Origin of the sequence: Devosia sp. Leaf420, assembly GCF_001425445.1 — a bacterium.
Taxonomy (GTDB): domain Bacteria; phylum Pseudomonadota; class Alphaproteobacteria; order Rhizobiales; family Devosiaceae; genus Devosia.
In genome coordinates, this window is the sequence record NZ_LMQU01000014.1 from 56,602 (window position 1) to 171,944 (window position 115,343).

Genomic DNA, 115,343 nt, shown 5'->3' on the forward strand with positions numbered 1-115,343 from the left:
GCGGCCTCGTCGATGCCAATGTCAATCTCGGCGGCAGCAACGGCCTTCTCGACGTCAACGCCAATGTCGGCGGTCTTGTCGATGCCAATGTGAATGTTGGCGGCTCTGGTGGCCTCATCGGCGTCGGCGTCAATATCGGCGGCGGGGGCCATGGCAACAATGGGGGCAATGGCGGAAACGGCGGCAATGGTGGAAACGGGGGCAATGGCGGCAACGGCACGAACGGCACCAATGGCCGCGGCAATAACGGCGCCATGGGGAATAATGGCTCCAACGGCAATGGCACCGTAATCAACCGCTCCGGCAACTCGGGCTCGAATGGCGGCTTCATTGCTACGGCGGCCTGCGCCGGCACCAATCCAAACCAGTTGGTGAACCTCTTTGAATCCACCCGCATCCGCAATTGGGACCGCGCGACGAGCATCCAGCTCGTTCCCGTGCCGGTCTGCGCCGAAGTGCGCAAGCAATTGGCAGGCTGGCTGGCCGGTAACCAGGATTTCCACCGCATGGTGGGCGCCGTGTCGTCCGATGCACTGATCAACGCTGCGCTCAGCCGCACCAAATATCAGCCGGGCAATGTCATCGGGGTGCAGTCCACCGGCTCCACCCTCACCGTCTACGTCTTCTGACCCCTGCGCCCCAGCTCCAGAAGACGACGAACCGGCTGCCGTAAGGCAGCCGGTTTGGTCATTTCAGCAAAGGGTTAAGCCGCAGAGGCGGAATAATGGCTTAGAGCGCGACGCCCTGAACGGCATCACGCACCACCTGATGGGCGATCTCGATCGAGGCGAAGTGCTGGCCATCGACCACGAAGGCCGGCAGCTTGACGGCGAGGAAGCGATAGCCGCCCTCGGCCGGCACGACGACGCCCTGCGGCTCGCCTGCCACTTCGATCACGGTTGGCCGAAGCGTTTCGGCCTTCTTGAAACTGTTTTCCTGCATGGGTGGAATCTCCACTTGCGCGACGATAGGGAAAACACGGGCAGTGGACCTATCCACGCCGGTGAAGCCTGCTCGCTGCGGGTCTTATCGATACTCTGAGACGGTGGTGTGACTGCTGCCAGATTTCTCTTTGGCTGTTTCACACCGAGAACATGACCTCAGTCACATGGTAATGTGACGTGTCACATTCGTTTCGAGCGACAGAACCCTTGCCAGCGTTTGGCATGATATCGGCGGGATACTACGGTCGAACACACGGCATGGATGGTAATGGTTTGCGATGTCGTCATCGTCATTCCTCTCCTTGCGAGTGTTGACTGTATGGAAGCGCGCATTTTGCGGCGCAGCGATGGCAAGATAGGGGAGCTTTCACGGATTTAAAAGTCCACCAGCGTGCGCAAAGCGACAAAAAAACGAAAAAGCGTGCTCGACTTTCGTCGAGCACTGAAAATTTGAGCGTTTGGGTCAGGTTATAGGCGAGGCAAGCTGTAGATCAGCGCGTGAACGGCACCCTGGCTGTCAGCACATCACCCGAATCGTTGAACTCCACCTGGAATTCGACGCGGATGGCATCGCCGACAAGAAAGAGCCGCGAGCCGATCTGGAGGTCGTTGCCGCCCCGATCCTTCTGCCGCTCGACGAGATCGAAACCGATCTCCTTGCTCGACTGACGGCCGACTGCAGTACCCGAGAAGCCGGCATTGGAGGTCATTACGGCCTCATATTGCGACTTGTCCGCGATATAGCCGATCGTGCCCGAAACCGAGAGGTTCATGTTCACAAGCGTGCAGCGGCCGGTATAATTGATCTTGCCCGAATTGCCCGGGCTCACCGACAGGCGGCAGCGGAAGGGTTCGGGCTTGTCGCCGCCCTGCAGCATGCTTTCGCCGCGCCAGTTGCCGACATAGCCGGCAAGCAAGGCTTCTTCATTTGGCCCGGCCAGGCTTGGCCCGGTTGCAAGGCCCAGAAGGACCAGCGCTGCCAGAATGGACTTTTTCTTGTCCTTAACCACGTCTTTCCCTCTTCTCCCAAGTGTCCGCCAGGGACCTCATGACTTTAGCATTTCATCCAACAATGCCAGTTTAATGTGATCCAGCAAATATGCAGCATCATAGTAAGCTAGAGCAAACGCCGGAGGCAGCGTGCAGTCGTCTGAACCGACCCAGACCATTCCGGGCAAGTCCGATATCCGCGAACGGGCGACGCCTTCTGCCGATGCGCTCGTTACGGCTCATAACGTCGACTATAGCGTTGAGGTCGCAGGCAAGCCGCTCAACATTTTGCGGGGTGTCGATCTGACCGTCCGCCAGGCTGAGGTTGTGGCCATTGTCGGACCCTCAGGCAGCGGGAAAACCTCGCTTTTGATGCTACTTGCCGGGCTCGAACGCGCCAGCGCCGGCTCGATCACGATTGCGGGTACCGACATCACCAAGCGCGATGAAGACGCCATGGCCGTCTTCCGCCGCCAGACGCTCGGCATCGTCTTCCAGAGTTTTCATCTCATCCCGTCCCTGACCGCGCTCGACAATGTGGGGCTCGCGCTCGAAATCGCCCGGCCCGACCTGCCGCTAGCCGAAGTGCGCAAGGAAGCTGCGGCTGCGCTCGATGCCGTTGGCCTCGGCAAGCGTTTGGATCATCGGCCCGCCGCGCTCTCTGGCGGTGAACAGCAGCGCGTCGGTCTGGCCCGCGCGCTCGTCACCAAGCCCAAATTGCTGCTCGCCGATGAACCGACGGGCAATCTCGACCAGAAGACCGGCGCCGTCGTCGTCGAACTTATGTTCAATCTGGCGCGTCAGAACGGCACTGCCATCGTCATGATCACCCATGACCCGCACCTCGCGGAGCGCACCGACCGCAAGTTCACCATGGAACAGGGGCAACTGACCGAAACCACGGGCCAGGTTTGATGCGCGCCTTCTTTGCGGCGGCCCGCGTGGGCCTCAAGGAAATGGCGGGCGATTGGGCGCGCTTTTCCCTCCTTATCATCTGCCTTGCCGTCGGCACGGCGCTGATCGCGGGCGTGTCCTCGGTCTCATCGGCCATCACCCGCGCCGTCGACCAGAACGCGGCGCTGCTGATGGGCGGCGATCTCGAATTCACCCGCTCCGATCGCCCGGCCAATGCCAGCGAAATCGCCATTCTCGAACAGGCGGGCACCCTCGCGAGCACGGTCGAAACCAATCTCAGCGCGGAATCCGCGACGGGCGAGGCCTTTGTCGATCTCGTTGCGGCCGGCCCAAATTATCCTCTGCTCGGCGGCGTCTATACCGACAATGCGGATGCGCAGACCGCGCCTTTCACGGCGCTCGAAGAACAGAATGGCATGTTTGGGGCGCTGGTCGATCCGGTCATGCTCGACCAGCTTGGCCTTAAAACCGGCGACACCATCATGATCGGTGGGACGGACTTCGAGGTTCGCGGCGTTCTCACCGGCTTCCCCGATGGTCCTGTGCGCGGCTTCCGCCTGGGTCTTGCGACGCTTTTGAGCACCGATGGCTTTGCCCATGTGTCCGATCGCACCTCGCCGCTACCGGGCCTTGGCACCAATTTCCGCTACAAGCTGCTGCTCGCGAGCAGCGACACCGAAGGCGAACGCGCGCGGCTCGTCGGCGAGCTCGGTGATTCCGGTTGGGAAGTCCGTTCGGCGCTCGATGGGCTCGGGCCCATGCTGCGCTATTATGAGCTGTTCACCGGCTTCCTGCTCGTCGTCGGCCTCGGCTCGCTGCTGATCGGCGGCGTCAGCGTCTGGAGCGTGATGTCGGCCTATATCGCCGAGCGCGCCGGCGTTATTGCGGTGCTGCGCAGCCTCGGGGCAGCGCGCTGGCGCGTGCTCGTGCATTTCCTCGTTCAGGTGCTGGCGCTTGGTCTTATCGGTGTGGGCCTTGGGGTCGTGATTGGCGTCACCATCGGCCTCTTCGTGCTGCCGGCCGTCGGCACCGCCATCGGCATTCCGCTGGCGCGCGATATCGATGTGTTGGCTATTCTTGTTGCCGGCGCTGTGGGTCTCCTCACCGCCTTTGCCTTTTCCTATCTGCCGCTGGTTCAGGCGCAGATGGTGTCGCCTGCGAGCCTCTTCCGCTCGAAGGGGCTGGGTGCGCCGCGCATCCAATGGGGCCGTTTCCTGCGTTCGGCCGAACTGTTGCCGCTCGCCGTCGCGATCCTTTTATTCTTCTGGCTCGCTGTTGTACTGACCGGTGATTGGCTGCTCGTTCTTGCCTTTGTCGGCTCCGCCATTGCCGCGGCACTGCTGCTGCAGCTTGGCAGCCGCCTTGCGCTATCGGGTCTGTCGCGCCTGCCATCGCCGCGTTGGCGGCCGCTGCGGCAAAGCCTCCGCGCCATCATTGGCTCGGCGGGCAATTCCTCGGCTGTTGTCACCGCCGTGGGCCTAGCCATGGTGATCCTCGTCGTCGTCCAGGTTCTGGCGATCAACCTGCGCAACGAGTTTTTGGGCGCCTCGGTGTTCGATGCGCCGACGCTTGTCGCCTCCGATCTCTTCCCCGATGAAATGGAAGCCTTGCAAGCCGATGTCGGGCCGGAGCACGGCATTGCGCTCGTCACCTCGACCCCGATGTTGCGCGGCGCCGTGACCGCTATTGCTGGTACGCCGGTCGACACTCTCTCGGCCAATGGGCCGGAGGCCTCGTTCCTGCTTTCGGGCGAAATCCCGATGACCTCTCGTGCCGTCCTGCCGTCCGCTTCGCGCCTTGTCGAAGGCACTTGGTGGCCAGGGGATTATTCGGGCGAACCGTTGGTGTCACTGCATCAGAACCTGCGCCAGGGGCTCGGCGTCAAACTCGGCGACGAGATCAGTTTTGAAATCTTTGGCGAGACTATCACCGCCAAGGTCGGCAATTTCCGCGATTATGCCTGGCAGGGTGGGATCGACTTTCTGGTGACCTTCTCGCCCGGCGCGCTCGATGCCTATCCGACGACGCTGCTGGCCGCCGTCACGGCCGAACCCGGCCGCGAAGAAGATGTCGAGCGCTTCCTTGCCGGGGAATTCCTCGATATCAAGTTCATCGAAATCGGCGCAACGCTGACCCGCATTACGGAGGCCCTCAGCCAGCTTTCTTTCGCGGTCGCGAGCGTCGGCGGCATTGCGGTGCTCAATGGCCTTCTCATCCTCATCGGCAGCCTTGCCGCGGGGCGGCGTCAGCGCGAATCCGATGCGGTGCTCTATAAGGTCCTGGGGTCGCGGCGCGGCGAAATCCTCGTTGCTGCGCTGTTGCAGTTCCTGCTGCTCTCGCTGTTTGCCGCGCTGATTGCGATACCAGCTGGCATCTTTACGGCCTGGCTGCTGACCCAGGTTCTGCTCAATGTCGCCTTCACGGTGGATGCATCGACGATCGGCATCGTCGTTGTCGGCCTCATCGGCGTCACCGCAATTCTGGGCGCAACGACATTGCTCCGTGTGTTGTCCATCCGCCCAGCGCTGCTCTTGCGCGAAATGTCGAGCGTTTAGCGATGCGCCGGCTGGCCCTCGTCCTACTCGCTTGCTTGTCCTCGGCGAGCGTTCTGGCCAAGGATTTTCCGGCGGCCGGCGCGCAATATGATTCACAGCTCGGCGGCGCCTATACGCCGCCAGCGGGCACCAGGATCGTCAGCCGCGACCGGAGCGAAGCGTCTGCGCCGGGGCTCTATAATGTGTGCTACGTCAACGCCTTCCAGACGCAGCCCGGCGAAAACGCGTGGTGGGAGGGCGATCATCCGGATTTGATCCTCACTGCCGACGGACGGCCGGTCGAGGACGAGAACTGGCCGGGCGAATATCTGCTCGATACCAGCACCGCGGCCAAGCGCGGCGCCCTTGCCGACATTGTCGGCGACTGGATCGAGGGCTGCGCCAGGGATGGCTACGACGCCATCGAGGCGGACAATCTCGACACCTATTCCCGCTCGGACGGTCGCCTCAAAATCGAGGACAATCTCGCCTTTGTCGGGCTGCTTATCGATAAAGCACATGGTCTCGGGCTGGCCTTCGGCCAGAAGAATGGCGTGGAACTCCTCGATCGCGCGGACCTTCCGGCCTTCGATTTCGCCATCACCGAATCCTGCCAAGTATATGACGAATGCGGGCCCTATGCCGAGCGCTACGGCGCCCGAGTGCTCGAGATCGAATATACCGACACCGAAAGCCGCTTCTTCGAACAAGCTTGCGCTGCGCGTGGCGGCCAATTTTCCATCATTCTACGAGACCGCAACCTGCAGCCGCCGGGCATGCCGGGCTATATGTACCGGTCCTGCTAAAAAAGGCGGATCTCATCGCGTTTTAGATGGGATCGTGCCAAGATCGGTGGGCATCAGCGGAGACTGGAAATGGCAAAGGCACTTGGCATTGGCGGCGTGTTCTTTCGGGCGCGGGATACGAAGGCGCTCGCGGATTGGTACGAAACTCATCTCGGCGTGCCGGGCTTCTGGAACCAGGAGGCGGGCATGACGGTGTTTGCGCCGTTCAAGGACAGCACCGATTATTTCCCGGCCGACAAGCAATGGATGATCAATTTCCGCGTCGACGATCTCGATGTGCTGATTGCTCAACTCAAAGCTACCGACATCGCCGTCGAGACGCGGCCGGATGAGTGGGACACACCCGAGACCGGGCGCTTTGCGCGCATCCATGATCCCGAAGGCAATCAGATCGAGCTTTGGGAGCCGCCGGCGTCCTAATAAGCATTAAAATCATACTTTTGCGCGGCAGGGTCTTGGCGGCGTTTGCAGGCTCTGCTCTATAGCCTGCCGAAGGCTTTTGGAGACTGTTTATGGCCAAGCGCAAAATCGCGGTGATTGGTGTCGGCAAGATCGCGCAGGACCAGCACCTGCCGGTAATCGATGCTTCGGATGATTTCGAACTGGCCGCGACGGTTTCGACCCGCGGCGTCGGCCATGGCAGCGTGCCGGTGTTCAAGACGCCGGCCGAGCTTTATGCCGCCATGCCGGACGTGTCGCTCGTTTCCATCTGCACCCCGCCGGGCATTCGCCACACCTACGTTCGCGAGGCGCTCGACGCTGGCAAGGACGTGATGATGGAAAAGCCGCCGACGACGACGATTTCCGAACTCGACGACCTGATCGCGCACGCCAAGCGCCTCGATCGCGTGCTCTACCAGACCTGGCACAGCCAGTTTAACGCGGCGGTCGATCGGACCAAGGTGATCCTTGCCGAAGAAGGCGTGACGTCGGCGCGCATCGACTGGCGCGAAAGCGTGCGCAAGTGGCATCCGGGGCAGGACTGGGTCTGGGAGCCCGGCGGGTTCGGTGTCTGCGATCCTGGCATCAATGCATTTTCGATTTTCACGAAAGTCATGCCGTTCCCGGTCTTTGTCGATAAGGCAACACTGACTTTCCCCGAAAACCGGCAGACCCCGGTCGATGTCGAAATCGCCTTCAAATCGAGCCAGGCGCATCAGCCTGATCTCTCCTGCGGGTTCAACTGGCTCGAGGAAAATGGCGAGGTCTGGACCATCCGGTTTACGACGGGCCAGGGCAACGAGATCAAGCTTGAACGCGGCGGCCGTACGCTGCGGGTCAATGGCGAGGTCGTGCTCGAGCATGGCGATCTCGAATATTCGGCCATGTATGACCGGTTCGCGGATCTGCTTGAAGCACACGAAAGCGATGTCGATGCGGCGCCGCTGCGGCTGATGTCGGATGTGTTTTTCTTGGGCGCGCGGGTCGATGGGCCGGCGTTTGAGTGGTAGGCTGAGGACCACATTCACAGGATGTCACCCCGGCGCAGGCCGGGGCCCATCCTGAGATAGTTAGGTGTACCCACCCGACTGCGGCTCCCCGAGAGCGGGAGTTGGGCCCCGGCCTTCGCCGGGGTGACAGCCGGTGTATGGGACTGGTGCACAGCTAGGTGCGGTCCAAAATCCGTTGGTGATCCAACGCGATGCCCGCTGCGAGATGGTCCCGCGCGGCATCCACCTTCCCCGCCTCGATCGCCTGAATAACCGCTTCGAGGTTTTCGATGCTTTCTGCGCAATAGGCCTGCAGCGTTTCGGGTTGCCGGGTCAGCGCCAAAGCCAGAAGCAGTTCGACGACACCCACCACCCCGCGCAAAAGGGTGTTCTGCGAGGCTTCGGCGATTTGGCTGTGGATTTCGAGGCTCGCGAGGCCGAATTGTTCCACGCTGTCGCCCGCGGTAGCGGCCTGGTGCAGCCAGTATTTCATGATGCGGACGTCTTCGGCGGTGCGGTGGCGGGCGGCGCCTTCGACGGCGGGGAGTTCGAGGGCGGCGCGGACGGCGAAGAGATTGCTGTAAAAGACCGGGTCGGCCGGGGCGTGAAAATGCCAGGCGAGGACCTGGCTATCGAAAAAATTCCAGCGGCTTTTCGGCGAAACGCGGGTGCCGACCTTGGGTCGGGCTTCGACCAATCCCTTGGCCTCGAGCGTCTTGAGCGCCTCGCGGAGGACCGTGCGGGAGACGCCATAGGTTTCCATCATGACGGCATCGCTGGCCAAAACGGAGCCGACCGGGAACTCACCACTGATGATGGCCCGGCCGATTTCGTTGATCACGAACGTATGGAAATTGCGCGCAGCGTGCCGGCCGGAAAGGGACCGGATGAGGCTGCCAGCTTCTATCATGATGGCGTCTTTACACTAGGCCTTCGAGGTTTTCTCTCCGGGGGCAGAGGCGACGAAGATCAGGCGCTGTAGCACGATGAAGAGGAACAAGAGAATGCCGATGACGATCTTGGTCCACCAGCTCGACAGCGTGCCATCGAAAATGATGTAGGTCTGCACAAGGCCAAGCAGCATGACGCCGATAAAGGTGCCAAGGACAAAACCATAGCCGCCGGTAAGCAGCGTGCCGCCGATGACGACGGCGCTGATGGCGTCGAGCTCGACCCCGACTGCGGCGAGCGGATAGCCGGCCGAGGTATAGAGCGAGAAGACGATGCCGGAAATGGCCGCGAGAATGGAGGACAGCGCGTAGATCGCCACGGTCGTGCGCGCGACCGGCACGCCCATCAGGGAAGCGGAAACCGGATTGCCGCCAAGTGCATAGACATAGGAGCCGAACTTGGTTCGATGGGCGAGGAGGGCGCCGATGATGAAGATCGCGACCATGGTGAGGCCGATGACGCTAAGGCGCCCGCCGCCGGAGAGGCGAATGGTGAGGTCGGAAATCCAGGCATAGAATTCGTGGTTGATCGGCACGGAATCGCGCGTGATCACCGAGGCGCCGCCACGGGCGAGGAACATGCCCGCGAGGGTGACAATGAAGGCGGGCACCTGCAAATAATGGATCGCGAGGCCCATGATCGCGCCGAACGCGCCGGCCACTATGATTGCTATGGCAAAGGCGAGGAGCGGGTGGAGCCCAAGCCAGGAGATCAGCACGGCGACGAGGACGCCCGTGAACCCGATGACGGCCCCAACCGAGAGATCGATGCCCCCGGACAAAATGACAAAGGTCATGCCGACGGCCGCGATGCCGAGGAAGGCATTGTCGGTGAGGAAGTTTCCGAGCACGCGGGTCGAAAACATGGAAGGGAACTGCATGACGGCCAGCGCATAGGCGATGGCAAAGATCAGCGCCGTGGCGACGAGGGGTCGAAGCGAGCGGTTCATTTCGCGGCTGCCTTGGCGACGGGTTTGATACGGGGCGGCGCGAGGCGGCTCGCGAGCGGCGACTGAATGACGAGCACGATGAAGATCAGTCCCGCCTTGACGATGAGATTGAATTCGGGCGGGAAGCCCGAGACCAGAATACCCGTGTTCATCGCCTGGATGATGAGGGCGCCGACGACCGCGAGCGGCACCGAGAACCGGCCGCCGAGGAGCGAAGTGCCGCCGATAACGACGGCGAGAATGGCGTCGAGCTCGAGCCAGAGGCCGGCATTGTTGGCATCGGCCCCGCGGATGTCACCCGCAACGATAATGCCGGCAATGGCGGCGCAAAGGCCGGAGAGGGAATAGACGAGGAGCAGCAGCATGCGGCTGCGGATGCCGGCAAGGCTGGCGGCGGCGCGATTGACCCCGACTGCCTCGATGAAGAGACCGATGGCGGTGCGCCGGACGACGAGCGTCACGATGATCATGAGAACCAGCGCGATCACCGCGGCCATGGGGAAACCGAGGAAGGAGCCGGTACCGATATAGATGAGCACCGGATCGGTGAAGGTGACGATAAAACCTTCGGTGATGAGCTGGGCAATGCCGCGGCCGGCGACCATCAGGACGAGCGTCGCGATGATCGGCTGGATATCGAGAATGGCGACCAGGATGCCGTTCCAGAGGCCGCAAAGGAGGCCGACGACGAGGGCGGCGACAACCGCGATAGGCGCGGGATAGCCGGCGACCACCATGGTGGCGGCAACAGCGCCGGCCACGGCCATGACGGCGCCGACCGAGAGATCAACGCCCTTGGTGGCGATGACCCCGACCATGCCGACGGCGAGAATGGCGACCGGGGCGCCGCGATTGAGAACGTCGATCAAGGAGCCGAAAAAGCGGCCATCCTGCCAGGTGACGCGGAAGAAATTGGGGAACAGGAGCCAATTGATTAGCAAGACGCCGATCAGCGCGAGGAGCTGGGGATTGGCGAGTTTGAGGAGCGAGCGACGGATCATGCCTGCACCCCGTCTTTATGATTGGCGATGGCCTGCACGATGACCCCGGGATTGATGTTTTCGCCATTGAGCTCGGCGACCAGTTCGCGATCGCGCATGACGACGATGCGCGAGGAATAGGCGACGACCTCGTCGAGCTCGGAGGAGATGACGACGAGCGCCAGGCCCTCATCGCGCAGGCGATTGATGGTGCGGACGATTTCGGCGTGGGCGCCGACATCGATGCCGCGCGTCGGTTCATCCAGAATGAGGAATGTCGGGTCCGTGGCAAGCCAGCGCGAGAGGATCGCTTTCTGCTGATTGCCGCCTGAAAGCAGCTTGATCGGCATGTCGAGCGAGGCGGCGCGGATATCCATGGATTCGCCATAGCGGCCGGCGATTTCCATCTGCTCGTCGCGCGTCAGGGCGCTGAACCAGCCGAGCTTGCCCTGGAGGGCAATCACGATGTTTTCGCGCACCGAAAGATCGCCAAAGATACCTTCGGCTTTTCTATCTTCCGGGCAAAAGCCGAAACCGTGGGCGATGGCATCGGTGGGCTTGGAAATGGAGGTGGGCTTTCCGGCAACGGAAACGGTGCCTTCGTCAGCGGAATCGGCGCCGAACATGATGCGCGCCATTTCCGTGCGACCCGAGCCGAGGAGGCCGGCGACGCCGACGACCTCACCCTTGTGGATGGTGAGATTGAAGGGCATGACGCTGCGCTTTTTGCCATAGCCCTTGAAGTCGAGCAGCACTTCGCCGAGCGGACGATTTTCTTCGAGCTGAGTGGCACCGGAAAAGGCGATGTCCTTGCCCAGCATCAGGCGTACGACATCGGTGCGTGTGAGATTGTCGAGGGATTTGGTGTCGATCAGCTTGCCATTGCGGAGGATCGTTACGCGATCGGCGATGGCAAAGACCTGGTCGAGGAAATGGGTGATGAAGACGACGGCAAGGCCCTGAGCCTTGAGATCGCGAATGATGTCGAAGAGGCGCTCGACCTCGTTGCGATCAAGGGAGGCGGTAGGCTCGTCGAGGATGAGGACCTTGCCCGAGAGTTCGACGGCGCGGGCGATGGCGACGATCTGCTGGACGGCGACGGAATGGGCGCCGAGTTCGCTCGAGGGGTCGATGTCTAGGCCATAGCGCGCAAGAACAGTGCGCGCATCGCGCTCCATCTTGCGGCGGTCGACGAAACCGAACCAGGTCGGCTGGTGGCCGAGATAGAGGTTTTCGGCGACGGAGCGGTTGGGGAGGAGATTGACCTCCTGATAGACCGTGCCGATGCCATAGGTCTGGGCGTGTTGCGGATTATTGAGGGTGACGGGGGCACCGTCGACGATCACGTCGCCCAGCGTCGGCTGATAGGCGCCGGTCAGGATCTTGATCAGCGTCGATTTGCCGGCGCCGTTTTCGCCGAGAAGGGCGTGGACTTCGCCGGGGCGGAGGCCGAAATCGACCTTATCGAGCGCCACGTGATTGCCGAAAATCTTGACGATCCCGCGCGCTTCGAGCGCGTAGCCAGTCTCCGCCATTGCCTCTCCCCTGCCGCCTCTCGGACGGCGAATTCATTATTCATCACCGCGTCATTCCCGCGAAAGCGGGAATCTCCACCTCGGGAAAGGGATTCCCGCTTTCGCGGGAATGACGTCGTGGGTTTGGGCAGCGGCGGTGCGCCGCTGCCCATCCTGCGGTTAAGCCTTAGTAGCCGAGACCCTTGCGGCGGTCGTATTCGCCCTGTGGGTCATCGGCCGAGGTGTAGAGCTTGGATTCGGTGATGATGAACTTTTCCGGTTCCGTGCCGTCAGCCCAGAACTTGGCGAGGGCGTCGAAGGCGGGGCCGGCCATGTTCGGGGTCAGTTCGACCGTGGCATTGGCTTCGCCGGCTGCGATGGCGGTGAAGATATCCGGCACGCCGTCGATCGAGACGACCTTGATATCGGTGCCGGGCTTGAGACCTGCATCCTTGATCGCCTGGATGGCGCCGACGGCCATGTCGTCATTGTGGGCATAGACAGCGCAGATATCGGCGCCATTGTTGGTCGCCTTGATGAAGGCTTCCATGACTTCCTTGCCCTTGGAGCGGGTGAAGTCTCCGGTCTGGCTCTGCGTGATCTTGAGGTTGTCGTGGCCGGCGATGGCTTCCTCAAAACCCTTCTTGCGATTGATCGCCGGGGTGGAGCCGACGGTGCCCTGGAGTTCGACGATATTGCACGGCTCGGTGCCAACATCGCCAACGAGCCAGTTACCGGCAACGCGGCCTTCTTCGACCTGATCGGAGGCAACCGAGGTCAGGTAGAGATCTTCGGGCGCATCGACGCCACGGTCGAGCAGCACGACGGGGATTTCGGCGTCCTTGGCTTCGGCGAGCACATCGTCCCAACCGGTGGCGACGACCGGAGCGACGAGGATGGCGTCAACGCCCTGGGCGATGAAGCCGCGGATGGCCTTGATCTGGTTTTCCTGCTTCTGCTGGGCGTCGGCGAACTTCAGATCGACGCCGCGTTCTTCGGCCTGCTGCTTGGTGACCGAGGTTTCGGCAGCGCGCCAGCCCGATTCTGAGCCGATCTGCGAAAAGCCGACGACCTTGCCCGAAATATCCTGCGCGAAGGCAGCGGTAGACAAGGCGGTAGCGAGGCTTGCCGCGATGGCAAGCTTGGTGATGATGCTCACGATGGATCCTCCCAAAAGACCGCCCGGCGTTTTCGCTTCGGGCGATGGAGGGACGCTATTATAAAGTACTATTATATGTAAAGAGGATTTCAGCGGGAATGAAAACGGCGGCCCGAAGGCCGCCGCGAGGATCGTAAGTCTCTGAATTTTAAAGGATTACCAGTCGAACTGCTTGGCGAGCGTCACCTTGAAGGTGCGGCCGGTCGAGCGATCGATCGAGAGGTTGGGGCGGTAATCGGCGTTGAAGAGGTTGTCGATGCCGAGCTGCAACTCGGTGCCGGCGAGGGGGCCGGTCTCGGGTTTCCACGACGCGAAGAGGTCGACGGTCGCATAGGCATCGGCCGGGCCATCGGCACCGAACGGACCGGAGGCGACGATGTAGCGGCCCTGATCGGCGATGGTGAGGCGCGCGCCCATGTCGAGATTATATTCGACATTGCGGATGCCCATGGTCAGCGCCAGCTTGTTCTGCGGTACGGTCGTCAGCGGCGTGTTGTTGACGAGATTATCGCCCACCGTGATGCCATAGGCGAGGCTCGCATAGAGCAGTTCGGCATCATAGGAGGCTTCGACCTCGACGCCATAAATGCGCGCCTTGCCGATATTGCCATAGTAGGGAACCGTGGCGCCGCCGAAGGGACGGGCGGTGTTGGACGCGATGAGGTTGGTCAGGTCGCTATAAAAGGCCGTGGTCTTGAGCGCGGCAGTGTCGCCGGAGGTGAGCAGATCATTGCCCGAAAGCGAGAAGCCGGCTTCGATCGTATTGGCTTCTTCCTTGAGAAGGCCAAGGCTGGTCGACTTTGGTGCAGACCGGCCGGGCGAAGCGGCCGCGACGGAATAGAGCTCATCGATGGTCGGCAGACGTTCGGTATGGGCGATGGAGCCGAAGACGCCGATATTGTCCGTCAGTTCATAATGGGCGGCGAGCTTCGGCGAGAAGGCGCTGTCTTCGATATTGGCGGCGCCGGTGGTTGAATTGACCCAGTGGAAGTCGCCACGCGCGCCGGCGATCAAGGTCAGCTTCTCGGCCCAGATGAATTCGTTCTGGGCAAAGATGCCGAGCTTGTTCTCGGTGCCCTGCGGGTGTGCCGGCAAGGCAATGGCCGTACCGGGGCGCACCACCGTGCGGTCCTGCGTCGAGGCGGCAAAGCCGGTGGTCAGATAGTTCTCGAACCCGTCGCCGATCCATTCGATCGTGTTGTCGGCGGTAAGCTGCCAGGTCTTGTAGCCATAGCGGGTATCGAGAAGGATGCTGTCGGCCGTCACGTTCTGGGGGAAGGCCGGATTGACCGGCCCGATGACGGTGCGCGGCGCGCCGAGGGCGTAGCGGTGATTGGTCTGGTCGTTCTGGGTGTCCGAATAGCTGAGATTGACCTTGAGATCGACCCAGGGATTGTCGGTCGCCGGGTTTTCCCAATGCAGCACGGCAGTCTGGTCGAGCACGGCGCGATCGGTGACGCCGAAGAGCGAGGACGTGCCGGTCTGGGCATAGGCCTGATCCTTGGCATCGCTGGTCCAGCGCTGGTAGGAGAGGCTGAGTTCCTGCTCGTTATTGTCGCCGAAATGGGCGGTGCCCTTGATGAGCCCGGACAATGTGTCGAAGCCTGAGCCGGCGAGTTCGCCACCCTTGGCGAGTTCGACATTTTCGCGACGGCGCCAATTGCCGGCGGCGAGAATTTCGAATGTGTCGGTGACCTGCTGGGCGAGAACCGCCGAGGTCAGCGTGCCCAGGCCATTGGTGTCGAGCGAGGTTTTGACCCGCAGCGCGCCGGTATTGCCGTCCCGCAGATAATCGGATGCGTCTTTGGTGGTGAAGTTGATCACGCCACCAATGGCGCCTGCGCCGTAAAGCGTCGATGAGGCCGGGCCGCGCAGCACTTCGACCTGCTTGTAAAGCTCGGGATCGGAGAAGAACGAGCCCATGCGGTACTGCTCGTTGAATTTTGGCGCACCATCGATGTTGATGATGACGCGCGAGCCGTCCGAGGAGTTTTCGGTGGTGCCGATGCCGCGGATATTGAAGGCCTCGCCGAACTGACGCTGGCTGCCGACGACGGTGACGCCGGGAACGGTGGCAAAGAGTGCACCGGTCGTGTCGGCCTGTTCCTTATCGATATCGGCCTGGTTGAGCACCGTCACCGCCTGAGGCGTATTGATGGCAACTTTCGGCGCCCCCGCACCGATAACCAGACGTTCAAGAAGAGTAATATTCGTCGCGTTGACGTTCTGCGCCTGCGCTGCCTGCTGCGCGACGAGCGCCAGCGCGACGCCGCCCAAAAGCGCGGCCGCGCGTGACCTGACCAGCCCCATGTCTGTCTCCAGTTTTTTAAAAGTCTTTTTGTGATCGGCTGGCTGGCGGGAGGCGGGCTGACCGGTTGAAAGAATGCTGACTCTTTCATTCACCTATTGCGCTGATAATTTAATATGGCTATGTGAGTCAAGTTTAATTCTCTTGCCGAGGTATTCGTTTTCGATGCCTTAAGGCGATGAAGTCGTTGGATAAATCATGCCGCCGAGTGGCTCTGACTCCGCCGTTTCCCCCATCAAAATTGTCTCGAGTTCCGAGATTCTGAATGGGGGTTCCGAGCTGCAGATCGAGCACAAGGGCATGATCTACCGGCTGCGCGTCACCCGGCAGGACAAGCTCATTCTCACCAAATAGGCCCGCGCTGTGACCGAACCGACATCCAAAACCGCCGAAGACATCCGCCGCCTGCGGGCTCTCAATCCGCAGATGCGCGAACGCGATTTTGCGCGCATCCATTCCATCAGCGAGGGCCAGTTGGTGGCCGCCGAAGTCGGCCATACGGCGACGCGGCTCAAGGTCGATATGTCGGCGCTGCTCCATGGCCTGACGGGCGTCGGCGAAGTCATGGCGCTGACGCGCAATGAAAGCGCGGTGCATGAAAAGATCGGCATCTATGAGGGCGTCTCGGTCAATGCCCATGCCTCGATCGTCTTGGGCGAACAGATCGACCTGCGCATTTTCCCAAGCCGCTGGGTGCATGGCTATGCCTTGGAAAAGGCCATGGAAGATGGCACGACCAAGCGCTCGCTGCAGTTTTTCGACCGTGCGGGCAATGCGGTCCATAAGGTCCATGCGCGCCCGGCGACCGATGTTGCAGCCTGGACCAAGCTCGTCAGCGAACTGCGTCACGACGAGCAGGTCGATACGCTCGAGGTCTCGCCCTATGTGAAGGCCGCGCCGGAAGCCGCGCCCGCGCCGCTCTCCGAGCTTCGCGAGGGCTGGGAAGCGATGACGGACACGCACCAGTTCTTTGGGTTGATCAAGAAGCTCAACTATCCCCGGCTCGATGCGATTGAAACCGTGGGTGAGGATCTCGCCTGGCAGCTCGATCATGCCGCCGTCGAAGGTATGTTCCGCAAGGTGGCGGGGACCGACCTGCCGATCATGGTTTTTGCCGGCAATGAAGGCTGCATCCAGATCCATTCCGGGCCGATCCACAAGGTCTCGCCCATGGGGCCATGGCTCAATGTCATGGATGAAACCTTCCACCTCCACTTGCGGATCGACCACGCCGTCGCGGCCTGGGCGGTGCGCAAGCCCACCAAGGACGGCCATGTCACCTCGGTCGAACTCTATGACGAGAACCGCGAACTGATCATCCAGTTCTTCGGCAAGCGCCATGAAGGCCATGGCGAACGCGACGAATGGCGCGCTGTCGTCGAGCAATTGCCGCTGTTCTCCACTCCCAACGCTGCCTGAGATTTGTCAAACATGCGCATTTTTTCCTCTTTTGCTGCTGTGCTGATGGCAGCTTCGCTCTCCGTGGCGCCGCTTTCGGCTGCGGAACTGCACAAATTTGCCGATGCGAGCCGCCTGGTGTCGATCGGCGGTTCGCTGACCGAAATCATCTATGAACTGGGTGCCGAAGGTTCGCTCGTCGCCCGCGACCAGACGGCGCTGTTCCCCGAGGCGGCGTTGAGCCTGCCCGATGTCGGCTATATGCGCGCTTTGGCGCCGGAAGGCGTGCTTTCGGTTAATCCGACCGGCCTCCTCGTCATCGAAGGCAGCGGCCCGCCGGAAGCGCTTGAAGTGCTCTCGCATGCCGGCGTCGAATATCAGACCGTGCCGGAAGGCTATTCGGCTGAGGGCGTTCTTACAAAGGTGCGGGCCGTTGGCGAAGCGCTGGGTCTTGAAGATAAGGCCGAGGCGCTGGCGAAAAAGCTCGAAGGCGAATTCGCCGCGCTCAAGACCCGCACCGATGCGGTGGAAGCGCCGAAGAAGGTGCTGTTCATCCTCTCCAACCAGGGCGGCCAGATTCAGGCTTCGGGAACCGGCACGGCGGCCAATGGCATCATCGCGCTGGCTGGCGCCGAAAATGCCATCACCGAGTATGAAGGCTATCGTCCGCTCTCCGAGGAAGCCATCACTGCTGCGGCGCCTGATGTGATCCTCCTCATGGATCGCGGTGGCGACCATGGCGCGACGGAAACGGAGCTCCTCGAACACCCGGCCATCGCCCTGACCCCGGCGGGGCAGAACAAGGCGATCTACCGCATGGACGGCGCCTATCTCCTCGGCTTTGGCCCGCGCACGGCGGCTGCCGCCACTGAGCTTGCCGATCATCTTTACGGACAAGCCTCGCATTAAGGCGGTTTGAAATGGACAGCACCATGTCACTTGCCGCAAGCGGCGCACGGACCCGGCCCGACGGCGATCGCAGCCATATCGGCCGCATTACCGTCATTGCGCTGGTCTTCGCGCTGCTGGCAGCCATGGTTCTGTCCATGACCACCGGCGCCTCGGGCGCCTCGCTTGGAAATCTCATCGGCTCCTTGATCTCGGGATCGGAAGGGGCCGATGCACTGCGCGACTATGCCGTCATCGTCAATATCCGCCTGCCACGCATGGTGCTTGGCGTGCTGATCGGCGCTGGCCTGGCGGTGTCGGGCCTCCTGATGCAGGGCCTTTTTCGCAATCCGCTGGCTGATCCGGGGCTTGTCGGTGTGTCGAGCGGCGCCGCACTTGGCGCGGTCGTCATCATCGTGCTTGGCGGCACGGCGCTGGCGCCCTTTACGACCGCGCTCGGCATCTGGTCATTGCCGGCTGCGGCCTTTGGCGGCGGCCTCGTCACCACTTTCGTCCTCTATCGCGTCGCGACGCGCGGCGGACAGACGGCCATCGCCACCATGCTTCTCGCCGGCATCGCCATCGGCGCGCTAGCCGGTGCTTTTTCCGGTGTGCTCACCTATATCGCGAGCGAAAACCAGCTCCGCGATCTGACTTTTTGGGGCATGGGGTCGCTCGCCGGGGCGACCTGGATCAAGGTTCTGGCGGCGGGGCCGATCATTTTTGCAGCGCTGGTTGTCGCCGGTTTCCTCGCCAAGGGGCTCAATGCCATGACGCTCGGCGAAGCCACGGCGTCGCATCTCGGCGTGCCCGTGCAGCGGTTCAAGCGCATCACCATCGTCGCCGTGGCGGCAGCGACCGGTGCCTCTGTCGCTGTCAGCGGCGGCATTGGTTTTGTCGGCATCGTCGTGCCGCATCTTCTGCGGCTCGCGATCGGGCCGGATCATCGCTATCTGCTGCCCGCCAGCGCGCTGCTTGGCGCCACCTTCCTCCTCATTTGCGACGCCCTGAGCCGCACCATCGTCGCGCCGGCCGAAGTGCCCATCGGCATCGTCACGGCAGCTTTTGGTGGGCCGTTCTTCCTCTGGATCCTGCTGCATCGCCGCAGCGCCTTTGCTTGGTAAAATCATGATCGACATCGACAGCGTCTCGGTAACGCTCGGCGCGCGGCAAATCCTCGACGACGTGTCGCTCAGCGCGCCCTCCGGAAAACTGACGGCGATCATCGGCCCCAACGGCTCGGGCAAGTCGACGCTGCTCAAAGCGCTTTGTCGCGACCATGCCTATTCCGGCGTGATTTCGATCGATGGGCGCGACATCGCGCAGATGAGCCCGCTTGAAATTGCCAGCCTCCGTGCCGTACTGCCGCAATCGTCCAATCTGCCCTTTCCATTCACGGTGCGCGAAGTCGTCGCCATGGGGCTGACGGTGGGGCGGCCGGGTGTCGATCGCCGCGCGTTACATCACCTGCCGGACGAGGCTCTTTCGCGCGTCGATCTCGGCGGCTTTGGCGGTCGCTTCTATGGTGAGCTTTCGGGCGGCGAGCAGCAGCGGGTGCAATTGGCGCGCGTTCTCTGCCAGGTCTGGGAGCCGGTCATCGACGGCGTGCCGCGCTATCTTTTCCTCGATGAGCCGGTGTCGAGCCTCGATATCAAACATCAGTTGATGATCATGGACGTCGCCAAACGCTTTGCCCGCCAGGGCGGCGGCGTCATCGCCGTGCTGCACGATCTCAACCTGACCGCGCTCTATGCCGATACGATCCTCGCGCTGCGCGATGGCCGGGTCGTCGAGAGCGGTCCGCCCGAGGCGGTGCTGACGGACACGGTGCTTGAGCGTGTGTTCGATGTGCCGCTGCGCGTTGGCCTGGCGCCAAGAGCGGGGACATTCGTTCTGCCGCAATCGGTGCGTGCCGATGCGATGAGTGCCGCTTAGGGCGATTGGCCTAGAGTTTTATCACTAAAAGGATCGGCGCAGTCATTGGGACTGTGCGCTCAAACTCTGTCATCCTGTGACTGAGCGAGCTGGCAGCGCATTTGCGCTGCGGCCATATCCGCTCGGCGGAACAACTACTCCCGGACCGGCGGCAGGCAAACCATAGGGGGCGCCATTCAGCGCCCCTCCATGTCGATCGCGAGATTAGAGCAGCTTGAGATTGACAGCCGACTCTTTGCCATCGCGGCCGGACTCAAGGTCATATTCAACCTTGTCGTTCTCGTAGAGACCGTCCAGGCCGGAGCGCTGCACGGCAGAAATGTGGACGAATGCGTCCTTGCCGCCGGTTTCTGGCGTAATGAAGCCGAAACCCTTGGTCGTGTTGAAGAACTTGACGGTGCCTTTGATAGCCATGATTTATTTCCCGATTAGAGGATCGGCAAGCTAACGAGTTTTCCGAATGTAACAAGTCCAATGTATCCTCAAAGCCCGAAAAAAGCGGCTTTGGGGCCGAAAAAACACGCAGCGGCTGTCAGATTTTCGCCCCGGATTGGGCTGGACCGCGTGGATCGGGCTGCTGGGCGGTTATGGACCCGGAATTCATATCATTTTCGTTGGGACTTTGGTCGTCCGCAAAGGCCCTCATGGTGCGTGACCTGGCAAGGCAAGCACGTCACCACGAGGGCTGAAGGAAGGATAAGGCGGAGCGCTGGTTTTATCGCCCCAGTTTCCCATCGACGAGCGAGGTCGCAAGTGGCGCCGGGCGGGTGACGGGCGTCGTGATCTCGACGACCTGACCCGTGCGCGAGGAGGTCTCGAAGGCTTCCATCACTTCGAGCACGTGCAAGGCGAGGTCGCCATTGGCGCGGTGCGGGCGGTTTTCGACGATGGCATGGGCCATGTCGGCGAGGCCGATCGAGCGGTAATTGCCGTCAGCATAGGGTTGGTCGGTGTCGACATTGGTCCACTGGCCGCCCTTTTCCATGAGCTCGACCTGACCGCCGAAATTGTTGGGATCGGGGACGATGAGGGTCGCGTCGGTGCCGTAGATCTCGAGCGGCACGTGCTTGTGGCCGGCAACGTCAAAGCTCATCGAGATCTGCACGACGGCGCCATTGGCAAAGACCAGCGTGCCCGAGACATGGGTCAGGACATGGACGGGGATGACTTCGCCATTGCGCGCTTCCGAGGTGATGGTGCGCGTGTCGCGCAGCATGGTGCCGAAGCCGGAGACCCTGGCGACGGGTCCGAGGAGATTGACGAGATCGGTGATGTAGTATGGGCCCATGTCGAGCATGGGGCCGCCGCCTTCTTCATAATAGAAGGCGGGATTGGGGTGCCACCGCTCGTGGCCGGGGCACATGAAATAGGCGGTGCCGCCAACGGCCTGGCCGAGCTTGCCCTCATCGACGACGCGACGCGCCGTCTGGTGGGCGCCGCCAAGGAAGGTGTCGGGGGCGGAGCCGACGCGGAGATTTTTGGCGCGGGCGGCTTCGACGAGCTTCTTGCCTTCGGCAAAGACGACGCCGAGCGGCTTTTCCGAGTAGACGTGCTTGCCGGCCTCGATGGCACGAAGGCCAACCTCGACATGGGCCTTGGGGATGGTGAGATTGAGGATGATCTCGATGTCGGGATCGGCAAAGATCTCGTCGATGGTCACTGCCCTGAGGCCGAACTCATCGGCGCGGGCCCTGGCCGCCGCGGGGTTGAGATCCGCCACGGCCCTGATGTCGAGAACCGGAAAATCCTTGGCGGCCTTCAGATAGGCCGCCGAAATATTGCCCAAGCCGATAATGCCGATGCCAACTTTGCGCATCTTGTCTCCTCACGCCGTGCCAAAGCACGAACCTTAACTCCCACTGCCTTTGGCAGCATCCCGAACCCCTTCTGCGGTGGCCGCAAAAGGCGGCGCACAGCAGGGTCAGATTCTTGTATGGTATGGTGACATACGTACGTCAGAATAGTCCAGACCGTGTTGGACCCGGTATTTGACGGTTTTCCGGCCGAATGCCATTGGGATGAGCCCGCGGATACGCTCTTTTTCTTGATCTATCCTGCCCAATCTGGTGTTGTTTCGGCCTTGGTGTCGTCCCCATGTGGACGGGTGAGGGGATAAACGTGTCGCAAGACGAAGTGCCGGCCAACGGTCGCGCCAAGCGCGGTGTAAAACCATCCGGCAAGCCCACGCTGAAGACGATTGCCCAGATGACGGGCCTTGCAGTGACCACCATCTCGCGCGCGCTCAATAATGCGCCGGAACTGGCCCAGGAAACGCGCGACCGCGTGCAGCGCATCGCGGCCGAAATCGGCTATCTGCCTGATCGCGCGGCCCTCCGCCTCAAGACCGGCCGAACCAATGTGATTTCGCTGGTTCTCGAGCCGGACGAACAGATCTATGGCTTTGGCACGTCGCTCGTCACCGGCATAACCGAGACCCTGCGCGACACCGCCTATCACCTCGTCATCACGCCGCTGTTCCGCAACATGCAGCCAATCGAGCCGATCCGGCATATTGTGCGCAATCGCATGGCCGATGGTGTCATCTTCTCGAAAGCCGAAGCCTTTGACGAGCGCATCCGCTTCTTGCTCGACAATGACTTTCCATTCGTCAGCCATGGTCGCAGCCAATGGCCCGACGCCCATCCCTTCGTCGATTTCGACAATGAAGACTATGCCTATCACGCGACGCTGCGCCTTGCGGCGCTCGGCTGCAAGAAGGTGTCGATCGTTCTGCCCGATAGTGCGCTGACCTATACCGGGCATTTGAAAGCCGGGGTGGAGCGCGGCGCGCGCGAAGCGGGGATTGCCTTCGAGTTTGCCGCGGATGTCAATCTCAGCAGCCCCACCGATGCGATCCGCAACTACGTCATCAAGCGCTCGAAGCGCCCTGATGGCCCGGATGGTTATATCTGCGCCTCGGAAGTCTCGGCCCTTGCCATTATTGGTGGGCTCAATGAAGCAGGTCTTGTTGTGGGCAAGACGGCGCATGTCGTGACCAAGCAGTCGTCCTCGATGTTCATGCAGTTCCAGCCTGCAGCGGAAACAGTGGCCGAGGATTTCGTAGCCGCTGGCCGGCATCTCGGTGAGTTACTTCTCCGCCGTATTGCCGGGGACGCAGACGATCTCACCTACCTCGCAAAACCGCATTACGACTGGCCCCAAGGCTGATCCGAATCTGCCTTGCTAAAAGGGTTCAGCTTTTTGCGCGAATGAGCGCAAACCTTTGAAAGCGGTCATTTTTGCCGTTTTCGATGCGTTTTGCTCTGACACGTCCCAAATGCGGTTTTACATTTGGGCAGAATAAAGGCAGTCACTTTGCCTTATTTGGCGGCGGCCAAGAGCCGCTCGGAGAGCGGTTTTAGGCCCCCATTTGCGTCAAGACTGCATTAGCTGCGTTGAATCAAATAATATTGGCAAAGCTTGGACTCTGAATCAGCACAGAGTCTATTTGCCCGGATTCACGCTCCTCCCCTTTGGACTCTGAATCGATTCATGGGTTACTCTAGCGAGACTCATGTATTAACTCGGAAGTTATACTAAGGATGCGTGATCTAGACTGGTAAAAAACTTGGTCATGTAACCAATGATTAAGTCATCCATGAAATTATCAGTGTCAGGCCGGATGGGAATACGGCTTCGAGCATAGTCAGACATCTAGCCGGACGACCGCTCGTCGCCTGATTACTTCATACCGTTCATCGGTTGTTAACGACCCAAAGCCTGAGAGCATTATGACATCGCGGATCAACTACCCAGCCCGGTTTTTGGCATGACCGGGAATAGCACCTTCACGCTCGCATTGACCGGCGATCTCTCGGTCAAATCGGCCCAGGATTTTCTCGGCCAGCTCAAATCGGCCATTGCCGAGCACGCTGCAATCGCAGTGGACACGAGCGCCATCGGCCAGGCCGATGTCACGACCGTGCAGTCGCTTCTCGCGGCGCGCAACAAGGCCCAGGCGCTGGGCAAATCCTTCACTCTCAAGGGCACTCCAGGCCCAAAGCTGCAGGCCGTTCTCGACGGCGCGGGGTTCATGAACCCGGCCCAGCCGGCAGCGTCCTTCTGGACCGAACACTCTTAATCCCACGGGACTTGACGGCATGACCAAGACAATTCTGACAATCGACGATTCCGCTTCCATCCGTCAGATGGTCGCCATGACGCTGACCTCGGCGGGTCTCGACGTCATCGAGGCTGTCAATGGCCAGGATGGCTATGACAAGGCGACGACCAATACGATTCATGCCGTTATCACCGACCTCAATATGCCGGTTCTCAACGGCATCGAATTCATCCGCAAATATCGCCAGCACCCCTCGAGCAAGGGCATCCCGATTATCCTGCTGACGACCGAGTCCGACGAGGAACTCAAGCGCCAGGCCAAGGAAGCCGGCGCCACCGGCTGGATCGTAAAGCCCTTCAAGCAGGACCAGTTGCTGGCCGTCATCAAGAAGATGACAGGGGCATGAACATTTCCGATCCCTCCGAGACCTTCCGCCAGGAGGCGCGCGAGCTGCTCGATCAGCTCGAGGCCGGCCTTCTGGACCTGGAACAGGATCCGTCCAATTCCGACCTGATCAATTCGACCTTCCGCGCTCTTCATACGATCAAGGGCTCGGGCGCGATGTTTGGGTTCACGGCCGTTGCCGAATTTGTCCATGATTTCGAGACGGCCTTCGACCGTGTCCGCAAGGGCGAAAGCGAAGCCAATACTGCGCTCATCGGCGTGGCGCTCGACGCCAAGGACCATATCCACCTTCTCATCGAAGATCCGGATGCGCCCAACGAGGGTGGCGAACAGATCCTCGTTGCGCTCCGGGCGATCGTCAACGGTGGTCCGGTCGAAGCGCCGGCGCCTATCGAAACTGTTGCCGCGCCAAGTGCTGCGCCAGTGGTTGCCGTGCCGAACCTGGCTGATAGCGCCAAGCGCTGGCGGCTGGTTTTCTCGCTGCCTTCCGACGCGCTGATCTATGGCACTAACCCTGAACTGCTCTTGCAGGAACTCGCCGGGATCGGGCCGATCCAAATCCTGGCGCTCACCGATCGCATTCCCGATCTCGACGTCATCGACCCCGAAGTCAGCCATATCAGCTGGCAGGTGGATATCGAAACATCTGAAGATCCGACCGCCGCGATTGACGACGTTTTCCTCTTCCTCCGCGACAATATGGAATTGACGCTGACCCCGCTCAGCGCACCGGCGGCAGCACCGGTTACCGTGGCAGCACCGGCACCGAGCGAAGATGCGATGCCCGAGGCGCCCTATGTGCCCGAGCCCGTCGTCGAAGCGGCGCCTGTGGCCAAGGCCGCGGCGCCGGTGAAGAAGGCAAAACCTGCGGAAAAGGCCGAAGCCGAAAAGCCGGCAGCCACCTCGCTGCGCGTGCCAGCCGAACGGCTCGATGAATTGATGGACCGCGTCGGCGAATTGGTTATCGCCCAGGCGCGCCTCAGCCAGATCGCGGCGAGCTCTGCCGATCTATCGCTCAAAACCATTGCTGAAGAATTGGAGCGCCTGTCGTCGGGTCTGCGCGATACGACCATGGGCATCCGCATGGTGCCGATCGGGACGATCTTCTCGCGCTTCCGCCGCCTTGTGCATGATCTCTCGGGCGAACTCGGAAAGCAGATCGAGTTCATCACGACGGGCGAAGAAACCGAACTCGACAAGACGGTCATCGAGCGCCTCGCCGATCCGCTGGTTCACCTGATCCGCAATTCGGTCGACCATGGTCTCGAAAGCGCCGAAAAGCGCGTCGCGGCGGGCAAGGATCCCAAGGGCACAGTGCGTCTCTCGGCCGTCTATTCGGGTGCCGAAGTCGCCATTTCGGTGGTCGACGATGGCGCCGGCCTCAACCATGAGCGCATTCGCGCCAAGGCCGAAGAAAACGGACTTATCGGTCCCGATGCCAAGCTGACCGAGCAGGAGCTTAACCACCTGATCTTTGCGCCTGGCTTCTCGACGGCCAAGGAAGTCACCGCCCTTTCGGGCCGCGGTGTCGGTATGGACGTGGTCAAGCGAACCATCGACGGGCTGCGCGGAACGATCGATGTGACGACGACCCAGGGCAAGGGCTCGACCTTTACCCTCCGCCTGCCGCTGACCCTCGCAATCATCGACGGCATGTTGGTTCGCGTCGGCGACGGCCGTTACACCATCCCGCTCGCCGCCGTCGAAGAATGTGTGGAACTGCCCGAAGGCATCGAAGCCAATGCCAAGGGCCGCAACTTCCTCGATATCCGCGGGTCGCTCGTTCCCTATCTGCGCCTTCGCGAAGTGTTCGGGATCAAGGGCGAGGCCGAAGCACATCAGAAGGTCGTCATCGTCTCCTCGGGCGAAGGCCGGGTCGGGCTCGTGGTCGACCAGATCATCGGCAACAACCAGACGGTCATCAAGCAGCTCTCAAAGCTTCATTCGGGCATCAAGTCCTTCTCGGGCGCCACCATTCTCGGTGACGGCTCGGTGGCCCTGATCCTCGACACCGCCCATCTCGTGGCCTCCGGCCAATCCTATGTCGACCGCAACCTGGGGAGAGCCGCATGAGCGACGACCAGTCCTATATGACGGCGCTGACCATTCGCCTCGAAGACGAGCTCTTTGCCGTCGAGGCGAGCCGGGTGCGCGAAATCCTCGATCTTGTGCCGATCACCAAAGTGCCAAGCGCCCCGGCTTTTGTTGGCGGTCTGATCAATGTCCGCGGCTCGATCGTGCCGCTGGCCGATCTCCGCGTCATGTTCGGCATGGACCGGCCCGAGCCCGATGCCGATACGCGCATCGTCGTCATGGAAGTCGATATCGACGGCGAGCCTACCATTGCCGGCATTTTGGCCGACAAGGTGCATGACGTCACCGATATCGAAACCGCCTCGATCGAAGAGGCTCCCAAAGTCGGCATGCGCTGGCGCCCTGAATTCGTGAAGGGCATCGGCAAGCGCAATGGCGGCTTCATCATCATCCCAGACATGGAAAAGATTTTTGAATCACCGGGCGGCAGAAGTCCGTCCGCGGCAGCATCAGAAGAAAGGTCTGCAGCATGAGATTGACCATCAAGACAAAACTTGCGGCGACATTCGTCACCGTTGTGGCCACCTCTGCGGTGGGCATGTTCATGGGGATCCAGAACCTCGGCGCGCTCAGCAGCTCGATGGAAGCCATGGTCGACGGCAATGTCGAGCGCATCCAGATCGCGGCCGACCTCAATGCACGGACGCTTCGCGTCGCTCGGGATGAAAAGAATCTCATCCTTGCCTCAGACGATGAGACATTCCAGCAGTTTGCCGGCCAGATCGAGACGGAAAAGGCCGCCATCACCGAGCAGACCGCAAAACTGCGCGATCTTTCGAGCGAAGCGGGCAAGCCGCGGGTTGATGCCTTCAGCGATGCCTGGATGGACTATCTCGCCCAGCATGCAGAAGTGAACCGCCTGGCCGGGCTCAACTCGGACATCGTTGCGAGCGAGCAAATCGAAACTGCAGGCGCAACGCAGCGCGCCGCGTTCGAAACCCTGCGCGGCATCGAGTCTCGGCTCGAATCCAATATTCTGAACTCTGGCGACATGGCCGACTTCCGCACCTTCAGCGCGCTCAAGTCGCTTGATACCGCGATGCTGGAAATCTCGCGCGAAGTTCGCACCGTGGTTCTCAACATGAACCAGCCCCAGCGCCAGCAGACCTACATCGACGCTTTGACGGAAAAGAAGCAGACGCTGCTGAACGAGATCGAAGCGCTCGGCCGCTCCCTGCCTGTTGCCGAGCGCACGGCTTTTGCAACCTATCAGCAGCAGATCACGTCCTGGCTCGATGGCGTTGCCCAGGCGCAGTCGACCGCCCAGACCAATGGCGAATATTTCGCTGCCGAGCTTGCCAATGGTGATGCGCGTGAAGCCCGCTTGGTCTCGGTCGATGCGCTCAACGCCATAATCGATCTCAACAGCGAGCAGATGGCGCAGGCCAATACCGACGCGATCTCGCTCTACGAACAGAGCCGTATGCTGCTGATCGCGCTGATGATCGGCGCGGCCGTTATCGCCGGTATCGCGGCAACCTGGATCGTCGTGTCGATTTCGCGTGCTCTTTCGAGCGCCGTGCGGCTCGCCAATGACGTTGCCGGCGGCGATCTCAACGCCACGGCATCGATCAAGGGTGACGACGAAGTGGGCGACCTGATCAAGGCGCTCAATGCCATGGCCGCCAAGCTGCGCGAAGTCGTGGCGGAAGTGACGTCTGCAACCCGCAATGTCGCTTCGGGCAGCCAGGAAATGTCGGCAACGGCCGAACAGCTCTCCCAGGGCGCGACCGAACAGGCTTCGTCCACCGAGGAAGCTTCGGCGTCGATGGAAGAAATGGCGGCCACGATCAAGCAGTCCGCCGACAATGCTTCACAGACCGAGAAGATCGCCCGCCAGTCCGCTGCCGATGCGATTGCTTCGGGTGAAGCCGTGAACAATGCGGTTTCGGCCATGCAGACGATCGCCGAAAAGATCATGGTGGTGCAGGAAATCGCTCGCCAGACCGATCTTCTGGCGCTCAACGCTGCCGTCGAAGCCGCTCGTGCCGGCGAACATGGCCGTGGCTTTGCGGTGGTCGCTTCCGAAGTGCGCAAGCTCGCCGAACGCAGCCAGGCTGCCGCAGCAGAGATCTCGACGCTGTCCGGCACCACTGTGAAGGCCGCCCAGTCTGCCGGCGAAATGCTTGGCAAGCTCGTGCCCGATATTCAGCGCACGGCAGAACTTGTGGAAGAAATCTCCGCCGGTAGCCGCGAGCAGAATGCGGGTGCTTCGCAGATCAATACCGCGATCCAGCAGCTCGACAAGGTGACCCAGCAGAACACGTCGGCGGCCGAGGAAATGTCATCGACGGCCGAAGAACTGGCGAGCCAGGCCGAGCAGCTCCAATCCGCGATCAGCTACTTCCGGCTCGATACCGCCAACGCACCAGCCTTCTCGGCGCCGTCGAGAAAGCCGGCCAAGCGCGATATTCGCTCGGCCGTTATGGCTTCCGCTCCACACATGAGCGCCACCAACCGCGCTAAGCCCAATGCCGGTGGGTTCGACCTCGATCTCGAAGGTGGCATGGACGACCTCGACGGCGAATTCTCCCGCCGCAGCGCTGCGTGAAGCCTAGCCTGCCCTAAACCTTGGGATGCCGCGATGGACAGCGCGGCATCCTTCCCCCCGACCGCCGCGAAGCGACGCTCAACCCCTGCCTAGAAGAGGCTCTAGAATGCGACTTACTATCAAGGCCAAGCTCGCGGCCACTTTTGCGACGATCGTCGCTTTGTCTGCCGGCAGCATGTTCATCGCCGTACAAAACCTCGGTCAGTTGAATAACTCGCTGAGCCTGATCGTCGATGTTCGATCCCCCAACACCGTCGCCATGGCTGAGATGCAGACCAGCCTCGAAAATGTCGGGGCGCGTTTGCGCGCAACCATCATGGCGAACGACGTCGAAACGATGCAGGGCAATATCGACCAGATCGACAAGAGCTTGGCAGCGATCGCGGCAAAGCGAGACTTCCTCGAAGCCAATGTCAAAGACACGCAGGTGCGTGCACTGCTCGAGCAGTTCGATACCCAGCTCGAAGAATATGTGCCGCTTCTCGAGGCGACCAAAACGTTTGCGCTCGCCAATAGCGACACCGAGGCATTCAAGATTACGACCACTGTGGGTAGCCCCGCATTGTCGAAAACCGAAGACGCCATGACCGCCCTTGTCCGGGCCACGGGTACACGCCTGTCTTCCGGCGACCTCAGCGCCTTCTCTGCATATTCCGCCGCCAATTCGGCCTTCCTCGCCGTCTCCGATATTTTCAGACAGCAGCGCAACGTGCTTCTCGCAGCGACCAATCCTGCCAAGCAGGACGAATGGTACAACGACTACAAGACCGGCATCGCTGAAGTGGGCACGCTGTTCCCCAATTTGCAGCGCACCGTGTCGCCCGCTGAGCAGCCCCTGGTTGCCAATGCAGAGGCGGCTTTCGCAGAGCTTGTCACCGCAATGGATAGTGCGGTCGAAATGGCCATCACCAAAAGCGACTATTTCGCACAACAGAAGTCGGAAGAAGCGGCCACTGTTCGCCGCGCTGCCAGTGAGACACTGGGCAATATGCTGGCGCGCAACAAGGAATTGATGGAAGAGGCGAGCGTTCAGGCCGACCAGCTTTATAACTCGAGCCTGACCCTGCTCATTGGCCTTCTCATTGGCTCGGCGCTCATCGCAGGCATTGCGGCAACCGTCATCGTTCTTGGCATTTCCCGCGGCCTCAACAAGGTCAAGCAGGTGGTCTCGGCCGTGTCGATCGGCGATCTCGACCAGCGCGTCGAGATCAAGAGCAATGACGAGATCAAGGACCTCGTCGATACCGTCAATGTCATGACCGACAATCTCAGGGCTTCAGCCGCGGTGGTCGATCAGGTGGCCTATGGCGATCTCAGCGCCAAGCCCAAGGTGCTTTCGGACAAGGACGTTTTAGGCCAGTCCATGCAGCGCATGGTGGATGGTCTTGCCGCCTCCGCGGCTGTTGCCGAAAAGATTGCCGGTGGTGACCTCACGGTCGAGCCACGGCGTCTCTCGGACAAGGACACGCTTGGCATCGCGCTCGAGCAGATGGTCGAAAAACTGCGGGACGTGATCTCGGACGCTATCAGCTCGGCCAATAATGTGTCGGCTGGTGCGCAGGAAATGTCGGCGACTGCAGAGCAGCTCTCGCAGGGCGCGACCGAGCAGGCCTCGTCCACGGAAGAGGCTTCGGCCTCGATGGAAGAAATGGCAGCAACGATCAAGCAATCGGCCGACAACGCCTCCCAGACCGAGAAGATCGCCCGTCAGTCCGCTGCCGACGCAATTGCCTCGGGCCAAGCAGTGGCCAATGCTGTGGGCGCCATGGAAACCATCGCTCAGAAGATCATGGTCGTGCAGGAAATTGCGCGCCAGACCGATCTGCTGGCACTCAACGCTGCTGTCGAAGCAGCCCGTGCCGGCGAACATGGCCGTGGCTTTGCGGTGGTCGCCTCCGAAGTGCGCAAGCTCGCTGAACGCAGCCAAGCTGCCGCAGCCGAAATCTCGACCCTGTCGGGGACGACGGTGAAGGCAGCGCAATCGGCCGGCGAAATGCTCAACAAGCTCGTGCCCGATATTCAGCGCACGGCGGAACTCGTGGAAGAAATCTCCGCTGGTAGCCGTGAGCAGAATGCTGGTGCCTCGCAGATCAACACCGCGATCCAGCAGCTCGACAAGGTCACCCAGCAGAATACCTCCGCCTCCGAGGAGCTTTCCTCGACGGCAGAAGAACTGGCGAGCCAGTCCGAGCAGCTACAGACGGCGATCAGCTACTTCAAGCTGAACCATTCCGGCATGGCCGCGCAGGCCAGCGCCGTCACCAAGAAGACCAGCCCGCGCGACATGCGCTCGGCCGTAATGGCGTCCGCGCCACACATGAATACGGGATCGGCATCAACCCGCACGAAGCTCAATTCGGGTGGTTTCGATCTCGATCTCGATGGGGCGTCCGACGACCTTGACGGCGAATTCACCCGTCGCGGCGCCGCCTGAATTTTCGAGGCTGTGTGAGGCGTAGCCCTACCAATTCTGAAGCCGGACGTTGAGCCCGGCTCCAAATAGACCAGCCGGTGTGTACCGGCGACAACCATAAGTGCGGACGCAGAAGCGTCCGTGGGGACGATGGACAATCTCAAATGAGATTCACGATCAAATTAAAGCTTGGACTTGCCTTCGCTGCGGTCATTCTGGTCTCCGGCGCCATGGCGTTGTTTGCCATCTCAAATCTTGGGTCGCTCAATAACGCGATCACCAAGATCGTGGATGGTCCTTCGGCAAATCTGAAAGAGTCGAACGATCTTGCGAACGCGGTTCTCATGGCGATTCGCGCCGAGAAGAACGTCATTCTCAATTCCGACGCCACCCAGATCCAGTCCTATATCGACGATGTGACGGCACAACGCGCCAAGGTCGAGCCTATCCTGGCAAGCCTTGAGCAGGACATGGACACGACGGTTCAGTCGATTGCGGGCAAGTTCCGCACGGTCTTGCCGAAGTGGGTTTCGCTGCAGGACCAGATTGTTGCGCTCGGCAAGCAGAACACAACCGAAAGCAATTCGCGCGCAGCAGCCCTTTCCATGGGACAGGCTGCCCAGATCAATGACGAGATGATCAGCCTGCTAGATGAGCTCAACGGTCAGATCACTACGACCTTGGCGCAGATGGATAGCGAGACCAACGCCCAATACGATGCGTCGAGCATGCTGCTACTGGTCGCGGCTGGCTTCACGCTTATCCTGTCGCTGGCCGTCGCTTTCTGGATTTCGATGACCATCAGCTCCGGCCTCCGCCGCGCGATTGGCCTTGCCGATGCCATCAGCATTGGCGATCTCAACCAGAAGATCGAGCACAAGGCCAATGACGAGATCCGCGATCTCGCCAATTCGCTGACCGTGATGACCGACAATCTCCGCGCTTCGGCCAACATCGCCGACCAGATCGCCAATGGCGACCTGACGGTCCAGCCCAAGCGTCTGTCGGATAAGGACACACTCGGCATTGCGCTCGAACGCATGGTCGAAAAGCTGCGCGACGTGATCACCGATGCGATTTCTTCGGCCAACAATGTTTCGGCCGGTGCGCAGGAAATGTCGGCAACGGCCGAGCAGCTCTCCCAGGGCGCCACGGAACAGGCTTCGTCCACCGAAGAAGCCTCGGCGTCGATGGAAGAAATGGCCTCGACCATAAAGCAGTCGGCCGACAATGCGTCGCAGACCGAAAAGATCGCGCGCCAGTCCGCTGCCGACGCGATTGCTTCGGGCAATGCCGTCAACAACGCTGTCTCGGCCATGCAGACGATCGCCGAAAAGATCATGGTCGTGCAGGAAATCGCGCGCCAGACCGATCTTCTCGCGCTCAATGCGGCGGTGGAAGCGGCACGCGCCGGCGAACATGGCCGTGGCTTCGCGGTGGTCGCTTCCGAGGTGCGCAAGCTTGCCGAACGCAGCCAGGCTGCAGCGGCCGAAATCTCGACGCTCTCCGGCACTACGGTAAAGGCAGCCCAGTCGGCGGGCGACATGCTCAACAAGCTCGTGCCCGATATTCAGCGCACGGCGGAACTGGTGGAAGAAATCACGGCCGGTAGTCGTGAACAGAATGCCGGCGCAGCCCAGATCAATACCGCGATCCAGCAGCTCGACAAGGTCACCCAGCAGAACACCTCTGCCTCCGAGGAGCTTTCCTCGACGGCAGAAGAACTGGCGAGCCAGGCCGAGCAGTTGCAGGCTGCGATCAGCTACTTCCGCCTCGGCGGGGCGGCCAATGCCAATCTCGCGGCAAAGCCGGCCAAGCGCGACATCAAGGCGGCGGTGCTCTCTGTCTCCCCGCATATGAACAAGTCCGGCGCCAAGCCCAAAGCCAATATGGGCGGCTTCGATCTCTCGCTCGATGGCGGTGACGATGACATGGACGCCGATTTCACACGCGTAGCTTAGGAAAGAGGACGATGGCCGATCACAATCAATTCGTGACCTTGGGTGTGGCGGACGAGCTATTCGCCGCCCCTGTCACCAAGGTGCAGGAAATCCTCGACATGCGGGCCATTTCCCGCCTGCCGCGGGCGCCGCAGAACTTCCTCGGCATCATCGATGTCCGCGGGCAGGGCGTGCCGGTGCTCGACCTGCGCCTGACGCTCGGGATGGAGCCGGCGGGCGACACGGAGACGACGCGTATCGTCGTTCTCTGCGTCCAAAGCGCCTCCGGTCCTGTGACGCTAGGTCTGCGGGCCGACCGGGTCTTCGAGGTGACTGTGCTCGACAGTGAAAGCCTCGATCCGCCGCCGGCCGTCGATGCGCGCTGGCAGAACCACTGCATCGAGGGCATTGGCCGCCGCAACGGCCAGTTCGTCACCGTGCTCGATCTCGACAAGCTCCTCGGCGGCGAGACGGCAGCGCTGTCGGCCGCCTGAGGCGACAAACCATCCTGCCGCTCGGCGCCACGAAGGCATCGAGCGGCTGAACGATCATCACACCCAAGTTCTGGCCCAGAAGGGCGCAGTTGGGACGACCGGCGCATGCCAAAAGCGTGGACCGGCCAGGGAGACAAGAGTGGCTTTATTAGCGCGTGCCCCCATTGTTGAAGCCGATGGCGAAGACCACCTCAGCGTTGCCGACTTCAGCAAGATTTCGACGCTGATCGGCAATGAAGTGGGCATCCGCCTGCCGCCGGCCAAGCGCCTGATGGTCGAGGGGCGCCTGCGCCGTCGCCTGCGCGCCTTGCAGATCCCGACCTTTGACGCCTATTGCGATCATATCTTCCGCGGCGATGGCATGGCGGCAGAACTGACCTATCTCATCAATGTGGTGACGACCAACAAGACCGACTTTTTCCGCGAGCCGGAACATTTCGAACTGATGCGGTCAAAGATGATCCCCGAATTGCTGGCCGCCCGCACGGGCGAGCGCAATCCGATGGTCAAGGTGTGGAGCGCGGCGGCTTCGACCGGCGCCGAGGCCTTCACTTGCGCCATGGTGCTCGCCGACATGGTCAAGGAAAGCGGCGGCTTCCGCTTTTCGATCCTTGGCACCGATATTTCAACCGATGTGTTGGCGCAGGGCCAGCGCGGGGTCTATCCCGCCGACCAGATCGTGCCGGTGCCCCAGCAGATGCAGGGCAAATACCTGATGTGGGCGCGGAAGCCTGGCCTCCGGCCGGATGTGCGCATCGTTCCCGAACTGCGCAAGCTGGTGCAATTTCACCGGCTCAACCTGATGGACGAGAAATATCCGTTCGATCGGGACGTCGACATCATCTTGCTGCGCAATGTGCTGATCTATTTCGACAAGGCGGACCAGGCCAAGGTCATTAGCCGACTGGTCAACCATTTAAGGCCCGGCGGTTATCTACTTCTTGGTCATTCCGAGTCCATGGTCGGCACGTCAATTCCAGTGCGGCAGGTTGCGCCTGCCGTATTCCAGCGAGCGTGAGCCAAAAGTCATGAGCAAGATCCGCGTTCTCATCGTGGATGATAGCGCTTCGGTGCGTACGACGCTGAGCGAGATCATCTCTGCCGATCCGGACCTCGAGGTCATGGCGACGGCCGCCGACCCCTATGTCGCGGTGGAGAAAATCCGGCATGAAATTCCGGATGTGATCTTTCTCGACGTCGAAATGCCGCGCATGGACGGCCTGACCTTCCTGCGCAAGATTATGTCGCAGCGGCCTATCCCGGTCGTCATCTGCTCGGGCGCGGCCCAGGCGGGCTCGGACACGCTGATGCAGTGTCTTGAGGCCGGCGCGGTCGATGTCGTGACCAAGCCGCGCATCGACACGGCGCAATTCCTGCAAGAATCGCGCATGCGCATTTGCGATGCGGCCAAGGCTGCGGCTCATGCCAAGCTCAAAGGCCTCAAGAAGGCGGCGCCGGAACTCAAGGTCGAAGCCAAGCTCAATGCCGACGCGATCATTCCGCCGATTTCGGATACGCGCCGCGAAAGTCTGATTGCCCGCATGCCGGTGACCGAGCCGATTATCTCGATTGGCGCCTCGACAGGCGGAACCGAAGCTTTGCGCGAAGTGCTAGAAGCCCTGCCCGAAAATAGCCCCGCTATCCTCATCGTCCAGCATATGCCGGAGAAATTCACGGGCGCCTTTGCGCGCCGGCTCGATTCTACCTGCGCCATTGCCGTCAAGGAAGCGGAAGATGGCGATCTGGTCATGGCCGGGCGGGCGCTGATCGCGCCGGGAAATGTGCATATGCAACTCGTGCGCAACGGCTTGCGCTACACGGTGAAAATCGTCGAGGGGCCGCATGTGTCGCGCCATCGGCCATCCGTCGATGTGCTGTTCCGCTCGACGGCGCAGGCGGCCGGTCGCAATGCGCTGGGCATGCTGCTGACAGGCATGGGCGACGATGGCGCGCGGGGGCTCCTCGAAATGCGGCAGATGGGTAGCCCGACGGTCGCCCAGGACGAAGAAAGCAGCGTCGTCTTCGGCATGCCCAAGGAAGCCATTCAGCGCGGTGCCGCGGTGCGTGTCTTGCCGCTCTCGCGCATGGCTGGCGAAATCAATGCCTTTGGCCGCAATGGCAACAAATCTACAGGAGGCCCGGCGTGATCAATAACAAGACCCAAGCCAGCACCATTTCCGCTCTCTCTGCCGCCGTCGCCAAGCCGCGGCAGGATATTGAAGAATCTTTCGTTTCCGTCGGCGCCCGCCTCAGCGAAGGCGCCATGATGCTCAACAAGCTGACGCGGCTGTTCGAAGCGCTGCCGGCAGCCTTGCAGGGCGAAGAGGTTATCGAGGCCAGTAGCCAACTGCGCTCGGTCGCCAGCACCGCGCGGCAACTGACCGAGGACTTTGGCAAGGAAAAAGCCAATCTCAACCGGCTGGTCGAGGTGGTTTCCGCGGCCAATGGGCCGATCAACGAATTGCGTCGCACGGTCAAGATGATCGGCATTGTCTCGATCAATGCGCGCGTCACGGCGGCCGGCATTATCGGGGACAGCGACGATTTTGATGTTTTCACCACCGATATCGCGACGCTCTCCAACTCGGCGCATACGACGATCCATGAATTCAGCCAGGTCTACCGGCAGTTGACGGCGGAGGTCGATCGGGCGGCGAGCCAGCGCGAACGCTTCGACAAGGCGCATGCCCATACGCTGACCGAATTGGCCCAGCAGCTTGACGAGACGCTCGAAGCGCTCGATCGGCAGCGGTTGACTGCGGTCGAAGGCAGCGCCGAAACCGGCCGTGTCTCGCGCCAGATCGTCGGGCGGATCGGTAGCGCCGTCATGGCATTGCAGGTCGGTGACTCGACGCGTCAGCGGCTCGAACATATCGAAACCGGGCTCGATTGCCTCGCCGATATTATGGCGGGTAAGCCGGTCGATGGCGCAGTGCTGGATGACGCTGTGACGGCGGAGGCTCTGGCGGCGTTGTCGACGCTGGAACAGGAACAATTGCGCGCCACGGCGTCGAGCTTTGCCGATGAAGTGGGCGAAGCGGAAGGCGCGCTGCAGGCGCTGGCGATCGATGCCAGCACCATCATGACGGCGAGCCGCAATCTCTATGGCGGCAAGGGCGGCGACGCTTCGGCGCTCTCGACATTGAGTGCGCAACTGCGCGAGGCCGCCGCGATTTTGCGGGACTGCGAAACCGAGCGCAACAAGCTCGAAGCGCTCGCCGCTGCGGTGCAGCAGACCGTTTCCGTGCTGCTCGGCCATGTGGCGGCGGTGCAGGAAATCGAATCCAATATGCGCCTTGTCAGCTTGAACGCTGCGGTGCGCTGTGCCCAGCTTGGGCCGCGTGGCGCGTCGCTGACCGTGATTGCAGCGCAGTTGCGCGAACTGACCACCGAGACCGTCGTGGCTGCAGAGGCTGCGATGACCCGGCTCGATGAAGCCTCGGCTTTGGCTGGTGCCTTCGTCGAGGCCGCAGGCGGCGAAAATGCGGGCCAGATCGGACGTCTCGAACAGTTGGCCAACCACGCCATGACGCTGCTCACCGGCCTTGACGAGCGGCTCTCGGTCGCGTCGGCGAGCCTCAATGCCGATGGTCCAAAGGTTATCAGCCTGCTCCAGGCAGCGGCCAAGGGGATCGACGGTCAATCGCGGCTTGCCGAGACCATGGACGACATTGCGCTGCAAATTGCCGGGCTTTCGACCGACCCCATGCCCGACCCGATCTCTGAGGCGCTGGCGCCGACGCTCGAACGCCTGCGCAAGACCTATACGATGGAAGGCGAACGCCAGATCCACAACCGGCTCTTTGGCAATGCCGCGCCGGCCGTGGAGGTCGAGGATGCCGCCAATGACGACATGGACCTCGACGCCCTGATGTTCTGAAAAAAAAGGCCCGCTTCGGCGGGCCTTTTCTTTAGCGGGTGCAGGTGGCCGAGACTTTGCCCCAGGCACCGAACGAGCCTTCGACCTGCTTGGCATAGCCCATGGGCGTTGCGACGCGGGCGCCGGTAATGATGACTTGGCCAGCGCGAAGCGGATAACCGCGCTTTTCGGCATGCGGGGCAAGCCAGACGAGAGCGGCGAGAATGTCGGACCAGTTGGCGCCGGTTTCGACACTCTTTGAGACAGCGCCATCGTAGCTCAGCGACACGGCAAGCGTCTGGACTGCCGACTGGATATGGCCCGCAATGGCGGGGCCAACGACGACCGCGCCATTGCTCTGGAGATCGCCGAGCTGCAAGTTGCGCGGGGTGGCATCGCGATCGACGAAGGGATTGCCGACGAATTCGAGCGCCGGGTGCACCGAGGCGATGGCGGCATGGGCGGTTTCGGCATCCACGGCGCCGGTAAGATCAGCGCCAAGTTTCACCGCGACTTCGACTTCGGCGATGATGAAGCGGTGCTTTGCGGCATCGAGCGTGGCGCCGTTTTCAAAGTAGCGATTGGCGGGGATGGGCGAGCAGATAGGTTCACCCTCGCCGCCGGCGAGGATTTTCCAGCCGCCCGAGGAGCCGATGCCGGCCATGATCTTGTTTTGGAGCGCATAGACCGCCGCCATATCGGCAGGGACGTCTTCGGCCGGGACCGGGCCGACTGGCGCGCCGCCATCGTGAGCGGAAATCAGGGCTTGGCTCAGGGCGTCGAGACGGTCGGTCATGGAGAGGGGCTTTCGCTTCTGGTTTCGATCAGGCGGATTCCGGCATCCGCGCAGAGCGTGCGGATGGAGTCGTGCGGGCAAAAATCGGTGATGAACGTATGGGCCTGGGAGAGATGGCCGATACGGACGGGGGCAGTGCGGTCGAACTTGCTGGAATCGGAGACGAGGATGACATGGCGTGCATTGGCGATGATCGCCTGGGCGACCTTGACCTCGCGAAAATCGAAATCGAGCAGCGCGCCATCGGCATCGATGGCCGAGACGCCGATGACGGCGAAATCGACCTTGAACTGGCGGATGAAATCGACGGCCGCTTCGCCGACGATGCCGCCATCGGCCGGGCGCACGACACCGCCGGCGATGACGACCTCCATCGAGGGCACGGTGCGGAGGCGATTGGCGACGTTGATATTATTGGTGATGACCATTAGGCCGCGATGTTCGGCGAGGGCATGGCTGACCGCCTCGGTGGTGGTGCCGATATTGATGAAGAGCGAGGCATCGTCGGGGATGAGCGCGGCGGCGGCGCGGCCGATGGCCTGCTTTTCTTCCGTCGCGATCTGGCGGCGCGCTTCATATTCGACATTTTCGACGCCCGAGGGGTGCATGGCCCCGCCATGCGTGCGTTTGAGCGCACCGCGATCGCAGAGGATATTGAGATCCTTACGAATGGTCTGGGGCGTGACGTCGAAGGCTTCGACCAGTTGCTCGACCGTGACCCCGCCCTTTTGCCGGGCGAGTTCGACGATCTGGGCCTGTCGCATCTGGGGGTTCATAAATGTGCCCTTGGCTTTCGTTTCGTGAGTAAACGAAAGCGGGGGCTGGGGGAAGGGCGCAGGACTACTTGGCAAGCGCCGACCACTTCACCTGGGGCACGAAAGTGAAATCGCGATCGAAGGGGAAGCTGGGGCGCGGGGTGTGGTTGCGGGTGGTGCGCTCGACGAACTGGTCGACGACACCGGGTGAGAGGGCCATGATCCCGGGATTGGCGATGGGGCCGAGTTCGGGTGAGAGATAGCCCGATTTCACCGCGATGATCTTTGCGCCATGCGGATCGAGGCCGAGCTTGGTGAAATCGAGGATATTGTGGAAGGGGCGGCGGCGGGCGGTGAGCACGAGGTCGATGCCGCCGATGCGGACCACAGCTTCGCGATAGAGCGGGTTTTCGGTTTCCAGGAGGAAGACTACTTCGGCTGACACATCGACTGGAGTCGAAGACGGGTCGAGGCTGGCGCCGATATGGAGCGGCAGGGTGGCGCCGACACCGGCTGCATAGGCGGCTTCGGTGGCGGCGCGATCGGCAATGCCGGCAAAGATGACGCCCCGGGCGTTCTTGGCGATGAGGGCGGCTAAAACTTCGGCGCGGTCGCCGACGCCGCCGCCCGTCGGATTATCGCCAGACTCGGCGAGGACGACGGGGTAGGTAGTGCTGGCAATGGCTCGATCGACGCAATCCTCTATCGAGCCGGTCTCCATGCCGAAGACGAACTTTTCGCGCACGTCCCAATAATCCTGGGCCAGCTTTGTCGCGGCCGCTTCCATTGTGGCCTTATCAGTGCCGGTGATAACGGCGCAGGCGGTCGCGCGGGGCTCGTCGGCCCAGACATAGCCGACCTGGAAGGAGGCGTCCCAGATGCCGGTCGGTTCTTCGATCTCGTGGAGTTGGGTGTAAAAGCTTTTGGCCGGTTCGTCTTGGGTGGAGGTGCGTTCGCCGGGGAGGAGAACGGGAACGGGCGCCCAGGCGAGCTTTGGGCGGACGCCAGTGCGGAGCGCCCGGACCAGCATGGTGACGACGCGGCGCATGGTGTCGGGCACGTCGATATGGGGCGCGGTCCGATAGGTCGAAAAGATATCGAGCCCATCGACGATTTTCTGGCTGACATTGCCGTGGAGATCGTAGCTCGCGGCGATCACGACGTCGGGGCCGACGAGGTCGCGCACGGCCGCGATGAAATCGCCTTCGGCATCGAACATGCCGTCGACGAAGATCGCGCCATGCATGGCGAGATAGATGCCATCGAGTGGCAGCGCTGCGCGAATTCCTTCGAGGATTTCGGCTTTCCATTTCTCATAGAGCGCGCGCTCCACGGCACCGCCGGCAATGGCGCGGGCGTGGAGCACGGTGATGAATTCGGCCGGGAAATGCGTCAGGAAATCAAAATATTGATCGCGCAGCATGGCGGGGCCGCGCAACACGCGAAAATCGGCTTCGCGGGCGATGACAGGATTGTAGGTCGAGCATTCGGTATGGAGACCGGCAACGGCAATGCGCATCAGAGCACTCCTGGAACTTCGGCTTCTGGGTTGTGAGTAGTTCTGACCGGCTTTGGCACGAGGCGGCCGGTGAGCAAGAGGCTGAGGAGAAGGAAGGGCACAACGCAGGCAATGCCGATGCGGATGCCGGCATGTTCGGCGACGAAACCGATCAACGGCGGACCGATGAGAAATCCGGTGAGAGCGACAAAGGAGAGAACAGCGACATTGGCGGAGGCGGCGCGATCGCCGAGCCCGGCGGCGGCTGTGACGGCGAGGGGGAAGCCGACGGAAACGCCGATGCCGATAACGCCAAAGCCCATCAAAGCCAGTTCGACCCCCGGTGCGAAAAATAGCAAAATGCCGCCGAGAACCGCGAGGGCGCCGCAGAGGCGCGCTGTGCCGATGGCGCCAAACCGGCGCTTCAGGAAATCGCCACCGAATCGGCCGGCGGCAACCATGAAGGCGAAGAGCGAATAGCCGAGGCCGACGAGCCCGCCTTCGGCTGAAAGGGCATCGCGGAGAAAAATGGCCGACCAATCGGCCATGGCACCTTCGGTCATGGTGATGCCGAAGACAAAAAGACAGATGCCGATTAGGGCGGGGCTCGGGAGTGACCAGGCGGATTTTTGCGTCTGGCCTTCGGCGGGCGCGTCATGAAGTCTTGGCAGGGCGGTCGCGGTGGCGAGCGCGATGGGGAGGACCACGGCGGCAAGGAGCGGCACGGCGCTTTGCGGGGCAAGGCCGATGGCGGCAAAGCCAGAGCCGATGAGGCTACCGGCCATGATCCCCAGCGACCAGCAGCCGTGCGAGGTATTCATGATCAGCTTGCCGCTCGATTTTTCGACGAGATCGGCCTGCACGTTTAGCCCGAGTTCGACAAAGGAAATGGCGGAACCTGCCAGCATGAGGGCAATGAAGAGGAGGATCGGGTGCGGCGCCAGGACCGGCAGGCTGACGGCTGCGGAATAGAACACAAAACCCCAGAAGATGGCGGCGCGGGCGCCGATCTTGGCAACGAGCGGACCGGCAAAGGGCAGGGTGATCAGCGTGCCGCAGGGCATGCCGAGAAGGGCGAGCGCGAGGCCAGCGGGACCGAGATCCAGGCCCGCCTGGATTTCAGGGATGCGCGGCAGCCAGGAGCCGAACGCGATGGGCTGGAGGAAGAAGGCCAGCATGGTCAGGCGCTGTGGGGTGAAGGACATGGCAATGCTCGGTCTCTGGTGGCTCTCCCCCCCTTTTGAACCGCGTCATCCCCGCGAAAGCGGGGATCCCGAAGCCTCAGAGATTCCCGCTTTCGCGGGAATGACGCTGTGGGCAGGTAGAATGGTCAGTGGCTCAGCTCGATTTTCCCATTGGGTAAGGCAGATAGCCCACGAAACCTGTCAGCTTCCACTGGCCCTCGACCTTGCGGCAGAAGTAGAGGGTTTGCCAGTTGAGGCGATCGGTGCCGCCGTCGCTTAGTTTGATTTCGCCGTTGAACTTCTTGTGCGCAATCGCGCGGGTGCCGGTGATTTCGATTGCGGTCAGGCTCGTCGCGCGGTGAATGCCGGCTTCGACATCCTCGGCATAGGATTGTGCCTGGCCTTCATGGGCTTGGCGCAGCCATTCGTCGCGATAATCGGCAAGGGTGGGAAAGCTGATGGTCCAGCCGTCGGGATTGTCGTTCCTGTTGCCATTGATGCCCAGAAAATCGTCGGCGACGAAATCGTCTTTGACCATGGACCAATCGGCGGCGACATAGGCGGCGATGTCGCGTGGGACCAGCATGGTCCAGATGGCCGAGCGGTCGGCGTCGTTGGGAAAAGGGTTTTCGGACAGGCTCACTCGGCTTCCCCTGCGCCGGCCACGCCACTGTTTAGCGAACGGTTTCCGGCGACTGTATCAGATTTTCAGACATGTCATTCCAAGGGCTAATCCTGAAAGAGGCCACATGGATACCAATTGCATCATGCTGCGATGAAAGCCCGATCTTGTCCACACCCAAAATGCCCGCCTACCCCCACTAACAGCTTATAAATAAAGCAAAGTGGCGCTAGAAGTGGCAGTGATTTCGGGTGGTTTAAATTGGTATTGTCAGGCGTCCGAATCTATGTTGACATTGTGTCATAGAGCCGCCTAGGCTTGAAAATCGTTTACACAAACGACAGCGGCCCGAAAAGAGGCTCGCGGTTTATAGGCAGGGAACATCGTCGTCATGCGGGTAGGCATTATCGGCCTCGGCTATCGTCTTGCATATCTGGCGCGCGTCTTTTCCGCGGCGCGCGACGATTTCAAGATCGTTGGCTATGTCGACCCCGCTCCGGCCGGTCTCCCCTATACCCAGGAACATGGCGTATCCGTCGGCAAGGCCTATGGCTCGCTCGAAGCGCTGATCGACGAAGGCAATCTCGACCTCCTGATGGTCGGCTCGCCCAATCACCTGCATCTCGAGCATATCCGCATCGGGCTCGAGCGCGGCATGAAGATCTTTGCCGAAAAGCCGGTCGTGACCTCGGTCGAAGAAACCATGGCCCTGGCCGAACTTATTGCTCAATATGGTTCGGACAATGTCATGGTCGGCCTCGTGCTGCGCTATGCTCCGCTCTATGTCGATCTGCGCAAGGCGCAGGCCGAGGGCAAGATCGGCGATATCGCCGCCATCGAGGCGTCCGAGACCATTCCGCCCTATCACGGCGCCTTTTTCATGCGCGATTGGCGCCGCTACGCCAAATATGCCGGCGGCTTCATGCTTGAAAAGTGCTGCCACGATCTCGACCTCTATAATGGGGTCATGGGCTGCCGTCCGCATTATGTCTCAAGCTTTGGCGGTCGCCGTAGCTTCGTGCCCAAGAATGCGCCCCAAGGCGCTGGCGCCAATGATCTCGAAGTCTATCACCGCAAGCCGTCGGGCTGGGAAAGCACCGAAAACGTCTTTGATAGCGACGGCGATATCATCGATTTTCAGACCGCGATGGTGCAGTACGAAAACGGCGCGGCGCTGACTTTTCACACCAATCTCAACGTGCCCGACGATTACCGGCGCTTTGCCGTGATCGGTGCCAAGGGCATGGCGGAAGGCGATTTCGTCCGCAACTATTTCAAGGTCACCGATAGCCGCACCTCCGAGCGGCTCGAAGACAAGACCTATCAGGCAAGCGACCTGTCGGCCCATTATGGCGCTGACGAGCAGATGGCCGAAGACATCTTGAAGCACATGATCGAAGGCGCGTCGCTGCCGGTTTCGGTGGTCGATGCGCTTGAGGCGGGGCTTCTGGCGCTGTCGATGGATGAGGCGATGAAAACGAGGTCCGTCGTCGACATGGCCCCGATCTGGCAGCGCTTCGATGCGGCCTTGGGCCGAGCGAGCTGAGGGAGAAAAGCCGATGACCAGCACCCGTAGCGCAACACTCTTCGCCTTCGCCCTGCTGGCTCCGGCACTCATCTATATCACGGTGATCGTCGCCTATCCGCTTGTGGATACGATCATCCTCTCCTTCACCAATGCTGCGCTGCGCCCGACTTATGATTTCGTCGGCTGGGCCAATTACCAGCGCATCTTTACTGCCGGCAACTTCACCGAAGTCATCATCCGCACCCTGATCTGGACCTTCTTCTCGGTCTCGATCAAGATGATCATCGGCATGTTCGGCGCCGTGCTGCTCAATGCCGCCGTGCCTGGCCAGACTGTGTTCCGCATCCTCACCATGCCGCCCTGGATCGTGCCCATGGCCATCGGCATCTATATGTGGGCCTGGATGTATAACGGCCAGTTCGGCATGATTTCGGGCCTCTTGCAGAATTTTGGGCTGACCAATGGCCCGGTCGCCTTCCTTGCCTATGGCAATACGGCCTTCTGGGCGACGATCATCACCGACGTCTGGATCGGCGTGCCAATGGTCACGATCTATTTCCTTGCTTCCATGCAGTCGATCCCCAAGGATCTGCACGAGGCGGCCTGGACCGATGGCGCAGGCCGCTTTTATCGCTGGCGCCGGATCACCCTGCCGCTGATGCTGCCGGCGATCATCACCATGAGCCTTCTCTCGCTTATCGCCACGTTCAATTCCTTCGACATCATCTACATCCTGACCAATGGCGGTCCGTCTGGCCAGACGACGACGATGATCATCGATACCTACAAGACCGCCATGGGCAGCCGCAAATATGGCGAAGGCGCTGCGCGCGCAGTGGTGATCTGTATCTTCGTGTCGATCTTCTGCCTCGTCTATTTCCGCGCCGTAAGGAAGCTCTCGCAGGGAGAAGCCAAATGAGCGACGTCGCCCGCACCACCGAAATCGCCGCCGTCGATAGTCCCGCTATCGTCAAGCCCAAGGCCCGCCGCCGTACCGCCCGCGCCATGATCGACCGCTATCAGTGGTATGAGGTCGCAGCGATCTATCTCGGCATCGCGGTCTTTCTCTTCTTCGTGCTGGCGCCCTTCATCGAAGGGTTTCTGGTCTCGCTCAAGCCGCTCGCGCAGCTGTTTTCGACGCCCTATAGCTTCATCCCGAAGAATGGCTCGTTCGACGCCTACTTTAACATGTGGACCTCGGTTCCCATGCTGGGCATGCACATCTTCAATTCGTTCTTCATCTCGAGCGTCGTGACGCTGATCGTCGTCGTCATCGTCGTGCCCGCAGCTTACGCCTTTGCCCGGTTCAACTTTGCCGGTGCGGGCATGCTGCTAGGGCTGTTCCTCGCGGTCAACATGTTCTCGGGCGCGGTGCTGCTCATTCCGCTCTTCCGCCTGATGCGCGCCATGGGGCTGCTCAACACGTATTTCGCCATGATCGTACCCGGGGCGGCTTTCCTGATCCCATCTTCGATCTGGCTCCTCCGGACCTATATGCTGCGCATTCCGCGCGAGCTTGACGAAGCCGCCTGGGTCGATGGCGCAAGCCGGCTCTATACGCTGCGTCGCGTCATCCTGCCGCTTGCCATGCCGGGGATCGTCGTCGTCGCCATCATGACCTTTATCGGGGCCTATGCGCAGCAGTTTATCTTTGCGCTGACCTTCAATTCCAAGACCGAGTTCATGCCGCTGCCGGTCGGCCTCTTTGCCTTCTTCGGCAAGCAGGAAGTGCAGTGGAACGAGCTCATGGCCGCCAGTTTCGTGGGGATTCTGCCGGTCATGATCGTGATCATTTTCCTGCAGCGCTATCTCGTGGCAGGCCTGACCGCAGGGGCGGTCAAACAGTAGAATTTCGGGCGGCTCGCAGGGGCCGGACGAGAGGGAAGGCGCCTTCGGGCGTGCAACAAGGGAGACTACAAATGAACAAGACCAAAGGCTTCGTGCTGGCGTCTTTGATTGCCCTGTCGGGCACGACGGGCCTGGCCGGTGTGGCCGTGGCCGAAGATATCAACATCATCCTCTGCGGCGACGTGGTGACCCCGGTCTACACCAAGCTGTTCGAAGAATGGAACACCAACAACCCCGACTATAAGGTCGTGCCCGAGCTCGTTGGCTGGGGCCAGTGCCAGGATAAGGTAACGACCCTCGCCGTTGCCGGCACCCCGGTCGATATCGCCTATGTCGGTTCGCGCACGCTCAAGCAGTTTGCCCAGAACGACCTCATCGTTCCCGTGCCGATGACGGACGAAGAAAAGGCCGGCTACTACAACTACGTGCCCGACACCGTGACCTTCGACGGCACCCAGTGGGGCATCCCGGTCGCCTTCTCGACCAAGGCCTTCTTCTGGAACAAGGACCTCTTCAAGGAAGCCGGTCTTGATCCGGAAACGCCGCCCAAGACCTGGGAAGAAGAGATCGCTTTCGCCAAGCAGATCACCGAAAAGACCGACGCAGCCGGCTTCGGCATGGTCGCAAAGACCTTTGACGGCACCATGCACTGGTTCCTTCACTGGGTTTACACCAACAATGGCCAGGTCATCGATGCCGATGGCAACATCGTCCTCGACTCGCCGCAGAACCTGGCTGCGCTGACCGCCTTCAAGGACATCGTTCCTTATTCCGAAGAAGGTCCGACCGCTTACGAACAGAACGAAGTTCGCGCCATCTGGCTCGACGGCGGCCTTGCCATGTTGCACTGCTCGGTGAGCTGCGCCGGCCGTGGCACGGAAGCCGGGATCAATTGGGGTGTTGCTCCCCTCCCGACCGGTCCTGATGCACAGGGTCCAGGCACGCTGCTGATCACCGACTCGCTCGCCGTGTTCAAGGGCACCGGCCAGGAAGACAAGGTCATCGAATTCGGCAAGTTCCTGACCTCGCCGGAAAACCAGCTGGCCTACGAACTTTCCGAAGGTGGCCTGACCCCGCTCCGTCCGTCTGCTGAAGTCGACAAGCTCGTCGCCGACAATCCGTACTGGAAGCCGTTCATCGACGGCATCGAGTTCGGTGGCCCAGAGCCGCTGCTGACCGACTATATCGGCTTCCAGAACGTCATGATCGAGATGGTCCAGTCCGTCGTCACCGGCGCCGCTGAACCCGCCGCTGCCCTGACCAAGGCTGCTGGCGAAATCGAACAGTACAAATAAGCCGAACGAAGTGCCGCCGCCCGGTTCGGGCGGCGGTTCCCTGACCCAGAACTCGTGCCGGAGCCGCGCAAAAAATGTCGCAACTGAGCCTCAAGCGCCTCGAAAAGAGCTTCAATGATTCCCGCATCATCAAGGGGATCGACCTTGAGGTGGCCGAAGGCGAATTCGTCGTTTTCGTCGGCCCATCGGGCTGCGGCAAATCCACCCTGCTGCGCATGATCGCGGGCCTCGAAGACGTGACCGAAGGCCAGATCGAGATCAGCGGCAAGGTCGTCAACGATCTGCCGCCGGTGCAGCGCGGCATCGCCATGGTCTTCCAGTCCTATGCGCTTTATCCGCATATGACAGTTTATGAAAACATCGCCTTTCCGCTGCGTGTCGAAAAACTGCCGCAGGACGAAGTCGATCGCCGCGTCAGCGCTGCCGCCAAGGTATTGCAGCTTGAGCCGCGCCTAAAGCATCGCCCCGGTCAATTGTCCGGCGGCCAGCGCCAGCGCGTTGCCATCGGCCGCGCCATCGTGCGCCAGCCCAAGATTTTCCTTTTCGACGAGCCGCTCTCGAACCTCGACGCCGCGCTTCGCTCGGAAATGCGCATCGAACTGATGGAGCTGCACAAGCGGCTCGGTTCGACCATGATCTATGTGACCCACGACCAGATCGAAGCCATGACCATGGCCGACAAGATCGTCGTGCTCAATGCCGGCGAAATCAGCCAGGTCGGCTCGCCGCTCGACCTCTACCACAAGCCGGACAATCTCTTCGTCGCCGGCTTTATCGGCTCGCCCAAGATGAATTTCATCAACGGTAAGGTGCGCAGCGCCGATGGATCGACTGTCACCGTCGATTTGGGCAAGCTCGGTGTTTTGAGTCTGCCGCGCACGAGTACCGCGGTTGCGGGGCAGGACGTCACCGTTGGCATACGGCCCGAGCATATGCAGCTTGGTTCGGGTGAGTTTACGATTTCGACGACGCCCAATATCGTCGAACACCTTGGCATTCACACGATCAGCTATTCGACGCTGCCGGGCGGGGAAAACTTCATCGGGCTCTTTGAAGGCAATCCCACCATTGAGGACGGCAAGGCGCTCGACATGAGCTTTGCCATTGCCGATGCCCACCTCTTCGATAGCCGGGGGCTCGCCGTCTATTAGCCGCGTCATGCTGTCCGGGGGAGGGGCCATGCTTGATATCGTTGGCCTTTTGCAGACCGAAAAGAACGGGTTCACCCGGTCCGAGCGCGCCCTGACCGATATCGTGCTCGCCGATGTCGACAGTGTTCTCAAGATGAGCATTGTCGACCTTGCGGCGCAGGCCGAGGTGTCGCCGCCGACGGTGACCCGTTTCTGTCGCCGGCTTGGCTGCGGCAGCTATGCCGATTTCAAGGTGCGGCTGGCCCAGTCCCGCTTTGTCGGCCAGCGCTATTTCGCACCGGCAGCCGGGCCGACCAATGTGCATGAGATCGCGCAGGGCGTCGTCAACGGCATCCAGTCGATCATCTACGAAACCTTCGAGCAGCTTGATTTCAATGCCGTGGAGCGGGCGGCGGAGAGCATCGCCAAGTCGAGCTTTGTCCTGTCCTTCGGTTCGGGCGGCGCCTCCTCGATGATGGCGGGCGAGATCGAGACCCGGCTTTTCCGGCTCGGGCTAAAAGTCGCCTCGACCGATGATCACCAATTGCAATTGATGCGGGTGGCGGCAGCGCCGGCCGGGACCGTCATCATCGCCTTTTCGCTTTCTGGCAACAATGCGCAGCTTGCCAAGACGCTGACGGTGGCGGGGGAATATGGGTTGACGCGCGTCGTTGCTACCCGGTCGGGATCGCTGGTTTCGGCGCAGTCCGACATTCTCCTGCCGGTCAATTGGCACGAGAACGCCGATATCCTGCGGCCAACGCCGGGCCGCTATGCCTTCCTCGCGACGGTCGATGTGCTGGCCCAGACCATTGCGACCCGCCTCGGCCCTTCGGCCATCGCCAGCATGCGCCGCATAAAGCACCAGCTCGTCGTCAATCGCGACGGCGACGACGGGCAGCCGCTCGGGGATTAGGGCGCCATCAAGGGCAAGATAGTCCCCGGCGTCATTCCCGCGAAAGCGGGAATCCGCTTTTGCTCCAGCAGGGATTCCCGCTTTCGCGGGAATGACGTGGTTGGAGCCAAGATATTGAAAGATATTAGGAAATAGAAGTATGACCACACAATTTTCGCTCGTCACCACCTGGACCCCGGCTTCCGATAGCGAGGCGCTGGGCTATGGCATCGAGTTGACCAATATTGGCGATGAGCCGGTCAGCAATTTCCAGCTTGGGTTTTCCGGGCCCGCGCGGGTCGATCCCCATGCGACGCTGGAGAATGGCAAGCTCCTGAAACGCCTGTCTAACCACACGCTGATCGCGCCGCCCGATGGTTTCGTGCTCGAACCCGGCGCGACCTGGACGGCGACGGCCCGTGGGCTCTCCTATGGGCTAAGGCATTGGAGCGACGGCGCAAATTCGGCATATGTGGTGCTAGAGAATGGGCAGGTTGTCACCATTCCGACCCTGCCCACCAAGGGCAAGGGACACAATGCGCCACTCTTGAAGGGCGCGGCAAAGTTCCCGGTGCCGGCCAAGGCTCCGGTGGCGCATTCGATCATCCCCTGGCCGAAATCGGTGGCGACCACCGGCTCGCGCATCGCGCCGGTCGGCTTCGATCTGAAGCCGCAGGGCGAGGCCGCGAACCGCGCGGCAGCTGCCTTTACCGGGCTGGCGCATGATCTCTTCCCGGTGGAAGCGCTGGTGCGGCCGGCTTCGGAAGCCGGCATGCCGGTGACGATCGCCGAAAAGCCGGGCATGGGGTCGGAGGCCTATGAGCTGGCATTCAGCGAGAACAGCGTCAGCCTCACAGCGACGACGCGGCAGGGGCTGTTTTATGGCCTCGTAACGCTCGGGCATATGCTGCGCGGCGCGCGACTTTATCCGCACACGTTCAGCTTCCCCAAAGGCGGTACGATCAGCGACGAGCCCGGCTTTGCCTTCCGCGGCAGCCATCTCGACGTGGCGCGGCAGTTCTATACTGGAGCTGAGGTCAGCCAGCTCATCAAGATCATGGCGTGGAACAAGATGAACAAGTTCCACTGGCACCTGACCGAGGACGAGGCCTGGCGCATCGAGATCGACGCCTATCCCGCACTGACCGAAGTTGCCGCCTGGCGTGGTCACGGCAAGGCCTTGCCGCCGTTGCTCGGGTCTGGTCCGCAGCCGACCGGTGGCTTCTATTCCAAGGCCGTCATCCGGCAGGTCGTGGCGCTGGCCGATAGTCTTGGCATCGCCGTGATCCCCGAAGTCGATATGCCCGGCCACTTTTATGCGGCGCTGCAGGCCCTCCCTGAATTGCGCGACCCGAACGAGACCGGCGAATACCAATCGGTCCAGGGCTTTCCGAACAACAGTCTAAATCCGGCGCATGAGCCCGTGTATAAGTTCGTCGAAACGGTGATCGACGAGGTGTTGGACCTGTTCCCGGAGGGCATTTTCCACCTCGGCGCCGACGAAGTACCGCTCGCGGCCTGGTCGGGTTCGCCGCTGGCGCTCGACATGCTCGAGAAGATGGCTGGCCCCGCCATGCGCGAAAAACATGCCAAGCAATTCAACCAGTTGGGCAACCATCACGGCGCCGACGAGATCGAAGGCTCGCCGACGGCGATCCTCCAGGCCGAGTTCATCAAGCGGGTGCATGCCTATATTTCGTCCAAGGGCGCTGTGACCGGCGGCTGGGAAGAAGCGGCGCATGGCGATGCGGTGGACAAGGCAAAATCCTATGTCATCGGCTGGCGCAATGTGGAGATCAACGCGGCGCTGGCCGAGCGCGGTTTTGACATCGTCGTGTCGCCCGGCCAGCGCTACTACCTTGATATGGCTAACGGAATTTCCTGGGCCGAGCCGGGTGCCGGTTGGGCCGGGTGGTCGGGCCCGCAAGAGACTTACGAATTCGAGGCGCGCGAAGGGTTTTCGGAGGAGGGCTTGAAGCATCTCCTTGGGATCCAGAGCTGCATCTGGAGCGAGTCGATGACGGATCGCGCGATCTTCGATCGCCTTGTATTTCCAAGGCTTTCGGCGGTGGCTGAGGCTGGTTGGACGCTACCGGAGCGGAAAAGCTGGGAGCGTTTCAAGGCGCTCGTGGGGCTTATGCCGATCATGTATGGGCATTGGTCGGCGGATTGAAATAGCCTGAAATGACAAGGGCCGCCGTTGGGAAACGGCGGCCTTTTTGTTAGCATTCCGTTAGCGTTGAGGGGTGGGGAAGGCGGAGTTGGTTAGACTTCCGTCATCCGCCGGCTGTCATCCCCGCGCAGGCGGGGAGCCCTCTTGAGATTTCAGGATGGGCCCCGGCCTTCGCCGGGGTGACAATCGAGATTGGGACACATCACCCCCACGGATTCTCCACCATAGGCCAGATGGTTTTGGGGGCTTTGCGATAGTCGGTTTCGGCGGGGCGGTTGGGGTAGGGTTTGCCGGCGGAGCAGTAGATGATCTCGGAGGCGATTTTCGAGAACGAGTCGTAGAAGTGGTTCGTCGACTTGATGAGAAGGATCTTTCGCGACGTGGGGTCGATGCCGAGGGCTGAGTAGAGGCTGGGATCAAAACTCTGGGCGCGGGTCGAGTTGAGGATGACATCGATGCCGTCGAAGTGGATCCAGGCGGCGTCGCCGAAGGGGGCGAAACTTTCGCCAAAGCGCATCTGGGCGTCGCGGACGAGCTTTTTGATCGTCACGCGTTTGTCGATGGGCTGGCCGGTGTAAGGCGCGGATTTGGCGCCGAAGCGGAGCTGGATTTCAGCGCCTTCGCCGGCGGCGAAACAGATCTGGACGGCGATCGGGTCCCAGATGGTGCCGACGGCAGCGTCCTTGGCGTTTTGACGGATGAGTTCGGCGAGGAGAACGGTGGCATCGCCCGCCGTGCCGCCGCCGGGATTGTCCCAGACATCGGCGATGACGACCGGACCCTTGGGCGCGGCGAGGGCGGCGGTGACGGCGGTTTGCTCATCGACCTGGGCGACCATGAAGGTGCCGCGCATGGCAAAAAGTTCGCGACCAAGGATTTCGGCGAGGGCTGCGCCCTTGGCGGGAGCATTGTCGGTGACGGCCAAAAGTTTGGTGCCCATTTCGAGCACGTCGCCGGCCATGAAGCCGTGGACGACCGAAAGAGACAATAGATCGGGCTCGGATTTTTCGAGTGTAAGCAGCTTGTCGACAAAGCCGCGCATGGGCTGCTTGGAGGTCGGGAAGACGTCGATCATCCGGCAATCGAAGATCGACATCACCGGCTTGATTTCGCCCTTGAGGGTGCGGACAGCGATGTCCCAGAGGTCGCGGGCCCGATCGACGAAGTCGGTATGCGGGAATTCCTTGAAGTAGACGAAAAAGTCTGCGGCCGCGGTGCGCTTGGCGGTGAGATGGCTATGGGGGTCGAGTTCGGCGCAGACCAGCACATCGGGGCCGACAATGGCGCGGACGCGGGAGAGGAGATCGCCTTCGCAATCATCATAGCCCTGGGCGACCATGGCGCCGTGAAGGCCGAGGACGACGGCGTCCACGGGCATGGCGGCCTGGAGTTGGCCGAGGATGGCATCGCGCATCTCTTCATAGGTCTGGCGGGCGACGAGGCCGGCAGGATCGGCCCAGGAGGCGCTGCCTTCGATGAGGGTCCAGCCTTCGCGGGCGCAGACCTCGCGTCCAACGGTGATCGGAGCGGTGCACAGCGTCGGCGTTGCCGGGTGTTCGCCGGGGCCGGCATGAAGTGAGGCTTCGAAGGCCCTGATGTCGACGGCGATGGGAGAGAAGGTATTGGTCTCGGTGGCGAGGGCCGCGGTGAAGACGCGCACGACAGATTTCCGAAGGCTGGGGACGTGAGGGCGCGAGTGTTCGCGCTGGCCGAGCCTAGCACGGTGTTTTCAGTGCTTCACGTAAGAAATTTACATTTTTGCAGCCGAAGCCAGGCGTTTTCGGCTTCAAAGGACCAAAAAATTGGACGAAAAGAGAAACTGAGTTTCATTTTCCTGGAAGGATGCCGCCATGCCGATCAAGCGTTATGGGACTGAAAAGTCCGGTGCCGGTGGCCAGAACCTCCCCTTTGCCCGCGCCGTGGAAGCCGGCGGCTGGCTCTATGTTTCGGGGCAGGTGGCAATGAAGGACGGCGAGATCGTTAAAGGCGGGATCGTCGACGAGACGCACCTGACTATCCAGAACGTGCTCGCGATTTTGAAAGAGGCCGATTACGGGCTCGAGCATGTGGTGCGCGTTGGGGTGTGGCTCGATGATCCGCGGGATTTCTGGAGTTTCAATGGGGTTTATAAGAGCTATTTTGGCGAGCATCCGCCGGCCCGAGCCTGCGTGCAGAGCCGGATGATGGTGGATTGCAAGGTTGAGATTGATCTGGTGGCGTATAAGGGGGAGTGATCTGGTGATTGCCGGTCACCCCCTCCCAACCTCCCCCATCGAGGGGGAGGTGCTGGCCGGTGTGTGTGGCAAAATCTAGCTCCAAACGCGATGCGACACCTCCCCCTTGATGGGGGAGGAGGGAGGGGGTGACGTGAGCCCCAATCGAATGAGGAAACCTATGACCCAATCCCCCTTCCGCCTCGATGGCAAGACTGTGCTCATTACCGGGGCCGGGGGCGGTATTGGGCGGTCGCTGGTGGCGGTGTTTCAGGATGCTGGCGCCGTTGTGGTGGGCGCGGAGAAAGAGCGAGCTCTGCTTGAGGGGCTCGACCTTGAGCGGGCGGTGCTTTTCGACCAGGCGGATATGGCGGCGACGCGTGCGGCGATCTCTGCCGATATTGCGGCGCATGGGGTCTATGATGCCGTGGTCGCCAATGTCGGTTTTACCCGGGCCGAGCATCTGGGGATGGTCGATGATGCGGTTTGGGCTGCAGAGCTCAATATCAATCTCAATGGCGCCTATGCGCTGACCGATCCGATCATTGCCGCCATGGCGGAGCGGGGGCTAGGGGCGCTGGTCTTTATCTCTTCGGTCAATGCCATCGCCCATTTTGGCAATCCGGCCTATTCGGCGGCCAAGGCGGGGCTGGTGGCCTATGCCAAGGCGATTGCGGTGGAGCGCGGGGACGAGGGGGTACGGGCCAATGTGGTGGCGCCGGGTTCGGTGCGAACGCCGGCCTGGGATCATCGATTGGCCGCGGATCCGAGCCTTCTTGATAATGTATTGCCGCATTATCCGCTGGGGCGGATGGTGAGCCCTGTGGAAGTGGCGCACGCGGCGCTGTTTTTGTGTTCCGATGCGGCCTCGGGCATAACCGGCACGGTATTGCCGGTCGATGCCGGGCTGACGGCGGGCAATCTGAGATTTGTGGACGAGGTCTTGAGGGGCAAATGAGCACTATTTCTGAACTCGAAACCCCGGTGGTGCTGGTCGATCTCGACAAGGCCGAAGCCAACCTCAAGAAGGCGCAGGATGCGGCGGATAGAGCCGGCATAAAGCTCCGGCCGCATATTAAGACGCATAAGCTGCCGCGCTTTGCCAAACGCCAAGTGGAATTGGGCGCGGTGGGGATCACGGTGCAGAAGCTCGGTGAGGCCGAGGTGATGGCCGATGCCGGGCTCGACGATCTGCTGCTGACCTTCAATATTGTCGGGGCGAAGAAGCGCGACAGGCTGAAAGCGCTGCATGAGCGGGTAACCATTCGCGTCGTTGCCGATAGCACCGAGACGGTTATGGGGTTGGCGGAGACTTTTGGCGATCAAAACCGTCCGCTAGGGGTTTTCGTCGAATGCGATACCGGTATGGGCCGATGCGGCGTGCAATCGCCAGAGGCGGCTTTGTCGCTGGCGCGGCAGATCGCGGTTTTGCCGGGGCTCCAATTTGCGGGGTTGATGACCTATCCGGCGGCGAAGAAATATCGCGAGGCGGCGGATTGGCTGGCCGAGGCCAAGGCGCTGTTCGACAGCGCGGGCATGCCGCTGCCCGAGATCACGACCGGCGGAACGCCCGATATCTGGCATATGGAAGAAGCCGGGGTGGCGACTGAATATCGGCCGGGCACCTATATCTATATGGATCGCAGCCAGGTGGCGGCGGGGGCGGCCAGCTATAACGAGTGCGCGCTGACGGTGCTGGCGACTGTGGTGTCGCGGCCGGCCGAGGGGCGGGCGATTATCGATGCTGGCTCGAAGACGCTGACCAGCGATCTCTTGGGGTTGGAGGGGCATGGATATGTGCTAGATTTCCCCGAGGCGACGATTGTTGGCCTCAGCGAAGAGCATGGCACGGTCGATGTTTCCGCTTGCGCGGTGAAGCCGAAAATCGGCGACACGATCCGCATCGTGCCCAATCATTGCTGCCCGGTGAGCAATCTGTTCGACACGGTGACGCTCGTGCGCGGCGAGGAAGTCGTTGAAACCGTGCAGGTTGCAGCGCGCGGTCGCGTCGATTGAGAGGATTTCACGCAAACTTCTGACGTCAAAAGAAAAAATTCTATGTGTAGGAATTATGACGTTGACGCTTAAGGTCTTTTTAACCATGCTGGTCCGATCCAATCCGGGGGGATTGCAATGTCTTGGATCAGGCTGCCATTGGGTCGCGGGACCCTGCGCATCAAGCCTAAGCGGCAGATGCGATCATTCGAAGTCGAGGGCGTCGTGCCCACACTCAATCTTGGCTTCTGCGTCATCTCCTGGTGGAGCAACGCGGCCCAGGAACGCTATATCGGCGGTAAGCCGCTGGTTATCAGACCGCACGGACAGCCAAAAGCGTTCTGAGCGCGGCGGGTGCGGTTCGGTCAGACTGACCCTTTTGCGCGAGCGCGCGGGCGTGCTCGTGGCTGGTCGTAGGCTGAATGGGCGTGGCGCTAGGCCTGCCCATGCGGTGTGCGCTTGAGCGTTTCAAAGGAATTTTTCGATCGGCCGGTGCTCGATGTCGCGCCGGAGCTGATTGGCATGGTGCTGCTGGTCGATGGCGTCGGCGGGCGGATCGTCGAAGTGGAGGCCTATGATGAGGCCGATCCGGCGTCGCATAGTTTTCGTGGGCCGACGCCGCGCAACGAAGCGATGTTCGGGCCGCCGGGCCATGCCTATGTCTACAAAATCTATGGCATCCACTACTGTCTCAACTTTGTTTGCCGGCCGGGCAGTGCCATCCTCATTCGGGCACTAGAGCCGAATGTCGGGCTCGATATGATGCATGAGCGGCGGGGCGGGGTGGTTGAGAAGCAGCTTTGCTCGGGGCCGGGGAAACTGGCGGCGGCTTTGGCGGTGGATCTCAGGCAAAATGGCTTGCCGCTCGATGAAGCGCCATTTGCGCTTCTGCTGGCTGAGGTCGTGAGCGAAGTGGCCACGGGGCCGCGGATCGGCATCACCAAGGGTGTCGAGACGCCGTGGCGGTTTGTCGAGCGCAACTCGCGCTATCTCAGCAAGCCGATGAAGCCTTGAGCTTTTTGCAGGCCGAAAAATCCAGCTGATTAACCTCTGACGCTCTCGGCAACTGCACCGGGGGCATGCCGTTGCCTTCTCGAAGGGAAAGCGCGCGTCAACCGGACGCGGTGGCATGAGGAACGGGCTTGGTTTTTCCGGTTTCCCTGCCCGGCCAACGAATAGGCAGCCGAGCCTCTATCCCACCCGCGCGATCCCTTCATCCCCATTTCCGTCGCAGGAGGCGACCATGCCGCAGGGCGATAAATCCGCCTATACCGATAAGCAGAAGCGCAAGGCCGAGCATATCGAAGAGGGTTATGAGAAAAAGGGCGTGAGCCACGAGGAAGCCGAGCGCCGCGCCTGGGCCAGCGTCAACAAGGACGATGGCGGCGGCAAGAAATCCGGCTCCGGCCGCGGCAAGGACACTGGCCATCCGGCTGCGCATAGAGGCGGCGAAAAGGGTGGCAAGGCATCGGCGAACCGCTCGGCGGCCGATCGATCGGCTTCGGCGAAAAAGGCCGCCGCGACGCGAAAGCGGAATGCCGAGCAGCACGCGCACTAGGCCTATCGCATCGCGTTTTCCGACCTGAATCCAAGGAACAAAAATGTCCGAAGCCATCAACCCGCCGCAGACGCAGGATCATCAGCCCGGGCGCGAGACGGAGATGCACCCGCGACCGCAATATATGCCGAAATTTTCCGGCAATGGGCGGCTCAAGGATAAGGTCGCCATCATCACCGGCGGCGATAGCGGCATCGGGCGGGCTTGCGCGGTGCTGTTTGCCCGCGAGGGGGCGCAGGTGGCGCTGGTTTATCTTGAGGAAACCGAGGACGCCAAGATTACGGCCGACGCCGTCACGGCCGAGGGCAAGGAAGCGCTGCTGCTGCGCGGCGATGTCGGCGACAAGAGTTTTTGCGAAACGGTCGTTGGCAAGGTTATCGAGGAATTCGGCCAGATCGATGTGGTGATCAACAATGCGGCCGAGCAGCATCCGCAGGAGGAGATCACCGATATCTCCGAAGAGCAGTTGCAAAAGACCTTTCGCACCAATCTCTACGGCTATTTTTACATGACGCAGGCGGCGATGCCCTACCTCAAGAACGGTGCTTCGATCGTCAACACGACATCGGTCACGGCCTATCGTGGGTCGCCAGAACTGCTCGACTATTCCTCGACCAAGGGCGCGATTGTCGCCTTTACGCGCTCGTTGTCTGGGAGCCTTGCCGAGAAGAATATTCGCGTCAACGCGGTGGCGCCGGGGCCAATCTGGACGCCGCTGATCCCCGCCACCTTTACGGCGGAAAAGGTCGCTGAATTTGGCGCGAGCCAGCCGCTCAAGCGCCCGGGCCAGCCCAATGAGGTGGCGACGTGCCATCTGTTTTTGGCGTGTGACGAAAGCTCTTACCTGACCGGGCAGGTGCTGCACCCCAATGGCGGCGAGATCGTCGGCGGCTAAGGCTTGCTTGTTTTCCCGCGCGCGTGTCACCTTCCGGCGGCGAAGCGGGAGGGGCTATATGGCGCGGGAGAATTTGGTGCGGCTGGGCGGGCTGGCGATCGTCTTGATCGGCTTTGCCTGCCTTTATTTCTTTCTGCTCGTGCCGCTGCAGCAGGCGCAGGCCGGGGTGCCGGAAGTGCATTATGAACTCAAAGTTTTTGCGCTGGTGCCGCTCTGCTTTGTGTTCGGCGCCATCTTTCTCGTTTTTGGCGATGGCTTTGACTATCGTACGCCCGACCACCAGAACCTGACGGCCAAGGGCTGGATCGCCTTTGCCGTCGTTGCGGTTTTGACCGGGCTCGGCTGGTGGTGGTTCGACAGTCAGTTTGCCGCTCTCGGCTATGTGTAGGGGATAGGCGGGCGCGATGCCCTTGCGGCTCACCCCGCGCTCATGATTCAAGGAACCTGTGCAAGCGCTCGATTCCTATGATCTGTTTTCGCCCCACCGAACCGAGCGGCTGACCCCGCTCGATGTTCTGCGCGAAATATTCGGACACAAGCAGTTTCGCGGCCAGCAGGCCAAGGTGATCGACCAAATCGTCGGCGGTGGCGACGCGGTCGTGCTGTTCCCGACCGGCGCGGGCAAGAGCATGTGCTTTCAGATCCCCGCCATTTGCCGGCCGGGGGTCGGGATTGTCGTTTCCCCGCTGATTGCCCTGATGCGCGACCAGGTCGAGGCGCTCAAGCAGGCGGGCGTCGCGGCGGCGGCGCTCAATTCTTCGCTGTCGCCTGAGGAAGCGAGTACGGTGCGGCGTCAATTGCGCGCCGGCGAACTCGATCTTCTCTATGTGGCGCCGGAGCGCGTGGCGACGCCGGGCTTTGCCAATATGCTGTCTGGCGTCGAGATCGCGCTCTTTGCGATCGACGAAGCCCATTGCGTGAGCCAGTGGGGGCATGATTTCCGGCCGGAATATCGCGAGCTGATCCATCTCGTCGAGCTCTTCCCCGGCGTGCCGCGTATTGCGCTGACGGCGACGGCCGATCCGACGACGCGCGAAGACATCATTGAGCGCCTGGGGCTCGAGCAGGCTGAGGTCTTTACGACTTCCTTCGACCGGCCCAACATTTCCTATTCCATCGTCGAGCGGGACAAGGCGCGCGAGCAATTGCTCGATTTTCTGGCCGGCCATAAGGGCGAAAGCGGCATCGTTTATTGCCTCAGCCGCGCCAAGGTCGAGGATATTGCCGATTATCTCTCTGGCAAGGGCATTCGGGCGCTGCCCTATCATGCGGGCATGCCGGCCGAGATGCGGAGCGCCAATCAGGACGCTTTCCTCAAGGAGGAGGGGCTGTGTCTCGTCGCAACGGTCGCCTTCGGCATGGGGATCGACAAGCCGGATGTGCGCTATGTCGCGCATATGGATCTGCCGTCTTCCATTGAAGCCTATTATCAGGAAACTGGCCGCGCCGGGCGCGATGGTCAGCCGTCCGATGCCTGGATGAGCTATGGCATGGCCGATGTGGTGCAGCGGCGGCGCATGATCGAGGAGGGCAATGCGCCCGACGAGATCAAGCGGGTCGAGCATGGCAAGCTCAATGCGCTGCTTGGGGTTTGCGAAACCGCGGAATGCCGGCGCAAGGCCATCCTCAACCATTTTGGCGAGGCGCATGACGGCAATTGCGGCAATTGCGATACCTGTCGCTCGCCGGTCGAAAGCTGGGACGGCACGGAGGCAGCCATCAAGGCGCTGGCGGCGATCTATCGCACCGGGCAGCGGTTTGGCGCGGCACATTTGATCGATGTTCTGGTCGGCAAGGAAACCGAGAAGGTCCAGCGCTTTGGTCATCAGAACCAACCCGTCTTCGGGCAGGGGCGTGAGCTCGATGCGAAAGCCTGGCAATCGGTGCTCAGGCAATTGACGGCCATGGGTCTGATTGTCGTCGACCACGCCAATCATGGCGCGCTGACGCTGGGCGAAGGCGCGCGGGCGGTGTTCAAGCACGAGCGCAGCGTGACGCTGCGCAAGGACCGGCCGAAAAAGGCCGTCGAAGTGCGGCGCCAGCTCAGCAAATCGGTGGAAGTGCCGGACTATGCCAAGGGGCTGTTCGAGGCGCTGCGGGCGGAACGGCTCAGAATCGCCAAGAGCCAGGGCGTGCCGCCCTATGTGATCTTTCATGATGCGACGCTCAAAGCCATGGCGATGGCAAAGCCAACGCATCCGCATGGGATGCTGAACCTGCCTGGGGTTGGGCAGGGGAAGCTTGATCGCTATGGCGACGCGTTTTTGGCGGTGGTGGTGGGGTATTCTGGGGATTGAGGCCTTTTGATAAGGCCCCCTCATCCGGCGCTTCGCGCCACCTTCTCCCCTAGAGGGAGAAGAATTAGAAGTGTGCACCATTCCTCTCCCGCTTGGGGAGAGGGTGGATCGGGCGAAGCCCGAGACGGGTGAGAGGGGCTCTGCGTGAGCGACGTTTCGATTAAAAAACCGCGCCTCCCCGTCATCGACATCGCGCGTGGCGTGGCCATTTTGTTCATGGCTTTTTACCACCTCTGCTGGGACCTCTGGTATTTCGGGTTCATCGGCGCCGATGTGGGGTTCGATCCTCGCTGGGTGTTTTTTGCCCGCTCGATCCTCGCGAGTTTTTTGTTTCTCGTCGGTGTCGGCCTCGTGCTCGGGCATGGGAATGGCATTCGCTGGCAGAGCTTTTGGCGGCGTTGGCTGTTCGTGGCGGTTGGGGCGCTGGCGATAACGCTTGGGACCTATTTCACCTTCCCAGATGCCTTTGTTTATTTCGGCGTGCTGCATGCCATCGCGCTTTTCATGCTGATGGGGCTGCCCTTCCTCTTTGTGCCGCTTTGGGCGGTGGGGCTGGTGGCGCTGCTGTTCATCGTGCCGCATTTCGTCTTTGCCGATCCGCTCTTTAACGAGAAGATCTTTTCCTGGCTTGGCTTCTGGGTGACGCCGCCCGTGACCAACGATCTCGTGCCGGTCTTTCCCTGGTTCGGGGCGGTGCTCGTCGGGATTTTGGCGACACGGCTCGCCAAGGCGCGGGTTTTGCCCAAACTGGCTGAGGTGCAGCCGCAGGGGAAAGTGCCGCGGGCCTTGGGCTGGTTGGGACGCTGGAGCTTGCCGTTTTACCTGATCCATCAGCCGGTGCTGCTCGCAGCGATCGTGCCGCTTTCCATGCTGCTTGGCACGCAGGATGCGCTGCGCGAGGCGGATTTTCTAAAAACCTGCCAGGCGACGTGCGAGACGGGCGGGACGAGTGCCGAGATGTGCACGACCTATTGCCAGTGCGGCATGGAGGGTCTCACGCGTGATAATCTGTGGGACCCGGTCTATTCCGGCGTGCTGACGGCCGATGAGCAGGCCAAGCTCGACGAGAACAATCGCCAGTGTTCGGCGGTGATTTATCCGGAATTGCTGGATGGTGATGCTGTTCCCGAGAGCAGCAGCGGACTGGATGCAGCACCCTCCCCTTGACGGGGAGGGCTGGGGAGGGGTGCTCAAGAATTTTGGCGTCGTGACTCACGCACCCCCTCCCGACCTCCACCGTCAAGGGGGAGGTGCCACCGAGTTGGCTAAAGCAACTGCGGTCAAACGGACGTGTGCTGCGCGAAAGAGGCTTTTCTTCGCCACCAAAAGCAGCATGACCCCATGCCCAAAGCCGGCTGGATTGCCGGGGGCAGGTCAGTCATCTTGTTGTCATGTCGCCCCTGATCCTTTTTGCCCTTGCCATCGCTACCTTTTGTACCTCGGTGCTGTCGGGGATTTTTGGCATGGCGGGGGGGATGATCCTCCTGGCGGCTTTGATGACGCTGTTGCCGGTGGCGACGGCGATTGCCGTGCAGGGTGTCATTCAATTGATCGCCAATGGCTCGCGGGCGATCTTTTCGCGCAAATTTATCGAGTGGCGGATTTTGGGGACGATCCTGCTGGGGCTGCTGACGGCGGCGGCGCTGTTGTTCATCGTGCGCTATACGCCCGATTTCGTCACGGTCTGTATCGTCGTGGGATTGATGCCGATCCTGGTTTGGATCCCGAAAGGTTGGCTGGCGCTTGACGCCAGTAAGCCGCTTCATGGTTTTCTCTGCGGCTTTTTCGGCTCGGGGCTCAATCTTGCGGTGGGTGTTGCCGGGCCGACGATCGATATCTTTTTTATTCGCACCGAAATGGATCGGCGTACTGTCATCGCGACCAAGGCGGCGGCGCAGGTGCTTTCGCATGGGGCCAAGATCGTCTTTTATGGCGCCATGGCTTCGGCAATGGCGCCGGGGGACTGGATCATCGCCCTGGTCGCAGCGCCCTTTGCCATCCTGGGCACCAATGTCGGCTATCGCGTGCTGCAGCGGCTTTCGGATGAGAATTTCCGCAAGTGGACGCGCTGGATCGTCACCGGGATCGGGCTGTTTTATCTCGTGCGCGGGCTGATGGCGCTGGCGGGATAGCTTACGCACAGCAATTGGTCCAATGTTCTGCGATGGGTTTTGACCTCGGCCGATCCGCCTTTATGGTGGCGGCGAGGAAACGACATGGCACCATTCGACAGCGTCACCGCGCGGCTTATTCTGCTTCTGGCTGAAACCGGCTCAATTGGCCGGGCGGCCGAGCGCGAAGGTATCGCTTCGTCCGCTGTCAGCCGACGCGTGTCCGATCTTGAAGCGCGGCTCGGGGTCGTATTGTTCGATCGCTCGGCGCAGGGTGTCAAGCTGACCGCGGCGGGTGAAGCCTATGCCGAAGGGTGCCGGACGGTTCTCCGTTCCATTGCCGATCTCGATGCCGTCATGGCCGAGTTTGGATCGGGGCAGCGCGGAAGCCTTAGGCTTGCCTGTACCGGATCGGCGCTGACGGGGCGCCTGCCGGAATTGCTGGCGCGGTTTGCGAAGAAATTTCCGGGGATCGAGCTCTCCATCGCCGAGATGGGCGCAGCCAAGGCGCTGCTGGCGCTCGACGAGGGGCGGGCGGATGTCGCCATCGTCTCGGACAATTATGATTTTGCGCGTTTCGAAATCCGGCCCTTCGAGGACGAGCGCATCTGGGTTCTAGCGCCGCCCGATCATCCGCTCGCGAGCAAGATCGAGCCGCGCAAATCGATCTCCTTCGACACGGTGCGCGATCACACCATCGTCGGGGTGCATCATTCCGGCTCGCTCGACCGGCTCTTGGCCGAGGCCGCGCAGGCCAAGGGGCAGGCGCTCAACGAGACGCTGCGGGTTGAGAGTTTTCCCGCGCTTGTGCGCATGGTCGAGGCCGGGTTCGGCATTGGCTTCCTCCGCTCGACGAGCCTGCATCTGCTGGCGGGCACGGACCTCGTTTGCGCGCCATTGGCCGAAAGCTGGGCCATGCGGCAATTGCTGGTGGCGCGGCGCAAGTCGAGCCCGCAATCGGCGGGGATGAAGAGTTTCGTGGCGCTGTGTGCGGAAACCTATTCCCCCTCGGCTTAAGCGAAAGCGAGCCGCGCTTTCAGGCGCCCCCAGCGATATCGGGATAGGCAACGACGCAGGCGCGTCCCTGGGCCTTGGCGGCATAGCAGGCGGCATCGGCCTCGCTTAGGCAATCGGCAGGGGACTTGGCATCAGGCGTGATGGCGGCAACGCCGACACTGGCGCCAATGCGATAATCGCGCCCATTCCAGGAAAAGATCAGCGAGCCGATGGCGCGGACGATTTTCTGGCCGACAAGCTTGCCATTGGGCATCGGGCAATCTTCGAGCAGCACCGCGAACTCGTCGCCGCCGAGGCGGGCCGCAAGATCGTGGCCGCGGCAGGCGCCGCGGATGGTTTCGGCAACCTGCTTGAGAAGTGCGTCGCCGGCGGCGTGGCCGGCCGTGTCGTTGACGGGCTTGAAGCGATCGAGGTCGATATAGAGTAGGCAATGCCGGCGATTGCTGCCCTCGGCGGAGGCGAGCGCGAGATTGAGCGCGCGGTCAAAGGCGACGCGGTTGGGGAGGCCCGTTAGCGGATCATGATTGGCGGAATGAGCCAGTTCGCGCTGCAGCGCCCGGCTCTGGCTGATGTCCTGGAACACGAGGACCGCGCCGGTGACCTTGCCATCGGGCATGACGACGGGCGAGGCGGAGCAGCGGATATCGCGCGCCTGACCATCGCGGGAGACGAGGATGACCTCGTCTGAAACTTCGAACGGGATACCATGGGTGAGGCAGGTGATGGCGGGGCAGTGGGCTGCTTCGTGGCTATGGGCGAGACGAAGCGGGAAGACGTTTTCGGCGAATTTGCCAATGGCTTCGCTTTGGGAAAAGCCGGTGAACCGCTCGGCCGCCGGGTTCATGAAGGTAACGCGGCCCTGGCAATCGGTGCCGATCATGCCATCGGCGACGGCTTCAAGCGTCACGCGGAGGCGCTCCTTTTCGGCAGCCAGTTCCTGTTCGATGGTCTTGAGATAGGTGATGTCGGTATCGGTGCCGATGGTGCGAAGGGCATTGCCGTTCTCGTCCCATTCGACCGGGCGGCCACGGCTCATGATCCAGATATAATTGCCGTCGCGCGTCCGTTCGCGGTATTCGAGCGCGTCGAAATTGTCGTCGCCGCTATCTTGCTTGTGGATGTCGTTCATCACCCGGCCGACATCGTCCGGATGAAGGCGCGAGGCCCACTGTTCCTGATGATCCTTGCCAATGACTTCATCATCGGGGATACCGCGCATCCGCCGCCACATGCGCGAATAGAACATGGCATCGGTGCGGATATCATGGTCCCAGACGCCCTGGCGGGCGCCTTCGAGCGCAAAATTCCAGCGGTTTTCCGAATGGGCAAGGGCTTCTTCAGCGCGCTTTTGCAGCTCGATGCTGGTGACCTGAAGCATGATGCAATCGGGCTGGCCTTCGGCATCGCGCGCAAGGGCTGCGGCGAGCATGACCCAGACAGGCTGGCCATCGGCATGGCGCATGCGATGTTCGCCGCGATAAAGCTCGGCCTCGCCGCGCGCCAGGCGGGCGATATGTTGCCGCCCGGCATTGGCATCGCTTTCGTGCAGCAGATCGAAGCCGAAAAACGGCTGCTCGGTATCGAGCTGATAGCCGAGGAGCCGCGTGAAGGCGGGGTTGAGATAGCGCGCTGTGCCGTCGAGCCCGGTGACGAGCATGCCGACCGGTGCAATCTCAGCCAGACGCGACAGGACGGGCACTGCGCGCTGGCTGCTTCTCGATCGGACTACACGCCGCTGGACGGCACGCGCCATGCTCATCCTGTCAGCCCTGATCGAGGCGCGAGAGGATGAAGTCGCGCTCTTCGGCAAGGCCCGTCCATTCGTGGGGATGGTGGGCATCGAAGATCAACGTATAGGGACCCTTATAGCCGGCGCCTTCGGCGGCCGAGAGGCAGGCGGCATAATCGGCCTCGTCGAGCTGGCCATCGGCGAAGGTTGCCTTGGCGTGGCAGAGTTCGGCGCGCGGGAAGATGGAGGCGAGATCCTGGTATTTGGTCGGGCCCGACCAATTGCCGAAATCGCCTAAGAGCCCAATACGGCCTTCGAGCCGGTCGAGCACTTCATGGACGACAGAAGGCGAGGACAGTAGGTCGAACCAGTTTTCGGTGACGAGCCGGAGGGGCGAGCCGGCATTGGCGTCGGCCAATTGGCGGAGGGCGGCGATGGAGCGTTCGATGTTTTCGGGCGTCGGCTGCTGCTTGCCGGCAATGATGCGGGCGTTTTCGGCGCCGAGCTCATTGGCGACCTCAACCCAACCGGCGATCCAGGCGGTGTCGCGAGCGCCATTGACCGGGTCGGCGATGTCACCGGCATCGATGAGGAGGGTCTGCAGCGTGACGCCAGCGATGCGCAACTGCTCGCGCAGTTCGGCGAGATAGATGGAATCGCGGCTGCGCATGTGGAAGGAGACGATTTCGAGGCGCTTGTAGCCGTGATTGGCGAGCACCGAGGGCAGGCCGAGCAGGGACTCGCTGCCCTCGCCATAGGTGTCTTCACCTGGGCCGATGGCCGTCGTCGTCAGGTCATGTGCATAGGTCGTGCCCAAAAGGCGATGCAACGACCAGGTGGAGACCGCGATGCGGTCAGCACTCTGCGCCATAAGTATTCTCCCCATTCCTCGGAATCAGAATCTCACGCGTAAAGGCGTCGTGCAATTCAATTTGATTGCCCATCAGAACTTAACGCGTGCCCGCGCGTCTGCGCAGGCTTGCCTATAATGCCCTAGGTGAGGCGATAGATCCGCTCGGCATTGATCGCAAAGAGCTTTTGCTGGTTCTCTGCGGTCTCGTCCGAGACGATCTCGGAAAGAGCCTCGACCCAGCGCGTCAGGGTGCCGGTTTTGGTGACGACGGGATAATCGGAGCCGAAAACGACGCGGTCCCAGCCAAAGCTGTCGATGACATGCTCGACATAGGGGCGGAGGGTTTCGGTGGTCCAATCGGGGTCGCAGTGATTGACGATGCCCGAGACCTTGCCATGGACATTGGAGAGAGCAGCAATCGACTGAAGGTCGCGACGCCACGGGTCGAGGCCAATGCCGTTGATATCCGGATTGCCGCAGTGATCGAGGATGAACGTCACCTCGGGCAGCTTTTGCGCTAGCGCCACGCCGAGATGAAGCTGATCGGCCCGGAGGCATAGATCGAAGGTCAGGTTGTGTTCGGCAAGGAGCCGGAGATTGTCAGCGAAAAGCTGGGGCTGGCTGACGCTATCGTCGATCTCGTGGAGGATGCGGCGCAGGCCCTTGATGCGGGTGCCGCCGATGGCGAGCAGCCGATCGAGCTGGGCCGGAAAATCGGCGTGCTCGGGGCGGCAGGCGGCGATCGCGCCGACAATGCCGGAAAGCCCGAGGACGAAACCGGTCTCTTTTTCGATGTCGCTTTCCGTGACATCGACTTCCATGTGCAGGGCCTGCTCGATGCCGAGGGGCTTGGCTTCAGCCCAATAGGTTTGGGCCGGCCAGGGCTTGTCGATCGCTGGCGCGCCCGAGAGCCAGGGATAGGTGAGACGATCGGGGTAGATAAGATGCAGATGGGTATCGATGATGCGCATGGGTCCTCCGGTCGAGAGACTAGCAGAAGACAGCGCGGATTGAACGCGCTAGAGCCAGCCAATCGATTGATAGGGACGGGCTCCTTTTTGCCGCCCGGACGTTATTGAGGGCGGAAAACGTCGAGGCGATATGGATAGAGAGGCGCGAAATCCGGTTCTGGTGACGCATGCGCGGGGCAATTCGCCCTTCGTGATCGTGTGCGATCATGCCTCGAACCGCATCCCCGAACGCTATGGCGATCTTGGTCTTTCGCCGAGCGAAAGGCTAAGCCACATTGCCTGGGACCCCGGCGCGCTGGCTGTGAGCCGCTATCTCTCCGAAAGCCTCAATGCGCCGTTGATCGAGTCCACCGTGTCGCGGCTGATCATCGACTGCAACCGCGCGCTGACAGCGCCCGACCTGATCTGGACGCTGTCGGAGCGGACGCGGATCCTCGCCAATGAAAATCTCAGCGACGAAGAGCGGCAATTCCGCATCAACAATTATCACCGGCCCTTTCATGGGGCGATCGAGATGCTGCTCGAAGCGCGGCGCAATGCAGGCAGGGAGACCATCCTTGTCTGCATGCATTCGTTCACCCCGGTCTATCTCGGCGTGGCGCGACCCTGGCCCATCGGGGTGCTGCATGGACGCGACAGCCGCTTTACCGAAAGACTGCGCGACGCCATGGCCGAAGAACAACCGGACCTCAATATCGGCTGGAACGAACCCTATGCGGCGCTGACGGGGGTTACCCTGACGCTTGAAAAGCATGGGGATGGGCGCGGCATCGAATCGACGATGATCGAATTGCGCAATGACGAGATCCTGTCGCCCGAAGGCGCTCGGCGATGGGCGGGACTTTTGGCGCGCAGCCTTGAAGTTGCGCGCCTCAAGGGCGGACGGAACTAGGCCTTCTTCAGCCGGCGACTGTCTCTGCGGTGGCCTTTGCGCCTTCTTCGAACAGGCTTTCGAGATGGCCGATCACGGTCTCGCGGAAGATCGCATTGCCGGCGAGATCGGTACCAAAGATTTCGGTGAGCGCGGAGAGGCCGTCGTAAAGCGCTTCGGCGTCATCGCCAGCATCGGCTGAGATGGCCATCATCTTGAGGGCATGCGGATCGCGCACGTCGATTTCACTGCCGTCTTCGGCGACACCGGTAACATAGCGCATCCAGGCGGCAACGCCGAGGGCAAGGCGGGTGATCGGCTGACCGGCCTTGAGGCGATCGCGAATGGTGCCGAGAAGGCGTTGGGGCAGTTTTTGGCTGCCATCCATGGCGATCTGCCAGGTGCGGTGTTTTAGCGCCGGATTGCGGAAGCGCTCGAGCAGTTGATCGCGATAGGCGCCGAGATCGGTGCCGGGCATATCGAGCGTCGGCATGGCCTCTTCGGTCATCAGGCCATGGATGAGTTTGACATAGGCCGGATCGCCCATGACCTCGGCAATGTATTGATATCCGCCGAGATAGCCGAGATAGGCCATGGTCGAATGCGAGCCATTGAGCATGCGGAGCTTCATCAGTTCGAACGGCTCAACATCTTTCACCAGTTGCGCGCCGACCTGTTCGAAGGCGGGCCGACCGGCGGGGAAATGATCTTCGATCACCCATTGGGTAAAGGGCTCGGTCATGATCGGCCAGGCATCTTCGGCGCCGATAAGGTCGGCGACCTCGGTGCGATCAGCGTCCGTGGTGGACGGCACGATGCGATCGACCATGGTGGAGGGGAAAGCGACGGCTTCGACCCATGTGCCGAGATCGGCATCGCGGAGGGCGGCAAAGCGGGTGACGATGCGCTTGGCGGTTTCACCATTGGAGGGGAGATTGTCGCAACTCATCACCGTGAAAGGAGTAACACCGGCAGCCTTGCGGCGGGCGAGCGCCTCGACCAGCATGCCGGGCGCCGATTTCGGCGCGCTGGGATTGGCAAGATCGTGGACGATGTCCGGATGCTTCTGGTCGAGTTCGCCGGTTGCCGGATCGTGGCAATAGCCCTTTTCGGTGACGGTCAGGGAGACGATGCGGATATCGGGCGAGGCCATCAGGGCAAGTAGTTCTTCGCGCTGCGTGTTCGCATCCATCACCGAGAGGATCGAGCCGATGACGCGCGGATGGGTGCCGGCGGCATCGCGCACGGCGATGGTATAGAGCCCGCCTTGGGGTTCGAGCGCATCCTTGGTGTCCGGCCGGCGGAGGCTGGCGCCGACAATACCCCAGCTTGGGTAGTCGGCCAGGAGATTATCGACATAGACGGCCATATGGGCGCGGTGGAAGGCGCCGATGCCCAGATGGACAATGCCCGGCGTGACCTTGGCCCGATCATAGTTCGGCACGCCAATGCCCGCTTTGAGAGAGCCGAGGGTTGTGGGGCTGAGGCGCGGGTTGGTCATGTCGGCTCCGGAATGAAATCGGGCGCAGCATAGTGGCTTCCAATCTTGTATGGAAGGGTGGGCTTGCGCTGTCGTCTAAGACTTGCGGCGGGGTGTTGCGCCCGGCATAAGCCTTGGAAGCACTGAGGAGGAGAGCGTCATGGCCGGCAAGCGGATCGCCAGCATCGGGGAATGCATGATCGAAATGAGCGGCGGCGAGGACAGGAATTATCGCCTCGGCTATGCCGGCGACACCCTCAACACCGCCTGGTATCTGCGGGCGCTGCTCGGCAAGGATTGGGGGGTCGATTATGTGACGGCGCTCGGCAAGGACCGCTACTCCGACGATATCAGGGCGTTTCTCAAAACCAACCATATCGGTACCGACCATATCGGCACGGTGCCGGAGCGGCGGCCAGGGCTCTATATGATCCATCAGGATAAGGGCGACCGGCACTTTACCTATTGGCGTGATCAGTCCGCGGCCAAGCTCTTGGCGGACGACAAGGCAACGCTCGATAAGGCCGTCGCGGGCGCGAGCTTGGTTTATTTCTCCGGCATTACACTCGCAATCCTCGCGCCGCGGGCGCGCGGACGGTTGCTCGGGGCGATCGTCAAGGCACGGGACAATGGCGCCAAGATCGCCTTCGATACCAATCTGCGGCCGGCGCTGTGGTCGAGCCAAAGGGTGATGGCTTCGGTGCTGACGGCAGCGGCGAGCCTTTGCGATATCGTCCTGCCCACGCACTCGGACGAAGCGCCGCTCTTTGGCGACAAGACGGTGGAAGACACCGCCGAGCGCTATCTCGAACTTGGGGTGGAAGAGGTGGTGGTCAAGGACGGGGCGAAGGAAGCGTTTATCGCGACGGCAACGGAGCGGGTCAGCATTTCGCCCAAGCCGGTCGAGACGGTTGTCGATGCGACCGGGGCCGGGGATAGTTTTAACGGCGGCTATCTGTCAGCGCGGCTTGAAGGCAAATCGATCCGCGAGGCGGCAGAAGAGGCGCACCGGGTGGCCGGGGTGGTGATCGGGCACAAGGGGGCTTTGGTGGAGCCTAAATTTTTGGGGTGAGGAGGGCCGAAAATCACCCCCTCCCAACCTCCCCCATCAAGGGGGAGGTGCCGCATCGAGTTGATGGTTGGATCTGATCAAACCCGCAACTTCTTCACCTCCCCCTTGATGGGGGAGGCCGGGAGGGGGCGGCCCTCACTCCCCATCCATCTTCAAAAAATCTTCGCCCGACAGAATGATCTTGTCGTCGATTTTGCCGATCGCCTTGGGATTCTTGCCTTCGAACTCGAAACCATCGATCAGGGTGCGGATGACATTGAGCCGCAACCGGCGTTTGTCATTGGCGCGGACGACGGTCCAGGGCGCGTGCTTGCTGTCGGTGCGCTCGAGCATGCGGTCGCGTGCCTTGGAATAATCGTCCCACTTGTTGAGCGCTTCGAGATCGATCGGCGAGAGCTTCCAGGTTTTGAGCGGGTCATGGCGGCGATCGTGGAAGCGCTTCAATTGCATTTCGCGGCCGATCGAGAGCCAGAATTTGAAGAGTTTTATGCCGTCGCGCGTCAGGCGCTTTTCAAATTCGGGGGCTTCTTCGAGGAAGAGTTCGGTTTCTTGCGGGGTGCAAAAGCCCATGACGGGTTCGACGCCGGCGCGATTGTACCAGGAGCGATCAAACAGCACCATTTCCCCAGCGGCGGGAAGCCAATCGATATAGCGCTGAAAGTACCACTGGGTGCGCTCGCGATCATTGGGCTTGGGCAGTGCTGCAATGACATTGTAGCGCGGATTGAGGTTTTCCATGATGGTCTTGATCGTGCCGCCCTTGCCGGCGGCATCGCGGCCTTCGAAGACGACGACGATGCGCTCGCCGGCCTTGGCCATGTGCGCCTGGAGCAGCACAAGCTGCTTTTGCAGGGCATAAAGCTGCATGTCATACTCGGTGCGGTCGAGCTTCTTGTCATAGGGAAAACCGCCCGATTTGAGGGCTGCCTTATCGATGGCATGGGGCAGTTCGGGATTGTCGATGTCAAAGCTCAAAAAGGGATCGCTCACGCTGTCGCTCCGTTGTTACATGCACCGTGCTAAAAACTGGGGTCCCGCGCAAGAGGCGGGAGCAAGCGATTGATTCGGCGGCCCAAAATGGACGATTCCCAATCGGCCCAAACTCTTTATGGCGCGCAGCCCCTGCTGTCCCGTCTTGTGCACTATGCCGGGCTGCTCATCGGTCTTGCCGGTCTCTTTGTCGCGCTCGTGGCGTTTGGCAATCTGCGGCCTGATCTGGCCGTCCTGGCCTATGGGTTCGTCATTGGCTTCGTCGCCTTCCTGCCGCTGCCCGTGCGCGAGGTGACGCGGATCGTCGAAGCCCCCGCGCCGGTGCTCGAGGCGCCGGATAATACCGATACCGTCATGGCCGCCTTTGCCGAGGCCTTGGGCGAAGCCTGTCTCGTGCTCGACCAGCGCGGAGCCGTCGCCTATCGCAACCGGGCCGCGCTCCGGCAATATCCCAATGTGCAGCCGGGCAAGGTTCTGACCCTTGTCATGCGCAATCCCGAACTCGTCTCGGCGGTGGATGCGACGCTGCGCACTGGCATGCCGCATAGTTTTGAACTGCATGAAACCCTGCCCAGCGAAACCTGGGACCGAGTGACCGTGGCGCCCATTCGCCAGCCCGATAGCGATTGGCTAAGCGAGGGCGGGCGGCATCTGCTCGTCACCTTCCAGAGCCTCACTGAACTCAAGCGCGTCGATGCCATGCGCACCGATTTCATCGCCAATGCCAGCCACGAATTGCGCACGCCATTGGCCTCGCTTCTGGGCTTTATCGACACGCTTCTGGGGCCCGCGGCACGCGATGCGGTGGCGCGCGAAAAGTTCCTCGGCATCATGCGCGGCCAGGCCGATCGCATGAGCCGGCTGATCGATGATCTCTTGAGCCTCTCGCGCATCGAAATGTATCAGCATGTGCGACCGACGGGCTCGGTCGACCTTGCAGCACTGTTGCGCGAAGTGCGCGAAGGGCTGCAGACGCAGGCCAAGGCTGCCGAGCTCGATGTGGTGCTCAGCCTGCCCGAGGGCGCCGTGATGGTGACCGGCGATCGCAACCAGCTCTATGAGGTTTTTGAGAACCTCATCGACAACGCGATCAAATATGGCGCGGACGGGAAGACGGTCGATGTGTCACTGGTCCACATCGAGCGCGGCGGGTTCAAGCACCTCGTGAGCGTTATCGACCATGGGCCCGGCGTCGAGCCAGAGCATGTGCCGCGCATGACGGAACGGTTTTACCGCATCGATGCCGAGACGAGCCGTAAGAAGAAGGGCACGGGGCTGGGGCTCGCCATCGTCAAGCACATCGTCCAGCGGCACCGCGGCAATATTTCCATCAAGAGCCGGCCCGGCGAAGGGCTGCGCGTGGATGTTATGCTGCCATAGGGCCCCAGTGCTGATTCAGGCCGGATCGAACTCCGCCGGGCGATGCACTTCCACCAGCCCACTCGCAAAGCGCTTGGCATTTTCGACATAACGATCGGCTGATGCGGTCAGCGCAGCGATGGTCGCTTCATCGAGCGTGCGGATGACCTTGCCGGGGGCGCCGACGACGAGGGAATTGTCGGGAATTTCCTTATCCTCGGTAACAAGCGCATTGGCGCCGATGAGACAGTTTCTGCCGATTTTTGCCCCATTGAGCACGGTGGCGCCCATGCCGATCAGCGTGTTGTCGCCGATGGTGCAGCCATGGATGATGGCGCTGTGGCCGATGGTGCAGTTTTCCCCGATGGTGAGGGGAAAGCCCCTGTCGGTATGAAGCACGCAGTTTTCTTGGATATTGGAGCGCGCGCCCACGCGGATCGGCTCGATATCGCCGCGGAGAACCACGCCGAACCAGACGCCGACCTCGGGGCCGAGATGGCAAGCGCCGATGATTGTCGCGGAGGGGGCGAGGTAGCCGATGTCGGGGGAGATATCCGGGTGGATGCCGTCGAGGGCGTAGATGGGCATGGGGTCCTCCGGGGGTAGTGTGGCGGCATAGTAGTTGAGTGGCGCTAGATCTTCACCCCATAGGCTTCGCGCATTTCACCGATCTCTCGCAAGGTCTGATGGAATAGCGACCAGTCGTCATTCTCGGCGATCGGCGCCCAGATGGCTTCGACGTCGTCGATCAGCATGGTGCGCGGATTTGATCGGGCGAAGTAGGGATGAGCGAGATTGACGTTTTCAGTCGGCGCAAAGGCTTCGAGTGCGTTGGCGACGGGGCGGAAGGCATCGCTGGCGTAAAATTCGGTGGAGGGGCTTTGGGCGGCGCGTTGGGCGCTGAGGGCGCCGCCGCGCCAATCGAAGAAGAATTGTTCGTAAGGCGCCTTGCTGGCGGTGAGGAAACCGAAAAGAGCGGTGACGAAGGCATTGTTGTCGTCTTCGCTGCGGGGTTCGAGTCCGAGACGGGCGAGCATGGCGAGGGGGAGGGCGGTGCGGAATGTAGGCCAGACGGTGTTGAGCGCAGGCTCAAGAGTGTCGATGCTCGAGAGAGGTACCAGGCATTCGGCGAGGCGCGTCAGGTTCCAGGCCAGGGTGTCGGGCTGGCGGCCGAAGCTGTAAAGGCCCGTTTCATCGAAATAGGCGGCGGTGAAATCGGGGTCATATGCTGGCAGGAACCGCCAGGGGCCGTAATCGAAACTCTCGCCGGTGATGTTGATATTGTCGGTGTTGAGGACGCCATGGACGAAACCGGCGGCGATCCATTGTGCGCCAAGGTTTGCGACTTTCTGGACCACGGCTTCGAGGAGGGCTGCGGCGGGATCGGATGCGCCGGCGAGATGCGGATAATAGTTGGCGATGGAATAATCGACGAGGCGGCGGAGGTTTTCGGTGTCCTCGAGATAGGCCAGGCGCTGGAAGGTGCCGATGCGGATGTGACTATGGCTGAGCCGGGTCAGGACGGCGGAGCGGGTGGGCGAGGGTTCGTCGCCACGATAAAGCGCTTCGCCGGTTTCAACGAGCGAGAAGCTCTTAGATGTGTAGACGCCCAAGGCTTCGAGCATTTCGGTGGCGAGCACTTCGCGTACGCCGCCCTTGAGCGTCAGTCGTCCGTCGCCCCCGCGCGACCACGGGGTTTTGCCTGTGCCCTTGGTGCCGAAATCGAGCAGGCGGCCGTCGATTGGGTCGACGCATTGGGCAAACAAAAATCCGCGGCCATCGCCGAGATCGGAATTGTAGCTGCGAAACTGGTGGCCGTGATAGCGGAGCGCCAGGGGCTGAGGGAGCGAACCGGGCAGCGGCGCGAAACGGCCGAAATGATTGAGCCATTCGGCCTCGCTGAGCTCGCCAAGCCCGATGCGCTCGGCCCAGCGCTGATCGCGATGGCGCAAAACAGTCTGCGGGAAATCTGCGGGGCGGACGGGATCGAAGAAATCGGGGCCGAGTTCGGCGTGGCGGCGCGCAGGGATGAAAGTGGTCATGGCGCTCTCCGTATCGCATCCGGCATGCAAGGCTCCGATGCAGGCGCCTCTATGGCGCGGTCAATCAAATCGGCCTATATCATGCGGGATGATACAGCTTGCTCCTTTTCAAGCCGCCATCTTCGATATGGACGGCACCTTGCTCGACACCGAAGCGGTGTTCAAGACCATCGTCTTCGAAGTCTGCGCCGATCTCGGTTTTGAAATGACCGACGATGTGCATCGTTCCATGGTCGGTGGCAGCCATGAGCGCACCAATCAATTGCTGCTCGAAGCCTATGGCGTGAGCTTCCCCTATGCGCTGTTCGACGAAAAATGCCGCGTCAGCATGCGCGAGCGCTCGCATGGCGGCGTGCCGGTCAAGGCCGGTGTGCGCGACTTTATCGCGGCGCTCCATGCCAACAATATCCGCACGGCGGTAGCGACCTCGTCGCGCAATCCCCATGCCCAGCATCACCTTTCAGCCGCCGGATTGCTCGATCTCTTCGAAACGATCGTGACGCGGGATGATGTGACTCACCCCAAGCCGCATCCCGAGCCATACCTGACGGCGGCGCGGCGGCTCGATGTGGCACCCAAGGATTGCCTCGCGCTCGAAGACAGCTATGCCGGGGTGCACGCGGCGCATGCGGCTGGGATGCAGACCATCATGGTCCCCGACCTCGTCCATCCAAGCGAAGAAATCCTCGCTTTGGGGATCGCCGTGATGGAAAGCCTGACCCATGTTCATGCGGCCGCCTTCCCGGTTCGCCGTTAGGTCTTCTTGTCTTTTTGTCTCCTTAAAGCGCCCGCGAAAGCGGGCGTTGGCTTTTGCGCATCCGCATCAGCCCTCGGGTCCACATTAAGATTTGATCGCGTCCAAAAGCGCATAAAATTCTAACAATCCCCGAAAGTCTTTGCTGAGCATGCGGCAAGTCCATGAATTTCATGGGTTTTCTTTCGCGGCTTTGCCCATTAACCCTACCTTAAGAAGCTAAGGCGTATGGTTAACCCAGCGTAAATTTCGGCTTCCATCTCACTGCGGGCTTGGCTAGTGTGCAGTCCACAATGAAGGGGTCTCAAGACTCCACCAGAAGGCTCACCGGAGGTACCGGCTGAGCTCAGGGGCAAGGACGGGGCATTGACTGCATCTTGGCGGGCTAGGTTTGTGCGTGCCGCTTCCAAGGCGGCGGTGGTGGGTGCGATGGCACTCGTCGCAGGGCTCATCGCTTCTCCGCTTGTGGTTCGTGCCAACGAAAAAGCCGATTTCGTTCTCCCGCTCGCCGTTCCCGCGCCGATCGCGCAATTGCGCTTGCAGCCCGCGCTTGGCGCGACCGATTTGCCGCTTGCACCGGGCCAGCAGAAACTCACTGCCGCTCTTCTGACCAATTACGTTGCCCGGCAGCAGCAGCTACGCGCGGTCGATGTGACCGAAGCCGGCATCCAGTTGCCGCTCTCCAATGAAATGCTGATGGGGTATATCGCTCGCGGTTCGCTTGCCGGCGGCAATACCGCGCTTTCCGCCATCGACAGTTTTATGAAGCCGGTTTCAGAGCACAAGCCGACCGTGACCCCGGAACTGCTCGATGCCTATATCGCCTCGGGCTATGAGCCGATGGCCAAGCGCGTCGAGGTGGCGAATGCCGAGCGCGATTGCCTCGCGCAGGCGATCTATCACGAAGCCCGCGGCGAGAGCCAAGCCGGCCAATTGGCCGTAGCCAATGTCATCGTCAACCGCGCGCGCTCGGACAAGTACCCGTCCTCGCTCTGTGGCGTGATCTATCAGGGCGCCAAGAACGGCCGCTATCGCTGCCAGTTCACCTTTGCCTGCGACGGCAACAATGACGCGCCGAGCGAGCGCCAGGCCTGGGCCCGTTCGACCGCACTCGCCAAGGATGTCTACGCAGAATATGCGATGGGCGATGAAATCGGCGCCGTGCCGGATTCGGCTTTGTTCTATCACACGACCAATGTGCGGCCGTCGTGGTCATACACATATAGCCGCGTGGCTGAGGTCGGGGCGCATATTTTCTACGCGCCGAATTGATTGGCGGTTGTTGAGAGTGAGTTGATGGATCCCCGCGCGAGCGGGGATTTTTATTTTTAGGGCTTCTAGTGTCGGCATCGAGTTTGTCGTCACCCCCTCCCAACCTCCCCCGTCAAGGGGGAGGTGCCGTATCCAGTGTGGGGTGGGGTCGGTTCAAGATACCGGCCTTCACCCTACCCCTGGCGGGGAGGGTTGGGAGCCCAGATTGCATCTCACTACGAAAGTTCCGACACACAAAAAGGGGCGCCGGAGCGCCCCTTGTCGTTCGGTTATGAAACCGATCACTCCGCTGCTTGTGCCAATTGCGGGCCGGCATCGGCATCGGCGCTGGGGCCGAATTTTTCGAAATTCTTGCGGAAGAGGTCGACGAGTTTAGTGGCCTGGAGGTCATAGGCGTCTGTATCGGCCCAGCATTGACGCGGATCAAGGAGGCGGGGGGCGACGCCTTCGACCGAAAGCGGGACGTCGAAGCCGAAGAGCGGATCGGTGCGGGTCGGGGCGTTGTCGAGCGTGCCATCGAGTGCTGCGGTGAGGAGGCGCCGGGTCGAGGCGATGTCGATACGCTTGCCCACGCCATAGGCGCCGCCGGTCCAGCCGGTATTGAGGAGCCAGACCTGTGCGCCGCTCTGTTCGAGTCGCTCGGCGAGCATCTCGCCATAGACTGTGGGGTGGAGCGGCATGAAGGGCGCGCCAAAACAGGCCGAGAAAGTGGCTTGCGGCTCGGTGACGCCGCGCTCGGTACCGGCAACCTTGGCGGTGTAACCCGAGAGGAAGTGGTAGACGGCCTGGTCCTGCGTCAGCTTGGCAAGCGGGGGCAGAACGCCAAAGGCGTCGGCCGTGAGGAAGACGACGGTCTTTGGCGTGCCGCCAACGCTGCCCTTGGCAATGGACGGGAGAACATGGAGCGGATAGGCGGCGCGGGTGTTTTCGGTCAGCGATACGTCGTCGAATTCAGGAACGTGCGCGTCGTCGAGAATGACGTTTTCGAGGACTGTGCCGAAGCTGCGGGTGGCGGCAAAGATTTCGGGCTCTGCTTCGGCGCTGAGTTTGACGGTTTTCGCATAGCACCCGCCTTCAAGGTTGAAGACTCCATCAGCGCTCCAGCCGTGTTCGTCGTCGCCGATCAGCGGACGGTTCGGGTCGTTGGAAAGGGTCGTCTTGCCAGTGCCCGAAAGGCCGAAGAAGAGCGCAGCTTCGCCATCGGGGCCGAGATTAGCCGAGCAGTGCATAGGCAGTACGTCATTGGCCGGGGCGTGGAAATTGAAAAGCGAGAAGACGCTCTTCTTGATTTCGCCGGCATAGAGCGTACCGGCGACAAGGACGATGTTGCGCGCCATATCGAGGGCTATGACGGTTTCGGTGCGCGTGCCGTGGCGGGCCGGGTCGGCAGTGAAATGGGGGGCGTGGATGATGGTGACCGGCATGGCGTCGGGCGCCACATCGATCCCTTCGCCGGGGCGGATGAGAAGATTGCGGATGAAGAGCGCATGCCAGGCGCTGGGGGTAAGGACGGTGACGCCATATTGGTGGCGGGGATCGGCGCCGGCAATCAGGTCCTGGCGGTGGAGGGCCTGGCCGGCAAGGTGGGCCTTGATGTCGTTAAGGAGCAGATCGAACTGGGCCGGGGTCAATGCGCCGGCATTGTCCCACCAGACGGTGTTTTCAGTTGCGACATCGCGGACGATGAACTTGTCCTTGGGCGAGCGGCCGGTGAAGGCGCCGGTTTCGACTGAGACTGCGCCATGGGCGGTGAGTTTGGCGCCGTTTCCGGCAAGCGCCGCAGCAACCAGAGCGGGCGCGATGGCGTTTTCGCTCAGCGAAAGGGCCGCTTCGGCGATATCCTGACGCAGGCTGGCATGGTCCTCGACGCGCATATTCTGTCTCCATCAGGGGCCGGATACGGCGCCGTTGAAGACAAAATAGGCCGCGCTATCCCAGGCGGACCATCTGGAAATCGGTCGTAAGACGGAAGTCGAACCGAGGCTTTTCGAGATGGGTCATCTGGCGTTAGACTTGGCCACGCCTTATTTAACACGTAATTGTCGCCTGCAACGTCGCGCTCGGCTTAACTCGCCAAAAGAATATAAGCGTCGCTAAAAGAAAGGCAGAATATGCCCAAAATCGCCCTGGTGGACGACGATCGGAACATTCTCACCTCCGTCTCCCTCACCCTTGAAGCCGAAGGCTATCAGGTGGCAACCTATACCGACGGTGCCTCTGGCCTTGAAGGCTTGACCAGCGATCGGCCCGATCTCGCCATTCTCGATATCAAGATGCCGCGCATGGATGGCATGGAACTGCTGCGGCGCCTGCGCCAGAAGTCCGATGTGCCGGTGATCTTCCTCACCTCCAAGGATGAAGAGATCGACGAGCTCTTTGGGCTCAAGATGGGCGCGGATGATTTCATCACCAAGCCTTTTAGCCAGCGTCTCCTCGTCGAACGCGTCAAGGCGATCCTCCGCCGCTCCGCGCCGCGCGATCCTTCGGCTGCGCCAGGTACGGTGGGTGAACCTGTGCCAAGCAAGGCGCTGATCGAGCGCGGCTCGCTGGTGATGGACGAAGAGCGCCACACCTGCACCTGGAAGGGCCAGCGCGTGACGCTGACCGTCACCGAGTTTCTTATTCTCCAGGCGCTTGCGCTGCGGCCCGGCGTCGTCAAATCGCGAAATGCGCTGATGGATGCGGCTTATGACGATCAGGTCTATGTCGACGACCGGACCATCGACAGCCACATCAAGCGGCTCAGGAAGAAGTTCAAGGCGACCGACGACGATTTTGAAATGATCGAGACGCTCTATGGCGTCGGCTATCGCTTCAAGGAGCAATAAGACCCGACGTGGCCACGATCGATCCTGAACTCGACGAGCCGCTCGGCAGGGCCGAGGGGAAAGAGGCGCCTGCCGACAAGCATTCGCGGCGGGCGCTTCGCCTGGCGCTGATGCCGCTTGGCAAACTGATCGTCGGCTTCCGGCGCTTCATCGATTTCACGATCTTTTCGAGCCTGACGCGCCGGATCATCGTCCTGAATCTGGCCGGCCTTCTGGTCCTCGTCGTCGGCATTCTCTATCTCAACCAATGGCGCGCGGGCCTGATCGACGCTCGCGTGCAATCTCTCCGCGTGCAGGGCGAAATTATCGCCGCCGCCATCGCCGCCTCAGCGACGGTCGATAGCGATGTGATTTCGGTCAATCCCGATCGTCTGGTCGAACTGCAGCAGGGCAATGTTTCCCCGCTGTCCTATTTCGACCCGACGCTGGAATTTCCGATCAGTCCGGAACGGGTCGCACCGCTGCTGCGGAACCTGATCACCCCGACGCGGACGCGGGCGCGCATCTATGACCAGCAGGGTCTGCTGATCCTTGATAGCGACAATATCTATGCGCGCGGCGAGGTGATCCGGCAGCAGATCGATACCTCGCGGACGCAGGATTTCTTCCTCGCCGATTGGTGGAACGCCATTATCTCCTGGGCGCCGGGCGATACGTTCTCAAAATACCAGGAATATGGGGCCGACGAGGGCACGCGCTATCCCGAAGTGGCTTCTGCGCTCCAAGGCGCGCCGGCAGATTTCGTGCGCGTCGATGGACAGAACCAGCTCGTGGTTTCCGTCGCCGTGCCGGTGCAGCGCATGCGCGCGGTGGTTGGGGCAATCCTCCTCTCGACCGCGCCGGGCGATATCGACTCCGTCGTGGCGCAGGAGCGCTGGAGCATTTTGCGCATCGCGCTGATTGCGGCGGCGGTGCAGATTGCTCTCTCGTTGCTTTTGGCCGGCACGATCGCTGGTCCGATGCGACGGCTTTCTGCGGCGGCCGAGCGGGTGCAGACTGCCGGCAATGCGCGCGCGGAAATTCCCGACCTGACCGATCGGCCCGATGAAATCGGGCATCTGTCCGGCGCGCTGCGGAGCATGACGGACGCGCTTTACAATCGCATCGAAGCCATCGAACGCTTTGCGGCCGACGTGGCGCATGAGCTCAAGAACCCGCTGACCTCATTGCGTTCGGCGGTCGAAACGCTGCCGCTAGCGAAAAAGCCGGAAGATCGCGCGCGGCTCAACGAAATCATCCAGCATGACGTCAAACGCCTCGACCGGCTGATTACCGACATTTCGAGTGCAAGCCGGCTCGATGCGGAACTGGCGCGCGAAAGCGCCGAGCAGGTCGATATCGAAAAGCTCACCGAAGCCATGGTGGGTATCCAGAAGGACGTGGCGGCGGGCCGCGGGGTCAATGTGGTCATGGGCAAGCGGCTTGGCCGTGGCTCGACCGTGATCAGCGGGCACGAAAGCCGTCTGGCGCAGGTGCTCGCCAATCTGATCGACAATGCGGTGTCCTTCTCGCCGCCCGATGGGACGGTGACGGTTGCGGTTTCGACCGAGACGGACATGATCGTTGCGACGGTGACGGACGAGGGGCCTGGGATCACCGGCGATGTTGGCCGCATCTTCCAGCGGTTTTATACCGACCGGCCGGAAGGTGATGGGTTTGGCAATCATTCTGGATTGGGACTGTCGATTTCCAAACAGATCGTCGATGCGCATAAGGGGACGATCAGGGCGCATAACCGGACGGATCGGTCGGGCGCGGTGTTTACGGTGTCGTTGCCGAAGGCGCGGCGGTAATTCTCTCGTGGTCTGTGGCTCTCGACACCCCCTCCCATCCTCCTCTCCTCAAATCGCTCCACTGGAGCGATTTGCCCTTCGGTACGGCTCGGAGCCCATCAAGGGGGAGGTGAAGGGACTGTGTTTCAGGTGGGATCGTGCCACGCACTCGATGCGGCACCTCCCCCATGATGGGGGAGGTTGGGAGGGGGTGATCTCTCCATGAATCAGCGAGAAAACATTCACGCCACTGCCATTACCATCGATAGCCACGGCATTCTCATCCGAGGCGTCTCGTGCTCAGGCAAGTCGCTGCTCGCGCTTTATCTGCTCGATCTTTATGGTGCCCGAGGGCGCGAGGTCGCCCTCGTTGCCGATGATCGGGTCGATCTCGAGCACCATGACGATCACGTCATCCTGTCCCCGCCCAAAACCATTGCCGGGCTGATTGAACTGCGCGGCCGCGGCATTATTAGGCGGCCCTATGTTGAAGCTGTGCATCTTGCGCTGGTTGTTGATCTCGTCCCGGAATTGGTCCGCATGCCGGAAGACGCTGACTTTGTGACCGGCATTTTGGGCACTCCAGTGCCGCGGTGCCCCGTGCCTCAAGCGGGAATCATCGGAATCGAGCACCAGCGCCTCTTGATCGAAGCGGCGCTCGACGCAATCTCTTTGGGCTCGGGAGCGTGACAATTTATCGCTTGCCTTCCAAGGCTTCGGGGGCAAGACTGGCGCCCGCTCCCGAACGCGCCCGGTGCGGGGAGCGGGGGCTAATGGACTGGGATGGCACCGAGCGCCAGAAGGCGCAGCCATCGTCTGGGGAGATTGCATGATCGGGTTGGTTCTGGTGACGCATGGCGCGCTGGCGGACGAATTCAAGCTGGCGTTCGAGCATGTGGTGGGCCCCCAAGAGCAGTGCGAAACCATCGCTATTGGTCCCGAGGACAATGCCGAGACGCGGCGCGAGGATATCCTTGCCGCCATCGATCGTGCCGATAGCGGCGACGGCGTCATCATCCTGACCGATATGTTCGGTGGCACGCCCTCCAACCTTGCCATTTCGGTGATGCAGAACCGGCATGTCGAAGTGATTGCCGGCGTCAATCTGCCGATGCTGGTGAAACTCGGCCGCGTGCGGGGCGATATGGCGCTGCCCGAAGCCGTAGCACTGGCGCAGGAAGCGGGCCGCAAATATATCACCGTCGCCAATTCGATCCTCGGCGGAGCCTGAGAAAATGGACGGTGATCGCGCCGTTGCCCAGCAACTGACCATCGTCAATCGCAAGGGTCTTCACGCCCGCGCGTCGGCACGCTTCGTCCGCACCGCCGAGTGTTTCGATGCCAATCTGCAGGTCATCAAGGATGGGCAATCGGTCAACGGCAATTCCATCATGGGCCTGATGATGCTGGGTGCGGGGCCCGGCTCGACCATTCTGGTGCAGGCGACCGGCAAGCAGGCGCGCGAAGCTCTGGAAGCCATCGTCGAGCTCGTCAATAACGGCTTTGACGAAGACAATGAGGGCATCTGATTAGCTAGAGTTCGGCGAACGAAGCCTTCGCCTTCGGTCTTATAGAAGCGCAGCCGCGTGAGGCCTAGATTATGGGCAACACCGAAATTGCTTCAGAGAGGTCGATCATGATCGACACATCCGTTCAGACCGTCGTCAAATCCAAACCCATCCTGCCGCTCAGCACCACGCTGGGGCCCGTGCACCTCGCCGTGACCGATCGCGCCAAGGCGCTCGCCATCTGGCAGGATGTCGTCGGGCTCGACCTTATCGCCGAGCGCGGCAATGCGCTTTTCCTCGGCGCTGGCGGCACCGTGCTCATCGTGCTCGAAACCGGCGCCATCCGCCCGGTCGTGCCGCGCAGCATCGGGCTTTATCACGTCGCCATTCATGTGCCGAAGCGCGTCGATCTTGCGCAGATGGCCGTTCGCGCGCTGCAGCGCAATGTCCGCATTTCGCCCACCGACCATCTTGTCAGCGAAGCCATCTATCTCTGGGATTTTGATGGCAATGGCATCGAGATCACTTTCGAGACGCCATGGCGCGGGACGCTGGGCGATCCGGAAAAGGGCGAGACCTATGCTATCGCTGCCGATGGCAAGCCGCATTCAGGCCGCGAGGCGATCGATCTCGACGATTTGCTGGGTGAGCTGGGGCCAAGCCGTGTCCTTGCTGCATGTATGCCGGCTGGCACGCGCATCGGCCACATTCATCTGCACGTCAACGATCTCGGTATCGCCATGACGTTCTATCGCGACGTCATCGGCTTTGCCGGCTTCCTTTTGATCAACTCCTTCGGGATGGGCGATGTCGGGCTTGATTATATGCCCCATACTGTGGCGTTCAACATCTGGTCCGGACCCAACGCGGCACTGCCGTCGGCCGGATCAGCTGGCCTCCGGTGGTTTACGCTCTCCTTGCCCGATGAGGCGACACGAGACGATTTGCTTGAGCGGCTCGCAAAGGCGGGCGCGCCGATCGAGGAGCTCGATGGGAGTATGGAGACGCAAGATCCGTTCGGTAATCGGCTCCGCTTGACGCTCGCAAACTAAACCGCAACTGGCGCGTTTCTGCCCCGAGGGTTTTCATTGGGGGCAGGAATGCGCAGTTCACACGATGTTCTGACCTTCTGGTTCGTGGCGCACGGACCAGAGGATTGGTTTGCCGGCAAGCCTGAGTTCGACGCCAAGATCGCCGAGCGGTTCAGTACTACCCATGCCCATGTCGCCAAAGGCGAAGCCTGGGAGTGGCGCGCTGGCGCACGCGGACGGCTCGCCGAAATCATCGTCCTCGATCAGTTCTCTCGCCAATTATTTCGCAACCAGCCAGAAGCCTTTGCGCAGGACAAGATGGCGCTGGTGCTGGCCCAGGAAATGGTGGGGCAAGGGCTCGATATGCAATTCGAGCAGCCGCAGCGCGGATTTATCTATCTGCCGTTCATGCACGCAGAGTCGGCAGCGATCCAATCAGCTTCGGTGCGGCTCTATGAGGCGCTGGGAGATGAAGATCAGCTGAATTTTGCGCTCGAGCACCGAAAGGTCATCGAGCGTTTCGGGCGGTTTCCATTCCGCAATGCCGCGCTTGGCAGGGAGAGTACGCCGGAGGAGCGCGACTATATGGCTGAGCAGGGCGAGCGGTCGTTCTGAGCGTGCCGTCACCCCCTCCCAACCTCCCCCATCAAGGGGGAGGTGCCGTTCTGTGGGCTGGGCACCATGGAGCAAAAGACGCTGTCCCTTCACCTCCCCCTTGATGGGGGAGGTCGGGAGGGGGTGGCGGTGATAAAGAGGGCGGCTCAGAACGCCCATTCACCCTTGCGCATGACGGGCTCGCTCGTGCCGTCTTCATGTACGCCATCGATGTCGATCTTGTCCGAGCCGATCATCCAGTCGATGTGAATGAGGCTCTTGTTGCCGCCCTGGGCAAAGATCTGGTCTTGCGAGAGCTCCTTGCCGCCCTCGAAACAATCGGCGTAGCACTGGCCCATGGCGATGTGGCACGAGGCGTTTTCGTCGTAGAGCGTGTTGTAAAAGAGAATGCCCGAGGCCGAGATCGGCGAGGAATGGGGCACGAGAGCCACTTCGCCGAGACGACGCGCGCCTTCGTCGGTATCGAGCACCTTGTTAAAGACGTCCTGACCCTTGGTCGCCTTGAGTTCAACCAGGACGCCACCTTCGAAGCGCGCCTGGATGTTTTCGATCAGCGTGCCATTGTGCGAGAGCGGTTTGGTGGCGGCCACGGTACCTTCGACGCGGAGGCGATGCGGGGTCGTGAACACTTCCTCGGTCGGAATGTTGGGGTTGCAGGTGACGCCGTTCTTGGCTTCGGACGCGCCGCCCTTCCAGCGGTGGCCATCGGCGAGGCCAATGGTGAGATCGGTGCCGGGTCCGGTGTACTTCAGTGACGCAAATTTCTTGCCGTTAAGCCAGGTCCAGCGGGCCTTGAGATTGGCGTTGTGCTCTTTCCAGGCTGCAATCGGATCGGCTTGATCGACGCGGCTGGCTTTGAAGATAGCGTCTGCGAGCTTGGCGACCGCGATCTCTTCGGCATCGTTCGGGAAAACGAGCTTGGCCCAAGCTGGAGTTGGGTACGAAACGATATTCCAGTTGATGTCGAAGCCGGTGATCAGCTCGAGCGCCGGCCGATAGGCGGCCGAATTGGCGCGATTGGCGCGGGAGACTTTTTCTGGGTCTTGGCCGGCGAGCATCATCGGATTGTCGCCGGAAATGGCCAGGCGCGCGGCATTGTTCTTGTAGGCCTCGGCCATGCCGGAATAGAGCCAGCCGGCGGCGCGATCGAAACTCTTGTCATTGGCATATTTGTAGCGCGCGAGCGTTGCTTCCTCGTCCGAATAGATGGTGGTGACGAGCCCGGCGCCGGCCTTATAGGCGTGTTCGGTGATACGGCGAACGAGCGGAGCAGACACCATCGGCGCGGTGATGATGAGATCCTGACCCTCGGCCAGTTGCAGGCCGACCTTGATCGCCACTTCGCCGAGCTTGTCGAGTTTCGTCGGATCGATTGCAGAAGTGCTCATTCTGGCATGGCCCTGATTTTGTTGAATCGGTTGGTGCGAGCCTATCCGGCCAATTGTGGCGACGCCACCCGGCGAAATCGGAAATTCGCTTGACCTGGATCAAGGTTTTGCGCGGCGGCGAGGCGCAGGAAAGAGCCAGCACATCAGGAGGCTCTTATGATCATTCTTCTCACTGCAGTCTTTGGTATTTTCGGCGCCTTTGCTGTTGGGATGGCCTATGCGCAGATCCAAGCACACGGGATCGTTGCGCCGGGCGCGCGGCGGCCGGAGTGAACCCCCACCTAACCTCCCCCTGGTCGGGGGAGGAATGCATCGAGTGAAGTTCGGGGCCGGAGAGCCACCAATAGAGCCCTCCCCCTGCCAGGGGGAGGTTAGGTGGGGGTGCTGCACCCGCCCACTGTGTCCCATTGGCACCACCCCTCACATTCACTTGTATTAACCTATTGGCAAAGGCGGACGGTTTGGGTATCAACCGGTCGCCGCTTCATTTTTCAGCAACAGGGAGGCGATGCATGCCAGCATTTTCATTCGCTTCCCCGTGGGCCAGCCGCCGACCTTAGGCTGATCCCATTCGCGGCCCGCTTCGGTTACTGATCCGAGGACAAGCCGCCCGCGGTTTTCTCTTTCCTTCGCTTTTGCAGAGCTGACTGATCCCAACGGGGTCATTGTCTCTAAAAGTCCGTTCTGCGCCTTTTTCATATCCTTTTGAGGAGCCGGTTGCCGGAGAACGGGACCGGACTGCCAGAATGAGTCGCAAGAAACTCGATTTTCGTGCCGACGCCTTCAGACAGGTGCTCGGATTTACCTTCCGCCACTGGGCCCATCAGCCCAAGCGCATCGCGCTGATCGCCGGGCTCGTGATGATCTCGACGCTCGCCGAAGTACTGGTGCCGATGTTTTCGGGCCGCATCGTCGACGCCATTTCCGGCGGCGGCGATGACGCGCTGAGCGGCGCGTTGTCGGCATTCGCTACGGTTGCGGCGCTTGGCCTGACGAGCGTTGTGCTGCGCTATTTCGTCTTCAACGGCATCATCAAGTTGACGCTGAAAATGATGGCTGAGGTCGTCAATGACGGCTTCTACAAGGTGCAGCGGTTTTCGACCGATTGGCATGCCAATAGCTTTGCAGGCTCGACGGTCCGCAAGGTGACGCGCGGCATGTGGGCGCTGGATTCGCTCAACGACATCCTTCTCATCGCACTTCTGCCCAGCATCGTAATGTTGGTCGGTGCGTCGGTGCTGCTCGGCTCCTATTGGCCGGTGATGGGGCTCGTCGTGGCTTTGGGTTCGGTGATCTACATTACCTTCACCGTCTTGATGTCGGTGGGCTATGTCGCGCCGGCCGCCAGCCTTGCCAATGCTTGGGATACGCGCCTAGGCGGTTCCCTCGCGGATGCGGTGAGCTGCAACTCGGTGGTAAAGGCTTTTGGCGCGGAGCATCGCGAGGAGGAGCGGCTCAAGCACGTGCTCTCCAAGTGGGACACGCGCACGCGGCGGACATGGAAGCGCGGGACGCTTAACGGCACCATCCAGGGTTTCCTCATGACCCTGATGCAGGCCGGTATTTTGGGCACGGGCCTTTATATGTGGACGCAGGGGCTGGCTTCGGCCGGCGATATCACCTTCGTCCTCGCCATGTTCTTCGTGCTGCAGGGGTATCTGCGCGATGTCGGCATGCACATCCGCAACCTCCAGCGCTCGGTCAACGACATGGAGGAGCTGGTGGCGCTCAACGGCATGCGGCTCGGTGTCGAGGACAAGGCAGGGGCCAAGCCAGTTGCGATCAAGGACGGCGCGATCAAGTTCGATCACGTCACCTTCCGCTATGGCAGCCACGCGACCCCGCTTTATCGCGACTTCTCCGTCGCCATAAAGCCGGGCGAGCGGGTGGGTCTCGTGGGGCATTCTGGCTCTGGCAAGACGACGTTCGTCAAGCTGATCCAGCGGCTCTATGACATCAACGAGGGTGCGATCACCATTGATGGGCAGAACATCGCCGAGCACCAACAGGCGAGCCTGCGCAATCAGATCGCCATCGTGCAGCAGGAGCCGATCCTCTTTCACCGGACCCTGGCGGAAAACATCGCCTATGGTCGGCCGGAAGCGAGCCGGGCTGAAATCATCGAGGCGGCCACTCAGGCCAATGCGCATGATTTTATCATGAGCCTGCCCAAGAAGTATGAAACGCTGGTGGGTGAGCGGGGCGTAAAACTGTCGGGTGGCGAGCGGCAGCGTGTTGCCATTGCCCGGGCGTTTCTTGCCGATGCGCCGGTGCTGATCCTGGATGAAGCGACCTCGAGCTTGGATAGCGAGAGCGAAGTGATGATCCAGGAGGCGATGGAGCGGCTGATGGAAGGCCGGACGACATTGGTGATCGCGCATCGTCTCTCGACGGTCCGTGCACTCGACCGGTTGCTGGTTTTCGACAGGGGCAAAATTGTCGAAGAGGGCAATCACGAGGCGCTGATCCGGCTCCAGGGCGGGATCTATCGCCGGCTCTTCGAGCGGCAGGCGCTCGAACTGACCAAGGGCCTCGTAGCCTAGTGACCAAAAGAACCCGCGGAGCGATCCGCGGGTTTTTCTTTAAGCGAGTTCGCTGACGGAAATGCCGGTGAGCGGATCGCGGTGAACGTTCATGCGCTTGTAGAAAGCGCCGCCGGGCTTGCGGCGCGGATCCTGCGGATCGATCAGTTCGATGCGGCGGCGATCGGGGCCGAAATAACGCTCGCTCCTGACATAGAGGATATCCTGGCAAAGCTGTTCGGTCAGTCTGCGCCGCAGATCGGGCAGTTGATCGCCGAGGAACAGCACTTCATCGAACCCCATCTGCACGAGCGGCACGATCTGGTGGCGCGGACCTTTGGGCACGACGCAGATGATCGGCGCATAGCGGCGGAGCTGGTGCTCGGAGGCGCGAAGGCCGCGGAGCACGCGCTGCTTGCCGGCATCGGGCAGGAGCGCGTGGACGATGTAAAAGACCAACCGCTCGCTCGGCAGTTCAAGCTCTGGCGTATAGGCGGCGACGGCGCCGAAGCCGAGACGTTTGGCCAGATCGCCCAGCGCTGCCGTTTCGACAGCGCTCGGCCCGAATGTAACTGCCATGCAGCCGGCAAGTATAGTCTTGACGCCCGGTTCTACCATTCTCTTCCCCCAAAGAGGCTGGTTCTATTTGGGGAGGACTATGCTCAGGCTTTGATAATCTTGTGTTAAAGCTCAGCTTTCTGGCTTCATCATGCGCAAAAGGATGCCGCTGCGAAGAACGAATTGCTGCACGAGCGCGGCGGCGATGTGAATGAGGACGAGTGCGATAAGCGCGAGGCGCAGCGGGCCGCCATGGACATCGGCGGCGTTTTCGATGCCGCCGAACCAGGCGACGAGGCCGGAAATCGGCAGCGCGAACAGCAGCACATAGATGAGGCCATGAACAATATTGGCGAGGACGCCGAAAATGGCGGGCTGGCCGGCCGGATGCGGCGGCGCGCCATGGCGGAGGCGAATGATGAGGCGAATGGCGGCGAGGATCAGGATGGCGCTGCCGACGATGATATGGGGCAGGGGATTGGCGCCCTCGGCGGGGCCGCCTTCCATGCGGGCATCCCAGGCCATTTCCATGCCTTCATGGACGATGAGCTGGAAGAGAATGAGGGCCGCAATGACCCAATGAAGAAAGATCTGGGCGCGGGAATAACCCGCAGATGGAGTGGAAACGGACATGGCGACGCTTTCCTATGGGGCCGCGGCGCGACAGACGCCGCTTGGGGAGAATTGTCCAGCCCCATTGCGGTTGCAAGTGAATGTTTGGACAGGCTGAAGCCCCGGCCGGCCGGATGGCTTCCGGTGATTGAGCGGACCCCGGAGCGGCAATCGCCTCGGATGAGATTTTTGTTATTGAAGCGACAGCCGCTCCGGAGGCCGGATTTTTGGACAGAGACCACAGCGCCCAGTTGATCGCTCGTCGCAGGGCGGCCGACTCCAGAACCCATGGGAAGGCGACCTCCCACGACCGGCTCCCCCCGCCACTGATCGCCTGCAGGCCGCTCACACGGGGAGATGGGGGAAGAATAGAGGAGATTTTGGGAGGGGGGATAAGCGGGATAGTTTCGTGGCTCACCACACCCCCTCCCATCCTCCCCCATCAAGGGGGAGGTGCCGGGCAGGTGGTCTTGGCTGATAGCCAGTCTCGAGCGCGATGCTACACCTCCCCCTTGATGGGGGAGGCCGGGAGGGGGTGACTGAAAGGGGGCGCCCCTTAACCCTTCATTCACCATAAAACCAAGCGCTCGGAGCCCGGATCGCGAGAACGCATTGTATTTGTATCAAATACGAGGCAGCCCCATGGCTTATTCCGATCCAATGCCCGACGCCTATGTCGCCGAATTTCTAGACCTCGCGCGCTCGGCTAATGTCACCTTCGATATCACCGAAGACCGCCTGCATATGCGGATGGTCAGGCCCAATTGGTCCATGTGGACCCCGATCCGGCATATGCTGGATGAGATTGGGCATGAGCGGATCGAGGCGTTCGTGCGGAGAGAGGCGGCTGCGCGCCAGGCGGTGGAGGGATGGAATGAGATGAGCGTGGAGAGGCTAGATGCAGCGGCGGAGATGATGCGGGGCATGTAGCCCTTGGTCCACTCACCCACTCGATGTCACCCCGGCGAAGGCCGGGGTCCATCCTGAGATGTTTCTGCCAAGGTCGACTGATCGCGGCTCACAACTGCCGGGGGATGGGCCCCGGCTTTCGCCGGGGTGACAGCTGGTGGGTTGGGTGTCACTGTGCACCGCAGAAGTATCGCGAGGGGGCTCATGTACTTCGTTTACATCATGGCCAACCGCAAACGTGGCGCGCTCTATACTGGTGTGACCAACGACCTTATCCGTCGTGTTTCCGAACATCGCGAAGGACTGGTGCCGGGCTTCACCAAGACGCATGGCTGCAAGGTGCTTGTCTGGTTCGAGGTGCACGAGGACATCGAGGTCGCCATCACCCGAGAGAAGCTGATCAAGAAGTGGCGTCGCGATTGGAAAGAGGAGCTGATCGAAGCGCAAAATCCCGAATGGCGTGATCTGTGGTGGGAGATCATCGGGCCGCAAGCGTCCGCTGAGAGCACGCCATATAGAAGCGATACCTGATCGTCTTGGCCGCTTCACCGACCACTGGCTGTCACCCCGGCGAAGGCCGGGGCCCATCCTGAGGTTGTTTAAACATTCCAGGCCCTCACGCTTAGATGCCACCCCACTTTCGGAGCCCCACAGAAAAAGCAGTAGTTTACAGAAGTTTAAACTCCAATTACTTTTCGATTATTGGGGGAGATTTCGCATGTCATTCAAAGAAGATGTTGCTGATCTGGCGAAGCGGGCGATTAGTGCGCAGGCTGTGGCTCAGACGGAGGAAGCAACCAAGAACGCTATCGTGATGCCATTCTTGCGAGTGCTTGGATTCGATGTATTCGATCCAACCCAGATCATTCCAGAATACGTTGCGGATGTCGGACTGAAGAAAGGAGAGAAAATCGATTACGCCTGCAAGATAGGCGATCGCATTGAATACCTAGTCGAAGCAAAGTCCGTATCTACCAACCTGCGTGATGCACAGTACAGTCAGCTTTTCCGTTACTTCCACACCTCAGATGCCAACATTGGCATTCTCACCAATGGGTTACACATCTGGTTCTTTACGGACTTAGAAGCGCCCAACAAGATGGATGCCACTCCCTTTTTCAAGTTTGACCTCCTTTCCTACGACGATAACGACCTCAAGGAACTGGAGAAATTCCACAAGTCAAATTTCAAAATCGAGACGATCCAAGCCGCTGCGTCATCCCTGAAATATCTGCGCGGAGCAATGAACTTCATCGAAGGTCAATGGTCTGATCCCGATGAGGAGTTCGTGCGCATGGTCGCGCGTGGTTTTTACGAGGGCAAACTTACAGGTGCGGTAGTGAATGAGCTAAAGCCCATCGTGCGCCGAGCATTTGATGACCTGTTCCGCCAAAGGGCGAAGCATAAGATCGATGTGGCTTTCGATGGCGGACTTGATGAGGCAATTCCCACTGTCGATGACAAGAAAATCGAAACCACCGCTGAAGAAATGCAGGGCTTCATGATCGTCCGAGCTATCGCGGCCGAGGTGGCGCCAGTTTCTCGCATTGCTCTGCGGGACGCCCAATCGTATTGCGCGATCTTGTTTGACGACAACAATCGCAAGCCTATCGTGCGTCTTCATTTCAACGGAAAGTCAAAATTCTTAACGGTGTTTGGCGCGGAGAAAGAAGGAAGCCGCCACGACATTGAGCAGGTGGAGGACATCTACCGCAGCGCTGGCGCGATCAAGGACGCGGTGAGAGCCTACGCTGAATAGCGGCAGCCAACCACGGGGTGTCACCCCGGCGAAAGCCGGGGCCCATCTTGAGATGGTTGAGTACTGATAGTGCTTATCGAGGCGGCTGGCGTCTGGAGATGGGCCCCGGGTCAAGCCCGGGGTGACAGCCGGTGGGTGGGACGAGTTAGAATATAACCTCGTACTTAGTGCGCCTCATCCCAATTCTTGGCCGCATGCGCGTCTACCTGGATCGGCACTGACAACCGCACCGCCGGCTCGGCCGCGTTTTCCATCACTCGCTTGATCACCGGGATCGCCTGATCTTCCGTGCCCTCCGGCACCTCGAAGATCAGTTCGTCGTGGACCTGCAGCAGCATGTCGGCGTCGATTTTGGCTTTTTTCAATTCCGGTTCCATGCGGATCATGGCGCGACGGATGATATCGGCGGCAGAGCCCTGGATGGGGGCGTTGATGCTGGCGCGTTCGACAAAACTGCGTTCGCTCGGATTGCCGGAATTGGCGTTGGGGAACTGGATTTTGCGGCCAAAAATGGTGGTGACGAAGCCGTCGGCTTTCACCTTCACCTTTTGCTCGTCCATGTAGTCGCGAATGCCGGGGAAGCGTTCGAAGTAGGTTTTGATATAATCGCCGGCTTCGCCGCGGGGGATGGAGAGCTGGTTGGCGAGGCCGAAGGCGGAAATGCCGTAGATGATGCCAAAATTGATGGCCTTGGCGCGGCGTCGGACTTCGCTCGGCATGCCTTCGACGGGCACGTTGAACATTTCCGAGGCCGTCATAGCGTGAATGTCGAGGCCTTCTTCGAAAGCGTCCTTGAGGGCCTGGATATCGGCGATATGGGCGAGGACGCGCAGCTCGATCTGGGAATAATCGGCCGAGATCAGCACCTTTCCGGGCGCGGCGACGAAGGCGGTGCGGATTTTTCGGCCATCGGCGGTGCGGACGGGAATGTTTTGAAGGTTCGGATCATTGGACGAGAGGCGGCCGGTGAGAACGGAAGCCTGCGAATAGGACGTGTGCACGCGGCCAGTGCGCGGGTTCACATAGGTGGGGAGGGCATCGGTATAGGTGCCCTTGAGTTTGGTGAGCTGGCGCCAATCGACGATGGTGCGGGCGAGCGGCACGCCCTTGAGCGCGAGGTCTTCGAGCACATCGGCGCCGGTCGACCAGGCGCCGGTCTTGGTCTTGGTGCCACCCTCGATCTGCATCTTGTCAAAGAGGATTTCGCCGAGCTGTTTGGGCGAACCGAGATTGAAACTCTGGCCGGCCAGTTCATAGGCTTCGGCCTCGAAGGCGGCGGCGCGCTGGGAGAAATCCCCGGAAAGGCGCGCGAGGATCTGCCGATCGACGGTGATGCCGCGGGCTTCCATGCGCGCAAGGACCGGGGCGAGGGGGCGTTCGAGGGTTTCGTAGAGCGTCGTAGCGTTTTCCGCGGCAAGGCGCGGTTTCAGCACGTGCCAGAGGCGGAGGGTGACGTCCGCATCCTCGGCGGCGTAGCGCGCGGCGGCAGGGATTTCGAGCTGGTCGAAGGTTTTTTGCGCCTTTCCGGTGCCGGCAAGCTCGGTGAAGGTGATGGTCTTGTGGCCAAGCCAGTGGTCGGCGAGGACGTCCATGCCATTATAGCGCGGGCCATCGAGCGCATAGGAGATGAGCATGGTGTCGTCGATCGGCGCGAGGTTGATGCCGTAGCGCCAAAAGATCTCCATGTCATATTTGATGTTTTGCCCGATTTTGAGGATCGAGGGCGCCTCGATGACCGGTTTCAGGGCTTCGAGCACATCACGAATGGGCAATTGGCCCTCGACGAGGCCGCCGCCGGAGAGGAGGTCGCCGGCAAGGACGTGGCCAACCGGGATATAGCAGCCTTCGCCGATCTGGGTGGAGAGGCAAATGCCGACGAGATCGGCCTGTTGCGGATCAAGCCCGGTGGTTTCGGTGTCGATCGAGACGTAGCCGACATCCCAGATTTTCTGGACCCAGGCGGCAAGGCGCTCGGGCGTGGTGACGGTTTCATAGGCGTCGTAATCGACGGGGATGGCTTTGATGCGCGCGTGCTCTTCGGCGGCGAATTTCGCGGGGCCGGAGCCGGGCACGACATTGGCGGCGATTTTTGCCTTGGCGACGGAGAGCGAGGTGGATTTGAGCGAGGCCGGAGCTTCGGCGCCGCCGGCGCGGAGATCGGGATCGGCCTCGAAATCATCGGGGTTGGCGTCGAGCAGCGTCGCCATGCGCTTGGTGATCGTCGCGAATTCCATGGCCTTGAGGAAGGGGAACAGGACCGAAGGCGCCATGGGCTGGCGGATGAGACCATCGAGGTCGATCTCGACCGGGACTTTTTGCTCGAGGGTGACGAGTGTCTTGGAAATGCGCGCGAGATCGGCATTGGCGATCAACTTTTCGCGGCGGGCGTTCTGCTTGATCTCGGTGGCGCGTTCGAGCAGCGTTTCGAGATTGCCATAGGTATTGATGAGCTCGGCCGCGGTTTTGACGCCGATACCGGGAACGCCCGGAACGTTGTCGACGCTATCGCCGCAAAGGGCCTGGACGTCGATGACCTTGTCCGGTGTCACGCCAAACTTGGTGAAAACCTCTTCGGGGCCGATCCAGCGCAGGGGCGGCTGGCCGGGGCGGGGGATGGTGTCGAGAAGACGAATGGAGCCATCGGGCTCGACGAGCTGCATCAGGTCCTTGTCGGACGAGGCGATGGTCACCTTCATGCCGGCGGCGCGGGCCATGCAGGCGTAGGTGGCCATGATGTCGTCGGCCTCCCAGCCTTCCATTTCGATGGAGGGAATGGAAAAGGCCCGGGTAGCCGAGCGGGTCAGCGGGAATTGCGGGACCAGCTCCTCCGGCGCCGGTGGGCGCTGGGCTTTGTATTGGGGATAGAGATCGTCGCGAAAAGTTTTGCCCTTGGCGTCGAAGATGACGGCCATGTGGGTGGGCGGCTCATCGATATCCATGTCCTGCGTCAGCTTGAACAGCATGTTGCAGAACCCCTGCACGCAGCCGACGGGCAGACCGTCGGACTTGCGATTGAGCGGCGGCAGGGCGTGGAAGGCGCGGAAGATGTAACCCGAGCCATCGACGAGCAGCAGATGCATGAGACGATTCCCTTTCAGTCCGGGCGCAACTTTAAAGCTTCGTGAACAAAAGCGGTACCCGGATTTTGCACGAAGCCGCCGCGGGTTGCCGCCGCAACCAGAGCGCATATGGCGCGTTTGGACGCAATCGGGGGATCTTTGCGGCGGAGGGTTGAATGAGTATTTCTGGAAAACTGGACCGGATCACCTGGGCGCAGCTGACGCTGGCCGAACGCATGGCGATGGTCTCGATGACGGCGGGCGCGCAAGGCCATATCGAATGGTCGATCCAGCGGGCGCTATGCTACCACAAATTGGCGCGGCTGACGCCCGGTGGGCTAATGCTGACGCGCGACGGGCGCTTTGTCATTGCCGCGCGCCATGGCCTGCCGGTCGTGGTGGGCAAGGATAATCCCGCAGGTCCCTTGCGCTCGAGCAATCTCGGCTAACGCGGTTTGCTTTTAGGCAAATAAAAAGGGCGCTCGCGGCGCCCTTTATTTTTAGCTGATCAGCGCTTTTTCTTGTCGAGCTGGTGATAGGCCCGGCGCGAGTGGAAATCGCAATAGGGGCCGGTCTCGAGGCTGTGCTGGCCGCAGAAATAAAAATCCTTCGAGAGCGGATCGCCGATCGGCCACTTGCAGGTGTGCTCGTTGAGCTGGAGGAGGCTCAGGCGCTTGTCCTCGGGAATGAAGATTTCCTGGCTCGCGGGAGCGACGTAAAGCTCCTGCTCCATATCAGGCGACATGGCGAGCGCAGTGGCGCCCATGACCTGCGGACGCGGCATCGACGGGCGCGGCTTGGCCGCGGCGGCCATGCTTGGCGCACTGGTCGAGACGCTGGGACCGGCAGGCCGGCGCGGCGCGGGACGTGGCGCCGGGCGGGTGCGTGGTGCGGTATTGGTGGGCTTGGCACGAGCCGAAAGCTTCAAGCGATGAACCTTGCCGATCACCGCATTGCGGGTCACGCCTTCGCCGAGCTCGCCAGCGATCTGGCTGGCGCTCAGGCCTTCCATCCAAAGTTTCTTGAGAAGTTCGACGCGATCGTCGGTCCAGCCATTCGATTGCGCTCCGGTAACCATCGTCAACTTAGAATCCTTTTCTCCGCCGCCAAAGTGACTTGGCAGCCTTTCGACTCTACGGCTCGTATGCTGAGTGGGTCCGCCACACGAGATATCGTGTCCCCAATGCCTATGACCTTACGACATCGGCGGAATCGGGATCAAGAGTCGGGGCTGTTTTTCCCCCCGAATTCAGTGGTTAATTTTTCGCTAACAATCATTGAGTCAAATCAGGCACTTGCCCGCGAGAGCGTTGACTTGGCAGCCAAAACCCGCCTAATTCTCCCGGCCCAAGGCGCTGCCAGTGAGCAGCGTTTTTGATTTGTGTGGCACCTTTGCCACGGTTTTTCGCATCCCGCCTAAGAAGAAAAGGGGAGCCTTCCATGTCTGCGCTCTATGCCACCTATGCCCGTTCCGAAGTTTCGTTCGAGCGCGGCGAAGGCATGCGCCTTTTCGACCAGCATGGACGGCAATATCTCGACTTTCATTCCGGCGTTGCGGTGAATGCGCTTGGCCATGGCGACCCGCATCTTGTCAGCGCGCTCAAGGCTGCAGCGGACAAGGTCTGGCACACGGCCAACACCTTTACTATTCCCGAGCAAGAACGCCTCGGCCAACGGCTCGTCGAAGCAACCTTTGCCGATGCCGTCTTCTTCACCAATTCGGGCGCCGAAGCGATCGAATGCGCCATCAAGACCGCGCGGCACTATTTCTGGGCCAAGGGTCAAGAAGAGCGCTTCGAGGTTATCGCCTTTAGCGGCTCCTTCCACGGCCGGACGCTCGGCACGATCGCGGCTGGCGGCAATCCCGATTACCTCCAGGGCTTTGGACCTGCCGCGCCCGGCTTCAAGCACGCCAAGCCCGGCGATATCGAGAGCGTCAAGGCGCTGATCACGCCCCAGACCTGCGCCATTCTCATCGAGCCCGTGCAGGGCGAGGGCGGCGTGACCGCCATGACCAATGAATTCATGCAGGGTCTTCGCGCGCTCTGCGACGAACACGACATGCTGCTCATTCTCGATGAAGTGCAGTGTGGCTTTGGCCGCACCGGGCGCTTTTTTGCGCATGAATGGAGTGGGATCACGCCCGATATCGTCGCGGTCGCCAAGGCGATCGGCGGTGGTTTTCCGCTCGGCGCGTGCCTCTCCAAGGGCGATGTCGCAGCGTCCATGGTCCCCGGCACCCATGGCTCGACCTATGGCGGCAATCCCCTGGCGACGGCGGTGGGCAATGCCGTGCTCGATCGTGTCCTGGCGCCCGGCTTTATCGACAACGTCAATGTCATGGGCCAGCGTCTCGCCTGGCACCTGCAGCAATTGGCGCAAAAATATCCCGACTATGTGCTGGAGCTACGCGGCAAGGGGCTGCTCGCTGGCATCAAGATTTCGACGCCGGTGCGCGACATGGTCACGCGCCTCCGCGACGATCACCAATTGCTCACGATCGGGGCAGGGGACAATGTGCTGCGTCTCTTGCCGCCGCTGATCGTTTCGGAGGCCGATATCGAAGAAGCCGTGGGCAAGATTGCCGCTGCTTTCGACGCTATCGAAGCTGAAACGCAGGCCGCGCCGATAGCGAGCTGAGATCATGCTGACGTTTTATCATTTTGGGCGTCGCCGACGCGGCTTGTTTCCTCCGCCTCTCTGAGCAGCGGTCTCCCGAGAACCTGAATCTTCTTTCGGGAGACCCGCCTCTAGGGCAGAGTGATTAACCGCGGCTCCCGCCGCTCCAACATTTTATGCGTCATGAAAGAACCCGGCCTATGTCTTCGACCGGTACTCCGAACCATTTTCTCTCTATCGATGATTTCTCCTATGCCGAATTGCGCGGCATGCTCGATCAGGCCGGTGCGCTCAAGGCGCGCCTGAAAGATGGCGATCGGCCTCAGCTCCTCAAGGACAAGGTGCTGGCGATGATCTTCGAGCGCCAGTCGACCCGCACACGCGTCTCCTTCGACGTCGGCATGCGCCAGCTTGGCGGCGAAACCATCATGCTCTCCGGCCAGGAAATGCAGCTTTCGCGCGAGGAAACGCTGTCCGACACCGCCAAGGTCATGAGCCGTTATGTCGATGCCATCATGATCCGCATTCTCTCCCACGCCGATCTGCTCGAGCTCGCCGAAGGTGCGACAGTGCCGGTGATCAACGGCCTGACGCGCCGGGCACATCCATGCCAGATCATGGCCGACCTCATGACTTTTGAAGAGCATCGTGGCTCGATCAAGGGCGCCAAGGTTGCCTGGGTGGGTGACAGCAACAACGTGCTGCACTCTTGGGTCAACGCTGCCGAACTCTTTGAATGCGAGCTGACCATTGCCGTGCCGGACGAATATAGCCCGGAAAAGGACTTGATGCAGGACATCACCAGAGCCGGCAAATATGCCAGACTGATCGAGGACCCGCGCGAAGCCGTCGAAGGCGCCGATCTCGTCATTGCCGATACCTGGGTGTCCATGGGCGACGTCGATGCCGCCGAGCGCCGCCGGGTCTTGAAACCCTATCAGGTGAATACCAATTTGATGGGCTTGGCGAACAAAGACGCCCTTTTCATGCACTGCCTTCCTGCCCATCGTGGCGACGAGGTGACCGACGAAGTGATCGACGGTCCACAGTCGGTGGTGTTTGACGAGGCCGAAAATCGCCTCCATGCCCAGAAAGCCATTTTGTGCTGGGCCTTCGGGGTTGAAACGAACTAGGCGCTTTTTGCGCAGCCGCTTCGATCGCTCGACAAGAACGGCGTCATCCCCGCGAAAGCGGGGATCTCTTTTCCAGACGCAAGGAAGGGATTCCCGCTTTCGCGGGAATGACGCGGTGTTGAGCGAACGGGACAAGGCGCGTTTCGCCCTCAAGGCTTAGCCGTGATAGAGTTGAGCGAATGACCACGGAACCGACGACCATGACCGACAGCTTCCTTTCTGCCATGGGCCTTGATCGCCCCGAGACTGGCGACGATGCCGTGGTGCCGTTCACGCTTGAAAAGCTCGATACCCGCGGGCGCATCCTGCATCTGGGGCCTTCGCTCGACGCGATCCTGACCCGGCATAATTATCCCGCTCCCGTGGCACGCCTTCTTGGCGAGGCTGTCGTTCTGACCGCGCTGATCGGCTCGTCGCTGAAATTCGAGGGCAAGCTGATCCTGCAAACGCAGACCGATGGTCCGGTGAACCTGATCGTCGTCGATTTCGACGCGCCCGACGGGATGCGCGGCTATGCCCGCTTTGATCATGACATGGTGGTCAAGTGGGCAGAGGAAGGGCGCACCAGCCCCGCCGATATGCTCGGCAAGGGCCATCTGGCGATGACCATCGACCAGGGCTCGCATACCGAGCGTTATCAGGGCATCGTCGCGCTCGATGGCAATGGGTTGGAAGAAGTGGCCCATACCTATTTCCTGCAATCGGAACAGATCCCGACCCAGGTCCGGCTCGCCGTAGCGCAGATGTCGATGCGCGGCGATCATCGTCCGCGCTGGCGCGCTGGTGGGATTCTGATCCAACACCTGCCTGAAAACGGCATGGCGCGCATGGCCGACCTGCCCGGCGACGGTAATTTCGATAATCCGGACACGAGCGATACGGCTTTCGAGGAAGCCAATGGCTGGGCCGAGGCCCGCTCGATGCTGGCAACGGTTGCCGATGTCGAGCTGGCCGATCCCGAAGTCTCGCCCGAACGCCTGTTGTTCCGGCTCTATCATGAAACCGGCGCGCGGGTTTTTCCGGCAATGCCGCTCGTCGAGCGCTGCACCTGTTCGGCCGATCGGATCGAAGAGATGCTGGCCACCAACTTCACCGATGAAGAACGCGGCGATATGGCGGTGAATGGCGAGATCGAGGTCGTCTGCGAGTTCTGCTCGACCGCTTACCGCTTCAATCCCAATCAGTTTAACCTGAAACACTAAATCTCTGGGGCGACGGAAATAATTTCCTCTCTTGCCGTCGCCCAGCTTGCTATTTCTGCGGTCCATGTCAAAATTGACGCTACGGAGCAATTGGAGGGACCGCTTCCAAGTGAACGCCGATCTGATGAACAGGATCGAGTTGCTGCAGCGTCAGGAGGACGCTGACGGCATCCACAAAGTGGTGTCCGACACGATCGGGCACTATGGCTTTGAGCGCTTCATCATCTCCGGGCTTCCCGATCGCGGCGTCGATGTCCGGCCGTTTGTCCTGCTCTCGGGCTGGGACGATGAATGGTACAAGCGCTACACCAATCTCGGCTATGTCCACCTCGACCCCGTGGCGCGCAATTGCTTTGCCACAACCCTCCCGTTCGACTGGTCGGATGCGCCCTACGATCGCGAAGGCGATCCTCAGGCCCGGCGCGTCATGGACGAGGCGCACGACTTCGGCATGAATGAGGGGCTTTGCGTGCCCGTTCATCTCGAAGGTGGGATGCAGGGGGTTGTCTCGCTCGTCGGCCGCACCGATTGGCTGAGCGAGCAGCAGCGGCTCGAACTGCATATGCTGGCGCTCTATGCCCATGGCCGGCTGCGGTTCCTCAACACGGTGCAGACCGATCGGCGACGCCGCGCTATCAGCCCGCGCGAGGCGGAAGTGTTGAAATGGGTGGCGAGCGGCAAGACCGCTGCCGATATTGCCGAGATTACTGGGCTCAGCGCACGCACCGTCAACCAGCACTGCGAAAACGCGCAGCGCCGGCTGGGCACCAATAATCGGCTCCATACCGTGGTCGAAGCCATCCGGCATAAGCTGATCGCGCTCTAGTGTCAGCGCTTGGGCATTGGGAAAACTGACAATTTTCGTCTCTGCCGCTTCATGACTATTCTCTCAGTAGAGGTGGAGTGGGGGCAAGGGCATGCAGGTGCACATCGTGCGCGGACCGGTCAGCGACAGGCATGCCGCTCTTCTCGAAGACAATTACCGCCTGCGTCACAGGATTTTCGTCGAGCAACAGGGTTGGCAAGCCCTACGCCGGTCCGATGGCCGCGATGTCGATGCCTTCGACAATGCGGATGCGACCCATATTCTGCTCACCAAGAGCGATCAATTGGTGGGCGGCTCCCGCGTGACGCCGCTCGATCGACCGAACTTGCTGCAGACAGTTTTTAGCGGGCTCGTGCAAGACGATCTCCCCGCCGACCCATCGCTTGGGGCCGATTGGACGCGCTTTTATGTGCGGCCCGATCGACGCGAAGGCCGGCGGCGCACACCCGAGTCTGCAGCTCTTTTCTGCGCGATGATGGAATATGCCCTCAATGAGGGCTTCACCTTCATCACCTTCGTTTCCTCCCTCTCCATGGTGGAGCATGGCAATGCCGTGGGATGGAGGATTACCCCGCTCGGCGAACCCGCTCTGGTCGATGGCAAGGCCACTGTCGCCGCCTGGATCGAGGTTTCCGAGCATGCCCTCGACAATGTGCGGCGGGCCACCGGGATGAGACGCGCGCTCATCCCGGCCTCCCCGCCCACACGCGGGCCGTCCATCCCGCTTTACGCGCACTGAGGCCATCATGCCCCGGGCCCTCGCACTCATGCGTGCAATCATCGGGCCGGAAGAGAGTGAACACACGGCACAGCGGCTTCTGGAAGAGGCCATGCTGGTTGAGGTCGATCCGCTGCTCCATGCCGCGTTTTCGCTCCATCTCGACGTCAACACGGCGCTGGAGCGGGGCGCCGAGCATATCGGGATTGCTTATTTCGAGACCATTCCGGTCGGTAGCGATCTCTCTGTGCCCTTGCTCACCGAGCGTCTCGCCGAAATCCATATGGTGCGGGTCACGACGCTCGACCGTGATATCGCCTATACCGCGCCCGACTTCCGCGGCTTGATGGCGCTTAAGTCCTTGACCGAAGCAGACCCGGCTTTGACGCGCCGCGTCTGTGTCGTGCCCGCTGCTGCGATGCGCCAATATCTGGCCGGGGTCGCGGCGCCTGATCTCATCGACAGCGCACGGCAGACGCTGGCGCGGAACTGGCCCCGCGCCGCCGCGAGCCTTGAACTGACGTTTGGCGTGCGCATGGCTTTTGCGGCTTCTGTTATTGCCATCATCGCCGTGCTGGTGCTGACGCCCTATCTTGCGCCGGCCTGGATCATGCCGATCTGGGCGTTGATCATCCTGCTGCCCGCGCTCATGCGTCTGGCGGCGCTGCTATCGCCAAAAGCGGCGCCGGTGGTCGAGAAGAGAATCGAAAACGACGCTTTGCCGGTCTATTCCGTCCTGGTGCCGCTGCGCGACGAGGCCGACATGGTCGACCAGCTTTGCCGCGAATTCCTCAAACTCGACTACCCCGCCCATCTCCTCGACATCATTTTCGTCGTCGAGCAGCGCTCGCCCGAAACCGTGGCGGCCGTGCAGCGGCACTTGCCCAAGGGGCGGTTCAGCCTGGTGGAGGTGCCGCATGCTCTGCCTTTGACCAAGCCCAAGGCACTCGACTTTGCGCTGCCCTTTTGCCGCGGTGAGTTTGTCGTCGTCTTCGATGCCGAGGATCGGCCCGAGCCGCAGCAGCTGCGCCAGATCGTCGGTCATTTCCGCCGTGCGCCGCACCTCCATTGCATTCAGGCCCGGCTCGTGATCGCCAATGGCGCGCGGGGGTGGTTGCCTGCGCTTTTTGCCGGGGAATATGCCGGGCTTTTTTCGGTCTTCCTGCCCGCACTCGGACGCTGGGGCGCCGTCATTCCGCTCGGCGGCACATCCAATCATTTCCGCCTCGCGAGCCTGAGGGCCGTGGGCGGCTGGGATGCCTATAATGTCACCGAAGATGCCGATCTCGGCGTGCGCCTCGCGCGTCGGCGGCTCAATTGCGGCACCAGTAGCGCTGTGACCTATGAGGACGCGCCGGAAAGCCTGACCATCTGGATGGGCCAGCGCCGGCGCTGGATGAAGGGGTGGATGCAGACCTTCCTCGTCCACAATCGCCAGCCGAGGCAATTGCTGAAAGACTTTGGCCTGCCGCGGTTTCTCGTTTTCGAGATCATGGTGCTCGGGATGATCCTCTCGCCGCTCCTTCATACCGGCTTTACGCTGAGCTGCATTCTCGCCCTTCTCTTGGGGCGGTTCGAGCCGTTCCGGCTCGATCTGTGGTCGGTCTCGTTCCTCGCCGTCTTCGCCATTGGCTATGGCATTGCCTTCTCAAAGCAGATCGCCGGGCTGTTGCGGTCAGGGCAGAAGGATATTCTCGGCTGGCAATTGTTCTTGCCGATCTATTGGATCGCCATCGCCTGGGCGACGGTGCGGGCGCTCATCGATCTCACCATGCGCCCCTTCCATTGGATCAAAACCGCGCATCGCCCCGTTTCTGACATGAGGCCGAGACAGGTTCCGGCCGAGTAAACCTTGCCGGTTGCGAAAGCGTCTGACAGGGTCTGTGTGAGGGAGGGCAATCGATGCGACGCATGTTGGCCGGTGTCGGTGGGGTCGGGCTGGCCGTGATGCTCAGCCAGTTTCCCGAATATGCCCAGCAATATACCCAGCGCCTCGGCGGCGCGGTGGATGAATTGCGCATCATGACGGAAGACTTCGATCGCTCGGCGGGCGAAGCCGGGCTTGATCGGGTGGGGGCTCTCAGCCGCTACCAGGCATCGACCGATACATTTCTCGCCGATCGCGGCCGCAGCATGGAGCGCACCTTTGGCCGCTATGCCGAGCTGAACGCGACGCTGCAACGCATCGCCGGCGCCGATCCCCTGGAGCGCCTTCGCAACCTGCCCGCCTATCTCGACACCGATATCGGTCGCCGGACGCTCGAAAACTATAAGCCCGCCATGCCGGTGACGGCTGAGGGCCTTCTCTATGCGGGCACCGGTTTTGCGCTCGGCTATATCATTCTTTCGGCGCTGATCCGGTTCTGCAGCCTGCCGTTTCGCCGCCGGCGCGTCGTCTATCGTTCATAGGATATAAACATTCCTTTATATGTGCGGTTGAACGCGGGGGCCCGCTTGCGTATAGGAAAGGCAACGCAAAAAAACCTTCCGGAGACCGAGCATGACGCTCCAATCGACCGACTATGCGGTCAAGGATATTTCGCTGGCCGATTTCGGCCGCAAGGAACTCACGATCGCCGAGATCGAAATGCCGGGTCTGATGTCGATCCGCGAGGAATATGCGGCAGCCCAGCCGCTGCGTGGCGCCCGCATTGCCGGCTCGCTCCACATGACCGTCCAGACCGCCGTTCTCATCGAGACGCTGGTGGCTCTCGGCGCCGAAGTGCGCTGGGTGTCGTGCAACATCTTCTCGACCCAAGACCATGCTGCAGCCGCCATTGCCGCCGCCGGCATTCCGGTTTTTGCCCATAAGGGCGAAACGCTCGAAGAATACTGGGATTTCACCGATCGCATGATGGATTGGCCGGGTTCGACCCCGAACATGATCCTCGACGATGGCGGCGACGCCACCATGTATATTCTCACCGGCGCCAAGGCCGAGAAGGACATTTCCGTCCTCGACAAGCCAGGCAGCGAAGAAGAAGAAGTGTTCTTCGCCACCATCAAGCGCCGCCTCGCTAAATCGCCGGGCTTCTTCACCAAGATCCGCGATGCGATCCGCGGCGTTTCGGAAGAAACCACCACAGGCGTGATGCGCCTCTATCAGCTCCATGCCAAGGGCGAGCTGCCGTTCCCCGCCATCAACGTCAATGACTCGGTCACGAAGTCCAAGTTCGACAATAAGTACGGCACGCGTGAATCGCTGGTCGACGCCATCCGTCGCGGCACCGACGTGATGCTGGCGGGCAAGGTCGCCATCGTTTGCGGCTATGGCGATGTGGGCAAGGGTTCGGCGGAATCGCTCCGGGGCGCCGGCGCCCGCGTGCTCGTCACCGAAGTTGATCCGATTTGCGCCCTGCAGGCCGCCATGGAAGGCTTTGAAGTCGTCACCCTCGAAGATGCAGCGCACCGCGCCGATATCGTCGTCACTGCCACGGGCAACCGTGACGTGCTGATGGTCGACGATATGCGCAACCTCAAGGACATGGCCATCGTCTGCAATATCGGCCACTTCGACAACGAGATCGACGTTCTGGGCCTTCGCAATTTCAAGTGGACCAACGTCAAGCCGCAGGTCGACCTGATCGAGCAGCCCAATGGCAAGCGCCTGATCCTTCTTTCCGAAGGTCGTCTTGTGAACCTCGGCAATGCCACCGGTCACCCGAGCTTTGTCATGTCGGCATCCTTTGCGAACCAGACGCTGGCCCAGATCGAACTCTGGACGCAGGGCGATAAGCTCGAAAAGAAGGTGCACGTTCTCCCAAAACACCTCGACGAAAAGGTCGCCGAACTGCACCTCGCCAAACTCGGCGCCAAGCTCACCAAGCTCTCGAAGACCCAGGCCGACTACATCGGCGTCAGCGAAAACGGCCCGTTCAAGTCGAACGAATATCGCTACTGATCTCTTCGACCTAGACCAAAAGCTAAGCCCGCTTCGGCGGGCTTTTCTATTTGCCTTTGTTTTTCAAAGATTTGGTCTGGGGTTGCGCTAAGCACTTGTCATTACGGAAATCTTCTAAGGCCAGCGGCCTTCGTTAACCTTCCTTGCCTATCTTGTGGTTGGGAGGACGACAACACAAGCAAACAGGGCACCCCACGCCATGCGCGGAGCGACCAAATCCTTCTTCCACAGCATCAAGCTGACCACCTCCATTTCCGCTCTGGTGATTGGCGCGATATTCATCGCCATCATCGCCGTAGTCTGCGCTGTCTATGCGAGCCTAGCGAGCGATGCCCACAGGACGGCTGAAGAATCGCTGCGTGAAGGCATCCGCCTGACATCAACCCTGTTCCGCGCCGAATTCCCTCAAACAGAAATTTCCTGGAATACTGACGGCACGATCGGCGCCGTCACCGTTCCGGCCATGCCCGCCATCGCGAGCCACGACCTGATCGACAGCATTGTCCGCGTCACCGGCAACAAGGCAACGATCTTCGCGCTCGACCCCGCGACGGGCGAATTCATCCGGCAATCGACCAATATTCTTTTGGCCAGTGGCGAACGCGCCATCGGTACGCCGCTCGATCCCAAGGGGTCGGTGTTCCCCGTCGTTTCTGGCGGCACCGCCTATGGCGGAACGGCCGACGTGCTGGGTGTGCCCAATTATGTGCGCTATCAGCCGATCGTCGACACCGCGGGCAAGGTTGTGGGCATTCTTTACGTCGGCATCGAACAGGCCAAGATCAATGGCGTGATCGGAAGCACGCTGCGCCTTCTCGCGATCATCGGCGGCCTGACCATGCTGATCATTGGCGGTCTTTCGCTGCTGATGGCGCGCCTTTTCGTCCGCCCGGTGCTCAAGCTCTCGCAGGCAACGACCAGCATCGGTCAGGGCGCGCTCGAAACCCAAGTGCCCTATACCCATCGCAACAATGAAGTCGGCGCCATGGCCAAGGCCGTGGAAATCTTCCGCGAAAACGGCCTCAAGATCGCGCAGATGACCGAGGCGGAAGCCGCCCGCATCATCCGCGACGAGGAAGCCCGGCGCGAGATGATGGTCGAGCTGCAGCGCGCCTTCGGCGATGTGGTGGACTCCGCCATCGATGGCGATTTTTCCAAGCGCGTTCCCGCGACCTTCCCCGATGCCGAACTCAATGGGCTTGCCACCTCGGTCAACGACCTGGTCGACAGCGTCGACAAGGGGCTGAGCGAGACGGGCACCGTGCTCAGCGCACTTGCCAATACCGACCTGACCTGCCGCATGGATGGCCAGCATCGCGGCGCCTTTGCCAAGCTCAAAGCCGACGTCAACCAGGTCGCCGACCGCCTGACCCATATTGTCGGTCAGTTGCGCGGCACCTCGGGCACGCTGAAATCGGCGACGAGCGAAATTCTCTCTGGCGCCAATGATCTTTCCGAGCGCACTACCCGTCAGGCAGCGACGATCGAAGAGACATCTGCCTCAATGGAGCAGCTTGCCCTGACCGTGACCGAAAACGCCAAGAAGGCGTCGGATGCGAGCCAAAAGGCCAGCGTGGTTTCGCGCTCGGCTGAAGAAGGCGGCGCGGTGATGGATCAGGCTAATTCGGCGATGGAGCGGATCACGCAGTCTTCGTCAAAGATTTCCAATATCATCGGCATGATCGACGATATCGCCTTCCAGACCAACCTGCTTGCCTTGAACGCTTCGGTGGAAGCGGCGCGGGCTGGAGAAGCAGGCAAGGGTTTCGCGGTTGTTGCCGTCGAAGTTCGGCGTCTGGCGCAGTCGGCCGCGCAGGCCTCTTCCGAGGTGAAGGTTCTGATCGAGCAGAGCGCCAAGGAAGTCGGCTCGGGCAGCAAGCTCGTGGCGGACGCATCGGGCAAACTCAACGCCATGATGGAAGGGCTGCGCGCCAATACAGCACTGCTTGACGATATCGCCCATGCCAGCCGCGAACAGGCTTCGGCCATCGACGAGGTCAATACTGCCGTTCGTCAGATGGACGAGATGACCCAGCACAATGCGGCGCTGGTCGAGGAAGTGAACGCCGCGATCGAGCAGACGGAAAACCAGGCGAGCGAACTCGACCGGATCGTCGATGTCTTCACCATTGAAACGAGCCTTCAGCGCCCGTCCCAGACACGCTCGGCGCCCGCCACCAAAACCGCTCCGCGCGTCAGGGCGGCAGCCTCGGCTTACCTGACCAATGGCAATGCGGCACTCAAGGACGATTGGTCCGAATTTTGAAGTGTTTCCGCTGTCACAAATCAGCAATTAAAGGGCCTTACGGGGCCCTTTTCCTTGGGCGGTGTAGCGAAGTCTTTACCGTGTTTCCCCTAACTTAAGTTTAGGAGAAGTGGAGCAGAAGCCACGACCCCAAAGTGCGGGGGCACAACGAAGGATAGTGTGGCGCGGTGCCCAACTGCGCCTCATTGAACCGGTTTGCCTCGTTGCCGCGGTCCCCCGCGGTGTCCAGAAGGATTAGGAAGGCAACAGTGTTCAAACTCAAGATTGTAGGCCGCATCTATTTGCTCGTGGCCCTGGCGATCGTCTCCCTGACGATCATGGGCGTGACCGGCGTTCAGCAGATCAACGGCACACGCGAAGAAGCCCGTCGCGGCGAATTGCAGGCGCTGATCGAAGCGGCCGACGCGATTTCCAATGGCCAATATCAGCGCGCCCAAAAGGGCGAAATCAGCGAAGATCAGGCCAAGGCCACGGCGCTCGCGGCGCTGCAGGACCTGCGCTATCGCGGCACCGAATATATGTTCGTGCTGAACACCGATGGCGTGATGATCATGCACCCCATCCGCGCCGACCTCGTCAATGTCAGCCAGCTCGAAGCGACCGACACCAACGGCAAGTTCATCTTCCGCGAAATGGTCGACGTGGCCAAGGCCAATGGCCAGGGCTTTGTCGATTACCATTGGAAGCGGACAGCCGACACCGAAGGCGTCGCCAAGCTCTCCTATATCAAGCTCTTCCAGCCCTGGGGCTGGGTGATCGGCACCGGCGTTTATACCGACGATCTCGCCGCCGCCGCCCGCAGCAGCTATGTCGAGATGGGGATCATCGGCCTCATCGTGGCGCTGGTGGTTTCGGCCGTGGCCTTCCTTCTGGCGCGCACCATTACCAACCCGATCGTTCGCCTCACCGGCATCATGGATAAGGTCGCCGACGGCAAGTTCGAGACCGAGGTGATCGGGACCGATCGCATGGACGAAATCGGGGCCATGGCACGGGCCGTCGAAGTCTTCCGCGAGAATGGCATGAAAGTGTCGCAAATGACCGAGGCAGAAGCATCCCGCATCATCCGGGATCAGGAATCGCGCCAGGACATGATGATGGAGCTGCAGCAGGCCTTCGGCAATGTCGTCGACTCCGCGCTCGATGGTGATTTTTCGAAGCGCGTCCCCGCGACTTTCCCGGACGCCGAACTCAATGGCCTCGCGACCTCGGTCAATGATCTTGTCGACAGCGTCGATCGCGGCCTGACGGAAACCGGCACGGTGCTGAGCGCGATGGCGCAGGCCGACCTGACCCAGCGCATGCATGGCGAACATCGCGGCGCCTTCGGCAAGCTCAAGACTGACGTCAACCTCGTGGCCGACAAGCTCAGCGATGTTATCCATCAGTTGCGAGGGACCTCGGGCACGCTGAAATCGGCAACGAGCGAGATTCTTTCGGGCGCCAATGATCTTTCCGAGCGCACGACGCGTCAGGCGGCAACGATCGAAGAGACCTCGGCCTCGATGGAGCAGCTTGCCCAGACCGTGACCGAGAATGCCAAGAAGGCGTCGGATGCGAGCCAGAAGGCGAGCGTCGTGTCGCGGTCAGCCGAAGAAGGCGGCGCGGTGATGGATCAGGCCAATTCGGCGATGGAGCGGATTACCCAGTCTTCCTCGAAGATTTCCAATATTATCGGCATGATCGACGACATCGCCTTCCAGACCAACCTGCTGGCACTCAATGCTTCGGTCGAAGCGGCGCGGGCTGGTGAAGCGGGCAAGGGCTTTGCTGTGGTTGCTGTCGAAGTCCGCCGTCTGGCGCAGTCCGCTGCCCAGGCGTCGTCCGAAGTGAAGGCGCTGATCGAGCAGAGTGCGCAGGAGGTCGGTTCGGGCTCGAAGCTCGTGGCCGATGCCGCCGGCAAGCTCAATGCGATGATGGACGGGCTCCGCGCCAATACAGCGCTTCTCGACGATATCGCGCGCGCCAGCCGCGAACAGGCTTCCGCGATCGACGAGGTCAACACCGCCGTTCGTCAGATGGATGAAATGACCCAGCACAATGCGGCGCTGGTCGAAGAGGTGAATGCGGCGATCGAGCAGACCGAAAACCAGGCGAGCGAACTCGACCGGATCGTCGATGTCTTCCACATCGAAGGCGCGCAGCAACGCAGCCCCGTCAACCGGGCGCGGTCAGCACCGGTCGCTGCGAAGGCCGCACCAAAGGTGAAGGCGGCGGCATCTGCCTATCTCACCAGCGGCAATACCGCACTCAAGGATGATTGGTCCGAGTTCTAGACCGATTGAAGCGGGCCTGAGCGTATCCGGCCCGCATTGTTTCTGCTTTGGCGCGAATGGTTAACAAAACGTTTCTAGTTCGTTCTCCGTCAAGCGCTTCCTTAGCGCTTTGCCCGCAAAGCACAGCCATGAAGACTCTTTTTCGCGATTCATACCCTCGTTATGTTGGGGCGATTCGGTCGCGGGGGACACGTTACCGGCTCGGGGGCACCTTGGAATCCCAGTAGGGATCTTTCCGCGTTCAGGCGCCAGTTTCAGTGAACGCGTACCGGCCGCATAGGCCGGACTTGCAACAATAAAAGAAGCGAGGGCAGTCTATGGCGCCGGATCGATTCCGGAAGCATTGGGGATTCGCAAGTTTTGCGTCCGTCCCCTTAACTCTGACAATGGCAGTCCCAGCCTTCGCGCAGAGTGCTTCAGTGGCAAATATGGGCGGCATTGTACCCGTCGCCGTGGCCATTGGTGCAGGTGGCTTCGCCCTTGTCGCCGTGACCCTGTTGCGCACACTGTTGCGCGACGGCAAGCTCGCCCAAGGCAAGGCCCGCGCCCAAATCGCCGATTTGCGCGCCCTGGTCGACGATTATGAAAATCTCATCGGTGGCAGCCGCGAACTGACCGTCGTCTGGCCCGAGCAGGCTGGCGTCGCGCCGCGGCTTTTGGGGCAGCCTGCAGCTGTACTGCCGCCGGGCCGCCGCGCCGAAAGCGTCCTCAACTTCGATACATGGCTCAGTGGCAGCGAGGCGGAGCGTCTCTCCATTCTCGTCGAGCGCCTGCGCGTCGATGGCCATAGTTTTTCGGCCAGCATCAAGTCGCTCGACGGACGCATTGTCCGCGCGACCGGATGGCTTGCCGGCGGTGGCGCCGCTCTTCGTCTGCGCCCGGCCTTTTCGCAAGCGCAGAATGACGCCGAAGACCGTCTGGCGGCCGAAGGCGCCGATCGCGGCAGCGTGCTTGCAGTCCTCAAATTGCTTTCGACGCCCGCATTCTTGCGCGATGTGTCCGGCCGCCTGGTCTTTGCCAACCCCGCTTATCTCGAACTGTGCGCGGGTTTGGGCAAAACAGGCTCGGCCGAAGCCCCTGCCGAAATCTTGGATAGTCGCGACCTCGACGCGTATCTGGCGGCCTGCCGCACCAATAGCGAGCCGCTGCGCCAGCGCATCTCGCTTGGCAAGGCGGGAAATTTCGAGCTGATCGATATTCCGGTCGCCGATGGCCGCGCGGGTTACCTGCGCCGATTGTCGGGCACCGAACCAGTCGCAGCGGAAAAGGCGGGCGAGCCGAGCCTTGCCCATATCGCTGGCATCATCGATGCCTTGGCGACGCCCATCGCCATTTTCAATGCACGACGCGAACTGGTGCAGTTCAACCCTGCTTACGCCTCGATCTGGAATCTCGATCGCAAATTTTTGGCTCTTGGTCTTGATGAGCGGGCCATTCTCGACAAGCTCCGCACCGAGGGCATGCTGCCCAATCAGGTCGATTATCACACCTGGCGGACCAAGCACCTCGACTCCTACAATCGCAAGGAGCCCTTCGAGGCTGAGCCCTGGCACCTTCCGGACGGCCGCACGATCAAGGTTATTTCCGCGCCGGCCGGTGCCCAGGGCGGCGTGATCTATGTCTTTGAAGACATTACCGAGCGCCTCAAACTTGAATCGGCCAATAAGGCCATGACCAATGTGCAGCGCGAAACCATCAACGCGCTCTCCGAGGCTGTGGCGGTGTTCGGCACCAATGGTCGCCTCGCCCTGTCCAATCCACGGCTGTCGGCGCTCTTCAAGCTGCCGATGAACATCCTCGACGCCAATCCGCATATCGATCAACTGGCCGATGCGTCCGGCAAGGTGCTGCAGGATGGCGCCAAGATATGGCACGACCTCAAGCGCAATATCATCGACCTCAATCCGACCAGAACCGACAAGGCCGGGCGCATCGAGCGCGCCGATGGGCGTCTGCTCGACTATGCCATCACGCGCCTGCCCGATGGCCAGACGATGATGACCTTTCTCGATGTCACCGAAAGCGCGAGCTATTCCAAGGTGCTCAAGGAGCGCAATGATGCGCTCGTCACTGCAGATCGCCTCAAGGACGCCTTCGTCGAAAACGTGTCCTACGAGTTGCGGAGCCCCCTGACCAATATCATCGGCTTTGCCGATCTCCTCGCGGGGACAGAGGGCGATACGCTTAATGAACGCCAGAAGGCCTATATCGAATATATCCGGGCCTCGTCGGTCACGCTGGGCGTGCTTATCGACAATATTCTCGATCTTGCTTCGGTCGATGCCGGGATTGCCGAGCTTAATCCTGAAACGCTCAGCGTTCCGCAACTGATCGATAAGGCCAAGGCCGGCCTTTCCGCGACTTTTCCGGAAATTAACGGCAATGGCACCAATCTCGTTGTCTATGTCGAGCCTGACCTGCCCGAATTCATCGCCGATGGGACGCGCATCGTGCAGGTGCTGTATAATCTCCTCTCCAATGCTGCGCGGTTCTCGCCGCCCAATGGCGAGATCCGGCTTTCGGTATCGCATCGCGCCGACCGCATGCTCTTCATCATCGAAGACGAGGGTCCGGGCCTGACCGACGAATTGCGGTCGGCCATTCTGACCCGTCTCGATTCTCCCGGGGCAGGCGGGCGCATGCGGGGGGCCGGACTCGGTCTTTCCATCGTGCGGACATTCGTGAATCTTCATGGGGGGACGATCTCGGCCGAGCAGCGCGAACCGCGTGGTAGCCGCATCGTCGTCAACTTTCCCCGTGACAGCGCCCTTGCTGGCGTAGCCGAATAAATGCAGCGTTTCCTCGCCGACGACGACGCAACCTCAGCCTTTGGCCAGGAGCTGGCCGGGATGCTGCGGCCAGGCGACATCGTTAGCCTTGAAGGTGAATTGGGTGCCGGTAAATCGGCGCTGGCGCGGGCGACGATCAGGGCCCTGGCGAAGGATGCCGATCTGGAAGTGCCGTCGCCCACGTTTGCTCTCGTGCAGCCCTATGAAACGCCGGCCGGGCCTGTGCTGCATGCCGATCTTTACCGCCTCGGCGATGCTGCGGAAGCCGACGAGCTCGGTCTCCTCGACACCGATAATGGTGTGGTCTTTGTCGAATGGGCAGAACGGGCGCCTCATGTCCAGGAAGCGGCAACAATCGTCATCACGCTTGCCATTCCTCCTGGTGGTAAGGGCAGGGCGATGAGTTTGCGACGCCAGTAGAGCCTGCGTGAATTTTCAGCGCTCACGGTAGCTTACGTTTGCCGGTTTCTTTGCCAGCCGTTTACCACGCCTCGATTTGGTCACGGTTTGTAACGATCTGATCAAGAGCTGACACGCTAATCTGAGTTAAGGCCGAAATCCGGCCATAACTTTTAGGGCGTCATGGTCGGAACAGTCCTTCGGCAGAACCTGTGGAATTGGCGACGAACGGGCATTTTGCCCATGCTGATCGCCATCATCGTGGTCATCATTGCCGGGATTGTTGTCGACAAGCAGGCAACGACCATCAGCCAGGAACGCATGCGTTCAGAGGTGCTGAGCCAGATTTCAGTGATCCGGGCCAAGCTTGAAGGCCAGGTCTCGAGCAATATCCAGTTGATGCGCGGACTTGTGTCCGTGATTGCCACCGAGCCGGATATGGATCAGGCGCGGTTTGATGAACTGGTCAAGAACCTGTTCGTCGGCACGGGCCAGTTGCGTTTGGTCGCGGCCGCGCCCGATCTCGTCATTCGCATGACCTATCCCCGCATTGCCAACCAAAAGGCGATCGGGCTCGATTATCGCAAAGTTCCCGATCAATGGGCGGCGATCGAGCGCGTGCTTGAAACAGGCGAATTGGTGCTGGCCGGGCCGGTCAATCTTGTTCAGGGCGGACGCGGCTTTGTCGGACGGTTTCCCGTCTTTGTGGGGGAAGGTGAGGGGCGCCGGTTCTGGGGCGTCGTCTCAGCCGTGGTCGATGTCGATCGCCTCTATGGCGATAGCGGCGTCTATTCGGCCGCCAAGGACCTCGAAATCTCGATCATTGGACAAGACGGGCAAGGCAAGGCGGGCCTGCCGTTCTTTGGGACGAATGTGTCGGCACTCAATCCGGTGGTTGCCGATGTCACCCTGCCGTCCGGTAGCTGGCAGATTCAGGCGGTGCCGCGCGGAGGATGGCAGCAGTCGACGCCGATGCAGCTTTTTATGCGCGGCGGTATCATTCTCGCCGGTATTCTCATCCTCTTTCCGTTCTGGATTACCGGCAGGCTGATGGCCCAGCGCCAAGAGCATATCGGCCAGCTCAAGGATCGCGAACTGGCGCTGACCCAATTGACCCAGCGGCTCAACCTGGCGCTCGAAACCTCCAAGGTTGGGCTTTGGGAGCTCGACATGGCCACGGGAGACGAAGTCTGGGACGCGCGAACTAACGAAATCTATGGCATGCCGCCCGATAGTACCGGCCGCACCCACGACCATTGGCAAAAGGTCGTCCATCCCGAGGACCAGGCGCGGGCCGAGCGGGAATTCCAGGATTCGATCGCCAATGGCCGTTATGAATCGGTGTATCGCGTGCTCTTGCCCGATGGCACGCTTCGCCACATCCGCTCCATCGCCATCACGCTCAAGGAAGGGGACGGGGAAAAGGTCATGGGCGTCAATTGGGACGTCACGGCCGAGGTCCTGCGCAATGAAGACCTGCGGAGCGCCAATGCGCTGACCGAAGCACGTAATGCCGAGCTCGAAGCGGTCCGCGTGAGGATTGAATACAATGCGCTGCACGATAGCCTGACGGGCCTGCCCAATCGGCGCTTTCTCGACGAAACGCTGCGCCGTCATGCTGAGCTTGGCTACCGTGACAGCGGCACGATCGCGCTGCTGCACATCGACCTCGATCGGTTCAAGCAGATCAACGATACACTTGGCCATGCGGCTGGCGACGCTATGCTTGTGCATGCGAGCGCGGTCTTGCGCGACTCCTGCCGCGAGGACGATTTTGTGGCGCGCATCGGTGGCGACGAGTTCGTGGTGCTTTCGAGCAACCGGCATGGCGAGGAGAGCCTGGCCCGTCTTGCGGCGCGCATCGTTGAAGCCATGCGCAAGCCACTCTACCACGAGGGCCACGAATGCCGCTGCGGCGTCAGCGTCGGTA

102 protein-coding genes (2 of these 102 only partly in view) are annotated in these 115,343 nt (G+C 61.2%); 72 read left to right on the forward strand and 30 right to left on the reverse strand.

Annotation, left to right across the window (positions count from 1 at the left end; all coding sequences use genetic code 11):
- Positions 1–629 carry the 3' portion of a hypothetical protein gene (locus tag ASG47_RS20775; RefSeq protein WP_156464167.1) on the forward strand. The gene continues 253 nt to the left of window position 1, outside the view, so 629 of the gene's 882 nt are visible here — the last part of the coding sequence; its start codon lies beyond the left edge, outside the window; the stop codon is at positions 627–629.
- 100 nt (positions 630–729) lie between these two features.
- On the opposite strand, the gene ASG47_RS18240 is transcribed toward ASG47_RS20775, so the two are convergent.
- Together ASG47_RS18240 and ASG47_RS18245 are read right to left on the reverse strand one after the other, a co-directional pair.
- Complete coding sequence (locus ASG47_RS18240; protein ID WP_061911668.1) at positions 730–942, reverse strand: hypothetical protein; 213 nt, start codon at positions 940–942, stop codon at positions 730–732.
- A 493-nt stretch (positions 943–1,435) separates the two neighbouring features.
- The gene (locus ASG47_RS18245) at positions 1,436–1,954 is read right to left on the reverse strand and encodes a hypothetical protein (protein WP_061911669.1); all 519 of its coding nucleotides are present in this window, start codon (positions 1,952–1,954) and stop codon (positions 1,436–1,438) included.
- A gap of 130 nt (positions 1,955–2,084) precedes the next feature.
- Here ASG47_RS18245 and ASG47_RS18250 point away from each other — a divergent pair, with 130 nt between their 5' ends.
- The 5 genes from ASG47_RS18250 to ASG47_RS18270 all read left to right on the forward strand — a co-directional run bounded on the left by ASG47_RS18250 (position 2,085) and on the right by ASG47_RS18270 (position 7,640).
- Positions 2,085–2,849 (forward strand): ABC transporter ATP-binding protein, encoded by a 765-nt coding sequence (locus ASG47_RS18250; protein WP_200940974.1) that lies wholly within the window; start codon positions 2,085–2,087, stop codon positions 2,847–2,849.
- Positions 2,849–5,404: an ABC transporter permease gene (locus ASG47_RS18255; RefSeq protein ID WP_061911670.1), complete on the forward strand. Its 2,556-nt coding sequence runs from the start codon at positions 2,849–2,851 to the stop codon at positions 5,402–5,404. The genes ASG47_RS18250 and ASG47_RS18255 overlap by 1 nt, the downstream gene beginning before the upstream one ends.
- A 2-nt stretch (positions 5,405–5,406) precedes the next feature.
- Positions 5,407–6,189: an endo alpha-1,4 polygalactosaminidase gene (locus ASG47_RS18260; RefSeq protein ID WP_082511842.1), complete on the forward strand. Its 783-nt coding sequence runs from the start codon at positions 5,407–5,409 to the stop codon at positions 6,187–6,189.
- A gap of 69 nt (positions 6,190–6,258) precedes the next feature.
- Positions 6,259–6,609, forward strand: a complete 351-nt coding sequence (locus ASG47_RS18265; protein ID WP_061911672.1) for a VOC family protein — start codon at positions 6,259–6,261, stop codon at positions 6,607–6,609.
- A gap of 92 nt (positions 6,610–6,701) precedes the next feature.
- Positions 6,702–7,640 carry a Gfo/Idh/MocA family protein gene (locus tag ASG47_RS18270; RefSeq protein WP_061911673.1) on the forward strand — a complete coding sequence of 313 codons (939 nt, stop codon included), beginning with the start codon at positions 6,702–6,704 and terminating at the stop codon, positions 7,638–7,640.
- A 154-nt stretch (positions 7,641–7,794) separates the two neighbouring features.
- Here the strand turns inward: ASG47_RS18270 and ASG47_RS18275 are convergent, their stop codons facing one another.
- The 6 genes from ASG47_RS18275 to ASG47_RS18300 form a co-directional block, all read right to left on the reverse strand.
- The gene (locus ASG47_RS18275) at positions 7,795–8,529 is read right to left on the reverse strand and encodes a FadR/GntR family transcriptional regulator (RefSeq protein ID WP_061911674.1); all 735 of its coding nucleotides are present in this window, start codon (positions 8,527–8,529) and stop codon (positions 7,795–7,797) included.
- 15 nt (positions 8,530–8,544) lie between these two features.
- Positions 8,545–9,519 (reverse strand): galactofuranose ABC transporter, permease protein YjfF, encoded by a 975-nt coding sequence (gene yjfF / locus ASG47_RS18280; RefSeq protein WP_061911675.1) that lies wholly within the window; start codon positions 9,517–9,519, stop codon positions 8,545–8,547.
- Positions 9,516–10,520 carry an ABC transporter permease gene (locus ASG47_RS18285; protein ID WP_061911676.1) on the reverse strand — a complete coding sequence of 335 codons (1,005 nt, stop codon included), beginning with the start codon at positions 10,518–10,520 and terminating at the stop codon, positions 9,516–9,518. Before ASG47_RS18285 ends, yjfF begins: the two co-directional genes overlap by 4 nt.
- On the reverse strand, positions 10,517–12,034 hold the full coding sequence (locus tag ASG47_RS18290) for a sugar ABC transporter ATP-binding protein (RefSeq protein WP_061911677.1): 1,518 nt from the start codon (positions 12,032–12,034) through the stop codon (positions 10,517–10,519). Before ASG47_RS18290 ends, ASG47_RS18285 begins: the two co-directional genes overlap by 4 nt.
- 166 nt (positions 12,035–12,200) lie before the next feature.
- The gene (ytfQ, locus tag ASG47_RS18295) at positions 12,201–13,172 is read right to left on the reverse strand and encodes a galactofuranose ABC transporter, galactofuranose-binding protein YtfQ (RefSeq protein ID WP_061911678.1); all 972 of its coding nucleotides are present in this window, start codon (positions 13,170–13,172) and stop codon (positions 12,201–12,203) included.
- A gap of 156 nt (positions 13,173–13,328) precedes the next feature.
- Positions 13,329–15,482: a TonB-dependent receptor domain-containing protein gene (locus ASG47_RS18300; RefSeq protein WP_061911679.1), complete on the reverse strand. Its 2,154-nt coding sequence runs from the start codon at positions 15,480–15,482 to the stop codon at positions 13,329–13,331.
- Positions 15,483–15,678: 196 nt separating this feature from the next.
- On the opposite strand from ASG47_RS18300, the gene ASG47_RS20480 reads away from it, so the two are divergent.
- The 5 genes from ASG47_RS20480 to ASG47_RS18320 are packed head-to-tail and all read left to right on the forward strand — an operon-like array spanning position 15,679 to position 19,701.
- Positions 15,679–15,834: a hemin uptake protein HemP gene (locus ASG47_RS20480; RefSeq protein WP_082460720.1), complete on the forward strand. Its 156-nt coding sequence runs from the start codon at positions 15,679–15,681 to the stop codon at positions 15,832–15,834.
- A 9-nt stretch (positions 15,835–15,843) separates the two neighbouring features.
- On the forward strand, positions 15,844–16,899 hold the full coding sequence (locus ASG47_RS18305; RefSeq protein WP_061911680.1) for a hemin-degrading factor: 1,056 nt from the start codon (positions 15,844–15,846) through the stop codon (positions 16,897–16,899).
- Positions 16,900–16,911: 12 nt separating this feature from the next.
- Positions 16,912–17,787: a heme/hemin ABC transporter substrate-binding protein gene (locus ASG47_RS18310; RefSeq protein WP_061911681.1), complete on the forward strand. Its 876-nt coding sequence runs from the start codon at positions 16,912–16,914 to the stop codon at positions 17,785–17,787.
- A 23-nt stretch (positions 17,788–17,810) separates the two neighbouring features.
- Complete coding sequence (locus ASG47_RS18315; RefSeq protein ID WP_244487133.1) at positions 17,811–18,890, forward strand: FecCD family ABC transporter permease; 1,080 nt, start codon at positions 17,811–17,813, stop codon at positions 18,888–18,890.
- A gap of 4 nt (positions 18,891–18,894) precedes the next feature.
- On the forward strand, positions 18,895–19,701 hold the full coding sequence (locus ASG47_RS18320; protein WP_061911683.1) for a heme ABC transporter ATP-binding protein: 807 nt from the start codon (positions 18,895–18,897) through the stop codon (positions 19,699–19,701).
- Between the two features lie 204 nt (positions 19,702–19,905).
- Here ASG47_RS18320 and ASG47_RS18325 read toward each other — a convergent pair whose 3' ends face one another.
- Both ASG47_RS18325 and ASG47_RS18330 read right to left on the reverse strand, forming a co-directional pair.
- Positions 19,906–20,115, reverse strand: coding sequence for a cold-shock protein (locus ASG47_RS18325; RefSeq protein WP_061911684.1), 210 nt, complete (start codon positions 20,113–20,115; stop codon positions 19,906–19,908).
- A gap of 301 nt (positions 20,116–20,416) precedes the next feature.
- Positions 20,417–21,517, reverse strand: coding sequence for a Gfo/Idh/MocA family protein (locus ASG47_RS18330; protein WP_061911685.1), 1,101 nt, complete (start codon positions 21,515–21,517; stop codon positions 20,417–20,419).
- 302 nt (positions 21,518–21,819) lie between these two features.
- On the opposite strand from ASG47_RS18330, the gene ASG47_RS18335 reads away from it, so the two are divergent.
- From ASG47_RS18335 to ASG47_RS18390, 12 genes are all read left to right on the forward strand, one after another.
- The gene (locus ASG47_RS18335) at positions 21,820–22,869 is read left to right on the forward strand and encodes a LacI family transcriptional regulator (RefSeq protein ID WP_061911686.1); all 1,050 of its coding nucleotides are present in this window, start codon (positions 21,820–21,822) and stop codon (positions 22,867–22,869) included.
- Between the two features lie 601 nt (positions 22,870–23,470).
- Complete coding sequence (locus ASG47_RS18340) at positions 23,471–23,782, forward strand: STAS domain-containing protein (protein WP_061911687.1); 312 nt, start codon at positions 23,471–23,473, stop codon at positions 23,780–23,782.
- A 19-nt stretch (positions 23,783–23,801) separates the two neighbouring features.
- Positions 23,802–24,170 carry a response regulator gene (locus ASG47_RS18345; RefSeq protein ID WP_061911688.1) on the forward strand — a complete coding sequence of 123 codons (369 nt, stop codon included), beginning with the start codon at positions 23,802–23,804 and terminating at the stop codon, positions 24,168–24,170.
- Positions 24,167–26,242: a chemotaxis protein CheA gene (locus ASG47_RS18350; RefSeq protein WP_061911689.1), complete on the forward strand. Its 2,076-nt coding sequence runs from the start codon at positions 24,167–24,169 to the stop codon at positions 26,240–26,242. The genes ASG47_RS18345 and ASG47_RS18350 overlap by 4 nt, the downstream gene beginning before the upstream one ends.
- Positions 26,239–26,736 (forward strand): chemotaxis protein CheW, encoded by a 498-nt coding sequence (locus tag ASG47_RS18355; RefSeq protein WP_061911690.1) that lies wholly within the window; start codon positions 26,239–26,241, stop codon positions 26,734–26,736. Before ASG47_RS18350 ends, ASG47_RS18355 begins: the two co-directional genes overlap by 4 nt.
- Positions 26,733–28,814, forward strand: coding sequence for a methyl-accepting chemotaxis protein (locus tag ASG47_RS18360; protein WP_082511845.1), 2,082 nt, complete (start codon positions 26,733–26,735; stop codon positions 28,812–28,814). The genes ASG47_RS18355 and ASG47_RS18360 overlap by 4 nt, the downstream gene beginning before the upstream one ends.
- 106 nt (positions 28,815–28,920) lie before the next feature.
- Positions 28,921–31,248: a methyl-accepting chemotaxis protein gene (locus tag ASG47_RS18365; RefSeq protein WP_061911692.1), complete on the forward strand. Its 2,328-nt coding sequence runs from the start codon at positions 28,921–28,923 to the stop codon at positions 31,246–31,248.
- Between the two features lie 143 nt (positions 31,249–31,391).
- Positions 31,392–33,188, forward strand: a complete 1,797-nt coding sequence (locus ASG47_RS18370; protein WP_061911693.1) for a methyl-accepting chemotaxis protein — start codon at positions 31,392–31,394, stop codon at positions 33,186–33,188.
- An 11-nt stretch (positions 33,189–33,199) separates the two neighbouring features.
- The gene (locus tag ASG47_RS18375) at positions 33,200–33,661 is read left to right on the forward strand and encodes a chemotaxis protein CheW (RefSeq protein ID WP_061911694.1); all 462 of its coding nucleotides are present in this window, start codon (positions 33,200–33,202) and stop codon (positions 33,659–33,661) included.
- A gap of 139 nt (positions 33,662–33,800) precedes the next feature.
- Entirely contained in the window at positions 33,801–34,679 is an 879-nt protein-coding gene (locus ASG47_RS18380; RefSeq protein WP_061911695.1) for a CheR family methyltransferase, read from the forward strand.
- Between the two features lie 10 nt (positions 34,680–34,689).
- The gene (locus ASG47_RS18385; RefSeq protein ID WP_061911696.1) at positions 34,690–35,808 is read left to right on the forward strand and encodes a protein-glutamate methylesterase/protein-glutamine glutaminase; all 1,119 of its coding nucleotides are present in this window, start codon (positions 34,690–34,692) and stop codon (positions 35,806–35,808) included.
- Positions 35,805–37,541, forward strand: a complete 1,737-nt coding sequence (locus ASG47_RS18390; RefSeq protein WP_061911697.1) for a hypothetical protein — start codon at positions 35,805–35,807, stop codon at positions 37,539–37,541. The genes ASG47_RS18385 and ASG47_RS18390 overlap by 4 nt, the downstream gene beginning before the upstream one ends.
- Positions 37,542–37,572: 31 nt before the next feature.
- Here the strand turns inward: ASG47_RS18390 and ASG47_RS18395 are convergent, their stop codons facing one another.
- The 5 genes from ASG47_RS18395 to ASG47_RS18415 form a co-directional block, all read right to left on the reverse strand.
- Positions 37,573–38,316, reverse strand: a complete 744-nt coding sequence (locus tag ASG47_RS18395) for a fumarylacetoacetate hydrolase family protein (RefSeq protein ID WP_061911698.1) — start codon at positions 38,314–38,316, stop codon at positions 37,573–37,575.
- Positions 38,313–39,092, reverse strand: a complete 780-nt coding sequence (locus ASG47_RS18400) for a DeoR/GlpR family DNA-binding transcription regulator (protein WP_061911699.1) — start codon at positions 39,090–39,092, stop codon at positions 38,313–38,315. Before ASG47_RS18400 ends, ASG47_RS18395 begins: the two co-directional genes overlap by 4 nt.
- 64 nt (positions 39,093–39,156) lie before the next feature.
- On the reverse strand, positions 39,157–40,590 hold the full coding sequence (locus ASG47_RS18405; protein ID WP_061911700.1) for a M81 family metallopeptidase: 1,434 nt from the start codon (positions 40,588–40,590) through the stop codon (positions 39,157–39,159).
- The gene (locus tag ASG47_RS18410; protein ID WP_061911701.1) at positions 40,590–41,774 is read right to left on the reverse strand and encodes an MFS transporter; all 1,185 of its coding nucleotides are present in this window, start codon (positions 41,772–41,774) and stop codon (positions 40,590–40,592) included. Before ASG47_RS18410 ends, ASG47_RS18405 begins: the two co-directional genes overlap by 1 nt.
- A 133-nt stretch (positions 41,775–41,907) precedes the next feature.
- The gene (locus ASG47_RS18415) at positions 41,908–42,396 is read right to left on the reverse strand and encodes a hypothetical protein (RefSeq protein WP_061911702.1); all 489 of its coding nucleotides are present in this window, start codon (positions 42,394–42,396) and stop codon (positions 41,908–41,910) included.
- Positions 42,397–42,766: 370 nt separating this feature from the next.
- On the opposite strand from ASG47_RS18415, the gene ASG47_RS18420 reads away from it, so the two are divergent.
- From ASG47_RS18420 to ASG47_RS18450, 7 genes are all read left to right on the forward strand, one after another.
- Positions 42,767–43,921 (forward strand): Gfo/Idh/MocA family protein, encoded by a 1,155-nt coding sequence (locus tag ASG47_RS18420; RefSeq protein ID WP_061911703.1) that lies wholly within the window; start codon positions 42,767–42,769, stop codon positions 43,919–43,921.
- 13 nt (positions 43,922–43,934) lie between these two features.
- On the forward strand, positions 43,935–44,822 hold the full coding sequence (locus ASG47_RS18425) for a carbohydrate ABC transporter permease (RefSeq protein ID WP_061911704.1): 888 nt from the start codon (positions 43,935–43,937) through the stop codon (positions 44,820–44,822).
- Between the two features lie 86 nt (positions 44,823–44,908).
- Positions 44,909–45,751, forward strand: a complete 843-nt coding sequence (locus ASG47_RS18430; protein WP_061911791.1) for a carbohydrate ABC transporter permease — start codon at positions 44,909–44,911, stop codon at positions 45,749–45,751.
- Positions 45,752–45,822: 71 nt separating this feature from the next.
- Positions 45,823–47,046, forward strand: coding sequence for an ABC transporter substrate-binding protein (locus ASG47_RS18435; protein ID WP_061911705.1), 1,224 nt, complete (start codon positions 45,823–45,825; stop codon positions 47,044–47,046).
- Between the two features lie 74 nt (positions 47,047–47,120).
- On the forward strand, positions 47,121–48,197 hold the full coding sequence (locus ASG47_RS18440; protein ID WP_061911706.1) for an ABC transporter ATP-binding protein: 1,077 nt from the start codon (positions 47,121–47,123) through the stop codon (positions 48,195–48,197).
- 28 nt (positions 48,198–48,225) lie between these two features.
- The gene (locus ASG47_RS18445; protein ID WP_061911707.1) at positions 48,226–49,092 is read left to right on the forward strand and encodes a MurR/RpiR family transcriptional regulator; all 867 of its coding nucleotides are present in this window, start codon (positions 48,226–48,228) and stop codon (positions 49,090–49,092) included.
- 139 nt (positions 49,093–49,231) lie between these two features.
- Positions 49,232–51,244, forward strand: coding sequence for a beta-N-acetylhexosaminidase (locus tag ASG47_RS18450; protein WP_061911708.1), 2,013 nt, complete (start codon positions 49,232–49,234; stop codon positions 51,242–51,244).
- 202 nt (positions 51,245–51,446) lie between these two features.
- Here the strand turns inward: ASG47_RS18450 and ASG47_RS18455 are convergent, their stop codons facing one another.
- Positions 51,447–52,904, reverse strand: coding sequence for a M81 family metallopeptidase (locus ASG47_RS18455; RefSeq protein WP_061911709.1), 1,458 nt, complete (start codon positions 52,902–52,904; stop codon positions 51,447–51,449).
- A 190-nt stretch (positions 52,905–53,094) separates the two neighbouring features.
- Here ASG47_RS18455 and ASG47_RS18460 point away from each other — a divergent pair, with 190 nt between their 5' ends.
- The 12 genes from ASG47_RS18460 to ASG47_RS18515 all read left to right on the forward strand — a co-directional run bounded on the left by ASG47_RS18460 (position 53,095) and on the right by ASG47_RS18515 (position 63,330).
- Positions 53,095–53,478, forward strand: a complete 384-nt coding sequence (locus ASG47_RS18460; RefSeq protein ID WP_061911710.1) for a RidA family protein — start codon at positions 53,095–53,097, stop codon at positions 53,476–53,478.
- Positions 53,479–53,638: 160 nt separating this feature from the next.
- Positions 53,639–54,415: an SDR family oxidoreductase gene (locus ASG47_RS18465; protein ID WP_061911711.1), complete on the forward strand. Its 777-nt coding sequence runs from the start codon at positions 53,639–53,641 to the stop codon at positions 54,413–54,415.
- On the forward strand, positions 54,412–55,473 hold the full coding sequence (locus ASG47_RS18470) for a D-TA family PLP-dependent enzyme (RefSeq protein WP_061911712.1): 1,062 nt from the start codon (positions 54,412–54,414) through the stop codon (positions 55,471–55,473). The genes ASG47_RS18465 and ASG47_RS18470 overlap by 4 nt, the downstream gene beginning before the upstream one ends.
- A 117-nt stretch (positions 55,474–55,590) precedes the next feature.
- Positions 55,591–55,797: a hypothetical protein gene (locus ASG47_RS18475; RefSeq protein ID WP_156464169.1), complete on the forward strand. Its 207-nt coding sequence runs from the start codon at positions 55,591–55,593 to the stop codon at positions 55,795–55,797.
- Positions 55,798–55,911: 114 nt separating this feature from the next.
- Positions 55,912–56,466: a DNA-3-methyladenine glycosylase gene (locus ASG47_RS18480; protein WP_061911714.1), complete on the forward strand. Its 555-nt coding sequence runs from the start codon at positions 55,912–55,914 to the stop codon at positions 56,464–56,466.
- A 229-nt stretch (positions 56,467–56,695) separates the two neighbouring features.
- The gene (locus ASG47_RS18485) at positions 56,696–57,010 is read left to right on the forward strand and encodes a hypothetical protein (RefSeq protein WP_061911715.1); all 315 of its coding nucleotides are present in this window, start codon (positions 56,696–56,698) and stop codon (positions 57,008–57,010) included.
- A gap of 43 nt (positions 57,011–57,053) precedes the next feature.
- Positions 57,054–57,905, forward strand: a complete 852-nt coding sequence (locus tag ASG47_RS18490) for an SDR family oxidoreductase (RefSeq protein WP_061911716.1) — start codon at positions 57,054–57,056, stop codon at positions 57,903–57,905.
- A 58-nt stretch (positions 57,906–57,963) separates the two neighbouring features.
- Positions 57,964–58,293, forward strand: a complete 330-nt coding sequence (locus ASG47_RS18495; protein ID WP_061911717.1) for a hypothetical protein — start codon at positions 57,964–57,966, stop codon at positions 58,291–58,293.
- 58 nt (positions 58,294–58,351) lie between these two features.
- Positions 58,352–60,202 carry a DNA helicase RecQ gene (gene recQ / locus ASG47_RS18500; RefSeq protein WP_061911718.1) on the forward strand — a complete coding sequence of 617 codons (1,851 nt, stop codon included), beginning with the start codon at positions 58,352–58,354 and terminating at the stop codon, positions 60,200–60,202.
- 144 nt (positions 60,203–60,346) lie between these two features.
- The gene (locus tag ASG47_RS18505) at positions 60,347–61,369 is read left to right on the forward strand and encodes a DUF1624 domain-containing protein (protein WP_061911719.1); all 1,023 of its coding nucleotides are present in this window, start codon (positions 60,347–60,349) and stop codon (positions 61,367–61,369) included.
- 224 nt (positions 61,370–61,593) lie between these two features.
- Positions 61,594–62,334, forward strand: a complete 741-nt coding sequence (locus ASG47_RS18510; protein WP_061911720.1) for a sulfite exporter TauE/SafE family protein — start codon at positions 61,594–61,596, stop codon at positions 62,332–62,334.
- Between the two features lie 84 nt (positions 62,335–62,418).
- A complete protein-coding gene (locus tag ASG47_RS18515) occupies positions 62,419–63,330 on the forward strand; it encodes a LysR family transcriptional regulator (protein ID WP_061911721.1) in 912 nt (303 codons plus the stop codon).
- 19 nt (positions 63,331–63,349) lie between these two features.
- On the opposite strand, the gene ASG47_RS21230 is transcribed toward ASG47_RS18515, so the two are convergent.
- From ASG47_RS21230 to ASG47_RS18530, 3 genes are all read right to left on the reverse strand, one after another.
- The gene (locus ASG47_RS21230) at positions 63,350–65,083 is read right to left on the reverse strand and encodes a PAS domain S-box protein (RefSeq protein WP_210168438.1); all 1,734 of its coding nucleotides are present in this window, start codon (positions 65,081–65,083) and stop codon (positions 63,350–63,352) included.
- Between the two features lie 10 nt (positions 65,084–65,093).
- On the reverse strand, positions 65,094–65,930 hold the full coding sequence (locus tag ASG47_RS18525) for a sugar phosphate isomerase/epimerase family protein (protein WP_061911723.1): 837 nt from the start codon (positions 65,928–65,930) through the stop codon (positions 65,094–65,096).
- Positions 65,931–66,052: 122 nt separating this feature from the next.
- A complete protein-coding gene (locus tag ASG47_RS18530; protein ID WP_061911724.1) occupies positions 66,053–66,883 on the reverse strand; it encodes an amidohydrolase family protein in 831 nt (276 codons plus the stop codon).
- A gap of 130 nt (positions 66,884–67,013) precedes the next feature.
- Here ASG47_RS18530 and ASG47_RS18535 point away from each other — a divergent pair, with 130 nt between their 5' ends.
- On the forward strand, positions 67,014–67,775 hold the full coding sequence (locus ASG47_RS18535; RefSeq protein ID WP_061911725.1) for an N-formylglutamate amidohydrolase: 762 nt from the start codon (positions 67,014–67,016) through the stop codon (positions 67,773–67,775).
- 7 nt (positions 67,776–67,782) lie between these two features.
- Here the strand turns inward: ASG47_RS18535 and ASG47_RS18540 are convergent, their stop codons facing one another.
- Complete coding sequence (locus ASG47_RS18540) at positions 67,783–69,255, reverse strand: mannitol dehydrogenase family protein (protein WP_061911726.1); 1,473 nt, start codon at positions 69,253–69,255, stop codon at positions 67,783–67,785.
- Positions 69,256–69,394: 139 nt separating this feature from the next.
- Here ASG47_RS18540 and ASG47_RS18545 point away from each other — a divergent pair, with 139 nt between their 5' ends.
- Positions 69,395–70,306: a sugar kinase gene (locus ASG47_RS18545; RefSeq protein ID WP_061911727.1), complete on the forward strand. Its 912-nt coding sequence runs from the start codon at positions 69,395–69,397 to the stop codon at positions 70,304–70,306.
- Between the two features lie 135 nt (positions 70,307–70,441).
- Here the strand turns inward: ASG47_RS18545 and ppk2 are convergent, their stop codons facing one another.
- Complete coding sequence (ppk2, locus tag ASG47_RS18550; RefSeq protein WP_061911728.1) at positions 70,442–71,296, reverse strand: polyphosphate kinase 2; 855 nt, start codon at positions 71,294–71,296, stop codon at positions 70,442–70,444.
- Between the two features lie 87 nt (positions 71,297–71,383).
- On the opposite strand from ppk2, the gene ASG47_RS18555 reads away from it, so the two are divergent.
- Positions 71,384–72,676, forward strand: a complete 1,293-nt coding sequence (locus ASG47_RS18555; RefSeq protein WP_061911729.1) for a sensor histidine kinase — start codon at positions 71,384–71,386, stop codon at positions 72,674–72,676.
- 15 nt (positions 72,677–72,691) lie between these two features.
- Here the strand turns inward: ASG47_RS18555 and ASG47_RS18560 are convergent, their stop codons facing one another.
- Complete coding sequence (locus ASG47_RS18560; RefSeq protein WP_061911730.1) at positions 72,692–73,243, reverse strand: gamma carbonic anhydrase family protein; 552 nt, start codon at positions 73,241–73,243, stop codon at positions 72,692–72,694.
- A 44-nt stretch (positions 73,244–73,287) separates the two neighbouring features.
- Positions 73,288–74,697, reverse strand: coding sequence for a protein adenylyltransferase SelO (locus ASG47_RS18565; protein ID WP_061911731.1), 1,410 nt, complete (start codon positions 74,695–74,697; stop codon positions 73,288–73,290).
- Between the two features lie 88 nt (positions 74,698–74,785).
- On the opposite strand from ASG47_RS18565, the gene ASG47_RS18570 reads away from it, so the two are divergent.
- Positions 74,786–75,454, forward strand: a complete 669-nt coding sequence (locus ASG47_RS18570; RefSeq protein ID WP_061911732.1) for an HAD family hydrolase — start codon at positions 74,786–74,788, stop codon at positions 75,452–75,454.
- Between the two features lie 426 nt (positions 75,455–75,880).
- Entirely contained in the window at positions 75,881–76,723 is an 843-nt protein-coding gene (locus ASG47_RS18575; protein WP_156464170.1) for a cell wall hydrolase, read from the forward strand.
- Positions 76,724–77,004: 281 nt separating this feature from the next.
- On the opposite strand, the gene pckA is transcribed toward ASG47_RS18575, so the two are convergent.
- On the reverse strand, positions 77,005–78,597 hold the full coding sequence (pckA, locus tag ASG47_RS18580; RefSeq protein ID WP_082511850.1) for a phosphoenolpyruvate carboxykinase (ATP): 1,593 nt from the start codon (positions 78,595–78,597) through the stop codon (positions 77,005–77,007).
- Positions 78,598–78,834: 237 nt separating this feature from the next.
- Here pckA and ASG47_RS18585 point away from each other — a divergent pair, with 237 nt between their 5' ends.
- The 7 genes from ASG47_RS18585 (at position 78,835) to ASG47_RS18615 (ending at position 84,477) form a co-directional block, all read left to right on the forward strand.
- Positions 78,835–79,551, forward strand: coding sequence for a response regulator transcription factor (locus ASG47_RS18585; RefSeq protein ID WP_061911734.1), 717 nt, complete (start codon positions 78,835–78,837; stop codon positions 79,549–79,551).
- Between the two features lie 8 nt (positions 79,552–79,559).
- A complete protein-coding gene (locus tag ASG47_RS18590; RefSeq protein ID WP_244487134.1) occupies positions 79,560–81,344 on the forward strand; it encodes a stimulus-sensing domain-containing protein in 1,785 nt (594 codons plus the stop codon).
- A 201-nt stretch (positions 81,345–81,545) separates the two neighbouring features.
- A complete protein-coding gene (locus ASG47_RS18595; RefSeq protein WP_061911735.1) occupies positions 81,546–82,013 on the forward strand; it encodes an HPr kinase/phosphorylase in 468 nt (155 codons plus the stop codon).
- Between the two features lie 139 nt (positions 82,014–82,152).
- Positions 82,153–82,554, forward strand: a complete 402-nt coding sequence (locus ASG47_RS18600; RefSeq protein WP_061911736.1) for a PTS sugar transporter subunit IIA — start codon at positions 82,153–82,155, stop codon at positions 82,552–82,554.
- A 4-nt stretch (positions 82,555–82,558) separates the two neighbouring features.
- On the forward strand, positions 82,559–82,852 hold the full coding sequence (locus tag ASG47_RS18605; protein WP_061911737.1) for an HPr family phosphocarrier protein: 294 nt from the start codon (positions 82,559–82,561) through the stop codon (positions 82,850–82,852).
- Between the two features lie 107 nt (positions 82,853–82,959).
- Entirely contained in the window at positions 82,960–83,883 is a 924-nt protein-coding gene (locus ASG47_RS18610) for a VOC family protein (RefSeq protein ID WP_162243278.1), read from the forward strand.
- A gap of 48 nt (positions 83,884–83,931) precedes the next feature.
- Complete coding sequence (locus ASG47_RS18615; RefSeq protein WP_061911739.1) at positions 83,932–84,477, forward strand: DUF924 family protein; 546 nt, start codon at positions 83,932–83,934, stop codon at positions 84,475–84,477.
- Positions 84,478–84,623: 146 nt separating this feature from the next.
- Here the strand turns inward: ASG47_RS18615 and ASG47_RS18620 are convergent, their stop codons facing one another.
- Positions 84,624–85,865 carry an aminopeptidase gene (locus ASG47_RS18620; protein ID WP_061911740.1) on the reverse strand — a complete coding sequence of 414 codons (1,242 nt, stop codon included), beginning with the start codon at positions 85,863–85,865 and terminating at the stop codon, positions 84,624–84,626.
- Between the two features lie 468 nt (positions 85,866–86,333).
- Positions 86,334–86,564: a hypothetical protein gene (locus tag ASG47_RS18625; RefSeq protein WP_061911741.1), complete on the reverse strand. Its 231-nt coding sequence runs from the start codon at positions 86,562–86,564 to the stop codon at positions 86,334–86,336.
- 47 nt (positions 86,565–86,611) lie between these two features.
- On the opposite strand from ASG47_RS18625, the gene ASG47_RS18630 reads away from it, so the two are divergent.
- Entirely contained in the window at positions 86,612–88,408 is a 1,797-nt protein-coding gene (locus ASG47_RS18630) for an ABC transporter ATP-binding protein (RefSeq protein ID WP_061911742.1), read from the forward strand.
- Positions 88,409–88,447: 39 nt separating this feature from the next.
- On the opposite strand, the gene ASG47_RS18635 is transcribed toward ASG47_RS18630, so the two are convergent.
- Positions 88,448–89,005 carry a hypothetical protein gene (locus ASG47_RS18635; protein ID WP_061911743.1) on the reverse strand — a complete coding sequence of 186 codons (558 nt, stop codon included), beginning with the start codon at positions 89,003–89,005 and terminating at the stop codon, positions 88,448–88,450.
- 72 nt (positions 89,006–89,077) lie between these two features.
- On the reverse strand, positions 89,078–89,578 hold the full coding sequence (locus ASG47_RS18640; RefSeq protein ID WP_061911744.1) for a cytochrome b: 501 nt from the start codon (positions 89,576–89,578) through the stop codon (positions 89,078–89,080).
- Between the two features lie 621 nt (positions 89,579–90,199).
- Here ASG47_RS18640 and ASG47_RS18645 point away from each other — a divergent pair.
- The 3 genes from ASG47_RS18645 (at position 90,200) to ASG47_RS18655 (ending at position 92,225) form a co-directional block, all read left to right on the forward strand.
- On the forward strand, positions 90,200–90,487 hold the full coding sequence (locus ASG47_RS18645) for a hypothetical protein (RefSeq protein WP_061911745.1): 288 nt from the start codon (positions 90,200–90,202) through the stop codon (positions 90,485–90,487).
- 183 nt (positions 90,488–90,670) lie between these two features.
- The gene (locus ASG47_RS18650) at positions 90,671–90,997 is read left to right on the forward strand and encodes a GIY-YIG nuclease family protein (protein ID WP_061911746.1); all 327 of its coding nucleotides are present in this window, start codon (positions 90,671–90,673) and stop codon (positions 90,995–90,997) included.
- A 187-nt stretch (positions 90,998–91,184) separates the two neighbouring features.
- Positions 91,185–92,225 (forward strand): type I restriction enzyme HsdR N-terminal domain-containing protein, encoded by a 1,041-nt coding sequence (locus ASG47_RS18655; RefSeq protein ID WP_061911747.1) that lies wholly within the window; start codon positions 91,185–91,187, stop codon positions 92,223–92,225.
- A 164-nt stretch (positions 92,226–92,389) separates the two neighbouring features.
- Here the strand turns inward: ASG47_RS18655 and polA are convergent, their stop codons facing one another.
- On the reverse strand, positions 92,390–95,305 hold the full coding sequence (polA, locus tag ASG47_RS18660) for a DNA polymerase I (protein ID WP_061911748.1): 2,916 nt from the start codon (positions 95,303–95,305) through the stop codon (positions 92,390–92,392).
- 155 nt (positions 95,306–95,460) lie between these two features.
- On the opposite strand from polA, the gene ASG47_RS18665 reads away from it, so the two are divergent.
- Complete coding sequence (locus tag ASG47_RS18665; RefSeq protein WP_061911749.1) at positions 95,461–95,733, forward strand: hypothetical protein; 273 nt, start codon at positions 95,461–95,463, stop codon at positions 95,731–95,733.
- 59 nt (positions 95,734–95,792) lie between these two features.
- On the opposite strand, the gene ASG47_RS18670 is transcribed toward ASG47_RS18665, so the two are convergent.
- Entirely contained in the window at positions 95,793–96,362 is a 570-nt protein-coding gene (locus ASG47_RS18670) for a GcrA family cell cycle regulator (RefSeq protein WP_061911750.1), read from the reverse strand.
- A gap of 362 nt (positions 96,363–96,724) precedes the next feature.
- Here ASG47_RS18670 and ASG47_RS18675 point away from each other — a divergent pair, with 362 nt between their 5' ends.
- The 13 genes from ASG47_RS18675 to ASG47_RS18735 form a co-directional block, all read left to right on the forward strand.
- Complete coding sequence (locus tag ASG47_RS18675; protein WP_061911751.1) at positions 96,725–97,924, forward strand: aspartate aminotransferase family protein; 1,200 nt, start codon at positions 96,725–96,727, stop codon at positions 97,922–97,924.
- 179 nt (positions 97,925–98,103) lie between these two features.
- Positions 98,104–99,036 carry an ornithine carbamoyltransferase gene (argF, locus tag ASG47_RS18680; RefSeq protein WP_061911752.1) on the forward strand — a complete coding sequence of 311 codons (933 nt, stop codon included), beginning with the start codon at positions 98,104–98,106 and terminating at the stop codon, positions 99,034–99,036.
- Positions 99,037–99,215: 179 nt separating this feature from the next.
- Complete coding sequence (locus ASG47_RS18685; RefSeq protein WP_320408928.1) at positions 99,216–100,238, forward strand: Hsp33 family molecular chaperone; 1,023 nt, start codon at positions 99,216–99,218, stop codon at positions 100,236–100,238.
- A 109-nt stretch (positions 100,239–100,347) separates the two neighbouring features.
- Positions 100,348–101,064, forward strand: a complete 717-nt coding sequence (locus tag ASG47_RS18690; RefSeq protein WP_061911753.1) for a helix-turn-helix transcriptional regulator — start codon at positions 100,348–100,350, stop codon at positions 101,062–101,064.
- Between the two features lie 91 nt (positions 101,065–101,155).
- Positions 101,156–101,803 (forward strand): acyl-homoserine-lactone synthase, encoded by a 648-nt coding sequence (locus ASG47_RS18695; protein WP_061911754.1) that lies wholly within the window; start codon positions 101,156–101,158, stop codon positions 101,801–101,803.
- 7 nt (positions 101,804–101,810) lie between these two features.
- Complete coding sequence (locus ASG47_RS18700) at positions 101,811–103,631, forward strand: glycosyltransferase family 2 protein (RefSeq protein WP_061911755.1); 1,821 nt, start codon at positions 101,811–101,813, stop codon at positions 103,629–103,631.
- A gap of 53 nt (positions 103,632–103,684) precedes the next feature.
- Positions 103,685–104,191, forward strand: a complete 507-nt coding sequence (locus ASG47_RS18705; RefSeq protein ID WP_082511853.1) for a DUF2937 family protein — start codon at positions 103,685–103,687, stop codon at positions 104,189–104,191.
- A 91-nt stretch (positions 104,192–104,282) separates the two neighbouring features.
- Entirely contained in the window at positions 104,283–105,683 is a 1,401-nt protein-coding gene (ahcY, locus tag ASG47_RS18710; RefSeq protein ID WP_061911756.1) for an adenosylhomocysteinase, read from the forward strand.
- 199 nt (positions 105,684–105,882) lie between these two features.
- The gene (locus tag ASG47_RS18715; protein ID WP_061911757.1) at positions 105,883–107,949 is read left to right on the forward strand and encodes a methyl-accepting chemotaxis protein; all 2,067 of its coding nucleotides are present in this window, start codon (positions 105,883–105,885) and stop codon (positions 107,947–107,949) included.
- Positions 107,950–108,197: 248 nt separating this feature from the next.
- Positions 108,198–110,225 (forward strand): methyl-accepting chemotaxis protein, encoded by a 2,028-nt coding sequence (locus ASG47_RS18720; protein ID WP_061911758.1) that lies wholly within the window; start codon positions 108,198–108,200, stop codon positions 110,223–110,225.
- Positions 110,226–110,653: 428 nt separating this feature from the next.
- On the forward strand, positions 110,654–113,014 hold the full coding sequence (locus tag ASG47_RS18725; RefSeq protein ID WP_061911759.1) for a sensor histidine kinase: 2,361 nt from the start codon (positions 110,654–110,656) through the stop codon (positions 113,012–113,014).
- Positions 113,015–113,434, forward strand: a complete 420-nt coding sequence (gene tsaE / locus ASG47_RS18730; protein ID WP_061911760.1) for a tRNA (adenosine(37)-N6)-threonylcarbamoyltransferase complex ATPase subunit type 1 TsaE — start codon at positions 113,015–113,017, stop codon at positions 113,432–113,434.
- Positions 113,435–113,656: 222 nt separating this feature from the next.
- A protein-coding gene (locus ASG47_RS18735; RefSeq protein ID WP_244487135.1) for an EAL domain-containing protein crosses the window boundary here: on the forward strand, positions 113,657–115,343 show its 5' portion. The gene runs 911 nt beyond the window's last position; the window shows 1,687 of its 2,598 coding nt (coding positions 1–1,687); the start codon lies at positions 113,657–113,659; its stop codon lies off the right edge, out of view.

What these genes read in the sequence shown, in the direction of transcription:
- ASG47_RS18655 (WP_061911747.1), top strand. Translation starts at nt 91,185, where the DNA reads ATGTCATTCAAAGAAGATGTTGCTGATCTGGCGAAGCGGGCGATTAGT.
- ASG47_RS18410 (WP_061911701.1), bottom strand. Translation starts at nt 41,774, where the DNA reads ATGTCCTTCACCCCACAGCGCCTGACCATGCTGGCCTTCTTCCTCCAG.
- ASG47_RS18490 (WP_061911716.1), top strand. Translation starts at nt 57,054, where the DNA reads ATGTCCGAAGCCATCAACCCGCCGCAGACGCAGGATCATCAGCCCGGG.
- ASG47_RS18310 (WP_061911681.1), top strand. Translation starts at nt 16,912, where the DNA reads ATGCGCATTTTTTCCTCTTTTGCTGCTGTGCTGATGGCAGCTTCGCTC.
- ASG47_RS18715 (WP_061911757.1), top strand. Translation starts at nt 105,883, where the DNA reads ATGCGCGGAGCGACCAAATCCTTCTTCCACAGCATCAAGCTGACCACC.
- ASG47_RS18555 (WP_061911729.1), top strand. Translation starts at nt 71,384, where the DNA reads ATGGACGATTCCCAATCGGCCCAAACTCTTTATGGCGCGCAGCCCCTG.
- ASG47_RS18545 (WP_061911727.1), top strand. Translation starts at nt 69,395, where the DNA reads ATGGCCGGCAAGCGGATCGCCAGCATCGGGGAATGCATGATCGAAATG.
- ASG47_RS18355 (WP_061911690.1), top strand. Translation starts at nt 26,239, where the DNA reads ATGAGCGACGACCAGTCCTATATGACGGCGCTGACCATTCGCCTCGAA.
- ASG47_RS18260 (WP_082511842.1), top strand. Translation starts at nt 5,407, where the DNA reads ATGCGCCGGCTGGCCCTCGTCCTACTCGCTTGCTTGTCCTCGGCGAGC.
- ASG47_RS18370 (WP_061911693.1), top strand. Translation starts at nt 31,392, where the DNA reads ATGAGATTCACGATCAAATTAAAGCTTGGACTTGCCTTCGCTGCGGTC.
- ASG47_RS18285 (WP_061911676.1), bottom strand. Translation starts at nt 10,520, where the DNA reads ATGATCCGTCGCTCGCTCCTCAAACTCGCCAATCCCCAGCTCCTCGCG.
- tsaE (WP_061911760.1), top strand. Translation starts at nt 113,015, where the DNA reads ATGCAGCGTTTCCTCGCCGACGACGACGCAACCTCAGCCTTTGGCCAG.
- ASG47_RS18275 (WP_061911674.1), bottom strand. Translation starts at nt 8,529, where the DNA reads ATGATAGAAGCTGGCAGCCTCATCCGGTCCCTTTCCGGCCGGCACGCT.
- ASG47_RS18485 (WP_061911715.1), top strand. Translation starts at nt 56,696, where the DNA reads ATGCCGCAGGGCGATAAATCCGCCTATACCGATAAGCAGAAGCGCAAG.
- ASG47_RS21230 (WP_210168438.1), bottom strand. Translation starts at nt 65,083, where the DNA reads ATGGCGCGTGCCGTCCAGCGGCGTGTAGTCCGATCGAGAAGCAGCCAG.
- ASG47_RS18610 (WP_162243278.1), top strand. Translation starts at nt 82,960, where the DNA reads ATGATCGACACATCCGTTCAGACCGTCGTCAAATCCAAACCCATCCTG.
- yjfF (WP_061911675.1), bottom strand. Translation starts at nt 9,519, where the DNA reads ATGAACCGCTCGCTTCGACCCCTCGTCGCCACGGCGCTGATCTTTGCC.
- polA (WP_061911748.1), bottom strand. Translation starts at nt 95,305, where the DNA reads ATGCATCTGCTGCTCGTCGATGGCTCGGGTTACATCTTCCGCGCCTTC.
- ASG47_RS18510 (WP_061911720.1), top strand. Translation starts at nt 61,594, where the DNA reads ATGTCGCCCCTGATCCTTTTTGCCCTTGCCATCGCTACCTTTTGTACC.
- ASG47_RS18570 (WP_061911732.1), top strand. Translation starts at nt 74,786, where the DNA reads ATGATACAGCTTGCTCCTTTTCAAGCCGCCATCTTCGATATGGACGGC.
- ASG47_RS18615 (WP_061911739.1), top strand. Translation starts at nt 83,932, where the DNA reads ATGCGCAGTTCACACGATGTTCTGACCTTCTGGTTCGTGGCGCACGGA.
- ASG47_RS18385 (WP_061911696.1), top strand. Translation starts at nt 34,690, where the DNA reads ATGAGCAAGATCCGCGTTCTCATCGTGGATGATAGCGCTTCGGTGCGT.
- ASG47_RS18395 (WP_061911698.1), bottom strand. Translation starts at nt 38,316, where the DNA reads ATGACCGACCGTCTCGACGCCCTGAGCCAAGCCCTGATTTCCGCTCAC.
- ASG47_RS18585 (WP_061911734.1), top strand. Translation starts at nt 78,835, where the DNA reads ATGCCCAAAATCGCCCTGGTGGACGACGATCGGAACATTCTCACCTCC.
- ASG47_RS18465 (WP_061911711.1), top strand. Translation starts at nt 53,639, where the DNA reads ATGACCCAATCCCCCTTCCGCCTCGATGGCAAGACTGTGCTCATTACC.
- ASG47_RS18475 (WP_156464169.1), top strand. Translation starts at nt 55,591, where the DNA reads ATGTCTTGGATCAGGCTGCCATTGGGTCGCGGGACCCTGCGCATCAAG.
- ASG47_RS18525 (WP_061911723.1), bottom strand. Translation starts at nt 65,930, where the DNA reads ATGGCGCAGAGTGCTGACCGCATCGCGGTCTCCACCTGGTCGTTGCAT.
- ASG47_RS18645 (WP_061911745.1), top strand. Translation starts at nt 90,200, where the DNA reads ATGGCTTATTCCGATCCAATGCCCGACGCCTATGTCGCCGAATTTCTA.
- ASG47_RS18345 (WP_061911688.1), top strand. Translation starts at nt 23,802, where the DNA reads ATGACCAAGACAATTCTGACAATCGACGATTCCGCTTCCATCCGTCAG.
- ASG47_RS18360 (WP_082511845.1), top strand. Translation starts at nt 26,733, where the DNA reads ATGAGATTGACCATCAAGACAAAACTTGCGGCGACATTCGTCACCGTT.
- ASG47_RS18540 (WP_061911726.1), bottom strand. Translation starts at nt 69,255, where the DNA reads ATGACCAACCCGCGCCTCAGCCCCACAACCCTCGGCTCTCTCAAAGCG.
- ASG47_RS18650 (WP_061911746.1), top strand. Translation starts at nt 90,671, where the DNA reads ATGTACTTCGTTTACATCATGGCCAACCGCAAACGTGGCGCGCTCTAT.
- ASG47_RS18705 (WP_082511853.1), top strand. Translation starts at nt 103,685, where the DNA reads ATGCGACGCATGTTGGCCGGTGTCGGTGGGGTCGGGCTGGCCGTGATG.
- ASG47_RS18365 (WP_061911692.1), top strand. Translation starts at nt 28,921, where the DNA reads ATGCGACTTACTATCAAGGCCAAGCTCGCGGCCACTTTTGCGACGATC.
- ASG47_RS18620 (WP_061911740.1), bottom strand. Translation starts at nt 85,865, where the DNA reads ATGAGCACTTCTGCAATCGATCCGACGAAACTCGACAAGCTCGGCGAA.
- ASG47_RS18605 (WP_061911737.1), top strand. Translation starts at nt 82,559, where the DNA reads ATGGACGGTGATCGCGCCGTTGCCCAGCAACTGACCATCGTCAATCGC.
- ASG47_RS18255 (WP_061911670.1), top strand. Translation starts at nt 2,849, where the DNA reads ATGCGCGCCTTCTTTGCGGCGGCCCGCGTGGGCCTCAAGGAAATGGCG.
- ASG47_RS18685 (WP_320408928.1), top strand. Translation starts at nt 99,216, where the DNA reads ATGACCACGGAACCGACGACCATGACCGACAGCTTCCTTTCTGCCATG.
- ASG47_RS18695 (WP_061911754.1), top strand. Translation starts at nt 101,156, where the DNA reads ATGCAGGTGCACATCGTGCGCGGACCGGTCAGCGACAGGCATGCCGCT.
- ASG47_RS18575 (WP_156464170.1), top strand. Translation starts at nt 75,881, where the DNA reads ATGGCACTCGTCGCAGGGCTCATCGCTTCTCCGCTTGTGGTTCGTGCC.
- ASG47_RS18440 (WP_061911706.1), top strand. Translation starts at nt 47,121, where the DNA reads ATGTCGCAACTGAGCCTCAAGCGCCTCGAAAAGAGCTTCAATGATTCC.
- ASG47_RS18340 (WP_061911687.1), top strand. Translation starts at nt 23,471, where the DNA reads ATGACCGGGAATAGCACCTTCACGCTCGCATTGACCGGCGATCTCTCG.
- ASG47_RS18265 (WP_061911672.1), top strand. Translation starts at nt 6,259, where the DNA reads ATGGCAAAGGCACTTGGCATTGGCGGCGTGTTCTTTCGGGCGCGGGAT.
- ASG47_RS18675 (WP_061911751.1), top strand. Translation starts at nt 96,725, where the DNA reads ATGTCTGCGCTCTATGCCACCTATGCCCGTTCCGAAGTTTCGTTCGAG.
- ASG47_RS18430 (WP_061911791.1), top strand. Translation starts at nt 44,909, where the DNA reads ATGATCGACCGCTATCAGTGGTATGAGGTCGCAGCGATCTATCTCGGC.
- ASG47_RS18450 (WP_061911708.1), top strand. Translation starts at nt 49,232, where the DNA reads ATGACCACACAATTTTCGCTCGTCACCACCTGGACCCCGGCTTCCGAT.
- ASG47_RS18435 (WP_061911705.1), top strand. Translation starts at nt 45,823, where the DNA reads ATGAACAAGACCAAAGGCTTCGTGCTGGCGTCTTTGATTGCCCTGTCG.
- ASG47_RS18625 (WP_061911741.1), bottom strand. Translation starts at nt 86,564, where the DNA reads ATGAAAAAGGCGCAGAACGGACTTTTAGAGACAATGACCCCGTTGGGA.
- ASG47_RS18495 (WP_061911717.1), top strand. Translation starts at nt 57,964, where the DNA reads ATGGCGCGGGAGAATTTGGTGCGGCTGGGCGGGCTGGCGATCGTCTTG.
- ASG47_RS18665 (WP_061911749.1), top strand. Translation starts at nt 95,461, where the DNA reads ATGAGTATTTCTGGAAAACTGGACCGGATCACCTGGGCGCAGCTGACG.
- ASG47_RS18405 (WP_061911700.1), bottom strand. Translation starts at nt 40,590, where the DNA reads ATGCGCATTGCCGTTGCCGGTCTCCATACCGAATGCTCGACCTACAAT.
- ASG47_RS18270 (WP_061911673.1), top strand. Translation starts at nt 6,702, where the DNA reads ATGGCCAAGCGCAAAATCGCGGTGATTGGTGTCGGCAAGATCGCGCAG.
- ASG47_RS20480 (WP_082460720.1), top strand. Translation starts at nt 15,679, where the DNA reads ATGCCGCCGAGTGGCTCTGACTCCGCCGTTTCCCCCATCAAAATTGTC.
- ASG47_RS18400 (WP_061911699.1), bottom strand. Translation starts at nt 39,092, where the DNA reads ATGAACCCCCAGATGCGACAGGCCCAGATCGTCGAACTCGCCCGGCAA.
- ASG47_RS18560 (WP_061911730.1), bottom strand. Translation starts at nt 73,243, where the DNA reads ATGCCCATCTACGCCCTCGACGGCATCCACCCGGATATCTCCCCCGAC.
- ASG47_RS18635 (WP_061911743.1), bottom strand. Translation starts at nt 89,005, where the DNA reads ATGGTAGAACCGGGCGTCAAGACTATACTTGCCGGCTGCATGGCAGTT.
- ASG47_RS18425 (WP_061911704.1), top strand. Translation starts at nt 43,935, where the DNA reads ATGACCAGCACCCGTAGCGCAACACTCTTCGCCTTCGCCCTGCTGGCT.
- ASG47_RS18460 (WP_061911710.1), top strand. Translation starts at nt 53,095, where the DNA reads ATGCCGATCAAGCGTTATGGGACTGAAAAGTCCGGTGCCGGTGGCCAG.
- ASG47_RS18630 (WP_061911742.1), top strand. Translation starts at nt 86,612, where the DNA reads ATGAGTCGCAAGAAACTCGATTTTCGTGCCGACGCCTTCAGACAGGTG.
- ASG47_RS18350 (WP_061911689.1), top strand. Translation starts at nt 24,167, where the DNA reads ATGAACATTTCCGATCCCTCCGAGACCTTCCGCCAGGAGGCGCGCGAG.
- ASG47_RS18515 (WP_061911721.1), top strand. Translation starts at nt 62,419, where the DNA reads ATGGCACCATTCGACAGCGTCACCGCGCGGCTTATTCTGCTTCTGGCT.
- ASG47_RS18330 (WP_061911685.1), bottom strand. Translation starts at nt 21,517, where the DNA reads ATGCGCAAAGTTGGCATCGGCATTATCGGCTTGGGCAATATTTCGGCG.
- ASG47_RS18725 (WP_061911759.1), top strand. Translation starts at nt 110,654, where the DNA reads ATGGGCGGCATTGTACCCGTCGCCGTGGCCATTGGTGCAGGTGGCTTC.
- ASG47_RS18290 (WP_061911677.1), bottom strand. Translation starts at nt 12,034, where the DNA reads ATGGCGGAGACTGGCTACGCGCTCGAAGCGCGCGGGATCGTCAAGATT.
- ASG47_RS18700 (WP_061911755.1), top strand. Translation starts at nt 101,811, where the DNA reads ATGCCCCGGGCCCTCGCACTCATGCGTGCAATCATCGGGCCGGAAGAG.
- ASG47_RS18325 (WP_061911684.1), bottom strand. Translation starts at nt 20,115, where the DNA reads ATGGCTATCAAAGGCACCGTCAAGTTCTTCAACACGACCAAGGGTTTC.
- ASG47_RS18470 (WP_061911712.1), top strand. Translation starts at nt 54,412, where the DNA reads ATGAGCACTATTTCTGAACTCGAAACCCCGGTGGTGCTGGTCGATCTC.
- ASG47_RS18565 (WP_061911731.1), bottom strand. Translation starts at nt 74,697, where the DNA reads ATGACCACTTTCATCCCTGCGCGCCGCCACGCCGAACTCGGCCCCGAT.
- ASG47_RS18445 (WP_061911707.1), top strand. Translation starts at nt 48,226, where the DNA reads ATGCTTGATATCGTTGGCCTTTTGCAGACCGAAAAGAACGGGTTCACC.
- ASG47_RS18640 (WP_061911744.1), bottom strand. Translation starts at nt 89,578, where the DNA reads ATGTCCGTTTCCACTCCATCTGCGGGTTATTCCCGCGCCCAGATCTTT.
- ASG47_RS18375 (WP_061911694.1), top strand. Translation starts at nt 33,200, where the DNA reads ATGGCCGATCACAATCAATTCGTGACCTTGGGTGTGGCGGACGAGCTA.
- ASG47_RS18535 (WP_061911725.1), top strand. Translation starts at nt 67,014, where the DNA reads ATGGATAGAGAGGCGCGAAATCCGGTTCTGGTGACGCATGCGCGGGGC.
- ASG47_RS18300 (WP_061911679.1), bottom strand. Translation starts at nt 15,482, where the DNA reads ATGGGGCTGGTCAGGTCACGCGCGGCCGCGCTTTTGGGCGGCGTCGCG.
- argF (WP_061911752.1), top strand. Translation starts at nt 98,104, where the DNA reads ATGTCTTCGACCGGTACTCCGAACCATTTTCTCTCTATCGATGATTTC.
- ASG47_RS18600 (WP_061911736.1), top strand. Translation starts at nt 82,153, where the DNA reads ATGATCGGGTTGGTTCTGGTGACGCATGGCGCGCTGGCGGACGAATTC.
- ASG47_RS18530 (WP_061911724.1), bottom strand. Translation starts at nt 66,883, where the DNA reads ATGCGCATCATCGATACCCATCTGCATCTTATCTACCCCGATCGTCTC.
- ASG47_RS18670 (WP_061911750.1), bottom strand. Translation starts at nt 96,362, where the DNA reads ATGGTTACCGGAGCGCAATCGAATGGCTGGACCGACGATCGCGTCGAA.
- ASG47_RS18315 (WP_244487133.1), top strand. Translation starts at nt 17,811, where the DNA reads ATGTCACTTGCCGCAAGCGGCGCACGGACCCGGCCCGACGGCGATCGC.
- ASG47_RS18420 (WP_061911703.1), top strand. Translation starts at nt 42,767, where the DNA reads ATGCGGGTAGGCATTATCGGCCTCGGCTATCGTCTTGCATATCTGGCG.
- ASG47_RS18240 (WP_061911668.1), bottom strand. Translation starts at nt 942, where the DNA reads ATGCAGGAAAACAGTTTCAAGAAGGCCGAAACGCTTCGGCCAACCGTG.
- ahcY (WP_061911756.1), top strand. Translation starts at nt 104,283, where the DNA reads ATGACGCTCCAATCGACCGACTATGCGGTCAAGGATATTTCGCTGGCC.
- pckA (WP_082511850.1), bottom strand. Translation starts at nt 78,597, where the DNA reads ATGCGCGTCGAGGACCATGCCAGCCTGCGTCAGGATATCGCCGAAGCG.
- ASG47_RS18320 (WP_061911683.1), top strand. Translation starts at nt 18,895, where the DNA reads ATGATCGACATCGACAGCGTCTCGGTAACGCTCGGCGCGCGGCAAATC.
- ASG47_RS18595 (WP_061911735.1), top strand. Translation starts at nt 81,546, where the DNA reads ATGAATCAGCGAGAAAACATTCACGCCACTGCCATTACCATCGATAGC.